Annotated in this window: 92 protein-coding genes (2 of these 92 running past the window's edge); 54 read left to right on the top strand and 38 right to left on the bottom strand. The window is 70.9% G+C overall.

Annotated elements, in window-relative coordinates; translation table 11 throughout:
* The 5 genes from ACWD5F_RS07280 to ACWD5F_RS07260 all read right to left on the bottom strand — a co-directional run.
* A protein-coding gene (locus tag ACWD5F_RS07280) for a carboxylesterase/lipase family protein (protein ID WP_451252301.1) crosses the window boundary here: on the bottom strand, positions 1–60 show its start. The gene continues 1,512 nt to the left of window position 1, outside the view; only the first 60 of its 1,572 coding nucleotides appear in the window; its start codon is at positions 58–60; its stop codon lies beyond the left edge, outside the window.
* A 57-nt stretch (positions 61–117) separates the two neighbouring features.
* A complete protein-coding gene (locus ACWD5F_RS07275) occupies positions 118–756 on the bottom strand; it encodes a GOLPH3/VPS74 family protein (protein ID WP_451251951.1) in 639 nt (212 codons plus the stop codon).
* Positions 757–867: 111 nt separating this feature from the next.
* The gene (locus tag ACWD5F_RS07270) at positions 868–1,527 is read right to left on the bottom strand and encodes a response regulator (protein WP_451251949.1); all 660 of its coding nucleotides are present in this window, start codon (positions 1,525–1,527) and stop codon (positions 868–870) included.
* Positions 1,524–2,693 (bottom strand): sensor histidine kinase, encoded by a 1,170-nt coding sequence (locus tag ACWD5F_RS07265; RefSeq protein ID WP_451251947.1) that lies wholly within the window; start codon positions 2,691–2,693, stop codon positions 1,524–1,526. The genes ACWD5F_RS07270 and ACWD5F_RS07265 overlap by 4 nt, the downstream gene beginning before the upstream one ends.
* An 80-nt stretch (positions 2,694–2,773) precedes the next feature.
* A complete protein-coding gene (locus ACWD5F_RS07260; RefSeq protein WP_451251945.1) occupies positions 2,774–3,895 on the bottom strand; it encodes a serine hydrolase domain-containing protein in 1,122 nt (373 codons plus the stop codon).
* A gap of 92 nt (positions 3,896–3,987) precedes the next feature.
* Here ACWD5F_RS07260 and ACWD5F_RS07255 point away from each other — a divergent pair, with 92 nt between their 5' ends.
* The 6 genes from ACWD5F_RS07255 (at position 3,988) to ACWD5F_RS07230 (ending at position 8,569) form a co-directional block, all read left to right on the top strand.
* Positions 3,988–4,455: an N-acetyltransferase family protein gene (locus ACWD5F_RS07255; protein WP_451251944.1), complete on the top strand. Its 468-nt coding sequence runs from the start codon at positions 3,988–3,990 to the stop codon at positions 4,453–4,455.
* Positions 4,452–5,021 carry a hypothetical protein gene (locus ACWD5F_RS07250; RefSeq protein WP_451251942.1) on the top strand — a complete coding sequence of 190 codons (570 nt, stop codon included), beginning with the start codon at positions 4,452–4,454 and terminating at the stop codon, positions 5,019–5,021. Before ACWD5F_RS07255 ends, ACWD5F_RS07250 begins: the two co-directional genes overlap by 4 nt.
* Positions 5,022–5,063: 42 nt before the next feature.
* Positions 5,064–5,483 (top strand): YciI family protein, encoded by a 420-nt coding sequence (locus ACWD5F_RS07245; protein WP_451251940.1) that lies wholly within the window; start codon positions 5,064–5,066, stop codon positions 5,481–5,483.
* Entirely contained in the window at positions 5,480–6,625 is a 1,146-nt protein-coding gene (locus ACWD5F_RS07240; RefSeq protein WP_451252299.1) for an RNA polymerase sigma factor, read from the top strand. The genes ACWD5F_RS07245 and ACWD5F_RS07240 overlap by 4 nt, the downstream gene beginning before the upstream one ends.
* Positions 6,626–6,717: 92 nt before the next feature.
* On the top strand, positions 6,718–7,926 hold the full coding sequence (locus ACWD5F_RS07235) for a 4-hydroxybenzoate 3-monooxygenase (protein WP_451251938.1): 1,209 nt from the start codon (positions 6,718–6,720) through the stop codon (positions 7,924–7,926).
* 172 nt (positions 7,927–8,098) lie between these two features.
* Positions 8,099–8,569, top strand: a complete 471-nt coding sequence (locus ACWD5F_RS07230; RefSeq protein WP_451251936.1) for a hypothetical protein — start codon at positions 8,099–8,101, stop codon at positions 8,567–8,569.
* Between the two features lie 18 nt (positions 8,570–8,587).
* Here ACWD5F_RS07230 and ACWD5F_RS07225 read toward each other — a convergent pair whose 3' ends face one another.
* The 5 genes from ACWD5F_RS07225 to ACWD5F_RS07205 form a co-directional block, all read right to left on the bottom strand.
* Complete coding sequence (locus ACWD5F_RS07225; protein WP_451251935.1) at positions 8,588–10,696, bottom strand: bifunctional serine/threonine-protein kinase/ABC transporter substrate-binding protein; 2,109 nt, start codon at positions 10,694–10,696, stop codon at positions 8,588–8,590.
* Positions 10,697–10,701: 5 nt separating this feature from the next.
* A complete protein-coding gene (locus ACWD5F_RS07220) occupies positions 10,702–12,867 on the bottom strand; it encodes a bifunctional serine/threonine-protein kinase/ABC transporter substrate-binding protein (protein ID WP_451251933.1) in 2,166 nt (721 codons plus the stop codon).
* Positions 12,860–13,684 (bottom strand): hypothetical protein, encoded by an 825-nt coding sequence (locus ACWD5F_RS07215; RefSeq protein ID WP_451251931.1) that lies wholly within the window; start codon positions 13,682–13,684, stop codon positions 12,860–12,862. The genes ACWD5F_RS07220 and ACWD5F_RS07215 overlap by 8 nt, the downstream gene beginning before the upstream one ends.
* 188 nt (positions 13,685–13,872) lie before the next feature.
* The gene (locus ACWD5F_RS07210) at positions 13,873–14,649 is read right to left on the bottom strand and encodes a polysaccharide lyase family 7 protein (protein ID WP_451251929.1); all 777 of its coding nucleotides are present in this window, start codon (positions 14,647–14,649) and stop codon (positions 13,873–13,875) included.
* A 310-nt stretch (positions 14,650–14,959) separates the two neighbouring features.
* Positions 14,960–15,751: an SAM-dependent methyltransferase gene (locus ACWD5F_RS07205; protein WP_451251927.1), complete on the bottom strand. Its 792-nt coding sequence runs from the start codon at positions 15,749–15,751 to the stop codon at positions 14,960–14,962.
* 110 nt (positions 15,752–15,861) lie between these two features.
* Here ACWD5F_RS07205 and ACWD5F_RS07200 point away from each other — a divergent pair, with 110 nt between their 5' ends.
* From ACWD5F_RS07200 to ACWD5F_RS07190, 3 genes are all read left to right on the top strand, one after another.
* Positions 15,862–16,074, top strand: coding sequence for a hypothetical protein (locus ACWD5F_RS07200; RefSeq protein WP_451251925.1), 213 nt, complete (start codon positions 15,862–15,864; stop codon positions 16,072–16,074).
* A gap of 251 nt (positions 16,075–16,325) precedes the next feature.
* The gene (locus ACWD5F_RS07195; protein WP_451252297.1) at positions 16,326–18,311 is read left to right on the top strand and encodes a galactose-binding domain-containing protein; all 1,986 of its coding nucleotides are present in this window, start codon (positions 16,326–16,328) and stop codon (positions 18,309–18,311) included.
* 27 nt (positions 18,312–18,338) lie between these two features.
* On the top strand, positions 18,339–18,947 hold the full coding sequence (locus ACWD5F_RS07190; protein WP_451251923.1) for a TetR/AcrR family transcriptional regulator: 609 nt from the start codon (positions 18,339–18,341) through the stop codon (positions 18,945–18,947).
* 12 nt (positions 18,948–18,959) lie between these two features.
* Here the strand turns inward: ACWD5F_RS07190 and ACWD5F_RS07185 are convergent, their stop codons facing one another.
* Positions 18,960–19,436, bottom strand: a complete 477-nt coding sequence (locus tag ACWD5F_RS07185) for an RrF2 family transcriptional regulator (RefSeq protein WP_451252295.1) — start codon at positions 19,434–19,436, stop codon at positions 18,960–18,962.
* A gap of 99 nt (positions 19,437–19,535) precedes the next feature.
* On the opposite strand from ACWD5F_RS07185, the gene ACWD5F_RS07180 reads away from it, so the two are divergent.
* Complete coding sequence (locus ACWD5F_RS07180; RefSeq protein WP_451251921.1) at positions 19,536–20,270, top strand: SDR family oxidoreductase; 735 nt, start codon at positions 19,536–19,538, stop codon at positions 20,268–20,270.
* Here ACWD5F_RS07180 and ACWD5F_RS07175 read toward each other — a convergent pair.
* The 11 genes from ACWD5F_RS07175 to ACWD5F_RS07125 all read right to left on the bottom strand — a co-directional run bounded on the left by ACWD5F_RS07175 (position 20,246) and on the right by ACWD5F_RS07125 (position 31,849).
* Positions 20,246–22,171 carry a SpoIIE family protein phosphatase gene (locus tag ACWD5F_RS07175; RefSeq protein WP_451252293.1) on the bottom strand — a complete coding sequence of 642 codons (1,926 nt, stop codon included), beginning with the start codon at positions 22,169–22,171 and terminating at the stop codon, positions 20,246–20,248. The two genes, ACWD5F_RS07180 and ACWD5F_RS07175, sit on opposite strands and share 25 nt — an antisense overlap.
* Before the next feature lie 669 nt (positions 22,172–22,840).
* Positions 22,841–23,341 carry a flavin reductase family protein gene (locus ACWD5F_RS07170; protein ID WP_451251920.1) on the bottom strand — a complete coding sequence of 167 codons (501 nt, stop codon included), beginning with the start codon at positions 23,339–23,341 and terminating at the stop codon, positions 22,841–22,843.
* The gene (locus ACWD5F_RS07165; RefSeq protein ID WP_451251918.1) at positions 23,338–23,838 is read right to left on the bottom strand and encodes an NAD(P)H-dependent oxidoreductase; all 501 of its coding nucleotides are present in this window, start codon (positions 23,836–23,838) and stop codon (positions 23,338–23,340) included. The genes ACWD5F_RS07170 and ACWD5F_RS07165 overlap by 4 nt, the downstream gene beginning before the upstream one ends.
* Positions 23,838–25,244, bottom strand: a complete 1,407-nt coding sequence (locus ACWD5F_RS07160) for an MFS transporter (RefSeq protein WP_451251916.1) — start codon at positions 25,242–25,244, stop codon at positions 23,838–23,840. Before ACWD5F_RS07160 ends, ACWD5F_RS07165 begins: the two co-directional genes overlap by 1 nt.
* Position 25,245: 1 nt before the next feature.
* On the bottom strand, positions 25,246–26,580 hold the full coding sequence (locus tag ACWD5F_RS07155; protein WP_451251914.1) for an NtaA/DmoA family FMN-dependent monooxygenase: 1,335 nt from the start codon (positions 26,578–26,580) through the stop codon (positions 25,246–25,248).
* Positions 26,577–27,236: a cysteine hydrolase family protein gene (locus tag ACWD5F_RS07150; RefSeq protein ID WP_451251912.1), complete on the bottom strand. Its 660-nt coding sequence runs from the start codon at positions 27,234–27,236 to the stop codon at positions 26,577–26,579. The genes ACWD5F_RS07155 and ACWD5F_RS07150 overlap by 4 nt, the downstream gene beginning before the upstream one ends.
* Complete coding sequence (locus tag ACWD5F_RS07145) at positions 27,236–28,297, bottom strand: LLM class flavin-dependent oxidoreductase (protein ID WP_451251910.1); 1,062 nt, start codon at positions 28,295–28,297, stop codon at positions 27,236–27,238. The genes ACWD5F_RS07150 and ACWD5F_RS07145 overlap by 1 nt, the downstream gene beginning before the upstream one ends.
* Before the next feature lie 72 nt (positions 28,298–28,369).
* On the bottom strand, positions 28,370–29,479 hold the full coding sequence (locus ACWD5F_RS07140) for an ABC transporter substrate-binding protein (RefSeq protein WP_451251908.1): 1,110 nt from the start codon (positions 29,477–29,479) through the stop codon (positions 28,370–28,372).
* Between the two features lie 70 nt (positions 29,480–29,549).
* Positions 29,550–30,407, bottom strand: a complete 858-nt coding sequence (locus ACWD5F_RS07135; RefSeq protein ID WP_451251906.1) for an ABC transporter permease — start codon at positions 30,405–30,407, stop codon at positions 29,550–29,552.
* A 17-nt stretch (positions 30,408–30,424) separates the two neighbouring features.
* Positions 30,425–31,252 carry an ABC transporter ATP-binding protein gene (locus ACWD5F_RS07130; RefSeq protein ID WP_451251904.1) on the bottom strand — a complete coding sequence of 276 codons (828 nt, stop codon included), beginning with the start codon at positions 31,250–31,252 and terminating at the stop codon, positions 30,425–30,427.
* Between the two features lie 150 nt (positions 31,253–31,402).
* On the bottom strand, positions 31,403–31,849 hold the full coding sequence (locus ACWD5F_RS07125; protein WP_451251902.1) for a hypothetical protein: 447 nt from the start codon (positions 31,847–31,849) through the stop codon (positions 31,403–31,405).
* A gap of 552 nt (positions 31,850–32,401) precedes the next feature.
* Here ACWD5F_RS07125 and ACWD5F_RS07120 point away from each other — a divergent pair.
* From ACWD5F_RS07120 to ACWD5F_RS07100, 5 genes are read left to right on the top strand one after another with little or no spacing between them, the layout of a single operon-like run.
* Positions 32,402–34,336: a RiPP maturation radical SAM C-methyltransferase gene (locus tag ACWD5F_RS07120; RefSeq protein WP_451251900.1), complete on the top strand. Its 1,935-nt coding sequence runs from the start codon at positions 32,402–32,404 to the stop codon at positions 34,334–34,336.
* Positions 34,318–34,920: a DUF5825 family protein gene (locus ACWD5F_RS07115; protein ID WP_451251898.1), complete on the top strand. Its 603-nt coding sequence runs from the start codon at positions 34,318–34,320 to the stop codon at positions 34,918–34,920. The genes ACWD5F_RS07120 and ACWD5F_RS07115 overlap by 19 nt, the downstream gene beginning before the upstream one ends.
* A gap of 48 nt (positions 34,921–34,968) precedes the next feature.
* Positions 34,969–35,310, top strand: coding sequence for a hypothetical protein (locus ACWD5F_RS07110; protein WP_401715161.1), 342 nt, complete (start codon positions 34,969–34,971; stop codon positions 35,308–35,310).
* Entirely contained in the window at positions 35,303–36,250 is a 948-nt protein-coding gene (locus ACWD5F_RS07105; protein ID WP_451251896.1) for a hypothetical protein, read from the top strand. The genes ACWD5F_RS07110 and ACWD5F_RS07105 overlap by 8 nt, the downstream gene beginning before the upstream one ends.
* Positions 36,247–37,029, top strand: a complete 783-nt coding sequence (locus ACWD5F_RS07100; protein ID WP_451251894.1) for a class I SAM-dependent methyltransferase — start codon at positions 36,247–36,249, stop codon at positions 37,027–37,029. The genes ACWD5F_RS07105 and ACWD5F_RS07100 overlap by 4 nt, the downstream gene beginning before the upstream one ends.
* Before the next feature lie 28 nt (positions 37,030–37,057).
* On the opposite strand, the gene ACWD5F_RS07095 is transcribed toward ACWD5F_RS07100, so the two are convergent.
* From ACWD5F_RS07095 to ACWD5F_RS07085, 3 genes are all read right to left on the bottom strand, one after another.
* The gene (locus ACWD5F_RS07095; RefSeq protein ID WP_451251892.1) at positions 37,058–38,404 is read right to left on the bottom strand and encodes an MFS transporter; all 1,347 of its coding nucleotides are present in this window, start codon (positions 38,402–38,404) and stop codon (positions 37,058–37,060) included.
* Positions 38,405–38,519: 115 nt separating this feature from the next.
* Positions 38,520–39,128 carry a TetR/AcrR family transcriptional regulator gene (locus ACWD5F_RS07090; protein ID WP_451251890.1) on the bottom strand — a complete coding sequence of 203 codons (609 nt, stop codon included), beginning with the start codon at positions 39,126–39,128 and terminating at the stop codon, positions 38,520–38,522.
* A gap of 125 nt (positions 39,129–39,253) precedes the next feature.
* Positions 39,254–40,759, bottom strand: coding sequence for a glycoside hydrolase family 3 protein (locus ACWD5F_RS07085; protein WP_451251888.1), 1,506 nt, complete (start codon positions 40,757–40,759; stop codon positions 39,254–39,256).
* A gap of 522 nt (positions 40,760–41,281) precedes the next feature.
* Here ACWD5F_RS07085 and ACWD5F_RS07080 point away from each other — a divergent pair.
* From ACWD5F_RS07080 to ACWD5F_RS07060, 5 genes are read left to right on the top strand one after another with little or no spacing between them, the layout of a single operon-like run.
* Positions 41,282–42,346 carry a phytanoyl-CoA dioxygenase family protein gene (locus ACWD5F_RS07080; protein ID WP_401715149.1) on the top strand — a complete coding sequence of 355 codons (1,065 nt, stop codon included), beginning with the start codon at positions 41,282–41,284 and terminating at the stop codon, positions 42,344–42,346.
* Entirely contained in the window at positions 42,328–43,647 is a 1,320-nt protein-coding gene (locus ACWD5F_RS07075) for a DUF6271 family protein (RefSeq protein WP_451251886.1), read from the top strand. Before ACWD5F_RS07080 ends, ACWD5F_RS07075 begins: the two co-directional genes overlap by 19 nt.
* Entirely contained in the window at positions 43,644–44,828 is a 1,185-nt protein-coding gene (locus ACWD5F_RS07070) for a type III PLP-dependent enzyme (RefSeq protein WP_451251884.1), read from the top strand. Before ACWD5F_RS07075 ends, ACWD5F_RS07070 begins: the two co-directional genes overlap by 4 nt.
* The gene (locus ACWD5F_RS07065; RefSeq protein ID WP_451251882.1) at positions 44,825–45,424 is read left to right on the top strand and encodes a GNAT family N-acetyltransferase; all 600 of its coding nucleotides are present in this window, start codon (positions 44,825–44,827) and stop codon (positions 45,422–45,424) included. Before ACWD5F_RS07070 ends, ACWD5F_RS07065 begins: the two co-directional genes overlap by 4 nt.
* Positions 45,402–46,586: an MFS transporter gene (locus ACWD5F_RS07060; RefSeq protein ID WP_451251880.1), complete on the top strand. Its 1,185-nt coding sequence runs from the start codon at positions 45,402–45,404 to the stop codon at positions 46,584–46,586. The genes ACWD5F_RS07065 and ACWD5F_RS07060 overlap by 23 nt, the downstream gene beginning before the upstream one ends.
* A 104-nt stretch (positions 46,587–46,690) precedes the next feature.
* On the opposite strand, the gene ACWD5F_RS07055 is transcribed toward ACWD5F_RS07060, so the two are convergent.
* A complete protein-coding gene (locus tag ACWD5F_RS07055) occupies positions 46,691–47,467 on the bottom strand; it encodes a hypothetical protein (protein WP_451251878.1) in 777 nt (258 codons plus the stop codon).
* A gap of 114 nt (positions 47,468–47,581) precedes the next feature.
* Positions 47,582–48,523: a LysR family transcriptional regulator gene (locus tag ACWD5F_RS07050; protein WP_451251876.1), complete on the bottom strand. Its 942-nt coding sequence runs from the start codon at positions 48,521–48,523 to the stop codon at positions 47,582–47,584.
* A gap of 70 nt (positions 48,524–48,593) precedes the next feature.
* Between ACWD5F_RS07050 and ACWD5F_RS07045 the strand changes: the two genes are divergently transcribed.
* Both ACWD5F_RS07045 and ACWD5F_RS07040 read left to right on the top strand, forming a co-directional pair.
* Positions 48,594–49,481 carry an SDR family NAD(P)-dependent oxidoreductase gene (locus tag ACWD5F_RS07045; protein WP_451251875.1) on the top strand — a complete coding sequence of 296 codons (888 nt, stop codon included), beginning with the start codon at positions 48,594–48,596 and terminating at the stop codon, positions 49,479–49,481.
* A 118-nt stretch (positions 49,482–49,599) separates the two neighbouring features.
* Complete coding sequence (locus ACWD5F_RS07040; protein ID WP_451251873.1) at positions 49,600–50,529, top strand: SDR family NAD(P)-dependent oxidoreductase; 930 nt, start codon at positions 49,600–49,602, stop codon at positions 50,527–50,529.
* 91 nt (positions 50,530–50,620) lie between these two features.
* Here the strand turns inward: ACWD5F_RS07040 and ACWD5F_RS07035 are convergent, their stop codons facing one another.
* Positions 50,621–53,092 (bottom strand): BTAD domain-containing putative transcriptional regulator, encoded by a 2,472-nt coding sequence (locus ACWD5F_RS07035; protein WP_451251871.1) that lies wholly within the window; start codon positions 53,090–53,092, stop codon positions 50,621–50,623.
* A 152-nt stretch (positions 53,093–53,244) separates the two neighbouring features.
* Between ACWD5F_RS07035 and ACWD5F_RS07030 the strand changes: the two genes are divergently transcribed.
* Complete coding sequence (locus tag ACWD5F_RS07030; protein WP_451251869.1) at positions 53,245–54,126, top strand: alpha/beta fold hydrolase; 882 nt, start codon at positions 53,245–53,247, stop codon at positions 54,124–54,126.
* Positions 54,127–54,160: 34 nt separating this feature from the next.
* Here the strand turns inward: ACWD5F_RS07030 and ACWD5F_RS07025 are convergent, their stop codons facing one another.
* Complete coding sequence (locus ACWD5F_RS07025) at positions 54,161–55,096, bottom strand: alpha/beta hydrolase (protein WP_451251867.1); 936 nt, start codon at positions 55,094–55,096, stop codon at positions 54,161–54,163.
* 215 nt (positions 55,097–55,311) lie between these two features.
* On the opposite strand from ACWD5F_RS07025, the gene ACWD5F_RS07020 reads away from it, so the two are divergent.
* The 3 genes from ACWD5F_RS07020 (at position 55,312) to ACWD5F_RS07010 (ending at position 58,499) form a co-directional block, all read left to right on the top strand.
* Positions 55,312–55,962: a TetR/AcrR family transcriptional regulator C-terminal domain-containing protein gene (locus tag ACWD5F_RS07020; protein ID WP_451251865.1), complete on the top strand. Its 651-nt coding sequence runs from the start codon at positions 55,312–55,314 to the stop codon at positions 55,960–55,962.
* Positions 55,963–56,024: 62 nt separating this feature from the next.
* Positions 56,025–57,326 carry a hypothetical protein gene (locus ACWD5F_RS07015; protein ID WP_451251863.1) on the top strand — a complete coding sequence of 434 codons (1,302 nt, stop codon included), beginning with the start codon at positions 56,025–56,027 and terminating at the stop codon, positions 57,324–57,326.
* Between the two features lie 108 nt (positions 57,327–57,434).
* Positions 57,435–58,499, top strand: coding sequence for a P1 family peptidase (locus tag ACWD5F_RS07010; protein ID WP_451251861.1), 1,065 nt, complete (start codon positions 57,435–57,437; stop codon positions 58,497–58,499).
* 26 nt (positions 58,500–58,525) lie between these two features.
* On the opposite strand, the gene ACWD5F_RS07005 is transcribed toward ACWD5F_RS07010, so the two are convergent.
* A complete protein-coding gene (locus ACWD5F_RS07005) occupies positions 58,526–58,912 on the bottom strand; it encodes a signal peptidase I (protein WP_451251859.1) in 387 nt (128 codons plus the stop codon).
* Positions 58,913–58,958: 46 nt separating this feature from the next.
* Positions 58,959–60,173 (bottom strand): glycosyltransferase, encoded by a 1,215-nt coding sequence (locus ACWD5F_RS07000; protein WP_451251857.1) that lies wholly within the window; start codon positions 60,171–60,173, stop codon positions 58,959–58,961.
* 275 nt (positions 60,174–60,448) lie between these two features.
* Between ACWD5F_RS07000 and ACWD5F_RS06995 the strand changes: the two genes are divergently transcribed.
* The 27 genes from ACWD5F_RS06995 to ACWD5F_RS06865 all read left to right on the top strand — a co-directional run bounded on the left by ACWD5F_RS06995 (position 60,449) and on the right by ACWD5F_RS06865 (position 105,290).
* Complete coding sequence (locus tag ACWD5F_RS06995; RefSeq protein ID WP_451251855.1) at positions 60,449–61,033, top strand: hypothetical protein; 585 nt, start codon at positions 60,449–60,451, stop codon at positions 61,031–61,033.
* 301 nt (positions 61,034–61,334) lie between these two features.
* On the top strand, positions 61,335–65,408 hold the full coding sequence (locus tag ACWD5F_RS06990; RefSeq protein WP_451251853.1) for a non-ribosomal peptide synthetase: 4,074 nt from the start codon (positions 61,335–61,337) through the stop codon (positions 65,406–65,408).
* Entirely contained in the window at positions 65,408–74,779 is a 9,372-nt protein-coding gene (locus ACWD5F_RS06985; RefSeq protein ID WP_451251851.1) for an amino acid adenylation domain-containing protein, read from the top strand. The genes ACWD5F_RS06990 and ACWD5F_RS06985 overlap by 1 nt, the downstream gene beginning before the upstream one ends.
* Positions 74,743–75,618: a TauD/TfdA dioxygenase family protein gene (locus ACWD5F_RS06980; RefSeq protein WP_451251849.1), complete on the top strand. Its 876-nt coding sequence runs from the start codon at positions 74,743–74,745 to the stop codon at positions 75,616–75,618. The genes ACWD5F_RS06985 and ACWD5F_RS06980 overlap by 37 nt, the downstream gene beginning before the upstream one ends.
* A gap of 184 nt (positions 75,619–75,802) precedes the next feature.
* Complete coding sequence (locus tag ACWD5F_RS06975) at positions 75,803–77,665, top strand: leucine-rich repeat domain-containing protein (RefSeq protein WP_451251847.1); 1,863 nt, start codon at positions 75,803–75,805, stop codon at positions 77,663–77,665.
* 101 nt (positions 77,666–77,766) lie between these two features.
* Complete coding sequence (locus tag ACWD5F_RS06970) at positions 77,767–78,006, top strand: hypothetical protein (RefSeq protein ID WP_185146375.1); 240 nt, start codon at positions 77,767–77,769, stop codon at positions 78,004–78,006.
* On the top strand, positions 78,006–78,383 hold the full coding sequence (locus ACWD5F_RS06965) for a toxin Doc (protein ID WP_451251845.1): 378 nt from the start codon (positions 78,006–78,008) through the stop codon (positions 78,381–78,383). The genes ACWD5F_RS06970 and ACWD5F_RS06965 overlap by 1 nt, the downstream gene beginning before the upstream one ends.
* Before the next feature lie 243 nt (positions 78,384–78,626).
* Positions 78,627–79,403, top strand: coding sequence for a LuxR C-terminal-related transcriptional regulator (locus ACWD5F_RS06960; RefSeq protein ID WP_451251843.1), 777 nt, complete (start codon positions 78,627–78,629; stop codon positions 79,401–79,403).
* A gap of 169 nt (positions 79,404–79,572) precedes the next feature.
* Entirely contained in the window at positions 79,573–80,967 is a 1,395-nt protein-coding gene (locus ACWD5F_RS06955; protein ID WP_451251841.1) for an eCIS core domain-containing protein, read from the top strand.
* Between the two features lie 109 nt (positions 80,968–81,076).
* Positions 81,077–81,451, top strand: coding sequence for a hypothetical protein (locus ACWD5F_RS06950; protein ID WP_451251839.1), 375 nt, complete (start codon positions 81,077–81,079; stop codon positions 81,449–81,451).
* Positions 81,452–81,489: 38 nt separating this feature from the next.
* The gene (locus tag ACWD5F_RS06945; protein ID WP_451251837.1) at positions 81,490–81,795 is read left to right on the top strand and encodes a hypothetical protein; all 306 of its coding nucleotides are present in this window, start codon (positions 81,490–81,492) and stop codon (positions 81,793–81,795) included.
* Positions 81,796–81,835: 40 nt separating this feature from the next.
* A complete protein-coding gene (locus ACWD5F_RS06940; RefSeq protein WP_451251835.1) occupies positions 81,836–83,779 on the top strand; it encodes a phage tail sheath family protein in 1,944 nt (647 codons plus the stop codon).
* A 31-nt stretch (positions 83,780–83,810) separates the two neighbouring features.
* A complete protein-coding gene (locus ACWD5F_RS06935) occupies positions 83,811–84,311 on the top strand; it encodes a phage tail protein (protein ID WP_401715091.1) in 501 nt (166 codons plus the stop codon).
* A 10-nt stretch (positions 84,312–84,321) separates the two neighbouring features.
* Entirely contained in the window at positions 84,322–85,182 is an 861-nt protein-coding gene (locus tag ACWD5F_RS06930; protein ID WP_401715089.1) for a T4 family baseplate hub assembly chaperone, read from the top strand.
* A 1,497-nt stretch (positions 85,183–86,679) separates the two neighbouring features.
* The gene (locus ACWD5F_RS06925) at positions 86,680–87,516 is read left to right on the top strand and encodes a DUF4255 domain-containing protein (RefSeq protein ID WP_451251833.1); all 837 of its coding nucleotides are present in this window, start codon (positions 86,680–86,682) and stop codon (positions 87,514–87,516) included.
* A 19-nt stretch (positions 87,517–87,535) separates the two neighbouring features.
* Positions 87,536–89,680 carry an ATP-binding protein gene (locus tag ACWD5F_RS06920; RefSeq protein WP_451251831.1) on the top strand — a complete coding sequence of 715 codons (2,145 nt, stop codon included), beginning with the start codon at positions 87,536–87,538 and terminating at the stop codon, positions 89,678–89,680.
* Entirely contained in the window at positions 89,677–90,381 is a 705-nt protein-coding gene (locus ACWD5F_RS06915) for a hypothetical protein (RefSeq protein WP_451251830.1), read from the top strand. Before ACWD5F_RS06920 ends, ACWD5F_RS06915 begins: the two co-directional genes overlap by 4 nt.
* Positions 90,382–90,387: 6 nt before the next feature.
* Positions 90,388–90,948 (top strand): hypothetical protein, encoded by a 561-nt coding sequence (locus tag ACWD5F_RS06910; RefSeq protein ID WP_451251828.1) that lies wholly within the window; start codon positions 90,388–90,390, stop codon positions 90,946–90,948.
* Between the two features lie 11 nt (positions 90,949–90,959).
* Complete coding sequence (locus ACWD5F_RS06905; protein WP_451251826.1) at positions 90,960–92,063, top strand: phage late control D family protein; 1,104 nt, start codon at positions 90,960–90,962, stop codon at positions 92,061–92,063.
* Positions 92,060–92,707: a phage baseplate assembly protein V gene (locus ACWD5F_RS06900; protein ID WP_451251824.1), complete on the top strand. Its 648-nt coding sequence runs from the start codon at positions 92,060–92,062 to the stop codon at positions 92,705–92,707. The genes ACWD5F_RS06905 and ACWD5F_RS06900 overlap by 4 nt, the downstream gene beginning before the upstream one ends.
* A 3-nt stretch (positions 92,708–92,710) precedes the next feature.
* Positions 92,711–93,220, top strand: a complete 510-nt coding sequence (locus tag ACWD5F_RS06895; RefSeq protein WP_451251822.1) for a hypothetical protein — start codon at positions 92,711–92,713, stop codon at positions 93,218–93,220.
* 12 nt (positions 93,221–93,232) lie between these two features.
* Entirely contained in the window at positions 93,233–93,592 is a 360-nt protein-coding gene (locus ACWD5F_RS06890) for a GPW/gp25 family protein (protein ID WP_124003105.1), read from the top strand.
* 10 nt (positions 93,593–93,602) lie between these two features.
* Positions 93,603–95,165 (top strand): baseplate J/gp47 family protein, encoded by a 1,563-nt coding sequence (locus tag ACWD5F_RS06885; protein ID WP_451251819.1) that lies wholly within the window; start codon positions 93,603–93,605, stop codon positions 95,163–95,165.
* A 2-nt stretch (positions 95,166–95,167) separates the two neighbouring features.
* Positions 95,168–97,258 (top strand): hypothetical protein, encoded by a 2,091-nt coding sequence (locus ACWD5F_RS06880; protein ID WP_451251817.1) that lies wholly within the window; start codon positions 95,168–95,170, stop codon positions 97,256–97,258.
* Positions 97,251–99,512, top strand: coding sequence for a DUF6519 domain-containing protein (locus ACWD5F_RS06875; protein ID WP_451251815.1), 2,262 nt, complete (start codon positions 97,251–97,253; stop codon positions 99,510–99,512). The genes ACWD5F_RS06880 and ACWD5F_RS06875 overlap by 8 nt, the downstream gene beginning before the upstream one ends.
* 12 nt (positions 99,513–99,524) lie before the next feature.
* Entirely contained in the window at positions 99,525–102,128 is a 2,604-nt protein-coding gene (locus ACWD5F_RS06870) for a vWA domain-containing protein (RefSeq protein ID WP_451251813.1), read from the top strand.
* Positions 102,129–102,164: 36 nt separating this feature from the next.
* Entirely contained in the window at positions 102,165–105,290 is a 3,126-nt protein-coding gene (locus ACWD5F_RS06865) for an eCIS core domain-containing protein (protein WP_451251811.1), read from the top strand.
* A gap of 19 nt (positions 105,291–105,309) precedes the next feature.
* Here the strand turns inward: ACWD5F_RS06865 and ACWD5F_RS06860 are convergent, their stop codons facing one another.
* Complete coding sequence (locus tag ACWD5F_RS06860) at positions 105,310–108,255, bottom strand: AfsR/SARP family transcriptional regulator (RefSeq protein WP_451251809.1); 2,946 nt, start codon at positions 108,253–108,255, stop codon at positions 105,310–105,312.
* Between the two features lie 196 nt (positions 108,256–108,451).
* Here ACWD5F_RS06860 and ACWD5F_RS06855 point away from each other — a divergent pair, with 196 nt between their 5' ends.
* Positions 108,452–109,261 (top strand): IclR family transcriptional regulator, encoded by an 810-nt coding sequence (locus ACWD5F_RS06855; protein WP_451251807.1) that lies wholly within the window; start codon positions 108,452–108,454, stop codon positions 109,259–109,261.
* A gap of 43 nt (positions 109,262–109,304) precedes the next feature.
* On the opposite strand, the gene ACWD5F_RS06850 is transcribed toward ACWD5F_RS06855, so the two are convergent.
* From ACWD5F_RS06850 to ACWD5F_RS06825, 6 genes are all read right to left on the bottom strand, one after another.
* Positions 109,305–110,921, bottom strand: a complete 1,617-nt coding sequence (locus ACWD5F_RS06850) for a sodium/solute symporter (protein WP_401715058.1) — start codon at positions 110,919–110,921, stop codon at positions 109,305–109,307.
* Positions 110,918–111,364 (bottom strand): DUF485 domain-containing protein, encoded by a 447-nt coding sequence (locus ACWD5F_RS06845; protein ID WP_451251804.1) that lies wholly within the window; start codon positions 111,362–111,364, stop codon positions 110,918–110,920. The genes ACWD5F_RS06850 and ACWD5F_RS06845 overlap by 4 nt, the downstream gene beginning before the upstream one ends.
* A gap of 303 nt (positions 111,365–111,667) precedes the next feature.
* On the bottom strand, positions 111,668–113,011 hold the full coding sequence (locus ACWD5F_RS06840; RefSeq protein ID WP_451251802.1) for a lysine N(6)-hydroxylase/L-ornithine N(5)-oxygenase family protein: 1,344 nt from the start codon (positions 113,009–113,011) through the stop codon (positions 111,668–111,670).
* A gap of 30 nt (positions 113,012–113,041) precedes the next feature.
* The gene (locus tag ACWD5F_RS06835) at positions 113,042–113,965 is read right to left on the bottom strand and encodes an ABC transporter ATP-binding protein (protein ID WP_451251800.1); all 924 of its coding nucleotides are present in this window, start codon (positions 113,963–113,965) and stop codon (positions 113,042–113,044) included.
* A 4-nt stretch (positions 113,966–113,969) separates the two neighbouring features.
* Positions 113,970–115,079 (bottom strand): FecCD family ABC transporter permease, encoded by a 1,110-nt coding sequence (locus ACWD5F_RS06830; RefSeq protein WP_451251798.1) that lies wholly within the window; start codon positions 115,077–115,079, stop codon positions 113,970–113,972.
* A gap of 4 nt (positions 115,080–115,083) precedes the next feature.
* Positions 115,084–115,343 carry the 3' end of a FecCD family ABC transporter permease gene (locus ACWD5F_RS06825; RefSeq protein ID WP_401715551.1) on the bottom strand. Its footprint extends 736 nt past the window's final position, so 260 of the gene's 996 nt are visible here — the last part of the coding sequence; the start codon falls outside the window, past its right edge — the gene reads right to left on this strand; its stop codon occupies positions 115,084–115,086.

Genomic DNA, 115,343 nt, shown 5'->3' with positions numbered 1-115,343 from the left:
CCAGGCCGTCGCGAGTACGGCGGTCAAGGCGCAGCCCAGAGTGGTCAGGGCGCGGTGCATGGTCGTCATTTCCCGGTTCATCTGCCGGTTCATCTCCCCGTTCGTTTCCCCGTTGGGTCAGCTGCCGCCCATGCCTCCCTGCGCGGCGATCATGGTCGTCGGCAGCGCGCGTACGGCCTTCTCCAGGCCCGGCCCGAGCGCGGCGAGCCGCCCCGTGCAGGCGTCGATACGGGCCCGGTAGGTCTTCTGGTCCCGCCGCGACACGACCGAGCGGATGCGCCCCGCCGCGGCCAGCGCCAGCAGCGCGGCGTCGGTGGCGGGGATCTCCCGTACGGGACCGTCCCCGTGCAGCGCCGCGGACACGCGCGCGTGGAGCGCGGCGGGCACGGCGCGGTCCGTCACGGTCGTCCGGCGGCTCCCGAAGGGCGTGCGAGCCGTCCGCACGGTGAGGAGTCCCGCCGCGGCGAGCAGGTCCTCCACCTGGGTCAGCGTCCGCTTGCGTCGGCTGCGCACGAGGTGCCGCCAGCCGTGCCCGCCGGCGGCGTCGCGCAGCACGCCGTCCAGGACGGGGTCGCCGATCGGTTCCGTGCCGGACACGGCCACCGTGCCGCCCGCCTCCCGCAGCCGACCGCGCGAGGCGAGGTCGACCAGGGCGGCGGCACGGATCAGCAGCTCCGTCCGGGAACGGTCGAAGGGTCCGTCCGCCGACTCGTCGTGGGCGAGCAGATACATGAGGCAGGGCAGGTCGTCGATCACACCTCGACGCTACGGCCGGCTGCCCCGGTCCCGGATCGGCCGGGGGAACGGCCCGGCACTGGGAGCATAGGAGGACGACGGCCCGGCCTCCTCCCTGAGGAGGAGGCGCCGTCAGGGGCGCCGGGCCCGTACGAGGCCGTGGTCGTAGGCGGCGACCACGGCCTGGACGCGGTCTCGCGCGCCCAACTTGCGCAGTACCGCGGTGACATGGTTCTTGACCGTGGCCTCCGAAAGGCGCAGGCGCTCGGCGATCTCCGCGTTCGACAGGGCCTGCCCGATCAGAGTGAGCACCTCCCGCTCGCGCCCGGAGAGGTCGCGCAGGGAGGGCGGCGGTGCCTGGTCGGGCGCGGTGCTCAGGAACCGGTCGAGAACGCGGCCCAGCACGGTCGGCGCCAGCAGCGCCTCACCGCGCGCGGTCACGCGGATCGCGTCGACGAGTTCGGTGGGACGGATGTCCTTCAGCAGGAAGCCGCTCGCCCCGGCCCGCAGCGCGGCGACCACATGCGCGTCCACGTCCCACGTGGTCAGCACGAGCACCCTGGCCGCACTGCCCGACGTCACGATCTGCCGGGTCGCCTCGATACCGTCCACCACGGGCATGCGTACGTCCATCAGCACCACGTCGGGCGCCAGTTCCCGTGTCAGCCGCACCGCCTCCCGGCCGTCGGACGCCTCACCGACCACCTCCAGGTCCTCCCGGGCGTCGATGATCATGCGGAATCCGGTACGGACCAGGACCTGGTCGTCGGCCACCACCACACGCAGCGTCACAGCGCGTCCTCCACCGGCAGCCGCGCCGCCACCTCGAAGCCGCCCCCGGGCAGCGCACCGGCGCGCAGGCTGCCGCCCACCAGCCGTGCGCGCTCCTTCATCCCCACCAGGCCGCGCCCCTCTCCCGCAGTGGCCGAACTCCCTTGCTGCGTGCGCCCGTTGTCCACCACCGTGACCTCCACACACTCCCTCTCCGCCGTCACACGCACACTGACCTCGTCCGCGTCGGCCGCGTGCCGCAGCGTGTTGGTGAGAGCCTCCTGGACGATCCGGTACGCCGCCAGATCCACCGCCGCTGGCAGCCTGTCGGTGGCGCCCTCGCACCGCACGCGCACGGTCATCCCGGTCGCGCGGACCCTGTCGGCCAGCTCGTCCAGACGCGCGAGCGAGGGCCCCGGCTCCCGCTGCTCGCTGGCCCCGTCGTGCTCCGCGTCGGGCCCGAACGCGCGCAGCAGCAGGCGCAGGTCGCCGAGTGCCGAGCGGGCGCCCGTCTCGATGGCCCGCAGCGACTGCCGGGCCTGTTCGGGCTGTTGGGTGAACACGTCGTCGGCGGCGCCCGCCTGAATGACCATCACCGACAGCGTGTGCGCCACGACGTCGTGCACCTCACGCGCGATCCGCGCCCGTTCCTCCACCACGGCCCGGCGCAACTCCGCCCTGATGCGCTCCTGTTGGGCTCTGCGCCACTGCCCGGCGGTCCAGGCCAGGGCCACCGCCAGCAGATAGACGGTCAGCCCCGCGCCGCCGCCCGACCCGAACGCCAGGGGTGCCGGCAGACACATCGCCGCGAGCGCTCGTACCGACACCTGCCGCGACCTGGTGGCCGACAGCACGCACAGGGTGACCTGTGCCGCGAGCAGCGCCCCCGTCAAGGTCACCGCGGGCAGCAGCGCCCACACCGCGAGGCCCGTCAGCGCGTTCGCGGCCAGTACGGCGACCGGGGCGCGTACCTGCCACCGCAGGGCGCAGACCTGGGCGAGGACCAGGGCCACCGCCACGGGCAGCCGTCGCCCGTGCTCCGTACCGGCGACGAGCACCGAGGTGCCCAGGACGGAGAGCACCAGACCGGACGACCCCCACCACAGCGCCCGGGCCGCCCGGGACGACAACTCGCCCCGCGCCTCTTCCACGAGCGCGTCGTCGGGTCGTCCACCGGTGCGATCCACGTCACGAGCCTATCCGCGCACGGCGGGCCGTTCAGGAGACCGCGGTCTGCATGTCACTGTCCGCATGTCCCGAGGCGGGCTCAGCGGGCCCGGGCCAGATGGTCGGCCAGGATCGCGGAGACCGACAGCACGGTGTCGAAGTCAGGGACGAGCCGGGTCTTCGTCAGCGCGAAGGCGATCCCTCGCTCAGGGTCCGCGTAGGCGTAGCTCCCGCCTCCGCCCGGCCATCCGAAGGCCACGGAGTTCTCCTCGGCGGGCGCGCCGATTCTGCCGATCGGGAAGCCCAGCGCCATCCGTACCGGAGTGCCGAAGACCTGGTCCGTGCCCTCGAAGGCGGGCGCGGACAGTTCCGCCAACCGCGCGGAATCCACGAGCCCGCCCTGCAACAGGGCGTTGAACATCGCGGCAAGACCGTGCGCGGTGGCCGTACCCACGGACGGGATGTCGGCGCCCAGGATCTCGGCCCTGTTGCCGAACTCGGCACTCGGCCGGCTCTCCCACGGCGCGAGGATCGCTTCGCCGTCCCCCGGGTCACCCTCCGCCGGGTCACCGTCCCCCGTTTCGGCGGGCCACTGGCGCGCCTGCTGTTCCAGGCGCGCCAACCCCGGCAGCGCCTCCTTCGGAGCGGCGAAATACATCTGCCCCTCGATACCGAGCGGCGCGGTGATCCACTCACGCAACAGCTCGTGCACGGGCCGCCCGGTCGCGCGCCGGGCCAGCTCACCGACGAGAAAGCCGAAGGTGTACGAGTGGTAGCCCATGGCCTCGCCCGGCCGCCAACGCGGTTCGGCGGCGGCCAGCGCCGCACCCACCCGGGACCAGTCGGGCAGCTCGACCGGCGTGATCTCGCGCGGCATCGCCGGCAGACCGACCGTATGGGTCAGCACGTGCCGGAGCGTCGCCGTGCCCTTGCCGTGCGCGCCGAACTCGGGCCAGAGATCCGTGACCGGGCTGTCGTAGTCGAGATGGCCACGCGCGACGAGCAGATGCGCGAGCGTGGCCGCGACGTTCTTGACCGCGGAGAAACTGAAGATCGGCGTGCTGGAGGTGACCGGCCGCCCGGTGACCGGGTCGGCCGTGCCGGCCACCGCGTCGACGATCAGGTCCCCGTCCTGGAAGACGGCGACCTGCACACCGTTCTCCGCGCCGGTGTCGACCAGCGCGTCGATGTGACGCTGAATCCGTTCCTGCACCTCACTCATCGCGGTCAACCATGCCAAATCGGCCGCCGCGGCGTCGAACGACCGTCATCCCGGTGGTCCGGGGCGGGAAGGGGGTCGGTAGCGTGCCGATCATGGCGGACTGGAGCATGCGACCGGCGCGGGAGTCGGACGTCGAGACGGTGGCCGAGTTGCGTGCGGTCGTGATGCGGCCGGACCTGGAGCGACTCGGGCGGTACGACGGGCGTCGCGTCCGGCAGCGATTCCGCGACGGTTTTGACCCGCGTCACACGTGGACGATCGAGGTGGCCGGCACCTTCGCCGGCTGCGTGGCCTTGCGCCCGGCCGAGGACGCCCACTGGCTGGAGCACTTCTACCTGGCCCCGCACCTCCAGGGCACCGGCATCGGTTCGGGAGTGCTGAGCGCACTACTGGAGCGGTCCGACCGCGCCGGCGTCCTGGTCCGACTGAACGTCCTCCAGGGCAGTCCCGCACGGCGGCTGTACGAGCGCCACGGGTTCACCGTCGAGACCGAGGACCCGGTGGACGTGTTCATGATGCGCAGGCCGCCGGTGCGAGGAGTCGCTACCGTGCGGTCATGACCGACCGCGCGGAGCACCCGCTGCTCTTCCTGGACGTCGACGGAACGCTTCTGCCCTACGACGGTGTACGACTTCCGTCGACCCCCGAGGGATGGCAGGCCTGGCAGCACACGTCGAATCCTCATCTGGCCAGGATCGACCTCGCCCATGGCCCGCGTCTGCTGGCGCTGCCCTGCGTGCTGACATGGGCCACCGCGTGGATGCACGACGCCAACGAAGTGATCGGTCCGCTGCTCGGGCTGCCGGAGCTCCCGGTGGCCGGTCTGCCGGAGGCGCCGGAGGAGAACGAGGTCGGCGTTCCGCACTGGAAGACCCGAACCCTGGTCCGGGCCGCGGCGGGACGCCCGTTCGTCTGGGTCGACGACGAGATCACCGATCTCGACCGGACGTGGGTGTCGACGCACCATCGAGGGCCCGCCCTCCTCCACCGCGTCGATTCCGCCTGCGGCCTGACCGACGCGGACCTGGCGGTCATCGAGGACTGGCTGCGCGGCCTGAGCACTCAATTCCAAGAAAACCTGGCCGGAGATGTCGAGAACCCCCGCCCGGCTCCGTCCCCGTGGTGAAGGCGGCCACAATGGGGCGCACCAGTACCGAGGAGAACCACGATGGCCAAGTACCTGCTGCTGAAGCACTACCGAGGCGCTCCGGCACCGGTCAACGACGTGCCCATGGAGCAGTGGACGCCCGAGGAGATCTCGGCGCACGTGGAATACATGAGCGACTTCGCGGCCCGGCTGGAGAAGAGCGGCGAACTCGTCGACAGCCAGGCGCTCTCGCCCGAGGGGACGTTCGTCCAGTACGGCGGTGAGGGGCGCCCGCCGGTCACCGACGGGCCGTTCGCGGAGACCAAGGACCTCATCGCCGGCTGGATGGTCATCGACGTGGACAGCTACGAGCGTGCCGTCGAGCTGGCGGGGGAGCTGTCGGCCGCGCCCGGGGCCGGTGGCAGGCCGATCCACGAGTGGCTGGAGCTGCGTCCGTTCTACAGCTCGCAGCCCACGGCCGTCGAATGCCCTTGGAAGTGAACGAGGCCCTGCTCAGGGGCCTCACACCGAACGTGCTCGGCATCCTCGTCCGCCGTGGAGCCGACTTCGCGGCGGCCGAGGACGCCGTGCAGGACGCGCTCATCGAGGCGGTCCGGGTGTGGCCCGCAGACCCGCCGCGCGACGCGAAAGGCTGGCTGGTCACGGTCGCCTGGCGCAAGTTCCTCGACGCGACCCGGGCGGACACGGCCCGCCGCCGGCGCGAGGACCTCGTCGAGGAGGAACCGGCGCCCGGACTCGGACCGGCGACGGACGACACGCTCCAGCTCTACTTCCTGTGCGCCCACCCGTCGTTGAGCCCGTCGTCGGCGGTCGCGCTCACGCTGCGCGCCGTCGGCGGGCTCACCACCCGGCAGATCGCCCAGGCCTACCTGGTGCCGGAGGCGACGATGGCCCAGCGCATCAGCCGGGCCAAGCGCACGGTCTCCGGCGTGCGCTTCGACCAGCCGGGCGACGTCGCCACCGTGCTGCGCGTCCTCTACCTGGTCTTCAACGAGGGCTACTCCGGCGACGTCGACCTCGCCGCCGAGGCCATCCGCCTCACCCGCCAACTCGCCGCCGTGATCGACCATCCCGAGGTGGCGGGCCTGCTCGCCCTCATGCTGCTCCACCACGCCCGGCGCGCCGCCCGGACCGCACCCGACGGCAGCCTCGTGCCGCTCGCCGAACAGGACCGCGGCCAGTGGGACACGAAAGTGATCGCCGAGGGCGTCGAGATCCTCCAACGGGCGCTCGCCCGTGACCGGTTGGGCGAGTTCCAGGCCCAGGCCGCCGTCGCCGCCCTCCACGCCGACGCGCCCACCGCCGAGGAGACCGACTGGGTGCAGATCGTCGAGTGGTACGACGAACTCGCGCGCCTGACCGACAACCCGGTCGTCCTGCTCAACCGCGCGGTCGCCGTCGGCGAGGCCGACGGACCGCGCGCCGGCCTGGCCGCCCTCGCGGCACTGGACGACTCACTGCCCCGCCACACCGCGGTGGCCGCCCACCTCCACGAGCGCGACGGAGACCTGGAGTTGGCGGCGCGGCTGTACGTCGAGGCGGCCCACAAGGCACCCAACCTCGCCGAACGCGCCCACCTCACGCGCCAGGCCGCCCGCCTCAACGTCCGACGGAGCCGCTGACCAGTCCCCGGCACTCGCCGCCACCCTCACAGGCGCCCTTCACCCGGAACCGCGCGGAATGCAGCTACGCTGCCCCGGAGGGGGGTGGTCAAGTGGCCGCAGGTGACGGGGAGTTGGGCGAGCAGTCGGTGGAGTCCACGACTGTCGTGGTGATCGGCGCGGGGCCCGCCGGGCTGACCGTCGGCAACCTGTTGCGGCGCAGCGGCATCGACTGCGTCGTCCTGGAGCGCCAGACCCGCGACCACGTGGCGCAGCGCCAGCGCGCGGGCATCGTCGAGACGCGGGCCGTGCGGATGTTCGACGCCTGGGGGCTGGCCGACCGGGTCCTCGGCGGAGTCCCGTCCGAAGGGATCCTGGAGTTCCGGGTGGACGGCGAGAGCCACCTGGTGTCCGACAGCGACGGGTCCGACGGTCTCGGCGCCCGCATCTGCCCCCAGCAGGTCCTGGTCCAGAAGCTCACCGACACCTACCTCGCCGACGGCGGCGACCTGCGCTTCGAGGCCGCCGACATCTCCCTGCACGACCTGACCGGCGAGCGCCCCACGGTCCGGTACCGCGCCGCCGACGGCAGCCCGAGAGCCATCACCTGCGACTTCGTCGCCGGTTGCGACGGGGACCACGGCATCAGCCGAACCGCGGTCCCCGACGGCGTCCTCACCGCACACGCCCTCGACCACGGCATCGGCTGGCTCACCGTTCTCGCCGACGCACCGCCCCCGAGGTATCCGCTGCTGGCCGTCAGCGCGCAGGGCTTCGCCGCGCACTTCCCGCGCGGCCCGTACACCAGCCGCTACTACCTCCAGTGCCCGCCCGACGACGACCCCGCCGCCTGGTCCGACGAGCGTGTCTGGGACGCCCTGCGCACTCGGCTCGGCGACCCCGACCTCGGCTCCGGGCCGATCACCGACCGGGAGATCTTCCGGCTCCGCAGCCTGGTCCACGACCCCATGCAGTACGGCCGCCTCTTCCTCGTCGGCGACGCGGCGCACATCGTCTCCCCGATGGGCGGCAAGGGGATGAACCTCGCGCTCTACGACGCCGACGTGTTCGCGCGAGCGGTGGCGGACTTCGTGCGTGACGGCGACGAGAGCGCCCTGCGCACGTACTCGGAGCGCTGCCTGCGGCGGGTCTGGAACGACCAGGAGTTCTCCCACTGGCTGACCCGGACCGTCCACGACGCCGGCGACGACACGCACTCCGGGCCCTTCGAGCGGAACCTCGCCCGGGCCCGGCTCGACCGACTGTTCACCTCTTCCGTCGCCGCCCGCTCCTTCGCCGAACTCATGACAGGGATGGACTGAGCGCCTGACGGCGAATGGCGCTCGCTTGTTCTGTGCTCGAATGCCCGTTCCGTAGCAGATGCCGATCCGGCGGAGATTTCGTGAAAGCCGGAGGTCTGCCCCACCACAGACAGTGCATTCCGACTACACATGTCATGACCCTGCTTAACCACATCTCATGGGGGACTCACGGATGAAGCGTTTGCGCAGAACACAGCTGCTCGGCCTCGGCGTCATGGCGCTGATGCTCGGCCTGGTCGCCGCTCCCACCGCACAGGCGGCACCGGGACAGGCGGCCGCCGCCCCCGCTGCCGTCGAGTGCAGCGGCACCTGGGACAACAAGACCTACTGGGCCAAGAGCCCCTCGGGAAGCAACGGCGGCGGCTACGCCCGCACGTACTGGAACGCCTCGACCAAGCGCAACTGCGCCAAGTTCTGGTCCAGCCCCTATGACGGCCTGGCCTCGAACATCACGCTCTACCTCCACGACGAGAGCGGCGACTACACCGCCGACCCGCCCCCCGAGCACCCGGCGAACTACCACTACTATGCCGGCCCGGTCTACACCTGGTTCGACGCCACCAACGAGTGCATCCACCTGAGCGGTTCGCTGACCCGCGGCGGGGTGAAGTACACCCTCAGCACCCCGGACATCCGCTGCTGACCCGCCGGTCCGGCGTTCTCACACGCCTTTGCGGATGTCGTCGTGGCGGCAGGCGAACCGCAGTCTGCCGTCCGTGACTTGGTACAGGAACAGGCCGCCGTCCTTGTCGGTCTTCAGGAACTGGGACTGGCTGTCGTACGCGAACAGGCGCGTGATGCCCTGCCAGGGCTTGCGCAGGAGTTGAGCGCGCAGTGACACGCGACCCGTGCCTCCCTGGGTCGCGAGTCCCTGGGCCGTGAAGCGGACGGCGTCGTACGCCTCGGCGGCCCAGGGCGGTGGTGCGGTGCGGTAGCGGGCCCGGTAGGCGGTGGTGAAGGACCGCGTGCGGGGATCCGCGACCGCGTCGCAGTAGCCCGTGCTGATCCACCAACCAACGCCCGCCTTGAGGAAGGGCGTTGAGACGATGTGCTCGTCGGCGCCCCGGACGCCTCGGTAACCCGCGGCGTTCAGCGCTTGGGCGCAGGCGGCGGCGCGGGCCGGGGTGGCACCGGCGAAGATCATGGCGTCGTACGAGCCGGATGCGACGTCCTGGGCCGCGGCGGTGAAGTCGTCGTCGGCGGCCACGTCCAACTGGTCGACCCTGCCGTCGAGTTTGCCGTGCACGGTGATCATGCGGACCATGGGGAGGGTCTCCTGGTCGTCGGTGAGGTCGTGGACGGCGACGCTGCGGGTGGGCTTGACGACCCGGTTGAGATAGCGCACCACCGAGCCCGCACCGACGGTGCGGGTGGAGCGCAGGGCGAGCGTGCTAGTCGTGTTGGTGGTGAGGTCTTCGGCGTCGGCGCGGGTCACCAGCAGGCACACCCCGGCCTCGGTGCACACCGGTACCGCGGCGAGCACGGGCACGTCGTCGCCCGCGCCGATCACGGCGTACACGTCCGTATCGGCGATGAACCGGGCGGCGCCTGCGGCCGAACCGGCCGCCGTACCCCCGTCGTCGACGGAACGCAGCGCCAGGTCGAAGGCCCGGTCGGCGCGCGCGTTGTGCTGGGCGATCGCGAGCTGCGCCCCGCGCTGCTGAGCGCGGACCTCGGCACTCGACAGGTCGCCCAACAGGCCGATCACGCGGCGCGGCAGGGTGGGTTTCCCGGCGCCCGTCGGCGTACCGGACCGCCCCCAGAGCCACCAGGCCGTGCCGCCGCCGACCGCACTGACGCCCAGGGCGGCCGACGCGACGAGCAGGCGTCGGCGGGAGGGGGAGGGGACGGCCGTGGGAGGGGAGTCGGCGAAGGACAGGGCGGTGGGTTCGGGCACCGGCAGGTCGAGGACGGTCGCGGCGCGGTCCGCGACCATTGCGGGCAGCCCGGCCGGCAGCCATGAGGGGGTGCTGAACTCGCCGAAGACCGCCCGTAGTTGGGCCACGGTCGGTCGCGTAGACGGGTCCTTCGCCAGACACGCCCGCAGTGTCGCGTCGAGTTCGTGGGGGAGTCCGGTCAGGTCCGGTTCCTCGTTCACGGTCCGGTACAGCACGGCCGCGGCGCCCCCGGTGCCGAACGGGGGCCGCCCGGTGGCGGTGCGGGCCAGCACGCAGCCCAGGGAGAAGACGTCGCTCGGTGCCCCCACCGCCGTACCGCGTGCCTGCTCGGGGGAGAGATAGCCGGGGGAGCCGATCACCGAGCCGTCCGTGGTGAGGGCCGTCGCCCCCACGGCCCGGGCGATACCGAAGTCGATCAGGCGGGGCCCGTCGGCGGCGAGCAGGACGTTCGCCGGCTTCACGTCACGATGGACGAGCCCCGCCCGGTGCACGTCGTCCAGCGCCGCGGCGAGAGCCGCGCCGAGCGTGCGGACCTGGGCCGCCGGCCAGGGCCCTTGCAGCGCGAGCGCGTCGGAGAGCGGCAGGCCCGGCACGTAGGCGGTGGCGAGCCACGGTGAGCGGGCGTTCGCGTCGGCCGTGAGGACGGGCACCGTCCACCGGCTCGACAGGCGGGACGCCAGTTCCGTCTCACGGCGGAACCGCGCCAGGAAGCCGGGGTCCTCGGCGTACTCCTCGCGGATCACCTTCAGCGCGACCCAGGCACCGTGCGGCGAGCGCGCCAGATAGACCACGCCCATGCCGCCGGCCCCGAGCCGCCCCACGAGCCGGTGCCCACCGACGGACGACGGGTCGGCGGGCAGCAGCCGCTCCACGACTCCTACTCCTGCTTCGGAACGGCCGTGCCCACCTGCTGGAAGCGCCCGTCGTGAACCTGGTGGACGTAGATCTCCGTACCCATCTTCGGGTAGGTGGTGTCGTACTGGTTGTAGGTGTTGAATCTGTACGTGTGCGAGATGCCTTGGTAGGTGACCTTGCGCAGCCGCTTGGCGAGGGCGAGCCGGTCCGGGCGTCCGCCTCCTGAGGGCACGGTACGGGTGAACTCCCGCACCACCATGCGGACGCTGTCGTAGGCCTCCGTACCGTACGGATCCGGTGCGTCGCCGAACCGCTTGCGCCAGGCGGCGGTGAAGCGTTCGGCCTCCTTGGTCCTGAGCGCCGTGGGGTCGACGACGGACGACACGAGGTACCAGCCCTCGCCCGCCGCGCCCGCCAGCTTCGGGAAGTCGCTCCCGTACAGGAGATGCGACATCCACCGCGCTCCCGTGAAGCCGGTCGCGGCCACCTGCCGTGCCGCACGGACCGTCGCGTCCAGCGGTCCGAAGTACGCGAAGTCGTCGACGTCCTGCGAGAGGACGTAACTCACGGCGCCCGGCGCGTCGTTGGAGTCCTCGGCGACGATCCGCGGCACCACGTCGCCCTTGAGGGGGCCTCGCCACTGGACTGCCAGGACGCTGCCCTGGTCGTGCATGACGGACCCGCCGGACCGGTCGATGACGACGCCGAGCCGGCGGCCGCTCTTGCCGGAGAGAAGCGCCTGCAGCGCGATCCCGGTGCCTTCGGCCTGTTCGCCCGCGGCGGTCTGGAAGGAGACGGTGGGGGACCAGACATAGAAGTCGTTCTGCCCGGTCGCGCTGGAGACGTTGGTCAGCTTCGCCGCCGCGTAGACGCGCGAGGCGGAACGCATCGTCAGCTCGGTCACCGGTCCCAGCACCGCCACCACGTCCTTGTCCGCGGCGAATTCGTGGGCGACGTCGGTGGCCTTGTTCAGGTCGCCGCGGTCGTCGAGCACCCGCACGCGCAGGTCGAAGGCGCGGCCGGCGGTGGCGTTGTGCTCGGCGACGGCGAGCCGCGCGGCCCGCTCGCAGGCCCGGCTCACGGCGGTCCTGTCAGCGGTGCGGCTGACCTGTACTCCGAGGACGTACGAGGGCCGGCCGGCCGCCGTGTCCTTCTTGTTGTCGTCGCTGCCCGACGCCCATACCGCGGCCCCGGTGCCGCCGCCCGCCAGCAGCAGCGCGCCCCCGACCACCAGCAGGCGCCGGCGGGACGTGTGCGGTGGCTGGGCCGGTTCGGGGTCGTCCACCACCGTGGGCTCGATGTCCGGCAGGGCGAGGCTCTCCGCCGAGCGGGCCGCGACGGTGCGGGCGACCGGGTCGGGCAGCCAGGCGGCGGGGGACTCGGGGACGTCCGAGGCGAGCCGCGCCCGCAACTCCTCGGGGCTCGGCCGGAGTTCGGGCTCCTTGGCCAGGCAGGCGTCCAGTGTCTCCCTCAACTCGCCGGTCACGCCGTCGAGATCGGGTTCGTCGTGGACGGTGCGGTACAGCAGCGCGTCCGGGGTGCCCGTGCCGAACGGGGGTCGCCCGGTGGTGGCGTAGGCCAGTACGCAGCCCAGCGCGAAGACGTCGCTCGCGGATGAGGCGTCCTCGCCGCGCGCCTGTTCGGGGGCGAGGAAGCCCGGGGTGCCGACCACCAGGCCCGAGGCGGTCAGGGCGGTGTCGTCGGTGGCCCGGGCGATGCCGAAGTCGATCAGGCGCGGGCCGTTCACGGCCAGCAGGACGTTGCCCGGTTTGACGTCACGGTGCACAAGTCCCGCCGCGTGCACGGCGGCCAGCGCCTCGCCGACGAGCGAGCCCAGCACGCGTACGGCGGACTCGGGCAGCGGACCGTGTTCGCCGACCGCCTCCGCGAGCGAGGGCCCGGCGACGAAACCGGTCGCCAGCCACGGATCGTGCGCGGTGGCGTCCGCGCCGAGCACCGGAACCACCCACGGACTGTCGACCCGGCCCGCGAGGTCCGCCTCCCGTGCGAACCGGGCGCGGAAGCCGTCGTCGGCCGCGCTCTCCGCCCGGATCACCTTCACGGCGGCCAGCGCCCCCGCCTCGGAGCGGCCCAGATAGACCACGCCCATGCCACCGGCGCCCAGCCGGCGCAGCAGTCGGAAACCCCCGACCGCGGACGGGTCGGACGGACGCAGCGGCTCACTCATCGCCCGATCCCTTCGCCTCGGCGGACGCGCCGGCGTCGGCCCCGTCCTCGCTCTTGCCGATCCGGTCCACGTCGGCCGTCACGAAGTCGACGCCCCCCAACGCCGCCTGGGTCACCGTTGTCTGTTCCGTCTCCGTCGTGCCGGCGGGGTGCCGCACGGTCGCGGCCACCGTCACCGGGCCGAGCCGGTGCTTGTACCAGTCGAAGCGCCGCGCCTTCGGGTCGCCGTCCACGACGTACTGGCCGTACTCGGTGACGTCGTCGTCCGAGGTGCCCGTCCGCTGCTCGCCGTACGGATCGCCCCGCGAGGTCATGTCCCGCACCACGTCCGTCGCGTTCAGCCGTTGCTGCGGGCAGCGCAGCGACTCCTCCAGGGATGTCGCCATGTCCCGGCGGGCCTGGAGCGTGGAGGTGTGCACGGTCACGGTGAGGGACACGTAGACGGCGCCCTCGCCGTCCGCGCCCGGCCGGACGAAGGACCGGGTCAGGCTCGAGAGGACCGTGTCCGGGATCGCCTCGCGCCGCCACAGACAGTCCTCGCCCAGCACCGCCCAGGTGAAGGGGCCCGCCTCGTACGGATCACGCTTGCGGTAGCCGGAACCGAAGTAGTCCGGCCGCACGGTCACGCCACGGACGAAGGCCTCCGCCTCGGCGCGGGTTTTCGGTGCGTCGGCCTCGGCGATCGTGTAGGGCTCGTTCGCCGTCGTCTCCGACGGTGAAGGGCTCGCGCTGTTCCCCCCGGCCGCGCTCGGATCGCTCTTCGTCGTCGCGTCCTTGCCGGCCTGTCCGTTCGTGCATCCCGCCAGCAGCAGAGTCACCGCTGCCGCGGACAGGGCTAATCCATGTCCTCTCACGCGCACCCCCAACGCATTCGGCCAACGGTCCCCCACCTGGGAACCGTTGGCCGAACCGTAGCGCTATGTGACGCCAACTGGAGCTGCGGGAGGCTGAGTTGAGGTAAACGGTAACCCCTTGGCCATCGCTTGGTGACACTTCGCCGGAAGTGTCAGCTGTGGGAGACGGTCAGCCCGTAGAAGGCGACGCGCGCGCCCTTGGTGGTGCTGTCGGAGGACGACTGGTTGTACGAACCGGCCTTGAAGTACTGCTTGTACGGGAAGAACGACGACGGGATCGAGTAGTGCGTGGTGGAACCGTTGACCGTGAGGTCGATGGTGTTCCCGCCGGAGACGCCGATCGTGTACGTCCAGGTCTTGCCGATGCCGACATTGGTGATGGGGTGCAGGGTCTGGCCGCCGGCGGGGGAGTTCTCCGTGCCGATGAGGATGTCGCCGTTGGAGCGGTAGTAGAGCTCCATGAGCGGCTTGGTGGAGGTGCCGCCGGTGCCGAGGTGGATCTGGCCGACGCACACGTTGGACGTCACCGACACCACGCGCAGGGTCGCGCTCAGCTTGTGGCTTCCGCTCAGCGACCAGTTGGCGGCGCTGCCGCTGCGGTTCATCTCCCGCAGCTCGGAGCGCGCGTAGTTGGAGTTGGGGGTCGTGACGCCCTTCTCGGGCGCCCAGAAGGTCATCGCTCCGTCACGCGTGTCGGTGTAGAAGTACGAGTCCTGGAACCCGTTCGCGCCCTGGAGCCGGGACGAGGAGATGGTGGTCGGCGAGCCCGGCGAGCCGACGGGCTCCTGGAGCTGCCATATCCCGAGGTCGAAGTTGCCGCCGGGGGCCTTGGTGGGGTCGGCGGCGCCGGCACTGCCGGTGCTCAGGACGACGAGGGTGCCGATGACGGCCGAGAGAGTCATCCCGGCCCGGACTTTGGAACGGATCATGGGCGTGCCTTTCGACGACGTGGGGGAAGAAGGCGAGCCGAGCGTTGCCATGTTTCACGTACATGAACAACAAGTTCATTCATGAACCATGCGCATGCAGGAGAAGTTAAAGGTCTGAACCATACGCGTCAAGGGGTGAAACGGAGTTGACCTCTCAACTCCGTTTCACGGCGCGGCAACACGGCGTCCAACCCCAGGTCACGCGAGAGCGAGCCGCCGGTCACCCGGCGCTTCGCGCTTGTTCGGGTGACCGGCGGCTCGCTCTTGGTCGTTGTCCGTGCCCTTGTGCTCGCTGTCGGTCGGGCCGGCGTCAGGCGACGACGCGCGCCACCCCGGCGTAGATCCCGCTGCCTTCCGGCTCCACCGCCGAGTCCGACGGGTCCCACTCAGGCGCCGTCACCAGTCCCGGCGGGACGAGGTCGAGGCCGTCGAAGAAGCGCTCCACCTCGGGCCGGGTGCGGAAGCCGAGCTTGATGCCGCCCTTGGCGTACTCGGCGGTGACCTGCGCGGCGAGCTCCGGATACAGGTCGGACGCGGCGTGCGACAGCACCAGGTAGCTGCCCGCGGGCAGCGTGGCGACCAGGTTGCGGACCAGGCCGTGGGCGTCCTGCTCGTCGGGGATGAAGTGCATCAGCGCGATCAGCGACAGGGCGATCGGGCGGTCGAAGTCCAGCACGTGGCGGGCGTGTTCGACGATCAGCTCCGGCCGGCGCACATCGGCCTCGATGTAGTCGGTCGCCCCCTCGATGCGGCTGACCAGCAGGGCCTCGGCGTGCCGCAGGACGATCGGGTCGTTGTCGGCGTAGACGACCTTCGCCGTCGGCACGATCTCCTGGACGACCTGGTGGAGATTGGGCTCGGTGGGGATCCCCGTGCCGATGTCCAGGAACTGGTCGATGCCCTGCCCGGCCAGCCAGGCCGCCGCGCGGTGCATGAACTGCCGGTTCTGCCGCGCCGCGTCCTTCGCCTCGGGCGGCAGCTTCTCGCCCACGGCCTCGTCCACCGGGTAGTTGTCCTTGCCGCCCAGCAGCCAGTCGTAGACCCGGGCGGGATGCGCCTTGCTGGTGTCGATCGACAGGTGCGGCTGGGGATCGGTCGTCATGGCAACTCCATCGCGCCGGGGGGCGGGGCAGGTTCGATGACGATCACTCTACTGCTCGATTCCGCGGGGCAATTCCTGGGGAGACTCTGCCTTCGCGAGGGGGCGAGGGGATGTCGGACTCCGGCGAGATGTTCGTGCTGATGGTCGTGACCCAGGTCGTCGGCTGGCTCGGCCTCGGGCTGGTGGGCCTGGTGCTTCTCGGTCTCCACCGCGGTGTGCGGGCGCTGTTCCGCGCGGTCACCGGCCGCCCTCGCCCGGCGGTGGAATCGGCCGCGCCCGAGGACGCCGTTCCGCCGGGTTTCGACGTCGGCGGAGGCAACTGAGCGACCCGGCGGCGATCTTGTGTGCGTGGACAGGTCCCGCACAGCTATCAGGTCAAGCGTCCCGGACTCTTGACTCGGAGGGCGCCCGCCCCGATCCTCAAGCCATATCTTGCGCAGGTCATGACAACCTCAAGGGTTGGTCAACCGCGCCATCCCGCCGACCCAGGGACGTGGCCGTGACGCTGATCGCTCGTTCGTACCGCAGACGCAAGCACGTCACCGTGGTGTCGCTGCTGCTTCTCTTCCTGGCCATGGCCCTTGGCCCCACACCGAGTTCGGCGGCCGCCGGCGACTGGTGGATCCCCACCGCGCGACCCACCCCGGACGCCCAGATCAACGTCACCGGCGAACCCTTCACCGGCACCAACTCCGCAGGCGAGGTACAGGGGTTCGTCGACGCGCACAACCACCTGTTCGGCAACGAGGCCTTCGGCGGGCGACTGATCTGCGGCAAGGTGTTCTCCGAGGCCGGGGTCGCCGACGCGCTCAAGGACTGTCCCGAGCACTACCCCGACGGCACGCTCGCGATCTTCGACTACATCACCCACGGCGGCGACGGCAAGCACGACCCGGTCGGCTGGCCCACGTTCAAGGACTGGCCGGCGTACGACTCGATGACCCATCAGGCGAACTACTACGCCTGGGTCGAGCGGGCCTGGCGCGGCGGGCAGCGGGTGCTGGTCAACGACCTCGTCACCAACGGCATGATCTGCTCCATCTACCCCTTCAAGGACCGCAGTTGTGACGAGATGACCTCGATCCGGCTGCAGGCGAAGCTCACTTACCAGCTCCAGGCCTACATCGACGCGCAGTACGGCGGCACCGGCAAGGGCTGGTTCCGGATCGTCACCGACAGCGCGCAGGCCCGACAGGTCATCGCGCAGGGCAAGTTGGCGGTGATCCTGGGAGTCGAGACCTCCGAGCCGTTCGGCTGCAAGCAGATCCTCGACATCGGCCAGTGCAGCAAGGCCGACATCGACAAGGGCCTCGACGAGCTGTACGCGCTCGGCGTGCGCTCGATGTTCCTGTGCCACAAGTTCGACAACGCGCTGTGCGGTGTCCGCTTCGACGAGGGCGGCCTCGGAACGGCCATCAACGTCGGGCAGTTCCTGTCCACCGGCACCTTCTGGCAGACCGAGACGTGCAAGGGCCCGCAGCACGACAACCCCATCGGCACCGCCGCCTCCGAGGCGGAGGAGGACCTGCCGGCCGGCGTGGCCGTCCCCTCGTACGCCGAGAACGCCCAGTGCAACACCCGAGGGCTCACCGAACTCGGCGAGTACGCGGTGAGCGGCATGATGAAACGCAAGATGATGCTGGAGATCGACCACATGAGCGTCAAGGCCGTCGGCCAGGCGCTGGACATCTTCGAGGCCGCCTCCTACCCCGGCGTCATCTCCTCGCACAGCTGGATGGACCTCAACTGGACCGAGCGCGTCTACTCGCTCGGCGGCTTCGTCGCCCAGTACATGCACGGCTCGGAGGCGTTCGCCGCGGAGGCCGAGCGGACGGACGCGCTGCGCGACAAGTACGACGTGGGCTACGGCTTCGGCACCGACTTCAACGGCATCGGCGACCACCCCGCCCCGCGCGGCGCCGACGCCACGAACAAGGTCACGTACCCCTTCAAGAGCGTCGACGGCGGGTCCGTCATCGACAAGCAGACCACCGGTTCCCGCACCTTCGACATCAACACCGACGGCGCCGCCCATGTCGGGCTGGTCCCCGACTGGGTCGAGGACATCCGGCTCGTCGGCGGCCAGGACGTGGTGAACGACCTGTTCCGGGGCGCCGAGACCTACCTCGGCACCTGGGGCGCGACCGAACAGCACCAGGCCTCGGTGAATCTCGCCAAGGGAGCGTCCGCCAAGGCCAGTTCGTCCGAGTCGAACCCCTTCACCAGCTACCAGCCCGGCCGGGCCGTCGACGGCGACGACGACTCGCGCTGGGCCAGTGACTGGAGCGACGACCAGTGGTGGCAGGTCGACCTGGGCTCCACCCACCTGGTCAGCCGGGTCACGTTGGACTGGGAGCGCGCGTACGGGAAGTCGTACGCCGTCGAGCTCTCCAGCGACGGCACCAGCTGGCAGACCGTCTGGTCCACCACCTCGGGAGACGGCGGCCTGGACACCGCCCGCTTCACCGGCACCCCGGCCCGCTATGTGCGGGTGCACGGCCTCGACCGGGGCACCGACTGGGGATACTCGCTCTACGAAGTGGGCGTCCACAGCGCCTGAGCCGCCTCACCCCACCCGAGGACACACATGGCACGCATGCCGTCGGCCGAGCGACGTACACAGCTGACGGCAGCCGCGATCAGGGCGATGGCCCGGGACGGCGTCGCGAAGACGACGACCCGGTCCATCGCCGCCGAGGCGGGCGTGTCCCTGAGCGTCTTCCACTACTGCTTCGACTCCAAGCAGGCCCTGATCGAGTCCGTCATCGCCACCCTCACCGACGACTCGGTGCGGGTGGTGAAGGAGGCATTGCGCCCCAGGGTCACGCTGGTTGAGACCGTCCGGGCCGGCTTCCAGGCGTACTGGGACCACGTCCGCGCCCACCCCGACGCGCACATGCTCACCTACGAACTCACCCAATACGCACTGCGCGAGCCGGGGTTCGAGCATCTGGCCCGCCGGCAGTACGAGCTGTACGGCGCCGCCTACGCCGAACTCATCGACCAGCTGCGCGGCGACATGGACGTCCAACTGGCCGTACCCGTGACCGTGTTGGCCCGCTATCTGGCGGCCATGACCGACGGCCTGACCCTCAACTACCTCGTCCTCGGCGACGAGTCGGCCTGGGCCGACATCCTCGACACGGTCACCGCGCACATCGCGGGTCTGGTGCAGGACGAGGCCCGCCGCCCCTGACCCGCAGGGTCGTCAGGCGCCGGTCGTGCGCAGCCAGGCGCCGACGGCGTTCAGGGCGCCCGCGCCGGAGTCGGACACCACGTCGTTCGCCAGGTCGGCGATGGAGATCGCCCTGAGGGCCTCGCGGCGCGCGGCTTCCGCGGTGGCCATGGCGCGTGAGATCGGGCAGGGCTTCGTACAGGCCTCGGCCGGGGTGGCCATGGGACCGCGCTGGCGGATCTCCGTGCAGACGAAGGCGGGGCTCGGTCCGTCCACGGCGTCGACCACGTCGAGGAGGGTGATCAGTTCCGGGGGCCGGGTGAGCGCGTAGCCCCCCGACTTGCCCTGGGTCGAGTGGATGAGTCCCGCCCGGGAGAGGGCCTGGAGCTGCTTGGCGAGGTAGGTGGGGGAGACGTCGTGCAGCTCGGCCAGGCGGGCGGCGGGGACCGGCTCGCGCACCGATGTCAGCACCACACAGCAGTGCAGCGCCCATTCGACCCCACCCGACATTTTCACGCTGATCACCTTACCCAGGTGCTTGACTCGGACACTTATTGTCCGAGTATAGTTCCGGATAGAAAGTGTCCGAGTATGGAGAAGGGAGCGGTCATGAAGATCGCGGTTGTCGGTGGTACGGGTCTGATCGGCTCGCAGGTGGTCAGCCGGCTGAACGAGCAGGGCCACGAGGCGACGCCGCACGCCCTGTCGACGGGTGTGGACGTCATCACGGGCGCGGGCCTGGACGAAGCGCTCGCCGGCGCGGACGTGGTCGTCAACCTGACGAACTCGCCGACGTTCGACGAGGCCTCGCCGGCGTTCTTCCAGACGTCGATGGACAACCTGCTGGAGGCCAGTCGCAAGGCGGGCGTCGGACACGCGGTGATCCTGTCCATCGTGGGCGTCGACGAGGTGCCCGAGCTGGACTACTACCGGGCGAAGGTCCTCCAGGAGGATCTGCTCAGGGCCGGCCGCGTGCCGTACTCCATCGTGCGCGCCACCCAGTTCATGGAGTTCATGGGCGCGGTCATGTCCTGGACCTCGGACGACGACACCGTCCGGCTGCCCAGCACGCCCATCCAGCCCATCGCCGCCGCCGATGTCGCGGCCACGGTCGCCGACGTCGCCGCGGGCGCGCCCGTGGGCGGCATCGTGAACGTCGGAGGTCCCGATGTCTTCACCCTCGACGAGGTGGGCCGCATCACCCTCGCGGCCAAGGGGGACCGGCGCAAGGTCGTCGTCGACGAGACCGCCGGCATGTTCGGCGCCGTCAAGGGCGACGTGCTGACCGCGCCGAGCGACGCCCGTATCGCCCCGACCCACTACCGGGACTGGCTGGCCTCCTGAGGCTCTGACGAGGTCTGGGCGCGCGGGAACTCGAACCAGACGATCTTGCCTGTGTTCAGGCGGGTCGCGCCCCACCGCCTGGCGAGCCGGTTCACCAGATACAGGCCGCGTCCGTTCTCGTCGGTGCTCCCGGCCTGCCGCAGCCGCGGCAGCTGCGGCACGTCGTCGCCGACCTCGCAGCGCAGCACGTCGGTGCGCAGCAGCCGCAGGGTGATGGGGCGGGTGGTGTACCGGACGGCGTTCGTGACGACCTCGCTGACCAGCAGCTCGACGGAGTCACTGAGTTCCTCCATGCCCCAGCGGGCGAGCGTGCGGCGGGTGAGCCGGCGGGCGCGTGCGGGGGCCGTGTTCTCGGGCTCGAGGAGCCAGTAGGCCACGTCGTTCGCGGCGATGCCGTCGAAGCGGGCGGCGAGCATCGCGATGTCGTCGTCCCGGTCCCCGGCGCCGGGCATGGTCAGTGCCTCGTCGCACAGGGCCTCGAGGGACGGCTGACGGTCCGGGCCGGTCGCCTGCGCCGCCGCGCTCAGCTTCTCCCGCAGCTGCTCGATGCCGGTGACCACGTCCCGCAGCCGGGACTCGACAAGACCGTCGGTGTAGAAGAGCAGGGTCGCTCCGGAGGGCGCCTCCAGCTCCACGGTCTCGAAGTCGACTCCGCCGACGCCGATCGGGGCGCCCGGCGGGACCTGCAACACCTCGGTGTGGCCGTCGGGGTGGAGCAACAGAGGCGGGGGATGCCCCGCGTTGGCGATGGTGAGGCGGTGGGAGATGGGGTCGTAGACCGCGTACAGGCAGGTGGCCATGCGGTCGGTGCCCATCCGCTGGGTCTGCTCGTTCAGGTGGTGCAGGATCTCCTGCGGGGGCAGGTCGAGTCCCGCGAGGGTCTGCACGGTGGTGCGCAGCTGGCCCATGACCGCAGCCGAGGTCATCGAGTGACCCATGACGTCACCGATCACCAGGGCGATACGGCTGCCGGGCAGCGGGATGGCGTCGTACCAGTCGCCGCCGACCCGTGCCGTCTCGGCCGCGGGGAGGTAGCGGAAGGCGAGGCGCACGCCGGCGCTGGTCGGCAGGGTCTGCGGCAGCATCGTGCGCTGCAACTCGTCGGCGATGAACGCCTCGCGGCCGTACAGCACGGCCTTGTCGATGGCGAGGGCGGTGTGGGTGGCGAGCTGGGCGGCGACCAGGAGGTCGTCGTGCTCGTAGGAGGGCTGCTCGGCGCCGCGGACGAAGAGCGCGGCGCCGGTCACCCGGCGTCGGCCGCGCAGCGGCGCGAGGATCGCGCGCTGTCCGTCGGGTACGGGGAACTCGTCGCCGTCGCCGAGGAGTTCGGGCAGGGCGGCGTGGGCCGCGGGCGTGTCGGTGAAGACCGGGCGCACCGCGCGCAGCACCTCGGCGAGCGGACCGCCGGGCGCCACCGGGCCGCGGTGGGTTCCGCGCAGCAGGGGAGTGGAGGGGGTGAGCACGGAGACGGACGTGGTCACCACCGTCTCCGCCGGGAGCTTCTCCGGGGTGGCGCTCTCGGCGCGGTGCAGCCGGAGCACCAGGTTGTCGGGCGGCCGTTCGTCGCCGACGGGCATGGGGTCGCGCAGGTACACCAGGACCGAGTCGCAGAAGGCCGGCACGGTGGCGCGGACCAGCCCGGTGACGATCTCCTCCAGATCCAGGCCACGCGCGATCCGCCGGGTCGCGGAGCCCACGAAGCGCAGCCGCTCGTCGCTCCGACGGGCACCCGCGCCGGCCGACTGGCGGGGGAGTGGCTGCTGGAGGGCGGGCATGGACGCGTCGACGTCGGTGAGCGGTGCGAGCACGTCAGCGACCGCGCCCTCGGGTGTACGGGCGACCTGCGCCAGGTCCGCCTCGTCCGGGGTCAGCGGCTCCGTCCGAGCGGGGGACGCCTCCATCGGCGTACGTGGATCCGGGTCGGGAGCCGACGAGAACGTCGCGGGTGTCCGCTCCGGGTCGGGAACCGGCGTGTACGTCCCGGATTCCTTGCCGCGTGCCGTGCCGTGGACGGCGCGCACCTCGGCAGGCGTATCAGCCACGATCCCCTCCCTCCTCGTCCTCCACGACTCCGAGCTGACATAACTCGCGGCGCAGCGGCTCCACCCTGTGTCCGGCCCTCGCCGGACGAGTCTGCCCGGTCGACGGCGTCATGCCCATCTCCCGTCGGCGCGAGACGTCCTTGATCCGGATCGTGATCCACATGTCTCGTACCGGTGCCACCCCATCGTGTCGGCCCAGGCCGAACGGTACCCCGAGGCCCTGAGGGCGTGGCGGTTCGGGGCCTGCGGCCAGGGACGCGGGGGATCGAAGACGTCGACACTCACTCCGGCCGTCCCCTTCCCACCCGCTCGGGCGCACTGCCTCGGTGAGCCCGCGCCTCCTCTGCCACCGGCACGCTACCCCCGCGCCGGTCCGTTTCGGCCAGCACAGCCGACATTGTCTTGCGCCGGACGTGCTCGCGCAGACATACGGGGAAAGCCGGGACCACCGGATCACCGAACGGCTCACGATCCGGGACGAGTTCGACCGCGCCCCGGGATTGCGTCCGACCAGGGGCGGTCGCCGTCTCAACCGGCCAGGAGCTTCAGCCTGCGCCGGTGCCACACCACCGGATTGCGCTCGTCGTCGGTCATCATCGCCAGGACGCGCAGCACGATGATGTCGTGATCGCCCGCCGGATAGGTGTGCTCGATCGCGCACTCCAGCAGGATCGGGGCGCCTTCCAGGAAGATCGCGCCGGAGGCGGCCTCCGTGGTGCCGAGGCCGACGAAGCGGCCCTCCTTGCTGCGGGAGGCGAGCTGGCGGGCCTTGTCGCTGTGCTCCTCGCCGAGGACGGAGACGCCGATCGCCGGCGCGCCCGACAGCTCCGGCCAGGTCGTCGAGCTGTGCTGGATGGCGAACGAGACCATCGGCGGCCGGTGCGAGACGCCGACGGCGAAGGAGGAGACGATCATGACGGTCGGTTCGTCGTGGACACGGGCCGCGAGGGCGGCGACTCCGGCCGGGAAACCGGAGAACGCCCTGGTGACCTCGTCGGGATCCGAGGTGAAACCCTCCGGTGCGGTCATCGGGTCGCCCTCGTGCGCGCGATGTCGAGCACGGTCCGGCCCCACCGCTCCAGCCAGCGGGCGAGCGAGTCGTCCGTCGTGTACGTGGAGTCGAGCTGGTAGAGACCCTGCGCGGGACAGATCGCGCCGAGTTCCACGAGCACCGGTTTGAGGGTGAGTTCGGGGGCGAGCGCGTGCGCCGGTCCCGCACCGAGCATCAGGGGCAGCGCCACCTGTCCGGCGAGTCCCGTCGCCGTCGGGAACTGGTCGAGGAAGACCTTGAGCAGCCCGCTGTAGGTGCCCTTGAACGTGGGCGAGGCCGCGATCACGACGTCCGCGGCCCGCACCCGCTCGACGGCCGCGGCGACCGGCGGGTCGCCCCAGCCGAGCAGGCCGGCCCCGAGCGAACCGACTTCGAGGACCTCACAGTCCAGCCCGAGCGCCTCGGCGAGGCGTTCGGCGGCATCGCGGGTGCGCGAGGCGGCCTTCGGATTTCCGACGACGGCGACAGCCTTCATCAGGCGACTCCTGTGGGTAGCCGGGGCCCGGCGGCGGCTGCCGCGCGGGAGTTCGCCCCGGGGTGGTCGACTCGGAGGAGCAGGGCGGCGAGGAGACAGACAAGACCGACGGCGGCCAGTCCGCCGAGGGCGGCCGTACAGCCGAATCCGCTCAGCAGCACGGCACAGACCGCGCTGCCCAGCACCGCCCCGAGCTGCTTCACGGCATTGAAGGTGCCCGACGCCGCCCCGACCAGATCCGGCGCGACCGAGGTCACCGCCGCGATCGACAGGGGCGACCAGACGAACGAGTTGGCCACTCCGTACACGGCGAAGACAGCGGTCAGCGCGGCGATCGGCGCATCCGTCGCGACGAGCACCGCCGACGCCCCGATGGACAGCACGAGCGCGGACGACCCGACGACGGCGACGGCACGCGCACCGACCCCGTTGTTCAGCCGGGCCGAGACCGGCGCCCCCAGCACACACACCACACCCATCGGTACGAGGGTGAGCGCCGCGGAGCCGGGCGTGAGCGCGCGATCCCGCTGGAGGTAGAGCATCAGCGGGATCATCGCCGAGCCCGAACAGAAGGCCGCGGCGGCGCCTCCCCAGGCGGCTGTGACGAACCCGCGGCTGCGCAGCAGATCGATCGGTACGAGCGCCCGCGTCCCGTGGCCCCGCTGCAACCGGACGACGGCCGCGACGAGCAGCGCCCCGGCGACGGCGAGCAGCCAGCGAGGAACTCCCCATACTTGGGCGCTCGTTGCGTCCGTGCCCTGGACGCCGAGGACGAGCGCGCCGAGGCCGGTCGCGTTCGCGCAGATCGCCCAGATCGGGATGGCCGCCCGTTGACGGGGGAGGACGGGGACGAGGACGGCCACGGCGACCATCACGGCGACCCCGACCGGGACGTTGACCCAGAACACCGCGGGCCAGCCGCCGACGCCGACGAGCAGTCCGCCGAGCAGGGGTCCGGCGGCCACCGCCGCGCCGCCGGCCGCACCCCAGACGCCGAGCGCGACAGCGAGCCGTGGCGGGCGGAACAGGGCCTTGATGATGGTCAGGCACTGCGGTGTCATCAGGGCGGCGCCGAGGCCCTGCGCCAGACGCCAGCCGATGAGGGCCTCGACGGTGGTGGCCAGCGCGCACAGCAGCGACCCGAGCGTGAAGGTCGCGAGCCCGATGAGGTGGACGCGCCGGTGACCGTAGCGGTCACCCAGCCGCCCCGCGATGATCAGAGGGACGGCGTAGGCGATGAGGTAGCCGCTGTTGACCCACAGCGCGAGGGTCTCGCTGGTGTGCAGGCCGGTGACCAGCGCGGGCAGCGCGACCGAGGTGACGGTGCTGTCCAGCAGCAGCATGAAGAACCCCGCGCACAGGCTGGTGAGGGCGAGCCAGTGGCGGCGCTCGCTTCCCGCGCTCATCTCACCTCACCAGGTTCTCGCGCAGCGTGGCACCCGGGCGGCGGGGCGCGAGCGCGCCGCGCCGGCGCAGCTCGGGCAGCAGCAGCTCGCCGACCTCCGCGAAGCCGGCGGGCATGCCCGAGGGGCAGGAGAACATGTAGCCGCCGAGCGAGCCGGTCGCGGCGAAGTTCTCCTCCAGCGCGTCGGCGACGGAGGCCGCGTCACCGACCAGGCTGTGATCGAGCCCCGTCGCACGACTGCGGCCGTGCGCGAAGAACTCCTCACGGCTCATCGTGTGCTCCTCCCCGAACTCCGCGAGGAGCGAACCGAAAAGACCCGCTGGGCTCGCGTTGGCCGCGACCAACTCGTCCCGCAACTCGGCCAGTCGGAACGAACCCGGCAGCGTCGACAGGTCGTAGCCCATGTTGTGCGACAGATAGGTGGCGACGGCCTCCTCGTGCCAGAACTCGTGCACCGCGTCGCGGCGCTCCCGGGCCTCGGCCGCGGTGCGGCCCACGACGACCTGGGTAGCCCACAGGATGCCCACCCGGGCCGGGTCGCGTCCCTCCGCCAGCAGCGCCTCGTCGAGCAGCTTGCGGTGGCGCTGCTGGGAGCCGAGGTTGCCCCCGAAGCCGAAGATGAGATCGGCGAACCGGGCCGAAGCGGCAATGCCCCGTGGGGAGTTGCCCGCCTGGACGATCAGCGGGTGGTGCTGCGGGCTGGGCACCGACGCGAGCGGGCCGCGCACGGTGAAGAAGCGCCCGTGGTGGTCGATCGGACGCACCTTCGCGGGATCGGCGAAGCGTCCCGTGTTCCGGTCGCGCACGATGGCGTCGGGAGCCACGGAGTCCCACAACGCACGGCACACGGCGATGAACTCCTCCATCCGCTCGTAGCGCAGGTCGTGGTCCATCAGCTCACCGAAACCGTAGTTCGCCGCGTCAGCGCCCCGCGTCGAGGCGACCACGTTGAACGCGATGCGACCGCCCGACACATGGTCGAGCGAGTTCAACAGCCGGGCCACGTAGAACGGATGCATGAACGTCGACGAATACGTCAGTCCAAAACCGACCCGCTCGGTCACGGTGGACATCGCGGCGATGACGGGCGCCATGTCGTGCCGCGGCCACTGGATGCCCCACTCCACGGCCGGTTCGATACTGCCCCGCCAGGTACTGGGTATGCCGCTGCCGTCACCGAAGAACAGCAGGTCGACACCGGCGCGTTCGGCGGTACGGGCCAGCTCCATGTACATGCGTACGTCCGGGAAGTCGAGCCCGACCCAGGAACCGGGCCGGGCCCACGCGCCCTCGGTGTGGGTGAAGGAGAGGTCGTAGCCGATGTGCATGCCGGTCATCGCGCGGCCCTCTTCCACAGCTCGACGACCTCGTCGGCGTCGCTGAGCACGGCCACGTTCAGTCCCAGCTGGAACAGCGCGGCGGCGTTGACGTGGTGGTCGTATGCGGCCGTCGTGTCCTGCGGTACGACCACGGGCCAGTCCAGTTGCACGGCGTCCTGCGCGGTCGCGTACACGCAGCACTCGCTCGTCAGACCCACCACGGTGAGCCAGTCGCAGCCCGCCGCGCGCAGCCGTGCGTCGAGATCGGTGCCGAGGAAGCCGCTGTAACCGCGCTTGACGACCCGCAACTCGCCCTCGACGGGCTGCATTTGATACCACTCGGCGCCGGGCGTCCCGATGCGGCACGGCTCGTCGGGGCTCACGGGCGCGTCGAAGTCGCCCTCGCGCAGCCAGTTGCTCGACCGCCACGGCCGCGCCGGGTCGCTGCCTAACTCGACCCACACCACCGGCACTTCGACGGTCCGTGCGGCATCGACCAGGTCGCCGATGCGGGCCACCGTCCGGTCGAGCGTCGCCAGCGTGGCGTCGGTCAGGCCGTAGGCGCCCAGCCGGTCCGGGTCGGCGAAGTCCCGCTGTACGTCCACCACGACGAGCGCCGGCCTGCTCTCCGGCCGCGCGAGCCGGGCGAGTTGTCTCTCCCGCAGCTCGGACATCACGCCGCCACCTCGTCGCGGGCCCGCAGCGCGGGCAGCACCGTCTCGCCGAACAGCACCATGTCCTCGTCGTACTCCGGGAAGATCAGCATGAGCCCGTCGAGGTCGGCCTCCCGCACGATGTACTCGATGTGCTCGGTCACCGTGCGCGCCGAACCGGCGACGTACGGCGTCTGGAAGGCCGCCTCCCCGTCGGCGCCGTCCGCCCACGCGCGGGCCTGGTCCTCGGGTACGCCCCAGGTGTGCCGCATATGGGCGAGCGCCTCGCGGTCGACGCCCACGCCCCACTCCCTCACCTTCTTGACCGCCAGCTCGTCGGTGTCGTCCTGGACGACGGTGAGCATCGAATACGTCTTGCACACCCGCCCGTTGGCCTTCGCCCGCGCATGGACGTCCGCGGACAGCGACCGCATGTCGTCGAGGCTGTCGGCGGCGAGAAAGGCTCCGTCGGCGTGCCGGGCCTGGAACCGGCGCGCGTCCTCGGACCGGCCCGCGCTGATGAGGGTCGGCCGGGTCGCCGGATGCGGCCGTGACTCGCAGTCGACGAGGTCGAAGTACGGGGTGCGCATCGTGACCGAGTCCTCGCTCCACAGCCGGGTGACCGCCTCCGTCCACAGCTCCGTCATCCGGTACCGGTCCTCGTGGCTCAACTCCGGGTCCCAGTCGCCGAATTGCTCGAACTCACCCGCGTACGAACCGTTCACGATGTTCATGCCCGCACGGCCACCGGAGATGTCCTGGAGGGTGGTGAGCATCTTCGCCGCGACCGCGGGATTGTGGATGTTGGCGTGCAGGGTCGCCCAGATCTTCACCCGGCTGGTCGCCTCGGCGAGCGCCGCCATCATCGTCATCGACTCCAGCGAACGGCCCCAGTGGTCCGTACTCCCGCCGAAACCACGCCACTTGGCCATCGACATCACGAAGTCGAGCCCGATGCTCTCCGCGTGCAGGGCGGCACGCCTGTTGTACGCGTAGGTCGCCTCGGGATGCGGCGCGGTGGTGGACAGCATCCAGCCGCCGTTCCCGATGGGAAGGAAGATTCCGTACTCTTTCGCTGGCACGTCACGGGCCTTTCTACGGCTCTTTCAGGGGCTTTTCCGCGGCTCTGCGGCTATGGCGTGATGGCGCCGGCGCTACGGCGCGGGCCAGACGAGCTTGTCGCCGTTGTAGATGTCCTTGACGAACGAGGTGTCGAACCACGCCTCGGCCTTGGCGGCGGTCACACTGCTCGGCACGATCTTGAACTGGTGCAGCATGTCGACGAGCTTCCCGACGTTGGCGGTGTCGATGCCGCCCAGCGGCTGTCCGGGCGACGGGTTCTCCTTCACGACCTGCGTCTCGGTCTTCCAGATGGTCGCGTTGAGCTTCTTGTCGTAGGTCGGCCCTGACAACTTGGCCGCGTAGCCGACGCATTCGGTGATGTGCGCCTCGCTGCCGGAGCAGTACTCGTACGCGTGCAGGGCGGCCCGCAGCACGTCCTCGACGGCGTGCGGGTGCGCCTTGGCGAACGCCGGGTTCACCGCCATGGCGCCGATCGAGCTGGGGATGTCGTAGTCCACCGGCTTCCACACGGTGACGTCCTTGCCGGCCGCCTCGAGCTGGTTGGGCTCGTTGGAGACGAACCCGGTGAGCGCTTCGAGGCCGCCCTGCTTGCGGGGCAGTACGGAGGGGTCGTAGCCCTCCTTGACCAGCTTGAGCGAGTCCCACTTGACCCCGGCCTTGACCATCATCGCCTGGACGGTGGCGGGCACGTACCCCTTGTGACCGACGACCTTGCCGTCGAGCTGGGTCAGATCGGTGATGTCCTTGTTGGTCATCAGGATGTCGAGCCCGGCGTTCGAGTACGAGGAGATGCCCTTGATGTCGATCCCGTTGGCCTGCGCCTGGATCAGGTCCTGCTCGGAGATCGCGGACACCGTCGCCTGCCCGCCGGCCAGCAACTTGGTGTTCTGCGCGGTGTCCCCGGTACCGGGCTTGAGGTCGACGGTGAGGCAGAGGTCCTTGAAATAGCCCAACTTGGCGGCGGCGACGTATTCGAGGATCGAGACGGAGGACTGGAACTGGTACCCGGAGAGATACGTGATCTTCCCGGCGGCCTTGTTCTCGGCGCAGCGCTTCGCGGATATCGCGGAACCGGCGGCGCCGGCGGAGCTGCTGTCGTCCGACCCGGAACCGCAGCCGGCGGCTCCGAGCACCAGCGCGGCGGCGACGAGGGCGGATCTGGTGCGGCGAGTTACGGGCATGGGTGACTCCAAACTGGCTTTGACGCCGGAAAGGTGAGGAACGCGGGTCCGGAGGAGCGCCCTGTCAGGCTCAGTTCGCGCTGTCGTGCCAATGCAGCACGCGACGCTCGACGACGGTCACCGCGAGCAGCAACAGCACACCCATCACCGCAAGGACGAGGATCGAGGCGTAGACAACGGGGAGTTGATTCATGGAGGACGCCACACTGATCGCGGTGCCAAGACCCCCGGTGGACCCGGACGCGGACATCTCCGCGACCACAGCCCCGATGATCGACAGCGGAAAGACGATCCGCAGCGCGGCGAAGAGATACGGCAGTGCGTGGGGGACACGCAGATGCCACAGCAGCTCGATCCGACTCGCATTCATCGTCCGATAGACCTGCAACACCTGCTGAGGAACGGACCGCAACCCCGTAGCCGTGTTGATGAGGATCGGAAAGAAACAGATCAGCCCGGTGATGATCAGCTTCGGCATGGGTCCGAACCCGAACGCCACGACCAGCGCCGGCGCGATCGCCACCAATGGGGTCACGTTGAGGACGACCGCGATCGGCATCACCGCCCGTCGCACCAGCGGGAGTTCACTGGTCAGCACCGCGAGGACGAACGCGGCGGCGAAGCCCATCCCCAGCCCGGCCGTGGCCTCGCCGAGCGTGACGAGGGCGTTGTGGACGTAGTAGCCGAAATTGTCGGAGAGTGAACTGCCGACGTCGGACAACGGCGGTAGCAGATAGGGAAGTCGTTCGGCTCCCCAGTGCCAGAGACCGCCGAGGATCGCCAGCATCACGACGAGGGGCAGCCACATGGCCGGCCGGATCCAGGCGATCCGGGACCTCGGGTGCTTGAGGCTGAAGCGGGACGGTTCGGCGGGCGGTCGCGTGGTCCCGACGGCCGGACCGGCAGCGCGTTCTTCGGCTACGGTCATGTCCCTCACGCCCCCACTCACGCGGCTTCGCTGTGCCAGGCGAGGCGCAGCCGCTCTCGCACCAGGTCCTCGTACTCGTGGAACCGCCGCTCCCCGAAGAGCCGTTCACCGCGCGGCCGGGGCAGATCGACGTCGATGCTCTCGACGATGCGACCGGGGTTCGGCGCCATCACGACGACGGTGTCGGAGAGTCGTACGGCCTCGGAGACGGAGTGGGTGACGAAGAGGACCGTCGTCCGCAACTCCTCCCAGAGATCCAGGAGTTGGTCCTGGAGGCTCTCGCGGGTGAACTCGTCGAGCGCCGAGAAGGGTTCGTCCATGACGAGCACGTCGGGCTGTAGACCGAACGCCCGCACGATCGCGGCGCGCTGGCGCATGCCGCCGGACAGTTGAGCCGGGAGCTTGTGCAGGGCGTCGCCGAGACCGGCCTTGACGAGGAGTTCCGTCATGTCGGGGACGGCCGCTGACTGCCGCTCGGCGAAGTCGGCGATGCGTTCGCGCCGCTTTCCCGCACCCCGGTTGATCTTCTGCGGCAGCGTGACGTTCCGCAGGACGGACAGCCACGGCAGCAATGCGGGGCTCTGCGGCACGAGTCCGATCATCTTGGCCGCGCACGCCTGCGCCGGAGTCACGCCGTGGACCGACACCTCGCCGCGGTCCGGCGCTTCGAGCCCCGCGACGAGACGCAGCAACGTCGACTTGCCGCAGCCGCTGGGGCCGATGAGACTGACGAAACGGCCCGACGGCACCGTCTGGTGGACGTCGTCGAGGGCCGTGGTCGCGGCCGACCCGAACCCGTAGACCCGTCGCACCGACCGCAGTTCGAGTGCTGGCGTACCAGTCACCTTCACGCTCCCATCCATGTCGCGGGCACGAATGCCCGATCCTGGAAGTCGGAGAGCGTGCGTAGCGAGTGCGACTGACTGCCACGCGGAAATCCGCTTAGGTGCCCCCGACCGTAGGAAGATTGTGTTTCGGGACACCGCAGTTGTCTGTTACGCGCGTTTTACGTCTGGCCGCGACGGGGGTCGCAGCGGGGCGACCGCGCTGCCGTCGTACACGTAGATCTCGATCCCGAGGTCCGCCGCTGCCCGCGCCACCCAGCCGCCGAGCGCCTGCACGATCAGCTCGGTGACCAGCAGCACCGTGCGGTCGGCGGTCGGCACGGAGTCCCTCAGCCAGAGCAGCTTGAACATGTCCGCCATGACCTTGTTGCGGTAGGCGGGTTTGTAGGCGCCCTGGTTGCAGACCAGTTGGACGAGGACGCGGCCCGTGGCGTCGATCCCCTCGACCTCGACGCGGCTGCCGTCGGGCAGCATGAGCGGTTTCGGGCGCAGCACGACACCGAGCCCGTCGCCGAGGGCGAGCAGCATGCGGCGCTCGATGGACCCCTCGGCGAACCGGCTCCACTCGGTGGGGGAGTCAAGTACTTTCAGGCGCACATCCGGGAGTGTAGGAATGTGCCGTTTCCTCGGTGTTTCGTGGTGCCGGTGTGGCCAGAGGTGCGCTGCTGAAGGCCGACAACCTTTCGACAGGCTTTTGCCTCAACTCGCTGTGCGAGCCTCGTGCGAGCGGATGTGTGATCTTCGCGTCTGCTCCAGCCGCGCGTCCACCTGCTGGGCAATGCCTCGTTCGCACACCGCGTCCGCGGAGCAGCCGAGAGGAGGGCACCATGCAGAAGACCGTTGTCATCAACGACCCGCAGAGCGACAACCGTGAGTCGGTCAAGGTCGAGGTCGGGGTCACCGTCAAGTTCTGAGCGCCACCGTCAGCACATCCCGCATCTGCCGGCATGTCCGGTGATGCGTCGCGCTTCCGGTGCGACCGGAGTGTTCCGGCCGCACCGGAAGCGCCTCTGTGGTGAACCAGGAGAGGTGGATCATGAAAAAGGTCGTCGTGGTCAACGATCCGCAGGCAGACAACCGGGACGACGTCGAGTCGACCCACATTTCCGTCATGCTCGTCGTCTCGTTCTGAAAGCCTTCGGAGGACGCGTGAAGATCACACTGGTCAACATGCCGTGGGCGACGATCGCCACCCCTTCGCTCGCCCTGGGGATTCTCGCTCAAAGAATCAAGGACTCCTTTCCGGATATGGAGACGAAGACGGTCTACGCGAACATCGAGTTCGCCGACTGGATGGAGCGGCAAGGGGGATACGGCGCCGCCGACTTCAGCTTCTTCTCCTTGCAGAGCTATTTCATGGGATGCGGGGACTGGGTTTTCTCCTCCGCCCTCTACGGGGATCCGTCCTGGCGGGTCGAGGAGTTCACGAGCACGTTCGAGGACCGGATCAGCGACCGGCAGAAGGAATCGTGCCTGCGGTTGCACCGGACGGTTCCCGAGTTCGTCGACACGCTCGCGCGGCAGATCGTCGCCGACGGCCCCGACCTCGTCGGCGCGACCTCGACCTTCCAGCAGAACGTCGCCTCCCTCGCCCTGCTGCGCCGGATCAAGGAACTGGCCCCCGAGACGGTCACCGTGATGGGCGGCGCCAACTGCGACGGCCCTCAGGGCGAGGCGCTGCACCGTAACTTCGAGTGGATCGACTACGTCGTACGCGGCGAGGCGGAGCGGACGTTCCCCCAGCTCGTCTCCGCCCTGCGCGACGGCCGGACGGAGGACCTGGCCCGCATCCCCAGCCTGTGCCGTCGTGCGGACGGCGCGAGCGTGAGCAACCCGCAGGCCAAGCAGCTCCTCGCGCCGGCCGAGATCCCGATGCCCGACTTCGACCCGTACTTCGAGCGGATCCGCGGCTCGCGCGTCCAGTCCTGGTACGAGCCGGTGCTCGTCGTGGAGGGCGCCCGCGGCTGCTGGTGGGGCGAGAAGCACCACTGCACCTTCTGCGGGCTCAACGGCTCCGCCATGACCTTCCGCAGCAAGAGCCCGCAGACCTATCTGCAGGAGATTCTCACGCTGGCCGAGCGCCACCACGTCCTGGACTTCTACGCGGTGGACAACATCCTCGAGATGTCCTTCATCGAATCCGTGCTGTCCAAGCTCGCCGACGCGCCGTTCGACCTGCGTATGCAGTACGAGGTCAAGTCCAACATGAATCTCTCACAGATCTCCCGGATGCGCGCGGCGGGAGTGGTCAGCGTCCAGCCGGGAATCGAGAGCCTCAGCACCCGCGTGCTGAAACTCATGGACAAGGGTGTGAGCGGCACACACAACATCCGGTTCCTGCGCGACGCGGAGACCAACGGGATGTCCGTGGCGTGGAACTATCTGTACGGATTCCCGGGCGAGACCCCCGAGGACTATCTGCCGATCATCGAGCAGATTCCGGCCCTGCATCATCTGCACCCGTCGAACGGGATCAACAGGATCGCGCTGGAGCGGTTCAGCCCCAACTTCGACCGCCCGGAATTGGGTTTCTCCGACCATCACCCGCACTGGCAGTACGCGCTCACCTACGATCTCCCGGAATCCGAACTGGCCGATCTGGCCTACCTGTTCGAGGCACCTCCGCAAGGTATCGACGACAAGCTCGCCGACCGGCTCAAGACGGCCCTCGACGAATGGGGCGACAACTACATCCGCAGCCGGCTGACCTACACCGACGCGGGCGACCGGATCCGGCTGACCAACTCCAGGCCGGGCTACGCCTGGCAGACGATGACCCTGACGGACCCCGTCGAGGTCGAACTCTTCCGCGCCCTGCACGACCCGAGGTCCGTCCGCCATCTGACCGGACTCGCGAGCCGCGGCGACGGCGCGGACACATGGGACGAGAACCGGGTCGAGCAGCTGCTCGCCGACTGGCGCAGCCACGGCCTGATCTTCGTGGACGCCGACCGCGCGGTCCAGCTCGCCACCGAGGACGAGAACCAGTTGATGTGCCGCATCCGGCGCGAGTCGGAGCGGGTCGGCGGGTCCGAACTCGCCCTCGAACAGGCCGAGGAGCCCACATGCGTAACGATCTCCTGACCGCGTCGGCACCCAGCGCACCGACGGATCCGGCAACCGGGTCCACCGGCGAGCAGGTGCGTGACCTGTACCGGCAGGGCGTCCGGTACACGGCCATCGAGGAGCCGGTCTCGCTGAAGTCGCCCACGGCCCGCGACCTGCGCGCGCTGGACTTCGTACGGGTGGCCACCGCCCGCGGCATGCTGGTGCGTTGGCATCTGCGGGTGGGCCGCCGCGCCGACCCGGCCCTGCTGACCCAGCACCTGACCCACCTCCAACCGCCCGTCACGCTCGAGGGCAACCGTTCCCCCGAGCGCCTGGAGCTGTGGAAGGTGCGCTTCTACGTCGGACGCTGTGTGTGGCGCCGGGGCCCGGGGTTCGTCCAGATCCGCGACCGCCGGGAGGGCGTGCTCCAGCTCTTCGACCTCGACGAGCCCGCGTACATACGGGCGGTGGGGCTGCTGGAGGAACAGCGGACGGCCGAGGTCGATCCGGACGTGCTCACCGCGCTGCGGGACGAGAACCTCGTCCTCCGGCTCGGTGACCACGACTGGTGGGCGCCGTGCCTGATCGACCGCTGGCCCGTCCCGTCCATGCTCCTGTGATTGCCGTATCCGAGGCTCTCGCTGTTCCGACGTTCTGAAGGAGGCCGTGTGGTCGACGAGATCGCCGCCGCGGTACTGGGCTGCGGTGTGCTGTGCTGGCTGGTGTGGCGCGGATTCTTCACCGCTCCGGGCTCGTTCGGTTCCTGGGCCATGTTCTCCCACCTGGGCGCCTACCGGGCCCGGCTGCGGGACATCGACGACGACCGGCCGGTCAGTCCATGGACGTACGAGCTGCGCCACGACTACTTCAACACCGCTGACACACTGGGCCAGTTGGTGCGCTACCTCGAAGAGGAGCACGGCCGGCGCGTGGTGGGTGACGGCGTGGCTCTGGTGCCGTTCGGCTACGTCAGGATCGCGATCAGGCACGGCGAGGTGGTCCGTGCATGACGTGCTGTCGATCGCGGCGCCCGTCGACGGAACGGTGGCGGGCCCGTCGCTGTGCTGCTATCGCCTGATCCTCGGCGCGGCCCTGCTGTGGAAGATCACCGCGGACCATCTCTTCGGCATGGCACGGTACTTCGACCTCAACCCCAAGTCCCTGCTGCGCTGGCGGTACGAGCAGGACGAGATGGCCGTGAAGCTGCTGCTCAGTCCGACGGCCTTCAAGGTCTTCTACGCGGCCCGGGCGGTCGCGGCCGTGTGTCTGTTCGCGGGTGTGCTCACCCCGCTGGCCGCTGCGGTCGTGGCCGCCTGGTGCGTGTTCGAGTTCACCTTCGACCGCAAGTTCAACACCCTGTTCCTGGGCATGATGTGCCTCCCGTTCGTCTTCGCCCGGCAGGCCGACGCCTATCTGAGCCTCCAGTCGCTGCTGGACGCCCCGTCCCTGTCCGCGTTCCTCGAACCGCCCCGGATCCCGCCCGGCCTCAAGCCCTCCTGGCCGCAGGCGGCCGTGGTCGTGCTGATGTTCCAGGTGTACTGGAGCAGCACCTGGTTCAAGGCCGCCTCCCGCCAGTTCACCCGCGGGGACACCCTTCAGAAGACCTTCGAGCAACTGGCCACCGTGCACGCCGAGTCGCCGGACGTCCCGCGCGACTACTACTTCCCGGCCTGGTTCACGGAGCGCTTCGCCACCGCCGAACCGGCCCTGGCCGCACGCCGGTTGCGCGCGCCCTCACTGGCGACGATCGGCGTGGAGGCGGCCCTGCCCCTGCTGCTGATCTTTCCCGCCACCTGGGCGGTGGGCGCGGTCCTGGGCCTGCTCACGCACATCGCGTTCACCTCGATCCTGCCCAAGCGGCTGGTCCCCTTCGGCGTGGCCTCGGTGGGGACCTATCTGCTCTTCCTTCCTCAGCACACCTTCGTGACCTTGATCGGGGGACTGACATGACAGGCGACACGGTGCGTGCTCCCGTCGTCTTCGGGGAACGCGCGCGGTCCTACGACCGACTGCGCCCCGACTATCCCCCGGCCGCCCTGAGCGAAGCCCTCGCCACGCAGACCGGCGCCGTCCCCGGCAGCGCCCTCGACATCGGCTGCGGAACCGGCAAACTCGCCACCGCGCTGACCTCGCTGGGCCACCGGGTCATGGGCCTGGAGCCGGACCCGCGGATGGCGGCCGTCGCCTCGGCCAAGGGACTGGCGGTCGAGGTCGGCTCGTTCGAGGCGTGGGATCCCGGGGAGCGACGGTTCGACACGGTCGCGTGCGGCCAGGCATGGCACTGGCTGCGCCCGGGAGAGCGGACGGACAAAGCGGCGCGCTGTCTGCGCCCCGGCGGGCAGATCCTGCTCGCCTGGAACCTCGGCTCCCACCCACCGCTCGTCGGCTTCGGTCTGAACCGTGTCTACGCATCCGTCCTGCCGGACGGGCTGCCCACAGGCGACGGCGGCAGGGCGAACCTGACGGAGGCCGACATCGACGAGTACGCGGCGGAACTGCGCGCCCACGGATTCTCCTCCGTCACCAAGTCAGCCTTCCCCTGGCGGAGTTGCCTCACCTCGCAGGAGTGGTGCGAACTGCTGGGCACCGACAGCCGCCACCTGGCCCTGCCCAAGGCGGTCCGACGAACGCTCCTGCACAAGGTGGCCCGTTACCTCGACGCCGAGCACGGCGGCGAGGTCAGCCTCGACTACCGGTGTGTCGTCGTGACGGCGACCACGGCGGGCTGACCGCCCCCCTTTTTTTTGCAAGCCTCCGTCATGAGGTGATCCGGTCGTCCGGGTCGGCGTCGGGCAGGGCCTCCTCGGCCTCGCCAGGAGCCGTGTGCAGGAGGCGGACGGCCGGCACCACATGGTTGGCGACCGCCATCAGAACCAGACCGGCCGTGATGACGATCAGGGGCACGTCCACCCCGAACCCGTCCGCGAGCGCTCCGCACACCAGCGGTGCCGGCCAGCCGCAGCACATCGCGGCCAGGTTCATCGACGTGATGACGCGCGCGGTCAGCTCGTCCGGGACGACCGCGATCGCACGGCTGGCGAACACCACGTTCAGCGGCGTGACGAACACGGTGCTCGCGCCCAGGGACAGCGCGGCCAGCCACGGCCGGTCGGCGAGGAAGATCAGCCCCGCGACACCGCACGGGACCATCCACGAGACGAACAGCACGATCCGGTAGCCCGAGACCCGTTGGACGATCCGCCCGGCGGCGAGCGCGCCGCAGAGGGCACACGCGGTGGCGATCGCCTCGGCCGTGCCGATCGTCGAGGGCGAGGCGCCGTGGTCCCGCAGCGTCACGATGAACATGAAGCCGATGCCCGCGAACATCAGATTCGTGAGCGCGGACCACACCAGCGCGTACCGCAGGAACGTGTTGCCGCGGATGAACGCCAGGCCTGCGCCCAGGTCTTGAAGCAGCTTGGGACGGGAGCCGGGCCCGTCGTCCGAGTTGGCTGCCTCGGCCTCGGGTTCGCGGCTGACGTCGGGACCCAGCGGAGTACGCAGCAGCGCGGAGACGAGCGCGACCGCCGCGAAGGACACGGCGTCCGCGAGGAAGGGCGCCCAGCGGGCCAGGGAGAACAGCAGTCCGCCGAGCGGCGCCCCGCCCAACTGGGCGCCGAAGTCCCGGGCTTCGGCCCTGGCGAACGCGGCCTTGAGCTGCGACGGGGGCACGATCCGCTTCACCAGCGGCGCCGCGGCTCCTCTGAACACCGCCGATGCCAGGCCCTGTAACAGGGCCATGGCCGCGATCAGCGGCAGCCATACGTGGGTTGCGGCCACCATCCAGAAGACCGCGCCCATGGTGACCAGTTGGACGCTCGCGGAGCCGACCAGCAGGGCCCGCCGCGAATAGCGGTCGGCGGCCACCCCGGCGGGCAGCAGACCCGCCAGCAGACCGACGCTCGCACACGCGCCGACGGCCCCGGCAGCGGCGGCCGAACCGGCGGAGGCCAGGATCAGCAGGGGGAACGCCAGCGTGGAGACACTGGTCCCCAGCCCGGACAACGCGGTGCCGATCCACCAGAGGTTGTAATCCCGGTTCCGCCACAGCGGTGTGGGCTCGGGAGCCCCCTGAACACTCGGCTGCCCGTCCGCTTGGACCACGGGAGTCAGATTATCGCCGCACGCCGAAGGTTGTCGATCAGTTCGCGGTGTTCGTGGCGACAACTTCCGCACCACAAGGTCGAGTTGCCGTCCGGAGTGAGATGGCCGTCCGGAGTCAGACGGACCGCTCCTGCTGGAGCAGACCGTGTGCCAGGAGGCGGGTCAGGGCTTCGACCGCCGCGTCGCCCTCCTCCTCGCTCTCGGCGGGTGCCGCGAGCTGGCAGAACCGCTCGATCATCGCCACGACCGCGAGCGCGGTCAGCCGTGTGTCCCGGTCCGGGGCGGCGAGATCGCGCGCCTCGGTCACATGCGCGGTCCAGATGTCGACGTGCCGCGCCCGCATGTCCTCCCAGTGGGCGGCGAACTCCGCGCTGACCAGCGATGCCTCGTAGACGGCCGTCATCTCGGCGCGGTGGGCGCGGTAGGTGTCCCAGTAGGCGCGCACGTGTCCGCGGATGTCCTCGACCCCGTCGAGCGCGTGCGGTCCGCCGGCGTGCTCGGTCACGCGCTCGCGCAGAGCCGCGGCGAAGTCGTCGACGACCGAGCGCAGCAGGTCGTCCTTGTCGGTGAAGTACCGGTAGAAGACGCCGGCCGACTTGCCCGCCTCCGCCGTGATGTCGGCGATCTTCGTCGACAGGTATCCCTGGCGCGCGATCACCCGCAGGGCGGCGGCCTTGAGCTCGGCGGCCGAGCGCTCGCCTTTGGACGTCACGGGTGCGGGCATCGGCCCTCCTGCACTCTGGAGAACGGCAGAGAATGTGAATTCAGGTTCATTTATAGCACCTGATCCTCGCCCGGCCCGATGCACGTCCCGCCTGATGGCCGTGCCGCGCATGCACGTCCCGCCGTCTACCGCGCCCCCGTCAGCACCTCCGCCGCCGCCACCCCGGAGGCCGCCGTGGCCCCGTGGGTGAAGATCTGCACCGCTCCGCTGAGGCCGGCGCCCGGCAGGCCCATCTCCACCACGATCGCGTCGGGGCGCGCCGCGATGAGGTCGGCGAGGGCGTCGGCCATCCAGGCGTGCCGGGAGACGTCCCGCACCACGACGACGAGGGGGCGCCCCGCGGCGGGCTCCAGCGCGCACGCCCGCAGGGTCGCCGGCTGGAGTTCCTGGCGCTGCACGCGGACGGCGGTCGTGCCCGGCAGGCGCTCGCTCAGCGGAGCCGCCACGCCCCAGGGGGTCTCCTTGCCGATGGCCAGGTTGGTGGTGGGGGCGAGTTCCACGACGTGCGGGGCAGCGGAGAGCGGCAGGGTGCCGTTGACGGCTCCGGTCAGCCGGATGGCACGGCGGGCGGCCGCGAAGCCGATGTCCCCGCCGGCTGTGCTGCCGTCGTCGGCGTGGGCCAGTCCGGCCGACCAGGTGGCGAACTCCCGTACGCGCGCGGCGGCTTGCTCCAGTCGCTCCCGGGTGAGGCTCCCGTCGGCCACGGCGTCGACCAGGGCGCCGGCGAGCCGGCCGACCATCGACTCCTCGGCGTTCTCGCCGCCGACGCAGACCGCGTCGGCACCGGCGGCGACCGCTCGTACGGTCGCGCCCTCGATGCCGAACTGGTCGGCGACGGCGCCCATTTCGATGGCGTCCGTGACGATCAGCCCGTCGAAACCGAGCTCGTCGCGGAGCAGGTCGCCCAGGATGCGCGGACTGAGCGTGGCGGGCAGATCGGGATCGTACGCGGGCACGAGGAGATGGCCGCTCATCACCGCGCGCACGCCCGCGTCCAGGGCGGCCCGGAACGGCGGCAGGGCCTGGGTGACGATCTCGTCCCGGTCGGCGCCGTAGACGGGCAGGCCGTGGTGGGAGTCGACGGCCACGTCACCGTGGCCCGGGAAGTGCTTGGCGCAGGCGGCGACTCCGCCCGACTGAAGGCCCCGGATCCAGGCGGCGGTGTGCCGGGAGACGACCTTGGGGTCCGCCCCGAAGGACCTGACCCCGATGATCGGGTTGTCCGGGTTGGAGTTGACGTCCGCGCTGGGCGCGTAGTCCAGACTCACGCCGACGGCGCGCAGTTGGCGGCCCAGGTCGGCGGCGACCGACTCGGTCAGCTCGGTGTCGTCGACGGTGCCCAGCGCGAGGTTGCCCGGCCGGGTGGATCCGGTGGCGGACTCGATCCGGGTGACGTCACCGGCCTCCTCGTCGATCGCAATGATCAACTCGGGGTTCTCCGCGCGTAGTTGCCCGGTGAGCAGGGCGACCTGTTCCAGCGAGACGATGTTGCGGGAGAAGAGGACGACGGACGCCAGCCCGTCCCTGATCTCGCGCAGTACCCAGTCCGGGGCTTCGGTGCCCACGAATCCCGGTTGCAGAACGGACAGCGCCAGCCGTCGCAACTCCGTACTGTGCTTGCTGGAGACCATCGAGTGTGTTCGCCTTCCAGGTGACCGACTTGGTACAGACCAATCTCCGCCCAGGCTAGCCGCTCATGTCAAGAGGGTGCCTTGGTGCGCCCCGGGCGTCGCGCGCGACAGGGGTTTGCCCTGCCGTCGACTGTCCGCCCGCACCCTGTCGCGCATCCGTCCTCGGTCTGTCGTGGCCCCTTCAAGTCCCCGTGGATATCGCCGATTTGATGGCGACACGCGATCAACGGGCATGTTTGACACGGCCAGATGGTCTAGTCCAAATTGGTGGCACGCGAGTTCGAAGTGTGGCTGGTGCGGCGCGTGGTGCAGCAACCCTGTAGGCCGCCCGCCCTCCTTCGGGCCGTGCGGCAGCGCGCTGTTCGCCAGGCGCCGTCGCACGGCACCGGTGCGCGTCCGGATGCGGGTGTCAGGTGTGCAGACCGCCACACGCCCGCATTCCTGTGCCGCGGCCGACACCTCGCACAAGCGGTGGCCTCCGGCCGGTGGCCACCGGTAAGAGATCGAGGTCTGGAACACTGCATGCCCACGCCTGACCGTTATCTCCACCGTGCCGCTTCGCCCGTCCCCTACTTCAGCCCGGACGGCGAGATCTACCTCGCGCAGACCGCCTTGCGCGACCTGAAGAAGACCGTTCCCCTGCGCGTGCTGTCCGAGGCGGACTTCGCCTCCTGGCAGAACTACGGCTACGTCGTCGTGAAGCAGGCGATACCCGCGTCCGCCGCCCGCCAACTCGTCGACTTCGCCTGGGACTTCCAGGGGCTCGACCCCGAACGCCCGGACACCTGGTACGAGGAGCGGGAGTACCGCTCGGACCTCGACCGCGACCTGCACATCTACGGTTTCGTCGAGGCGTACCACCACCAGCTCATCTGGGACAGCCGCATGACCCAGCGGGTCTACGACGCGTTCGTGGACGTGTGGGACTGCGAGGAGCTCTGGGTCACCCTGGACCGGCTCAACCTGAACCCGCCCAACGTCAAGAACCGCTCCCGGGCCCTCATCCCGAGCACCGAAGAGGGCTTCGACATCGAGCTCCACTGGGACGTCGACACCACGCTCGGTGTACCGCCGCAGCGGGTGCAGGGGATCATCGCCCTCAACGACACCACCGCGGAACTCGGCGGTTTCCAGTGCTGTCCCGAGCTGTTCCACCGCTTCGACCGCTGGAAGGCGCTCCAGCCCGACGGCCGCGACCCGATCCGCCCGCGGATCGACCGCGCCGAATACCCGGTGGTGCGGCCCGAGTTGGAGGCCGGCGACCTGCTCATCTTCAACGGCATGCTGGCCCACGGAGTGGCCCCCAACACCTCGAAGAACGGCGTGCGGGCGGCCCAGTACCTGTCGATGATGCCGGCGCTGGAGACCCACCAGACGCTGCGGCGCTCCCGGGTCGACTCCTGGCGCACGCTCAGCACCCCGGAGTGGAACGCGACGCTGCTGGGCGACGCCCACAAGCACGAGTCGCTGCGCTACGGCAGGGCCACCCTCGACGAACTGGGCGCCAAGTTGCTGGGCCTCAAGTCCTGGAGTGGCGTGGAGCTGGACGACCCGGTCGGAGAAGCCGCATGCGCCGAATATGTCTGACCCTGCCCACCAACCGGCCCTGCTCGGCGACGATCGAGGCCATCGCCGATGAAGCGGCCTACGCCGTGGAGCACTTCGACACCGAGGTGCACCTGCTGATCCTCGACTCCTGCGACGCGCCCGCCCTCGCGGAGCACGCCGAGACGGTGCGCGGACTCCCGCAGGACCCGCGGATCGTCGTCCACCACCTCGACGAGGAGGGCCAACGTGCCTTCCTCCAGCGGACGATCGGCCGGGCCGCGGCCACCAAGCCCGACCTCCTGCTGGAGTTGATGCTCCCGGCGAAGCTGTCCTACGGGGCCTGCACCAACCGGGCGTTCCTCATCGCCGCCGCCCTCGGCTGCGAGTCCGTGCACCGCAGGGACTCCGACAGTCGCTACCAGACCCTCGACGGCGAGACCCTCTTCCCCGTCCACCACGAACTCACCTCGCTCGGCCGCCGTGCGGCCGACACGGCGTCCGACGTCACCGAGAACATGCTGGCCGAGCGGCACGCCGACAAGACGGTCTCGATGGTGGCCGCGTCCTTCGTCGGTGAACTCTCCGTCGACATCGGCGAGATCCTCGACATCGACCCCGGTGTCTACCACGACATGGTCAGCCTCTGGGCGCCCATGGAGTGGTCCGACGACCAGAAGAAGCAGCTGGTCGAGGAGTCCTTCCGGGGCGCCGGTACCGACCCGTTCGTCCAGGACCACTCGACACTGGCCCTGGTCGACCCGATGCGCGTCGACATGTGCAACATCAGCTTCCACGGGGTGCACGAACGCGTGCCGCTGCCACCGGCGACCGACACCATCGGCAGCGACTACTTCCTCATCCACCTGGTCCACGACGCGGCCCTGCCCGGTGTGCTGCACAACCGGCACATCGTCAACTACTACACGGGCGAACGCCGGACCGACGCCGGCTTCACCGCGTACCAGATGCGCTTCGTGAAGTTCCTGCTGTCGATGCTCTACTTCAACGTCGTCTACGACCGGATGGCCCAGGCGGGACCGGAGTTGGTCGACGAGCGGGGGCAGGTACGCGCGGCCCCGGTCGCCCGACTGGCCAGGGAGAGCGCCCTGCTCGACCGGACCGAGAACGTCCAGCGGCTGGACGCCCTCGACATCGCCTACCGCCAACTCGGCGGCAGGTACGCCGAGTTCGCCGACCTCCTGGCGGCGCGTCGCGAACGCCTCCTCGACGAGGCGCGCGGCGACATCGAGGACTTCGCTCTCCTGGCCGAGTCCTGGGAAGCACTGGTGGAGGCCGCCCGGCACACCCCGGTGCAGACGCCGACGGTGAGGCCGGCGTGAGCGCGGCCCAGGAGTCCGCCGCCCTCCGTGCCGCGCTCGTGGCGGCCACCGAGGACCGGATCGTCTTCGACCTCGGCGGAATCGCGGAACGCTACGAGACGCTCCGCCGTGAACTGCCCGATGTGCTCGTCCGGTTCGCGCTCAAGGCCTGTCCGGTCGACGAGGTGATCGCGTGCCTGGCACAGCTGGGTGCCGGGGCCGACGGAGCCAGCCCGCGCGAGTTGGAACAGGCACTGCGGGCGGGCATGCCGGTAGACCGCGTGCACTACGGCAACACCGTCAAGTCCGACCAGGACATCGCCGAAGCCCACCGCCTCGGCGTCGACACCTTCGCGACCGACAGCGTCGAGGACGTGGCGGCTATCGCCCAACACGCCCCCGGGGCACGGGTGTTCTGCCGTCTGGCGACCACCGGAGAAGGCGCCCTGTGGGGCCTGACCGGCAAGTTCGGCTGCTCGCCCGCCGACGCGGTGCGCGTGCTGGAGACGGCACGCGCGTCGGGTCTCACACCGGCGGGCCTGTCCGTCCACGTGGGCTCCCAGCAGATGACGGCGGACGCCTGGCACACCGCCCTCGAAGACCTGGCCGACGTCCTCGACGTCCTGGGCCGACGAGGGATCACCCTGGACCACGTCAACCTCGGCGGCGGCCTCCCGGCGCTCGGCTACCAGGACCGGTACGGCACACCGCTCGACCCGCCGATCGACAAGATCTTCGCCGTCATCCGTGAGGGCATGCGCCACCTCAAGGAGGTCCACGGCGAGCACCTCCGGTTCGTCATGGAACCGGGACGCCATCTCGTCGCCGACCACGGAGCCATCCGGGCCCGGGTGACCCGGCTGGCCGAGCGGCGCGGACCGGACGGCGAACCCCAGTACTGGCTCTACCTCAGCTGCGGGAAGTTCAACGGCCTGTACGAGATGGACGCCGTGCAGTACCGGCTGCACTTCCCCACTCACCCCGACCCCGAGTACGTGCCCGCCGTCGTCGCAGGCCCCACCTGCGACAGCGACGACGCCTACCCGAGCGACCAGGGACTCGTCCGCGTACCCAAGGACCTGGCCTCGGGGGACCCGGTCTGGGTGCTGTCCAGCGGTGCCTACGCGATGAGTTACATGACCCAGGGCTTCAACGGGTTCGACCCCCTGCCGTACACCGTGACGAACGAGAGGCGCCCATGAGCGACCTCGTGGACATCCGCCCCATCGCCGAGACCGACTGGGACGCCATCGTGGAGATGGAGGCCAGCGCGTACGACCGACTCGGCTTGACGGAAGGGCGCGAGGTGCTGCGCTCCCGGGCCGGCGCCTCGCCCGACCTGTGCTTCGTGCTGGACGTCGGCGCCCGCCCGGCCGGCTATCTGCTGGCGCTGCCCTACCCGGCCTTCCACTATCCCGACCTGGAACACACCCAGCCGGCGACGGATGCTGCGGGCTCGTCGCCCGACAACGTCCACCTCCACGACATCGTTATCACCGAGGGCCTCCGGGGCAGAGGCCTGGCCCAGCGCCTCCTCCACCACCTCGCCTCGACGGTCCGTTCGCGCGGCTACGAGCGGATCTCGCTGGTCGCCGTCGGCCGCAGCCGGACGTTCTGGTCGGCGCGCGGATTCACCGCACACCCCCGGGTCCGGCCCAGCGGCTACGGCACAGGCGCCGTCTACATGTCCAAGGCGGTGCCGGCCGACAGTGCCGCAACGCCCGAGCCGGCCGACGTCCCGCCGCGCGGTCCGTTCGCCCCGACGAAGCGAGCTGATGCGCGTGTTCCGTGTCCATGACCCCTTCGTACGCAGCCAGTTGGCCATCGCCGCACTCTTCTGCGCCCTCGGCTTCCAGTACGCCACCTGGGCCTCCCGGATCCCGGCCATCAAGGCGGACCTCGGGCTGACCCCGGCTGAGGTGGGCGTCCTGCTGATGGCGGCCGGAGTCGGCGCGGTGGCGTCCTTCCCGCTGGTCCCGGTGCTCATGAAGCGCCTGGGCTCGGCGCAGTTGGCGCTGCTGTCCACCGTGTGCCTGACCGTCGTACTCCTGGGCCTGGCGGCGGCGCCCAACTACCCGGTCGCCCTGCTGGTCATGGGTGTCGACGGCGTCTTCGTGGGCTGCCTGAACGTCGCCATGAACGCGCAGGGCGCCGCCCTGGAGGCACGGCACGAACGCAACACCATGGCCCGACTCCACGCGACGTTCAGCGGCGGCTCCTTGCTGGCGGCGCTGCTCGCCTCCGTCATGACCGCCGTCACCTCGTCGGTCGGGCTGCACTTCGGTGTCGCGGCCGTGCTCCTCGTCCTGCTCGGGGTCGCCGCACGCCCCGGTCTGCTCACCGACGACGCGCCGGCCGCCGAGGAGAAGGAGAAGAAGGGCCGCAGCAAGTGGACCCTGCCGTCCCGGATGGTGCTGTGGATGTGCGTCGCCATGGCGTTCGGCACCGTCACCGAGGGCGCCATGAACGACTGGTCCGCCCTCTACCTGAAGGAAGTGGCCAAGGCGTCCGCGGAGTTGGCGCCCCTGGGCATCGCCGTGGTCTCCGGCATGATGGTGCTCGCCCGCCTCTTCGCGGACGGCTGGCGCAGCCGCTGGGGGGACGGCCGGACCGTCCTGTCCGGCAGCGCGCTGGCCGCCGCGGGGCTGGCCTTCGCCCTGGTGGCCGGGGGAGTGGCACCCGCCCTCATCGGCTTCGCCTGTGTCGGCCTGGGCGTCGCGGCCGTGACCCCGTGCATCTACGTGGCCGCGGCGAAACAGGGCTCGGAGGCTCTGGCCCTGGTCGCCGCCATGGGCACGACGGGCCTGCTCGCCGGTCCGCCGTTCATCGGCTTCGTGGCGAACGCGAGCAGTCTCGTGGGGGGCTTGGCGGTTGTCGCGGCCGCCGCCGTGGTGGTGGCCCTGTGCAGCACGCAGATCCGCTGGACACCCGTGGTGGCCGACCGGACCCTGGCCGGCTAGTGACGCACCACCCGACCTGAGAGTCGACACCGGCCCCGCACCGAAGCCAAGGGTGCGGGGCCGGTCGCGTCGAGTCGGTGACGTAGAAGAGGCGCGTACGACGGTCAGTTCCAGCCGACGACCTTGAAGTCCGCGTTCACGAAGACGTGGTGCGGCCAGTTGACGCTGATGTTGTGGACCTCGTACTCACCGTCACTCAGCTGCACCACACGGTCGTTGACGCCACCGGGCACGACGGACTGCGCGGCCTGCACCGCCTTGTCGGCCGCCGTTCCACTGATGATCGTCCCCTCGCCCTCGGTGTAGTCCGGGATCTTGCCCACCGACTTGTCGGGCGACGGGGTGCCCTGCTGGAAGGGGATCACCCCGGCGGCTTCGGCGGCCGCCGCACCACCGTCGCCGTGCGGCTGGACGGTGACCTGTGTCGCCTCGACGGTCGCGCTGTCGACCGTGCCCAGCACGAGGACGCTCTCGTCCACCTTCACCACCTTCTCGGTGGCGGGTTTGGTGCCCTTCTCGTACGTGGTCGTGGACGTCTCGGCCACGGTCACCTTCACACCGGTCGCGGTCGTCAGCGTGAAGCCCGACGTGGACGTGGACGTGACGATGCCGGTCGCACCACCGGCGGCCGGTCCGGCCGCGGGGCCGCCGGTGGGTGCCGGGCTGGGCGTGTCCGCGACCGGGACGGCGGAGGAGGTCGATGCGGCGGACGTACCGGCGAATCCGGTCACCGCCAGGGCGACCGCGGTGAGCACCAGTGCGACCCCGGCGGCGAGCGGTACGCCGCTCTTCCTCGACAGGAACTGCTTGGCGCGCGCCCGGCGGTTTCGCGGTGGCGCCGACTCAATGGATGGCGCGTCTGTCGGGTCGTAGTCGTTCATCGTTGAACTCCTCGCGTGGGGCGATACGAGGATCCTGTGGTCCGTACCTACGAGGACGCTGTGCCCGCGATGAAGAACTCCTGACAAAGGCGCGTCCCGTGGGATCACGTGGGATCACGTGGGAGGTGAGGACGGGGCGGGCGGGTCGATGGCCAGGGCCGCCGCGCGGAGGGCGGCCGCCACGCGGTCGATCTGCTCGGACTGCGGGGTGGGGAGGCGGGCCAGGAGGAGGCGGCGCTGTTCCTGGGGGCCGCCGTGGACGGGGAGGACGCGGACGCCCGGTGGCGCGGCGGCGGCGAGGACGGCGGGGATCGTGGTCAGACCGCAACCGGCGGCGACGAGGTGCAGTTTGGCGAGCCAGTCGCGGGCGGTGTGGGCGATCTCGGGGCGCTCGTCCAGGCCGGGCCATACGCCCATCAGGCGGTCCTCGCCGGAGGAGGTGCTGGTGATCCAGCGCTGCCCGCGCAGGTCGGCCACGTCGACGAAGTCGCCGCGGGCGAGCGGGTGGGTGGCCGGGACCGCGAGCCGCAGGGCGCGCTCGGTGAGGGTCTGGAGCACGAGCGGGGGCGACTCGGTGTCCGGCGGGCGGAAGGGCGGGGCCGATCCCAGCAGGGCCAGGTCGAGACTGCCGGCGCGCAGGGCGCGTACCAGTGCCGGAGTACTGCCTTCCCGGCTGACGACGTGCAGACCTGGATCCGTGCGGCGCAGGGCGGCCAGCGCGGTCGGCAGTAGGACAGCACCCGCGCTGGGGAACCAGCCCAGCCGGACCGTCCCGGCCTGACCGGGCAGACCCGACAGTTCTCGCGCCGTCGCGTCGATCTCGTCGAGCACGACCGTCGCGCGGCGCATGACCACGCGACCGGCTGCGGTCAGCCGTACCCCGTCCCGGCGCCGTTCCAGCAGCTCGGCTCCCGCCGCCCGTTCGATCGAGGCGATCTGCCGGGACACCGCCGACTGCGTGTAGCCCAGCGACACGGCGGCCGCGGTGAAGGTTCCCTGCTCGGCGACGGCGCGGAAGACCCGCAGCGCGGTCAGTGACACATCCGTGAAGTCCATGATGAATACGCATACTAGCCTTGCGTAAGTTTCGTTGGACGCATGGCAGCGGGGTTCCTAGCGTGGACGTATGACCACTTCACGCATCGCCCTCGTCACGGGCGCCAACCAGGGACTCGGCCGGGCTCTCGTCGAAGGACTGGCCGCCCGGCTGGGTCCGGACGACCTCGTGCTGCTCACGGGCCGCAGCCAGGAGCGCGTCTCGGCTGCCGCCCGCGAGGTGGCCGCGCTGCCGGACACCCGCAGCCGTGTCGAGGGCCGGATCCTCGACGTCACTGACACGGAGGCCATCGCCGGACTCGCCGACGACCTCCGGGCCCGGTACGGCGGGGTCGACATCGTGATCTCCAATGCTGTCGCCCGGCTGCTGCCCGAGGAGTCGCAGTCCGCGCGGGCCGACGAGTTCATCGACGTCTCCAACACCGCGACCCACGCGATCCTGCGCTCCTTCGGCCCGATCCTGCGCCCGGCCGGCCGTGTCCTCGTGGTCGCCAGCAGCCTGGGCACCCTCGGCCACCTCGACCCGCGCCTGCACCACCTCTTCGACGGCGCGAGTCTCGAACAGGTCGAGTACGCCGTCGAGTCGTGGCGCGGTGCCATCCACCACAAGACGGCCGAAGAGGCTGGCTGGCCACGCTGGTTGAACGTGCCCTCCAAGGTCGCCCAGGTCGCCGCGGTCCGCGCGGTCGCCGCCGAACGACGCGAGCAGGACCTCGCCAACGGCACCCTGATCGCCTCCGTGTGCCCCGGCATGATCGACACCGCCACCTCGCGCCCCTGGTTCAGCGACTTCAGCGGCGCCCAGACCCCGGCCGATGCCGCCCGCGCCGTACTAGACCTGGTCTTCGCCGACGGTGTCGATCCCGCGCTCTACGGCGAGTTGGTCCGCTTCGGCAGGGCGCTGCGGTGGCACGACGGCGCGCCGCTGACGGAGCAGGACGGGCTGCTTACGCCGTGAACCGAGGGCGGGCCGGCACGTGCACGCTTCGGTACCCGCACGCGTCGGCCCCCGTTCGCTTCGGCGCATGGCACTGAGCACACGGCACAGCACTGAGTACACAGCAAGGAGTTCGTTCTTGAATGCCATCAGCACCCCCTTCGGCTTCTCCAGCACGGCCGCCGAGGTCGCGGCGGGGGTCGACCTCACCGGCCGCCGTGCGGTGGTTACCGGTGCCTCGTCAGGGCTCGGCGCGGAGACCGCCCGCGTCCTCGCCACGACCGGTGCGGAAGTCACTCTGGCCGTACGGGATGTCGAGGCCGGTGAGCGCGTCGCCAAGGACATCACCGCCGCGACCGGCAACCAGGAGGTGCGTGTCGCGCCGCTGGACCTGACCGATCAGGCGTCCGTGGCCGCCTTTGCCGCCGCCTGGCAGGGCCCGCTGCACGTCCTGGTGAACAACGCCGGCGTCATGGCCTCACCCGAGCAGTACACCGAACAGGGATGGGAACTGCAGTTCGCCACCAACCACTTGGGCCACTTCGCCCTCGCCACCGGCCTGCACGACGCACTGGCCGCCGACGGCTCCGCCCGCGTCGTCGTGGTCAGTTCTACCGGCCACCAGCAGTCGCCGGTCGTGTGGGACGACGTCAACTTCGCCTTCCGGCCGTACGACCCGTGGCTCGCCTACGGCCAGTCCAAGACGGCCAACGTCCTCTTCGCGGTGGAGGCGACCCGCCGCTGGGCCGGAGACAACATCACCGCCAACGCCCTGATGCCCGGGGCCATTTACACGAACCTTCAGCGCCACACCGGCGGTCGAGGCAGCGGAAGGGTTCCGGCCGACCTGATCAAGACCGTCGAACAGGGCGCCGCCACCTCAGTGCTCCTCGCCACCTCGCCCTTGCTCGACGGTGTCGGTGGCCGCTACTTCACCGACTGCAACGAGACCGAGGTCGTCGACCGCCGCTCCGGCACCTTGCACGGAGTCGCCCGTTACGCCGTGGACCCGGACAACGCGCGGCGCCTGTGGACCCTTTCGGAGGAACTGCTGGCCCAGGCGGAGTGAACCTCGGCCCTGGTCGGGTGAGCACCGGCCGGACGTACCTCAGCGGGAGGGGCCACGCCTTCCGAACGGTCGCGACGACTACGCGTTCCGATCAGAACAGGTGTCCTTCGTCGAGGGCCAAGTCGATGGCGTGTACGTGGTGCTGGACCGGGCCGAAGGAGACGAGGCCGCTGCCGGCTCCGGCCAACTCGGAGGCGGCCGGGGTGAGTTCGTCCCGTGCCCTGCGCAGGATCCGCTCGTGTCCGACCGCACCGGCCGCCCGGGCCAGGAGGCACCACATCGCCTCCTGGAGCAGGTCGTGCGGTGGCCGGGGCGCCTCGTCGAGTGCCTGGCGTGCCTCTTCGGTGGCGCCGGCGCCGGCCAACAGGAGGGGGCGGAGCCACGGTTGGTAGGGACCGGCCTCGAGTTCGGGGAAGTCGCCCGGGCCGGGCAGGCCGTTCCCGCGCATGAACGGGACGAGGGCGACCAGGGCCGGTGCCCCCTGGGCGAGACCGGGCATGCCGCTGTCCGCGGTCGCGGCCAGAACCTGCGTATACAGAGGATGGGCCGCCGACCAACCCTCGTTCTCGCAGGTGCGCAGGGCGCGGAACCAGGACGTGAACACCCTTGCCAGCGGCCGTTCATGACGGTGCGCCAGTCGATCGATCTCTTCGGCCTCCGCGTCCGCCGCGGTGAATTCGCCGAGTGCGGCGAGCGCCTGGAGGTGTACGAGACGTCCGAGGACCTCGTGACTGGGCAGGTCGTGGCCGACGGCCAGGTCGGTCAGTTCACGGCCGAGCGCCTCGCGGCCGGGGGCTCCACCGCAGTGACCGAAGGACTGCATGAAGGCGCCGTTGAGAGCGAACGCGAGCAGCCCGGGATCGCCGAGGCGACGAGCCAGGCGGACGGCTTCCTCGGCGGCGCGCTCGGCCCGGAGCCGCCATGGTTCGACCGCGGGGGGCTGGGCCCTGGCAGGACCGGCTCCGGCAGCCGTGACTCCGGCAGGTCCGATCGGGGCGGGCCCGTTGCCAGCAGGTTCTCCCCGGGCAGGTCGGCGATCGGCAGGTTCGATCGCCTGTGGGGTCGGTCTGTCGGCTGTGGCGTCCCGGCGCGACTCGACAGTGGCCTGGGCGGGTCCGCCGTCGGCAGGTCTTCCCTGGGCAGGTCCGCCGTCGGCAGGTTCTCCCGGGGCAGGTCGGCGACTGGCAGGTTCGATCGTCTGCGGGATCGGGACGTCGGCTGGGCCGTCCCCGTGCGACTCGACAGTGACTCGGGCGGGTCCGCCGCTGGCAGGTCTTCCCTGGGCAGGTCCGCCGTCGGCAAGTTCTCCCCGGGCAGGTCGGCGACTGGCAGGTTCGACCGCCCGCGGGATCGGTCCGTCGGCCGCGGCGTCCCCCCGCGACTCGACCGCGACGACCGACAACAGCCGGGCTCGCAGCGCCGGTGAATCGCCGGGAGTGAGCGCGGCGGCGGCGCGGGCTGCGGCCCGGGACAGTTCGCCCGCGGCGTCGGGATCGTCGGCGCGCGTCCACACGGCCGGCACGTCGTAGGAACCGATGATCCGGGCCGCCAGCTCGGCGTCGCCGGTCGCCTCGGCCGCCGCGACCACGTCCCGCCGGTGCTCGCGCGCCTCCTCCAGCCCATCGGCGCCGGTCACCGCGAGGTCTCGCAGCAGTGCGGCCGTGGCGTGCAACCGCGCCCGCGACCGGGTCGGCACCGCTCGTTCCCACGCGGCCGCCGCCCGTCCCCAGACCCCGTCGACGGCGCCGGAGGCCTCCGCCGACGCCGGGCTCCCCTTGAGGAGCTGCGCCTCGGCCCGAGCCAGTGCGGGGCCGGGTTCGATGCCGAAGCTTTCGGCGAGGGTGTGCCGGGCCCGACGCAGCGCTTCCAACGCGTCGCCGCGCCGCCCGGAGCGCTCCAGAGCGGTGGCCAGCAGTACCCAGCCGTCCTCCCGCCAGGGGTGCGCGACGACATGGGCCTCCAGGTCCACGGCCGCCTCGCGGGCGCCACCGGTCGCCAGTAGGGAATCCGCGCGCCGCTCGACCGAGTGCAGCCGCAGCGCCTCCAGCCGGGCCTGTTCGGCGGCGGCCCATCGGACACCGGGGAAGTCGGCCAGCACCGGGCCCCGCCACAGCCCGAGCGCCTGGTCCCACAGCGCAATCGCCGCATGCGGCGCCGCTGAGTCGGCCCGGGCCACCGTGTCCTCGAACCGCCACGCGTCCACCACGTCCCGGCCGGCGTGCAGCACATAGCCGGGACCCTGGGTCACCAGCAGCCTGGACGCCTGCCTCGGGGCGCGTTCCGGCTCCAGGGCGCGGCGGAGTGCGGCGACAAAGGTGCGCACCGCGCCGACGGCACCGACCGGAGCGTCCCCGTGCCCGCCCCTGTGCCCGCCCCCATGCACATCCGTGTCCGCGTCTTCCCACAGGTCCGCCACCAGTCGGCCGACCGGCACGACACGGTTGCGCGCGATCAGCAGCCGGCCCAGGACCTCCCGGTGCCGTGGCGCGCCGAGCGCGACCGGATCGCCGTCCGCGTCCCAGGCGGCCACCGGCCCCAGCAGTCCGAACCGAACACCATCCACCGCACGGCCCTCCTGCGGGCCCCGCCGTCCCGGCGTGCCGCTCGTCCACTCATCGATCGCTGATCCGGGGCCCGCACTCTGGACCGCGTCCCCGGTCGTGCCGGACCACCCGGCCCGTCACGACCACCCTGCCACGAGCGCTTGGAGCTGCTGTGACACCCCTGAGCATCCCCGGTTTCGACGTCCACCGCGTCCCGGTCGACGACGGCGTCGCCCTGCACGCCGCCGTCGGCGGCACCGGCAGTCCGGTCGTGCTGCTGCACGGCTTCCCGCAGACCCACCTCATGTGGCGGCATGTTGCCGCCGACCTGGCGGCGGACCACACGGTCATCTGCCCGGACCTGCGCGGATACGGCGCCAGCGACAAGCCCGCCGAGACCGGACCCGACGTCTACTCCAAGCGCACGATGGCCCGGGACGTCGTACGGCTGGCGGCGCGGCTCGGGCACGACCGGTTCGCCCTGGCGGGCCACGACCGCGGCGCCCTCGTCGCCTTCCGGGCCGCGCTGGACCACCCGCGAACCGTGTCCCGCGCGATCTTCCTGGACGTCCTGCCGACGCTGGACATGTGGGACGCCCTGCACGGCGCCTCCGCGGCCGTCGGCTTCCACCTCTACCTGATGGCCCAGGCCCCCGGCCTGCCCGAGCAGATGATCGAGGCCTCCGCCGACGCTTTCTTCGGGCACTTCCTGGACGCCTGGGTGAGCGACCCGGCCGCCGTGCCCGCCGACGTCCGTCGCCACTACCTCGACGCGTGCGCCGCGGCCGTACCGTCGATCGTCGCCGACTACCGCGCCTCCGCGGGCGTCGACGTGGACCACGACACCGCCGACCGTGCGGCCGACAACCAACTCACCATGCCCGTCACCGTCCTTCAGCAGGACTGGGGCGCCGCCCTGGGCTACGACGCGGCGGGACTGTGGCGGGCCTGGGCACCGGACCTGCACCACCGCACCGTCTCCTGCGGGCACTTCATGGCGGAGGAGGACCCGAAGCTGATCGCGGCGGAGATCAGGGCGCTCGCCGATCGCTGACGGCGGGCGGGCCGTTCTCCTCAGCTATCCCTAGCTATCCCTGGCGCTCCGAGGCTCCGATGCCGTGGGCGAAGGCCGTCGTCCAGGCCTCCACGGCTTGGCGGCTCGCCCGCGCCGAGGGGGCCAGGACGTCGAACATGTGCGGCAGTCCGGGCACGAGGTGGAGCTCGACGGAGGTGCCGGCCGCGCTGAGCCGGGAGGCGAACTCCAGCGCTTCGTCCCGTGCCGGATCGATGGCCGTGACCATGATGTACGTCGGCGGCAGGTTCCGCAGATCCTTCGCGCGGGCCGGTACGGCATAGCCGGCTTCCGGGTCGTTCTCCTGGAGGTAGAGCTCCCAACCGGCCGCCGCTCCCTGCCGGTTGAAGAGCTTGGGATCAGTGATGGTGCGGGCCGACTCGGTCTCCAGTCGGTCGTCGAGGACCGGGTATCCCAGGTAGAGGTACCTGATGTGCGGACCCTTGCGGTCGCGTGCGGCGAGCGCCACGGCCGCCGAGAGAGCGGCTCCGGCGGAGTGTCCGCCCAGCGCCACGCGCGAGACGTCGAAACCCAGGGCCTCCGCCTCGTCGACCACCCAGCGCAGTGTGGCGTAGCAGTCGTCGAACGCGGCGGGGTACGGATTCTCCGGGGCGAGCCGGTAGTCGGGGGCGACGAGGGCGATACCCAACTCCGCGGCCAGCCGTCGGCACGTGGCGTCCTCGGCGTTGGGCCCGCCGATCACGAACCCGCCTCCGTGGATCCAGACCGCCACCGGCAGGGGAGCGGTGCTCCTGTTCGCGGGTGTGTAGAGCCGCAGGCTCAGCGTGTGCCCGTCCACCGGGATCGCGCGGTCCTCGACGTTCACCTCGTCGTCGGACCTGCCGTCGCCGCTGGCCGCGCTGAGCGCGATGCGGGTTCCCTGCACATCGGCGAACACGTTGTTCTCGGGCAGCGACTCGTACACGGGAAGAAACTCGGCATCCAGGAACACGACCGACTCCTATCTCTCTTGTCCACTGAACAATACGGATCTCTTGTCCAATGGACAATTGGGGCGAGTGAGGCCTGCTCAGGGCCGGTATGGCGGCGGTACGGAGGTGGTGCGGCGGCGGAATGGCGGCGGGTATGGAGGCGGTGCGGCGGCGCTATATTGGCCGCTGGACAAGAGGGTCGTGACGCAAGTCGCAGTCGTGAAGGTAGGCGTGCATGGGCATCAGCCGCGCAGCGGTCGTCGACGCGGCACTCGACGTGCTCGACGAGCAGGGCCTGGAGAAGGTCACCATGCGCGCCGTCGCGGACAGGCTGGGCGTGCAGCACAACACCGTCCGCTGGCACGCGGAGAACAAGCAGCGGCTGCTCGTGCTCATGTCTGACGCCGTCCTCGCGGGACTGGACCTGGCCGCTCTCCCCGCTCAGTGGGAGGACCGGTTCCGTGCCCTTGCCCGCTGGTACCGCAAAGCCCTCCTGGCCCATCGCGACGGCGCGCGCCTGGTCTCGGGGATCGCGACGACGGAGACCAATACGTACCGGTTGGCCGACACGGTGATCCAGACGCTCCTGGACGCGGGTTTCCCACCGCGAACAGCGTCCTGGGCAACCTGGACCGTGTCCTACCTGATCCTGGGCATCACACAGGAGCAGCAGGCTCAGTCCGCCGACGCGACGGTGCCCACGACAACGACCACGACCGCGCCCGACCCCGTGCTCGACTTCGACGGCGAGGAGTTTCCGGCCCTGCGGAAGGCTTCCGGCCATGTCACGTCCGGCACCTTCGACGAACGCTTCGAGTTCGCACTGGACATGCAAGTGACGGCTCTGCAGGTGGAGTTGGCCAAGTCGGCCCGTACCGGCTCCTAGGGAGCGCCCGCGAAGTCCCGTTGGGGACGGGCATTGTCAGTGGTGCTCCCTACGCTGTTCGCATGACTTCGATGGTGCGTACTCCGGTCGACGGCGAGGTGTATGTCCACCACTCGCAGCTCTACGTCGAGAGCGACCCGGACAGTCTCGGGCCCGGCCTGGACGAGGCGTTCGCGGGGCAGAGCGGTGGGCTGTGCGGCGCGGCGATTCCCGGCACGCTCTGGCTGACGACGGGTCTGCACACCGGGCACGTCGGGTTCACCGTCGAAGTGCACGCCGCGGAGCCTCTGTTGGACGATGTGTGGGAAGACGTCGTGGAGGTTGCCTTCCACCCGTTGTCGCACCGGACGGTCCTCAACGAGTGGGCCGGAGGGGGAACCTGGGACCTCGGCCTGGAGGAGAACGACTACCGCGTGCGCTACTGCACTCTGGGCATGGACCGGGCCCGGGACGTGGACACGCGCATGGCCGACGAACCCCACGTCGACCGCTATCTGTTGCAGTTCTGGCCGGCCCCGCCCGCACCGGACCGAGTGATCCGGCAGACCGCGGCGATCGCCGCCTACTGGCACGACTACGCCCGAAGCCAACCGCCCCCGCCCACCCCTGCCGAACGGGCGGAGGCCGAACGCGCTGCCCGCCTCGCCGAGGAGCAGGCCGAACGTGCGCGCCGACTCGCCTACGAACGATGGATCTGGGGCGATCAACTCCCCAGCCCCGCGCTGCGAGCTGTCGGTGGCAACATCCGCGGTCTGCTGCGCTACGACGCTGCCCTCGTGCACGCCATCGACGCCGCAGAACCCGAAACCCAGCGCACGATCGCCCTGTTGGCGGCCCGGCGCGCCTGCACGGCCGCCGGCCTCGCCGACCTCGAGTGGATCGCGTCCGCCCTGACGGCGTTGGCGCGGAGGGAGCCGCTGCCGCCCCCCTTCGACGACGAGTCCCGCATGTGGCGGACGCTCATCGACGACCCGCGCGTTCCGGACCGGACGGTCACCAGGGCCGTCCCACCTCAGCGGCCGGTCTTCCGCCCGCCGGTCAAGCCTGGAGCCCAGCCCGCCCCGGAACCGCAAGTGGCGCCCGGGCAGCACCCGATGACGGGACCTCTGGCGGCCAGAGCATATGTGGCTCAAGGCCAGCAGACGCGGCACGTGTCGCTCAGCGCACATCTCACAGTCGGCACCCCGGATCCTTCGGTACCGGTGTCGCAACCGCACATGGCGCTCCCCGCCGTGACCGGCGCCGGCGAAGCGGATCCGCTCCAGGCCGCCCTCGACGCCGTGTTCGCGGCGGTGGCCACCTACGGCTCGGAGTACCCCACGCTTCTTGAGGAGGTGTGGTCCGTCTGTGGGGGGCGCCCGTAGTCGTCACGGCGGGACGTGTGTGGGGGCGGGGGACATCCATAGACATCACGGCAGGACGGGCGCGAGGGACAGACGTAACCACGCCGCCGGCGTCGATAATCTCCGGACATGCGCGCACCCGTCCCAGATGCCCCGCCACCCCCACCCTCTGCCCCACGCAGAGCCCGAGACCTCGGCCTCGTCATCGGGGACGGTCCCACCGGTGAGCACAACGCCCTCACGGACGTGCCCGGTATCCGTGTCGGGCACACCACGCTGGTCCGTCCGCCGCGGGTGCACAGCGGTGTGACCGCGATCGTGCCGGACGGGGTGGGACCGGGCCGTCCAATGCCGGCCGGGGTGTTCGCGGGCAACGGCTACGGCAAGCTGATCGGCGCCACGCAGATCGCCGAACTCGGCGCGCTGGAAACGCCGGTGCTGCTCACCTCGACCTTGTCCGCGTTCCGTGTGGCGGATGCCCTGGTGGGCTGGCTGTTGGAGCAGCCTGAGGGAGCGGGCGTACGGAGTCTGAATCCGGTGGTGGGGGAGTGCAACGACGGGTTGTTGTCCGACATCCGGTCGCGTCCTGTCCGTGAGGAGCATGTCCGTGCCGCGCTCGAATCCGCGTCGGGCGGGCCTGTGGCCGAGGGATGTGTCGGCGGGGGCACCGGGCTGACGGCCCTCGGGTTCAAGGCCGGTATCGGTACGTCGTCGCGGCACGTGTCCCTGACGGGGACAGACGTGACGCTCGGGGTGCTCGTGCAGGCCAACTTCGGCGGCACGTTGAGGGTGCGGGGCCGGACGCTCACCCCCGCCGATGTGGGTGTTCCGGTGGTGGAGGCCGGCCCCGAGGTGGGGTCGTGCATGGTCGTGGTCGCCACCGACGCGCCGCTGGACGCACGGCAGTTGACCCGACTGGCGCGCAGGGCCGTCTACGGGCTGGCCAGGGTCGGCGCCGGGTACGGCCATGGCAGCGGGGACTACGGACTCGCCCTGGGGACCCGCCCCTTGGGCACGCCTGCCGGGCCCGCCGTGGTGCCCGACGACCGGCTCGACCCGCTCTTCACCGCCGTACTCGACGCGGTGGAGGAGTCGGTGCTCAACTCGCTGCTCATGGCCACCACGACCACGGGTCCGGACGGCGATACGCGGCACCCGCTGCCGGCGGCACCGCTCTTGGCCCTGCTCGGCTGATCGGCAGTAGGGCCGTTCATTCGGCTTTACGAACCCGTCGGCACTTCGTCGTGCGGTACGGCGTATCCCGGGACGGACGGCCATCGCACGGTGAGTACCACCGACTCCTCCTCCGCGACCCAGGAGTGGTCAACTCCCCGGCCCCAGACGACATAGTCGCCCTGTTCCTCCAGCAGCACGCTGCGGCCGGGGAACTCCATCCGGAAGCGACCTGTGACGAGGACGAGGAGAGCGGTACGCACTTCGCCCTTCACCCACTGCGCTCGCTGTTCGCCGCGTGGGTGGACGCCCCATTTGACCTCCAGGGCGTCGCTGTGGCGAGGATCGCCCTGCTCCTTGAAGTGACCGAGCAACCAACCCCGGTCCAGCGCGGCGTCCTTGCCCGCGTTGCCCACATACACGCCGTCGTCCATGCGCCCGAACGCTAGCAGCAGGGCCAGCGCGTCGGTCGCGAGGTGATCAGCTCTTCCGGACCAGGGCATCGTGCAGCCGGCTCGCGGCCACCGCCGCTCCGTCGGTACGGAGCTTGCCGCTCAGGGACTTGGCACGCGCCCGGGTCTCAGGCGCCAGGGCCGTCTTGACCGCGACGTTCAGCGACTCGTCGGTCAGCGTCGGACCGTCGAGTGCCGCGCCGATGTCCAGGTCCGCCACCTGGCCGGCCCAGTACGGGTTGTCCGCGAGGCGGAGAGGTACCACCACCTGCGGCGCTCCCGCCCGGGCGGCCGTCAGCGTCGTACCCGCGCCGCCGTGATGCACCACGGCGGCCACCCTGCCGAACAGGCTTTGGTGGCTGACCTCACCGATGGTGAAGCAGTCGTCGCGGTCGTCGGCCAGGTCCAGGTCCGCCCAGCCGCGGGAGACGAGCACGCGACGGCCTTGTCCGCGGATCGCCTCGACGGCCCTGCGGGCGATGTCCGGCGCCGGGCGCATGCTGCCGAAGCCCACGTAGACCGGCGGTTCGCCTGCGTCCAGGAACGTCTCCAACTCGGCCGGGAGCGGGCGTTCGTCCGGCAGGCTCCACGCGCCCGTCTGGATCACCTCGAGGCCCGGGGTCTCCCGCCACGGTCCCAGGACCGGGTCCGCCGCCAGCCAGGGCCGGTCGCTGTAGACGTGGTCGCGGACGTTGTCCACCGCCGGCAGACCGAGCGATGCCCGGTGGTCGTTGAGCGGCTCGGCGAACTGCGCGTTCACGTTCCGGGCGTCCAGCTCCCACAGCGTCCGGTTGTCCGTCGCCTCCGGCTCCGGCCAGCCCGGCCGCGGCGGCGGCGCGTGGTACGGCGACGGCAGGTTGACCGCCGAGTAGCTCGCGTACACGTACTGGATACCCGCGGCCTCGGCCACGGACCGCGCGGCGATCTGCGCCAGGCCGGCCGCCACCAGCGCGTCACATCCGTCGGCCGCCCCCGGGAAGACGTCGAACTGCGTGGTGACCATCTCGGTCCGGTACCGGGCCAGTTCCGCCGCCGACGGCAGAGTCGTCCCGCGCATCAACTCCCGTACCGGCGGCCCGACCGGCACCAGTTCCATGCCGAGGCCTGCCAGGCGCTGAGCGAACTCCTCGTCCGGCGGGGCGCACATCCGCACCTCCACGCCGAGCTCCTGGAGCCGCACCGCGAGTGCCACCAGCGGTTCGACATCGCCACGCGTTCCGTAGGTGGACAACAACACCCGCATTCGGCGCCCTCTTTCGATCTGTCGTCTCAATCGGGCAGCATACGTCGCGCTGTCCAGGGGCACGATCAAGTGGGCGTCGTCGCAACGGAGTTGGAGGCAGGACGACACCGGACAGCGCCGGTTCCCGATCGTCGACACAAGCTGAGGGCCACGCAATGCGGAGTTCGACTGTGCCCGTTCCTGACGTTTCGATCATATTGCCCTGCGCCGGATTCGGAACACGCTTCAGGGCGCCCTACTCGAAGGAACTGCACTGTCTGGCTCCCGGAGTCACTGTGCTGGACCGCAGTCTGGAGGCTGTTGTCGAACTGGCCAAAAGCGGACTCAACGTGCGTGTGGTCGTCGTATTCGGGACGCACAAAATGGACACCGTGAGTTATCTCGTGCGCTACACCGAAATCTTTCAAATGGTCTTTGTCCACCAAGACCAGTCATTTGAACCGGATCTCGACGGTGCGATCCGGGTTGCCCTGCCGATGACGCAGGGGCCGGTCGCCCTCGTCCTTCCTGACATCGTTGTCTCCGGCGCGGGCAGTTCGGGCAGTCTGCTCGCCGCGGTGCGACAGACAGGGGTGTCGGGCTGGAGCGTGGTGGCCGCCGAGGAACGGGATCCGGATACGTTGCGGCAGATGGGAGCGCTGGCCGTGGTCGAGGGGGAGGGGGTCGCGAGAGTCGAGGCGGCCACCGACAAGCCGACGGATCCCTCGGCCTTCAACGCGTTCTGGGGCATGGTGGCGGTCGCCGAGGAGGAGGCGCACCGGCTGCCCGAAGTGGTGAGCAAAGGGGCGGACAGTCCACTTCCCGGCGCGGTCGCGCTCATGGTGGAGCGAATTGTCAACTACAACACGGCAGCGGGCTGACTCTCCATGGGTCCCCTTTTGGGTGCAACACCTCCATGGGGATCTCCGGAATGTCAAGTGTTGACATGTCCTGAGCCCGTGATCGATGCTTACGACTGTGTCACGGGGGCCGGAAAGAAATCCGAGTGAGCAAGAAAATGGTGTGACCAAGTAATTGGCCGGAGGTTTCGGGAAACGAATTGTCGAATCGCCGGGCCGCTTTCCGCCACCCAACCCTGTGGAATCGCCCCGCGGTGACGGCACGCGCCCGTCCCGGCCGCTGACACCCAGTCCCGCACCCAGGGAAGGCCAGGTACTGCCGGTGCAGAGCACACCCCACCCTGTCCCCGCTGTTCCTACTCCACACGCGTCCGCCGATCCGGCCGCGGCCGGTGCCGAACGGGCGACCTGTGTCCGGCCCGCATCCTTCGCCCAGCAACGACTGTGGTTCCTGGCCCAACTGCCGGGCGCGAACGCCGCGTACAACGAGACGATCGCCTTCTCCCTGGCCGGTCCACTCGACCGTGACCTGCTGGCACGCGCCTTCGATGCGGTGACGGATCGTCATGAGGTGCTGCGGACACGGCTGGTGGATGGAGAGGGGGAGGTACGTCAGCACATCGATCCGCCGGGTGCGGGCTTCGCCCTGACCTTCGAGGACCTCACCGACACCGCGAACCCCGACGCGGGCGTGGCGGACCGCCAACTCGACGAGGAGCAGAAGCCGTTCGACCTAGAGGCCGGCCCCCTCGGGCGAGGCCGCCTTCTCGCCGTGGGGCCCGAGCGGCACGTACTCCTGCTGACGTTCCATCACAGCATCTATGACGGTGTCTCGATGAACGTGATGATGGACGAACTCGGGCAGCTCTACCAGGCGTTCTCGGTGGACGCCCCGAGCCCCCTGCCTCCGCTGGAGGTGCAGTTCGCCGACCATGCGAGCGCCCAGCAGCGAGCCGTCCTCGACGGTGGGCTCGTCGCCCAGGAGGACTACTGGCGGCGCGCGCTCCAGGACGCGCCACCGGTCCTGGAACTGCCCACCGACCGTCCACGCCCGGCGGAACAGCAATACGAGGGCGGGCGGGTCGAGTTCGGTCTGGACGCCGAGGTCACCGCCGGGCTCCGCGGTCTGGCCAGACGGCACGGTGCCACCTCCTTCGTGGCCGTCCTGACCGGCTGGGCGATTTTGCTGTCACGTCTGTCCGGGCAGGACGACATCGTTGTCGGCAGCCCGTTCGCGAACCGGCGCGGACCGGGAGCGGCAGGCATCATCGGCTTCCTCGTCAACTCCCTGCCCTTGCGCATCGATCTGTCCGGCTCCCTCACCGTCTCCGAGGCGCTCGCCCGTACCCGCGCCGTCGTACGTGAGGCACTCGCCCACCAGGACCTGCCCTTCGAGCGCATCGTCGAACTGGTCAACCCGCCACGCAGCGCCTCCCGCACACCGCTGTTCCAGACCATGCTGGCCTGGGTGCCCGAACGACGGGACCTGCTGCATCTGCCCGGAGTCGAGGCCGAGCCGCTGCCCATCGCCCACGCCCCGGCCAAGTTCGACCTCGCCGTGTCGGCGACCGAGTCCGGCGGCCGCATCACCGGCTACCTGGACTACGCGACGGCGCTCCTCGACCATGCCACCGCCCAGCGCTGGGCCGACCATCTGCGACACCTGCTCACCGACATGGCCCATCACCCCGAACGGGGCATCCGCGCACTGGAGTTGATGGAGCCGCAGGAACGCCGACAGGTGCTGCTCGACGGTGACGCCACGCAGGTCGCCGAAGCCCCGGCCGACCTGGGCGGCGCCGCTCACCGGTCCGACCCGACGGAGGCCGCACTGCGCACGGCGTCCGGACTCGTCGAACTCTTCGAGACCCAGGTGCGCGAGCGCCCCGCGCACACCGCGGTCGTCGACCGGGACCGCTCGCTGGACTACGCGACACTCGACCGCCGCGCCAACCACCTCGCGCACGCCCTCGTCGCCCGGTCCGTCCGCCCCGGCGACGTCGTCGGCCTCCACGCCAAACGCTCCTGCGACCTGGCCGTCGGCATCCTCGGCATCCTCAAGGCGGGCGCCGCCTATCTCCCGCTCGACCCGGGCCAGCCCCTGGAACGCCTCGCGGGCATGGTCGAGGACGCCGCCTGCCCTCTCGTACTGAGCGACCACGACAGCGCGGAGCGCGGCGGGGGATGGCTCGACCTGACTGGCGTAGAAGCAGAAGGCGTAGGCCAGTCGGGCCCGCCGGCAGGCGTCGGCCACGCGCCCGACCGGCTCGCCTACGTGATCTTCACCTCCGGATCGACAGGACGGCCCAAGGGCGTGGCGGTGGAACACCGCAGTGTCCTGAGCCTCTTCGCCACCTGGCACGCCCGCATGGGCACGGAACCCGGCGAGGTCGGCTCCGCCTGGTCCAGCATCGGATTCGACGCCTCGATCCACGAACTGCTGTTGCCCTTGTCCACCGGCGGCGAACTGCACATCGTCCCCGAGGAGTTGCGCGGCGACCCCGAAGCCTTGATGGCGTGGATGCGCGACCACGCGGTGACCCAGGCGTTCCTGCCGCCCGCCTACGTCAAGTGGATCGACGAGGATCCCGCGCCGCGCATACATGGCCTTCAACTGCGCAAGCTGCTCACCGGAGTCGAGTCGCTCACCGAAGCCGCGCTGCATCGCATGACCCAGCAACTCCCGGGCCTGCGAGTCTGTTTCGGCTACGGACCCACCGAGGCGACCCTCTACAGCACCGCCTACTACGACCCCCGCCCGCTGGAGCGGCCCTGCCCCATCGGCCGCCCGCTGCCCGGCACCCGTATGTACCTGCTCGACAGCCGCATGGAGCCCGTCCCGCCCGGCGTGGTGGGGGAGGTGTACCTCGGTGGAGCATCCCTGGCCCGCGGCTATCTGGGTCGGCCCGACCTCACCAAGGAACGGTTCCTGCCCGACCCGTTCGTGCCCGGCGAGCGGATCTACCGCACCGGAGACCTCGCCCGGCGGCTGCCGGACGGTGCGGCCCACTACCTGGGGCGCGCCGACGACCAGGTGAAACTCCGCGGGTTCCGGATCGAGCCCGCGGAGGTCGAGGCGGCGCTCATGACCCTGCCCGGTGTCCGCGAAGCCGCGGTCGTCGTCGACCGCGACGCGGCCGGCCAGCCCCGCCTGGTCGCCGGCATCGGCCGTGGCACCGCGCCGACGCGCACCGCCCACGACTGGCGTGCGGCTCTCGCCCGCCGGCTGCCCGACTACATGATCCCCGCCGTCTTCCTCGACCTCGACGCCCTCCCGCTCAACCGCAGCGGCAAGCTCGACCGGCCCGAACTGCTGCGCCTGGCCCAGGAGTCGACGTCCGACCAGGTCAACACGGCCAGTCCGCGCGACCATGTCGAACACGGCCTGTACCGGATCTGGCAGCGGATCCTGCTCCACCCCGACATCGGCGTCAGCGACAACTTCTTCGAGATCGGCGGGACTTCACTGTCGGCCATCAAGATGGCCCACGCCGTCACCGAGACGTTCGGCCGCAGGCTCCCGGTGGCCGAGGTGATGACGCGGCCCACCATCGAGTCGCTGGCCGAGCTGCTGCGCGAGGACGACACATCCCGCGCCCCGGGCAGCCTCATCGAGTTCCGCTCGGGCACGGGCCCGCGCGTGGTCTGCGTACACCCCGCCGGAGGCACCGCGTTCTGCTATCTGCCCCTGGCCGAACTCCTGCCCGAGCAGGTCGGGTTGTACGGCATCCAGTCCCCGGGAGTGAACCCCGGCGAGGACCTCCTGCCCACCGTGGAGGCCATGGCCGAGGCGTACCTGCGGCTCCTCGAACTCCCCGTCGAGGCAAGGCCGGACGGGACACCGGTGGACGGGACGCCCCTGTACGAGGCCCCGCTGGTCCTGACCGGTCTGTCCTACGGCGGTCTCGTCGCGCATGAGATGGGACGCATTCTGGCCCGCGCCGGACACCGTGCCGTCAGCGTCGTCCTCCTCGACACCCAGGCCACCGACGACGCGTCCGCCCGCGAAGAGATCGGCGCCGTCGACGAGGCCGAGTTCCGCGACAAACTCGTGCGCTTCAACGGGATGTATCCCGGCATCGACGACGCCCAGGTCGACCGCTACTACCACCTCTACAACCACAACCGGCTCACCGCCCGCGAACACCTCCCGGCGGCCTCTCCAGCGCGTCTGGTTCTCGCAGAGGGAGTACCGGGCGGTGTCGACACCCCCTTCCACGCCGAGGTCCGCGAGTTCTGGCGGCGGCGCGCGGAGGGTGACTACCGCGTCGAGACGATGGCGTGCGACCACTGGGAGATCCTGGAGGGCGTCGGCGCGTCTCAGGTCGGTGCGGTGTTGAGTGCCGAACTGGCCCATCATTTCGCTCAGTTGGCGCTGCCGATACGGGAGGCGTGATGGGCCTCCGACCCACCGACGACCACTCCTCGTCGGGGCGCCGCCCCGCCACTCCGGCCGCCGCGAAGTCCTCGTCCCTCGCCGACGCCGTACTGGACCAGGCCCGCCGTACCCCGTCCGCCGTCGCCGTCGAGGACGGCAACCGCGTCCTCGACTACGCGGATCTCGAAGGGGCCAGCGGCCGAGTGGCCACGCAGCTCCGGGCCCAGGGAGTGCGCCCCGGGCACGCGGTCGCCGTGTGCCTGCCCCGCTCGTGGCAACTGGTCTGCGTCATGCTCGGCATCCGCCGTGCCGGAGCCACCGTCGTACCCCTCGACCGGCTCAGCCCGCCCGACCGGCAGCGACACATCCTGGACGACTCGGGCGCCGTCGCCGTCGTCCAGGACAGCGGGTTCGTGACCCAACTGGCTCCGTGCGTGTCGGTGTTAGACGCCGACCTGCTCCTGAGCCCCGATGCCGAGCCGGCCGACGAGCCCAGGCTGCCCGCCGTGTCACCTGGGCATCCCGGCGACACGGCCACGGGTTTCGTCTTCTACACCTCCGGCAGCACGGGACGTCCCAAAGGCGTCGAGGTCACCGACGAAGGAGTGCTGCGGCTGGCCCGGCCCGGCTACATCGACATACGGCCCGGCGCTCGCTACGCCTGCCTGTCCAACCCCGCCTTCGACGCCCTCAGTTTCGAGGTGTGGGTACCGCTCCTCACCGGTGGTGTCTGCGTCGTACTCGGCGACACCCAGGTGCAGAGCCCGCACCGGCTGTCGGGAGTGCTCGCCGAGCGCCGCGTCGACACGCTGTTCATCACGGTGGCCCTGTTCAACGCGGTCGTCGAGCAGGTGCCGGACTGCTTCGCCGCCACCGAGCAGGTACTCGTCGGCGGTGAACAACTCAACGCACGGATCATCCGCCGCTGGTACGCGGCCAATCCCAGCTCCCGTACCGTCCTCCACAACGTGTACGGACCGACGGAGGCCACGACCTTCGCCCTGTGTCACCCCATCCCACGGGACTTCGACGGCGACACGATCCCCATCGGCACCCCACTGCCGGGCACCGGCATCCTGCTGCGCACCGAGGACGACCGCACCGCCGAGCCGGGCGAGGTGGCCGAACTGCTCCTGTCCGGACCGGCGTTGGGCCGTGGCTACCGCAACCTCCCCGAGCAGACCGCCCGCAGCTTCGTCCGACTGCCCAGCACGACAGACGCGGAACGGCGTTGGTACCGGACCGGCGACCTCGTACGCCAAGACGCCCAAGGCCGGATCAGCTACGTCGGCCGGGCGGACCGCCAGGTCAAGGTGCGCGGCTTCCGGATCGAACCCGGCGAGGTGGAGCGGCAGATCCTGGCGCAGCCCGCCGTTCGCCAGGCCTATGTGTGTGCCCGTCGCGACGACGCCGGCCGGGGCGAACTGCTCGCCTTCCTCGTCCTGGGAGAAGATGCCCCGGGTGACGCTTCCCTGGGCGATGACCTCTCCTACGAGGCCTACGACCGTCACCTTGCCGCCACTCTGCCCTCCTACATGCGCCCCCACCACACTCACCTCGTCGCCGAACTGCCGCGCAACGCCAACGGGAAGGTCGATCAGGCCGCCTTGTTGCGCGATGCCCGGACCCCGTGGCGCGGCACGCGGGACACCGACGCACCCGTCAGTGACGAGCAGCGGCGGGTGTTGGAGATCGCCGAGGACATACTCGCCGTCAACGGCCTGCGTCCGGGTGACCGTTGGGCGGAAAGCGGCGGGGACTCGCTCAAGGCGCTGCGTTTCCGCTTCGAGATCCTCAGCCGCTTCGGGGTCGACCTGCCCCAAGACCTGGTCCTGACAGCCGACTTCGCCGCGCTCGCGGACGCCGTGCACGCACCGGACACAGCCGCGGGAGAGCACCCACCCGTACCCGTACCCGGTCCCGTGAGCGAGTCGAGCGCACCGGCCACCAGCGAGCAGGAACGCCTCTGGCTGCTGCATCAGCGACAGCCCGAAGACCGTTCCTACGACGTACCGCTCGCCTTCCGCATCCAGGGTCGCGTCGACACCGCGGCCCTGCGTCGAGCGGTGCGCACCCTGGTGGAACGGCACGTGGCCCTGCGGACCCGGCTGGTGCCCACCCCGCACGGACTGGTCCAGCAGACCGCCGACCCCTACGACCCGTGGCAACGACTCGAAGCCCTGCCCGGGGAGGAGTGGCAGGACACCGCCGACCGGTTCTTCGGCCACCGTTTCGATCTCGCGGACGCCCGGATGCTGCGGGTCGCCTGGGTGGCAGAGGCCGATGGCGGACTGCTCCTGCTGCACCTGCACCACGTCTCCGTGGACGGCTGGTCGCTCAACCTCCTCCTCCGCGACCTCACGGACGCCTACACCGGCGGTGGAGCCCAACGGACTTCCATCGTCACTCCCTTGGAGTTCGCCCGTTGGCAGCGCACCTGGCACACGAGCGCCGCCTACGAGGACCGTCGCGCGCGGCTGCGCTCCCACTACGGCCGCGACGGCGAACCGTCACCCGCCCTGCCGGCTCCCGACACGGCGGCCGTGCCGCAGGCCCGGCTGCTGCGGACCTCGCTCGACCTGGTCCGCCGTGGGGCGCTGGACCGGCGCGCCGCCCAACTGGGCCTGACAAGGTTCCAGTTGCTGGTGTCCGCCTTCGCGACGAGCGTGTACGGCGTGACCGGGCAGAGCCTCCCGTTGGTCGCCACGCCGGTGGCGAACCGACCCCGCCCCGAATTCGCGGACACGGTCGGCATGTTCGCCAACACCGTGCTCCTGGACCTGCCGCTGGAGCCGCACCGCTCACTGGACGCCCAGCTCGTGGCCCACTCCGACGCGGTGTCCGCCGTGCTGCGGGACCAGGAGGTAGCCCTCGCCGACGTCCTCGCGGACCCCGCCTTCCGCGAGCGGACGCCTTTGTTCGACTACCTCTTCGTCCTTGAGAACACCGACTTCTCGGCGCTCCGTCTGGACGGCTGTGAGATACGACCGGTGTGGCCCGAGCCGTTGGGCGCCAAGTGCGCCCTCACGCTGTCGGTGGTCGAGCACGAGGACGGCTTCGACTGTCTGTGGGAGTACCGCGACGACATCGGGGCCGAGCGCGCCAAAGCCGCCGCCCGCCTCTTCCGCCAGGCCTTGGACCACCTGACCGGCGACACCGGCGACACTCGCGCCAGCGACCTCACCCCGCACGAACTGGTCGCCTCCTACCGCCGCTCTCTGCCCGACCAGGGCCGAGGCCCCCAGCGGACACCGGACTTCACCACCGTCGCCGACGGTTTCGCCCGACAAGTGGCGCGCACGCCGCATGCCCCGGCCGTCACCATCGGCGAGTCGACCCTCACCTACGCCGAACTCGACGCCCAGGCAGCCGAGTTGGCCGGGACCCTGCGCACCCGCCTCCGCATCCCGGCCGATCCCGCCGCGCCGGCGGCCGTGGCGCTCTACCTCCACCCCTCCGTCGAACACATCGTGGCGCTCCTGGCGGCCGCCCGCCTCAACCTCACGGTCGTCCCGCTCGACCCCGCCTACCCGCCGCCCCTCCTGCGACAGGTGCTCGACCAGGCCGACCCCCTGTGCGTGCTCCTGGCACCCGAGGACGAAAACGTCCTCGCTGCGATCGCGCCCCTGTCCCTGCCACGGCACGCCCTCGCACTCGCCACCGCCCCCACGACCGCACCGCCGGAATCGCCCACCCACCAGGGGCTACGCCCGCTCTACACCCTGTTCACGTCCGGCTCCACCGGAACTCCCAAGGGCGTCCAAGTACCCGACCGGACCCTGTGCAACCTGCTGACCTGGCAGCGCACCGACGGCGGCCTGCGCGGGCCCGCCGTCACGCAGCAGTTCTCCATGTTGTCCTTCGACGTCTCCTTCCAGGAGGTCTTCACCACCCTGTGTTCCGGCGGTCTGCTGCGCTTGGTGCGACCAGCCTGGCGGCACGATGTCCCGGCACTCTTGCGGGAGTTGGAGACCGGGGGAGCGGAGCGGATTTTCCTGCCGTACGTCGCCCTGCAATTGCTCGCCGAGCACGGGGTGCGCACTGGACGCTTCCCGTCCCAGCTGCGTGAAGTCGTCACGGCGGGCGAGCAGTTGGTGTGCACCGACGTGATCAGGCGGTGGTTCGCAGGGCTGTCGGACGCCCGGCTGTTCAACCACTACGGCCCCACCGAGACCCACGTCGCCAGCGGCCTGCGTCTCGACGGCGACCCGGCTGCCTGGCCGCTGCGCCCGGCGATCGGACGACCGGTGGCGAACGCCGTCCTGCGCGTCGTCGACGAGGGCGGCCATCCTGTCCCGCCTGGCGTCACCGGCAAGTTGCTCATCGGCGGTCTCATGGCCAACCGCTGCTACCTCGGCCCCGACGCGCCGCACCGCGACCGCTTCACCGACGATCCCGACGTCGGCCTCTTCTACCGCACCGGCGACCTCGCGCGCTTCGATGCCGACGGACTGTTGCACTACGCGGGACGAGAGGACGCCCAGGTCAAACTCGGCGGACACCGGCTGGAGTTGGAGCAGGTCGAGGCCGCACTGCTCCAGTTCCCCGGCGTGAGCAACGCGGTCGCTCTCGTGGCGGACGGTCGGCTGGTGGCGTGCCTGCAGTGTCGGGGCGACGACCCCGATCTCGCGGAGCTGGCAGACCATCTGGCCGGTCAGTTGCCGGCGTACATACGCATCGGTCGTTTCCGTCGTCTGGTGGAGCTGCCGCGCACGCCGAGCGGCAAGTTGGATCGGCAGTCGGCGCTCACCGCCCCTGGCCGCGAGTTGAGTTCGGCCCGTGCGGCCGCCTCCGTCCTGTCGCCGCTCGAGGGACGGCTGGCCGCGCTGTTCGAGACGGTGACCGGCAAGGCGATCGCCGTGGAGCAGCGGTTCTTCGACGGGGGCGCGACGAGTCTGGACCTGATGCGCTTTCAGCTCCGGTGTGCGGGTGAGGACGATCTCGCCTTCACCGTGCCGGAGTTGTTCGAGCATGTCAGCCTCCGAGCCCTGGCACGCCTCCTGGACCGGCGGGGCGCGGCCACCCCTGAGCCGGCGTCGGTGGGTACCGGCGGCCCGGTGGGGGAGCGGGGCGAGGAACTCGTCGCCGTCATCGGGATGGCCGTACGGCTACCAGGAGCGCCCGACCTGGCCGCCTTCTGGGACCTGGTCGTCTCCGGCCGCCGAGGCATCGAGCACTTCCCGACGACCGACGGCCGGGTCGGTGCCCGCAGCCAGATGGCGGGGCTGCTGGACTTCGATCCGGGTCGCTTCACGATCAGCCCGCACGAAGCCCGGCTGATGGACCCCCAGCAGCGGCAGCTCCTGATGAACTGCGTCGAGGCACTCGCCCATGCCGGCATCGGCGCACCGGCGGCCCACCGCGTCGGACTCGTGGCTTCCTGCGGGGAGAACACCTACTTCCAACGCATGCTGCGCGAGGCCGACCAGACCGAACTCCCCGACACCTTCCGCCTGGCGCTGCACCACGAGAAGGACTTCCTGGCCACCAAGGCCGCCTACCACCTGGGCCTGACCGGCCCCGCCTTCACCGTGCAGTCGGCGTGCTCCAGCTCGCTGGTCGGCGTGCACATCGCCGCCGGGATGCTCCGGCAGGGCGACGCGGACGTGATGCTCGTCGGTGGCGTCCTCGTCGACCCCGACCTGACCGACGGCTACACCTACCGGCCGCAGCACATCTTCTCCCCGGACGGCCACTGCCGGCCCTTCAGTACGGACGCCGCCGGCACCGTCGGAGCCAGCGGCACGGGCGTGGTCGTTCTGAAGACCCTCGCCGCCGCCCGTCGGGACGGGGACACCGTCTACGCCGTCATCACCGGCTCCGGCATCAACAACGACGGCTCGGACAAGCTCAGTTACAGCGCGCCCGCCCTGGCCGGGCAACGCGCCGCGATCCGCACCGCCCTGCACCGCAGCGGCCGTACCGGCGCCGACCTCGGCTACGTGGAGGCCCACGGCACCGGCACCCGCCTCGGGGACCCGGTGGAGGCGGCCGCCCTGCGCCAGGCGTACGGCCTGGCCGACGACGCCCGCGTGGCGTTGTCCTCCGTGAAGAGCCAGATAGGACACCTCGGTGCCGCAGCAGGCGTCGTCGGCATGGTGCGGGCCGTGCTCGCCGTTCATCACGGGATCGTCCCGCCCACGGCGGACTTCGACCGTCTCAACCCTGAGATCGAGGACGGGCCGTTCCGGGTACCGGTGGCGGCGGAGCCTTGGCGGCAGGGCGTTCCGCGGGTGGCCGCCGTCAGCAGTTTCGGCATCGGCGGGACCAACGCACATCTGCTGCTTGAGCAACTCGACGCCGCGCCAACGGCGTTCACCGCGCCGACCGGGCAGACAGCGCCCGAACCTGTGCCCTGCCTGCTCCTGTCCGGCGGTTCCGAGGCGGCCGTACGCGCGGATGGCCGTCGTATCGCCGACTACCTGAGCGCACACCCCGAGGCGTATCCGCAGGTACTGCGCCACCTCCAGGCCGGACGCCCCGCACTCGCCCACCGGGCGGCGGCGGTCTGCACCGACGCCGCGTCGGCCGTGGCATGGCTTCGTTCGCTCATCTCGACAGCGGCACCCTCCCCATCAACTCGACCGACAGAGGCGGGACATGACGCGCAGGTGATCGCCGAGCGCTGGACGGCCGGACACACCTTCGTCTGGCCCGAGGGCCCCGCGAGCCCGCCCTGGGACTTCCCGCCGCCCGCCTTCGACACGGCCGAGTACGACTTCGCCCGCGCTGCCCGTGCCGTCACGCCCGTGTCGCCGGAACGGCTGCCCGCCACCGAGTGGTTGCACCAGCCGCAGTGGACCCGGCTACGCCGAGCCCGGACCTACACAAGTGCCCAAGTGTCGTGCCGCACCGCCGTGTTGGTCACCGCACCGGACACGACCCCTGGCGCATGGCGATTCCTGGAGCGGCACTACGCGCGCGTGGTCCGAGTTAACGCACGGGCCACCAGTGCCTCCGACACCCTCACCCGCCTCGACGACGACCAGTACGAGGTTGATCCCACCAACTCCGCACACCTCGCAGCACTGTTGGCCCGCCTGAGTGATCGCGGCGAACCCGGCATCGACTGGCTGCACGCCTTGCCCTTGGGGTTGGACGGCAGTGTTGACGAGCGTTCGTTGGAGATCGCCCAGTGGGCGTGCCTCGACACGGTTGCCGCCCTCGGCAGGACCATGGCCGACCTCCCGGAAGCGGACCGGCCACGCGTATGGCTGCTGTCCCACCGGGCGCAGCCGGTCACCGGCGCTGTTCGAAGGCCCGAAGCGGGACTGCTCGCCGCGGCGACCGAGACCCCGCGCCAGGAACTCGGCGTAAGAATGGGCTGGTTGGACCTCCCGGGACCCGACCCGGCCGACTGGGCTGACCACCTGCCCGACCTGCTCCACGACGACAGCCACGCCGAATCGACGGTCGCTCTGCGCGCCGGCTTCTGGTGGCACCGCACCCTGCACCCGGTCCCCGCGCCCGCACTCGAACCCGTGGCCGCCACCTCGCCGGTCGCCCCCGGAACCCATCTCATCCTCGGCGGAACCGGCGGCATCGGCACCACCCTGGCGGCACGCCTCCTCGAACAGCCCGGTACCCGAGTGGTCCTGCTCGCTCGCGGAGACAGCACCCCGCCCGCCCTGCGGGCGCACGCGGACCGCGTCACCGTCGTCCCGGCCGACCTCGCCACGGAGGACCCGCACACCATCGCGGCGCGCCTCGCCCCGCACCTCGACGAACTCATCGGCATAGTGCACGCGGCGGGGACAGCCGCCGGTGGACTGCTCGCCCGACGGGACCCCACCACCGCCCGCCACGCCACGGCGGCCAAACTGCGCGGCGCGCTGCTCGTCGAGCGGTTGATCGCCGAGCACCACCCCGACTATGCGGCCTATTGCTCCTCAATGGCCGCTCTGTACGGCGGTGTTGGCCAGTTCGACTATGCGGCGGCCAACGCCTGTCTGGATGCCTTCGCCCAGTACGTACCGCCGAGCGCGGGCGACTTGGACGCGACCGTCCGCATGAGCATCGGTTGGGACGCCTGGCGGGAGGTCGGCATGGCACAGCACGCCCTCGGCGCCGATGCCCGTCACCAGCAGCACTTGGCCGTCGCGCTCACCCCCGAGGACGGCGCGGCGGTCTTCGAGCAGGCTCTGCACCTGCAATTGCCCCATCTGATGGTCAACACCACACCTCTGCCCCAGGCCCGCTTCTTCTACGAACCGGCACAGGCACCGGAACGGGTGGACGGACAGACACCGGTATCCGTGCAGGCACCCGCCCCGAACATGACCCCGGGCCACAGCGACCCCGCCGCCATGCCCGACGACCCCGTCACCAACCTCGCCGAGATCCTGTGCGACCTGCTCGGGGTCGACGCCATCGACCCCGCCGCGCCGCTGTACGACCTCGGCGCCGACTCGCTGACCCTGCTGGAAGTCATCGAGGAGGTCAAACGTCGCTACGGCGTCGACATCGAGCTGTCCCGGCTGAGCCATCGCGTCACCCTCGCCGAGATCCTCGACCACCTCGCCGCCGCCACCCGCCCGACCTCGTCGGTGGGCGAGGAGGTGGACGTGGAGGTGTGGCAGCGCGGCACCGGCCGGGACGTCCTCTGCCTCGTCCATCCCGTCGGCGGCGACATCCAGGCCTACCGACCATTGGTGTCGGCCCTCCCGGACGACCTCACCGTCTGCCTCATCGCCGACCCGGCCCTGCGCGACCCCCAGCTGCCCGCCCGGTCGATCACCGACCGCGCCGCGCACTACCTGGAGGCCGTCCGGACCGCGTTCCCCGACCGTGACCACCAACTACGCCTGGCCGGTTGGTCGTTCGGGGCATGGACGGCCCTGTCCATGGCGGCCCTCGCGGAGACGGAGGGGCGGCCCGTGCACGCCCTGTACCTCCTCGACCCACCCCCGCCCGGCGCCGGCGAACGGCTCGCGGCCTACGACGAGCAGCAGGTGGACGCCGTCTTCGCCCGCGAACTGAGCGGCAACGGCGAGGACTTCGACAACGGCACCGGCCGCCTGACCGAGTCCGGCCGCGCCTACGCCGAACGCCTCGCGCGCTGCTGCCGTACGAACCTCGCGGCCATGACCGAACACCGGTTGCCGCGACTCACTCGGACGCCCACCACCGTGTGGCTCGCCGAGCGCTCCGCTGACGACGTGACCCCCTTGGCACCGGAGCCGACCCCGCCCGACGCGTGGGACGCCCATCTGCCCAGGCCCGTCGGCGTTCACCGCGTCGACGCGAACCACTACGAACTCGTAGCCCCGCCGCACGTCCATGAGATCGCCGCCGCCCTCGCGGACGACCTCGCCGACACCACCCCCGCCCCACCGAACCACGGAGGACCCTCATGGAGGACTACGCACTTCAGGCCGTCGAGCGGCTGACCACCCGGCCCGCGGAGCCGTACGACACCCTCTCCGTCACCCCCGTCTCCCCGCTCCTGGGCGCGGAGGTCTCGGGGCTCGACCTGTCGCGGGAACTGACACCCCAACAGGAGAAGGAACTGAAGCACGCGTTCCAGACCCACCACGTCCTGGTCTTCCGCGACCAGGACATCGACCCCGAGCAGCACAAGAGGTTCGCGGGTGTGTTCGGCGAGTTGCACCCCGTCGCGCTGCCGGTCGAGGGATCCGACCCGTACATCCTGGAGATCAAGGCGACCAAGGAGTCGAAGGAGGTCGCCGGCAACGGCTGGCACGCCGACGGCACCGCGGACGTCGAGCCGTCCCTCGGTTCGATGCTCTACCTGACCACGGTCCCCGGAGGGGGTGGCGGTGACACCTTGTTCGCCAACATGCATCTGGCCTACGAGTTGCTCTCGCCGTCGATGAGGGAGTTCCTGGACGGGCTGACCGCGCTGCACGACGGGGCCCTGCCCTGGGTCGCCGCCGGACTGACACCGCCGCCCGAGTACGACGTGCCGCGCACCGAACACCCCGTCGTCGTCCGGCATCCGGAGACCGGCCGGAAGCTGCTGTTCGTCAACGCCCCCTACACCTCGCACATCACCCAGCTGTCCCGCGCGGAGAGCGACGCGCTGCTCGGCATGCTGTACACGCACATCGCCGGGACGCCGCTGCTGCACTGCCGGGTCCACTGGCAGCCGCGCACCCTGGTGTGCTGGGACAACCGCAGCGTGCAGCATCATGCGGTGTGGGACTACTTCCCGCACACCCGCCACGGCCGCCGCGTGGCCGTCAACGGGACCCGCCTGTACGCCTGAGCCGCCACCCACTCCGTCCCGGGAGGAGCACCATGAGCGCCACCACGCCGACCGGGAGCCCCGCGCCGACCGTCTCCGCTTGGGCGCCGCCGGCCCAACCCTGGCCCAGCACCACATCGGGGCCGGTGGGCGGCCGGCGTTCGGGTCGGGCCGGTGTCGGACCCGACCCCTAGAGTTCCCTGGCATGACTCCGAACGACGATGCCGTCGCCGCCCAACTCGACGAACTGCGCGGCCTGTTGGACACCGCCTCGCCCGCCCGGGCCCGCAAGGCCGTCCGCGAGCTGGTGGTGATCCCCGACGACGGCGCGGCACTGGAACTGGCCGCCCGGTTCGGCAGGATCGCCGCATTCCCCTCGGAGCCGCTGCTCCGGCTCTGGCCCCAGGTCGCCGACCCAGACGGCTTCTGCGCGGCCCTGCTGGCGCCGGCCCTCATCCGCGAGAGCCGGAGCGAACTGCGACTGCGGCGCATGTCCTCGCTGCCCGGCTTACGCCACCTGACCATGCTCCGCAGGCTCCACATCGACAAGTGCAAGGAGATCACCGACCTCACGGAGGTGGGCGCGCTCACCGGCCTGACCGACCTCGACCTCAACGGCTGCGCGGGAGTCGAGGACCTCACCCCGCTCGGCACTCTGACCGAGCTGACCCGTCTCAACCTGCACCGGTGCCGGGCCGTCGCGGACACCACCGCCCTGCTCACCCTGGGGCGGCTGCGCGAGCTGGACCTGAGCATGACCAAGGTCCACTCCACCGCCGGTTTCGGCGCGGCCTTCCCGCTCCTGGAGCGCCTGACGCTCCGCGGCTGCCGGGCCTTCAAGGACGCCGGCCACCTGGCCGGACTGGCCCGGCTCGCCGATCTCGACCTCGGCTGGACCGGCATCCGTGATCTGCGGGGCCTGCGCGGTGTGCCCGCGCTCACCGCGCTGGACCTGCGCAGTTGCGGACAGCTGCGCAATCTGACCGGCATCGACGCCGTGCCGAACCTGGCCGAGCTGACCCTCGCCGACTGCCCCCGGCTGGAGACCGTCGACGGACTCGGCGCCCATTCTCAGCTGACGAGATTCCTGGTCACCGGCAGCCCTGCCCTGCGCGACCTACGCGGGGTGTCGGCGTTGACGAACCTGACCCGGCTGATCGTGGCCGACAGCGAGAAGCTCACGTCACTGGCGGGCGTCGGACCCCTGCGATCCCTGGAGTTCGTTTACGTCTCCGGCTGCCCGGCCCTGGTGGACTACTCCGAACTCGCGCGCCTTCCGTCCCTGGCACGCCTCAACGTCCGTGGCGCCCCGCTGCTGCGTGACCTCATGCCCTTCGCGGCGCTGTCCGGGTTGCGGGAGCTCACCCTCATGGAGTGCGACGGCCTGGTCGACCTCACCGGCCTCGGTGTCCACCCGCAGCTGACCGAGTGGGAGATCCGGTCCTGCCCCAACCTGCGCACCATCGGGCACCTCGACGGACTGCCGGCACTGCGCGAGCTGGAGTTCTCGGGCTGCCCGTCCCTCGCCGACCTCGACCACCTCGGAAACCTGTCGTCGCTCACCGAGGTGACCGTGCTGGACTGCCCCGCGCTCACGGACGTCAGCGGCCTGGCCGGTGCCGCCCGACTCGACGAAGTGGGCTTCTACCGCGTGGCCGCCCTGACCTCGCTGCGTGCCCTGGAGGAGTGCCCCGCGCTGCGCAAGCTCCACATGGCGGGCTGCCCGCTGGTCGAAGACATCCCCGTCGGCTCACTCATCACGCTCCGCGTCCAGGGCGTGGACTGGACGGACCTGTCCCGCCTGGCCGACCACAAGCCGCTCCGGGTCCTGGATATCCAGTCCATGCCGGAGCTGGTCGACATCAGTGCCCTGTCCGGCCTCAACGAACTCACCGAGATCCGCTTCGGCCTCAGTCACCAGCTCAAGGACGCCCGTCCCCTCCTCGACCTGCCGTCCCTCGAGCGGGTCACCATGACCTCCCGCATGCGCATGGACGAGCACTACGGCAACCCCGACCCCGTCATGGTCGAACTGGAGGCACGGGGAGTGACCGTGGCCCGCAGCTAGGTGGGCCCACGGCTCGTCCGGCGAGTGGCTCCATGTCTCGTCCGGCGACGGCTTCCGCTCCGACGGTCGCATGACTGGCACCAAGTAGGTACCATCGCCGTATGCCCTCACTGAACGTGTCCTTCACCGACGAGGAACTCGAAGGCGTGCGCGCGGCCGCGGCGGCCGAAGGCAAGAGCCTCAAGCAGTACCTCCACGACCTCGGCGTCCGCGAGATGCAGCGCAGGCAGTTCGTCGCGGGCGCGGGGGCGTGGGCCGACCGGTTGCGCGAGGAGTTCGACGACGCCTTCCCGGACGAGGTGCCGCCAGCCGAGCGTGCCGACGGAGCCGCTGCCGCCTGATGCACCTGAACATCGACGTCTCCTGGCTCCTCGACGTCCAGGAGTCCGCCCTCGGGCATGAGGACATGTCCGTCACCGACTACTCCGCCCTGGTGGCGGCCATCGCCAGGCACCGGACCAAGCTCCCCACCCTCGAAGCCGCCGACCCGGACGCGGCCTGGCGCGCCGCCGCCCTCATGCACACGATCGTCCGCCTGGAGCCGCTCCCGCACCGCAACAGCCTGTACGCCGCGTTCGTCGCGGCCCAGTACATGGCCCAGTCCGGCGAAGGCATCGACCCGCCCTACGGCGCCCTGTCCGAACTCGTGCGGAAGATCCGCGACACGCGGGTGCGTGTTCCCGCGGTCGCCGATCAGCTGCGCTCCTGGACGGTCTGACGGCATATTCCCCCGGCTCTTTCCCCGGTCCGTTCCGGTCACCGGAACGCGCCGTGACAGCCGGGTTCGCGCGGAGCAGCCTGGTGGGCCAACAGGGCGCGCGTCGGGCGAACGCAGGTCCGCACCGCCGGGCGGGCGCCGGTACTCATCGGGGGATGCAGCCGTATGGACCGTATGGATGGTGTGGACGTCGAAGTGAACAGAGGGGCATCAGGGGGACCGGGGGCACCGGGGATCCGGGTGGTGGTGATCTCGCCGGTCCGGATCTATCTGCAGGGCCTGGCTCAACTGCTGGACGGCGAGGACGGGTTACAGCTGGTGGGTACGGCGCCTGACGTGGGTGTCGCGCAGTCGCTGCTGGTCGGGGCGGACGTCGACGTCGTCCTGCTCGACACGACGGGGGACATGGCCGGCGAGGCGGGTCTCGACGCGTTGTACCGGCTGGGTGAGAGCACCGCGGTGCCGTGTGTGGTGCTCGGCATCTCCGACCGGGCCGCGGACGTGGTGGCGTACGCGGAGGCGGGCATCGCCGGATACGTCACCAACGAGAACTCCTTCACGGATCTGGTCGACACGCTCCGGTCCGCGACCCGGGGCGAGTTCAGCTGCCAGGCCGGTGTCGCCGCGGGACTCGTCGGGCGGCTGGCCGCGCTGGCCAGGGTCCACCGGGGCGTGCGGGCGCCCAAGCTCACCTCCCGCGAACTGCAGATCGTCGCGCTGATCGAGTCCGGGCACGCCAACAAGGAGATCGCGCGGCTGCTGCACATCCAGCTGACCACCGTGAAGAACCACGTGCACAACGTCCTGGAGAAACTGGGCGTGGGCAGCCGGAACGAGGTCGCCGCCGCGGTGCGCGGATTCCGGATGACCTTGCCCGCACCGCCCCTGTCCGCACCGGATCGGACAGCAACGGCCTCGCCTGTAGCGGCCGTTGGCGCGGGGACCGGATCCCGTACCGGTCCCTATCCGGATCCCGTGGATTCATTCGCGCGCGAAAGGGTCCCCGCACAATCGCCCTGATGCCCCCTCTGCGTGGAGGTGCCAGGTGCTCGAGCGTTCCGCGAAAGGCGCACAGGGACAGGACCGGTCCCCGCCGGGCAGGGCTGCGGCCTCCGCCTCGCGGGCACGGACGACCTCTCCACCGGGCCACATCCTGCGGAGTCTCGGGAACGGAGCTCTCGCGGAAGGCGTGGACCTGTCCGCTTCCACCGAGGCACCGTCGCACGAGATGGTCACCGGGGCACCCGCGCACCAGGTGGCCACCGCCTTCCACCGGCACGGCCCCGCGGCCGCCGCGGCTGCGGTCCGTGGGGCCCGCGCGGCCGGCAGTCCGCTGCCGGCCGAGATCGCGTCCCGGGCGAGTGCGCACTTCGGTCTGCCCCTCGGGCATGTACGGCTGCACGACGACGCCTTCGCGCATCAGGCGGCGGCGGGCGTGCGGGCCAACGCGTTCACGGTGGGCGACCATGTCTTCTTCGGCGCGGGCCAGTTGGAGACCGGCACGTCCGCCGGACGGTTCCGGATGCTGCACGAGATCGCCCACACCCTGCAGCAACGCCGGCCGGGCGGGGCCGGCGCCGATACCGAGGCCCTGGAACGTGACGCGGACCGGGTCACGGTGGCCGGCGCGGCGGCGGTGCAGGACATGCTCGGCACGGGCCAGGTGCTGCTGCGGGAGCCGACGTATCCCCGTCGTGCCACCTCGACCCAGATGCTGCGGGAGGCCGACCGGGTCCTCGGACAGGCCAGGAACGAGGAAGCCACCGACCCGACGCTGCGCATGTGGTCGCGCGTCACGTCGAACTTCGAACCGGACGTGACCTGCGGTGTGCTCGCCCGCCGGGTGTGGACCTCAGTCTTCCTGCGGCACTTCACCGAGCCCGAGCAGCGGCCGGGCGTGGAGAGCGCCCACCCGCGCTACCTCTACTCCCGCGACTACGGCTGGATCGACGGACAGCACTTCTTCGCCTTCATCGACTTCGCCGAGGGCCAGGTCAGGGCCGCGGGCAACCGACAGGGCGGCCTCGACCGGGCGACCGCGCAGGGCTCGGAGATCGAACGCAGCCAGCAGAAGGTGAAGGACAAGGTCCTCCTCGGCGCGCCGCCGGCCACCGACGTGACCCGGCTGATGCAGGTCCGCGGTCCGCAGACAGGGCTGTTCGTCCTGCCACGGGCCGCCGCCGGAACCGCCACCCAGCTCGGCGCCAACCTCCTGGCCCGGCAGACCCTCACCGGCGCCCAGTCCGACCTCTTCGACCAGCTGGACCCCGTACAGCGCTCGAAGTTCTGGACCGACAGCGCCAAGTCCGCCTGGAGCTACGAGGACATCGTGTCCAACCAGCTCGGCACCCGGTTCTTCCTGGAGCACGGCGCGGCCATCAACACCCTGCCCGCCGCCGCCCGGCCGGCGGAGTTCACCGCGCGGCTGGCCGCCTTCTTCCAGGCCGTCAAGGTCGTCGACGACCAGGCCGTCCTCGACGGCGTCGCGCGCAACCTGCCCGGCCAGGAGCGCTACAAGCCGCCGACCACGGACGAGGCGAAGGCGCGGCAACTGCACCCCGAACTGTTCACCCTGCCCCGGTGATCCGGCGAAGGATCCGGATCCCGGTCCGGTCCCTTTGTGGACCCGGGGGATTCATGTCAACGGCCGCGCACTTCAGCAGAGTTGTCCTTACCGGAAGCGGTGCACACCGATGGACCCGATTCGAGTTCTCGTCGCGGACATGGTCGCTCTCGACCGCGACATCGTGGCGCGCATCGCCGCACAACCGCAGGACATGACGATCGTGGGCAGCGCCCGCGGAGCGGCCGAGGCCGCCACCGCACTCGACGCCCGCGGGGCCGACGTCCTGGTGACGTCCGCGTCCGGCACCGGATCGCTGGGCGCCTGCCTGGAGTTGATGTGGGCCCACCCGCGCCTGGCCGTCGTGGTCGTGGACCCGGCGGACCCACTGGGTCTGGTCCGGGTCGGCCGGCTCGCCGAACAGGTGCGAGGGGCGGGGGCTCCGTGGTCGGAGTACCTGCTGGACGCGATCCGCTCGGCGGCGGACGCGGCGCGAGAGGACTGAGGGGCGCTGTTCGAAGGCGGCCCCGGGAGGAGGAGCACATGACCGTACGGATCAGGAGCCTGCTCACGTCGGGCCCGATCATGGTCTCGCTGAACAGCGGACGCACCGTCCGGCTGTCGCCCGGGCGGTGGTCGGCCGAGCTGCGCGACGCCGAGCTGGCGGACAACGCCAAGGTGGACCGGCTGAGCCGGCGCGGCGACATCGAGGTGGAGCGGAGCGACGAGGAGTCCGAGGCCTCCGCGGCCCGAGAAGACTCCGCCGCGCAGGAGGCGCCCGCCGCCCAGGACGACACCGGCGCGAGCAAGGGCCCGCGCACCCGGAAACGTACCGACTCCACCGGATGACCGTGCGCACCCCAGGCTTCGATTCGTAGAGGAGACGATCATGCCGACCCTGAGTTATCCGGGTGTCTACGTCCAGGAGGTGTCCGGCGGAGTGAGGCCGCTGGACACGGCCAGCACGTCCACCGCCGCGTTCGTCGGACTGAGCGAGATGGGTCCGGACACCGGCGCGGGACTGATCACCAACTGGACCGACTTCCAGCGCGTCTACGGCTCGTTCATCACGGACAGCTACCTCGCCCACGGCGTGTTCCAGTACTTCGGCAACGGCGGCCGCCAGTGCTACATCGTGCGCGTCACCCGCACCGACGCCAAGGTCGCCAGTGTCACCGTGCACAACCGTGCCGCCCAGCCGGCGGCGGGACTCACCTTCTCGGCGAAGAACAAGGGCGAGTGGGGCAACACGCTGCTCCTCCAGATCGAGGACGGCACACTCGACCCCGGCAACTTGTTCAAGCTGACGGTCCGCCGGCAGACCGATCCCACCTTTGTGCCGGACAGCCCGCAGGACCTGCCGGCGCTGGAGGTCTTCGACAACCTCAGCATCGACCCCGCCTCGCCCGCCTACGTCGTCACTGTCGTCGGACAGGCCTCCGGGCTGATCGACGTCGAGGTCCTCGCGGCCAACAGCGGCACCCAACAGGGCGTCCACCGGGGCGGGTTGGGCCCGACCCTGCCGCTGGACACCGACCTCGCCTTCCAGATCTCCCTCGACGGCGACGGCTTCCAGCCGGTCACGCTGGCCACGGGAGCGGGCACGGCCACCGCGCTCAGTGACGTGGCCGCCGCCATCGAGACCGCGGTGCACGCCCTGCACAAGAGGAAGGCGTCCACCGACCCCGCGGCCTTCACCGGTTTCGCCTGCACCACGGAGACCGTGGGCACGAAGTCCCGGCTCGTGCTGAAATCCGGTACGACCACGGCCACTTCGTCCGTACGGATACAGCCCGTGGCGGCGCACGACGCCACCGCGCTGCTCAGGATCGGGGCCGCAGCGGGCGGACGCTCCGAGGACGGCATCGCGCTACGACGCCCGGCCGCCGTCCAGTTGCTGCAGATCGGCGACTCGGGGATCGCCGCGCCCGTCACGGCGGCCACCCGTGGCTCCGACGGCGACGCGGACATCACCGAGACCTCGTTCAGCGACGCGTTCTCCCGGCTGGACCACGTCACCGACTTCAGCCTGCTGGCCGTACCGGGGGAGTCCAGCCCCGCGATGGCCGACCTGGGGATGGCCTACTGCGCCAACCGCCCGCTCCAGGACGTCTTCTACATCGCCGAGACCGGCCGGGACGACGACACCGTCGCCGACGCGACGACCTTCCGCAACAAGCTGACCACCTCCAACTCCTACGGGGCGCTGTACTTCCCGTGGGTCAAGTCCCTCGACCCCGCGGGCGGTTCGGCCGATCCGGTCCTTCTGCCTCCCTCCGGTTCGATCGCCGGCCTCTACGCCCGCATCGACGCCTCCCGCGGAGTGTGGAAGGCACCGGCCGGTACCGAGGCAGGGCTGAACGGGGTCGTCGGTCTCGGCGCTGAGCTGAGCGATGTCGACCACGGCAACCTCAACCCCCGGGGCGTCGACGTCATCCGGCGCTTCCCCGGAGTCGGCGTGGTGGCGTTCGGCGCCCGCACGATCTCCGCGGACCCGCAATGGCGCTACGTCCCGGTGCGCAGGACCGCGATCATGCTGCGGGTCAGCATCTACAACGGCATCCAGTGGGCCGTGTTCGAACCCAACGACGAGCCCCTGTGGTCCCAACTGAGGCTGTCCATCGGCTCCTTCATGACGACCCTGTTCCGCCAGGGGGCGTTCCAGGGCGCCACCCCCTCGCAGGCCTTCTTCGTCAAGTGCGACGCGGAGACGACCACGCAGGCCGACATCGACGCCGGGGTGGTCAACGTGCTCGTGGGCTTCGCACCCCTGAAGCCGGCCGAGTTCGTCGTCGTGAAGATCAGCCAGCAGGCGGGCCTGGCGTCCGGGTAACGGCGGACGAACTACAAAAGGAGCAGGGCCGATGCCCAAGTTCACTGTCAACAGCACCCGGTTCGACCCCTACCTGGGATTCAGGTTCAAGATCAAGATCGACGGCCAGTACGTGGCCGGCCTCAACAAGTGCAGCCCGCTGAAACGCACCACGGAGGTCACCTCCTGGTACGAGGGCGGCGACGCCAGCGGTCCCCACCAGATACCGGGGAAGACCCAGCACGCCCAGATCACGCTGGAGGCCGGTGTCACCCACGACACCACCTTCGAGGACTGGGCGAACAAGGTGAACAACTTCCAGGGCGACGCCGCGATGTCCCTGGCCACCTTCCGCAAGGACATCGCCATCGAGGTCTACAACCTCGGCGGCCAGAAGGTCCTCGCCTACAACGTCTACCGCTGCTGGGTCTCCGAGTACCAGGCGCTGCCCGAGCTGGACGCGGGCGGCAACGCGGTGATGATCAGCTCGATCAAGCTCGAGAACGAAGGCTGGGCCCGGGACACCTCGGTGACCGAGCTCAAGGAGACCTGAGAGGTTCCCCATGGGCGTGCTTCCGGGCGGCTACTGGGACTCCGCCGGACGACTGCACCGAGAGTTCGAACTTGCGACCCTGACCGGCCGCGAGGAGGAGCTGCTGGCCGGCGCCCGCTCGCCGCACACGGCGGCGTTCGTCACCGAGGTGCTCAGCCGGTGCGTGGCCCGACTGGGCGACATCAGCCCGGTACCGCCGGAGGTGACCCGCCAACTGCTGGTCGCCGACCGCCAGTTCCTGCTGCTGCACCTGCGCAGGGCCACCTTCGGCGACCGGGTCGGGGCGAGCCTGATCTGTCCCTGGCCGGAGTGCGGTCGACGGGTCTCGATCGAGTTCTCCGTCGACAGCGTGCCGGTCGAGGAGGCCCGGGATCGCGCACCGACCCACACGATGACCACGTCCGACGGCACGGAGGTCACCTTCCGACTGCCCACGGGCGCCGACCAGGAGGAACTCTCGGCCCACCTGGCGGTCAACGAGGCCGAGACGCTCACCGGACTGCTGGCCCGCTGCGTCCTGCGGATGGGTCCGCAGGGCGACCCACCGGACCGTGAGTCGGTGGCCGCGCTGCCGGCGGCCGTCAGGGCCGAGATCGAGGAAGCCATGCGGGAGAGGGCCCCCTCGGTCGAACAGACCCTGGAGGCCGAGTGCGCCGAGTGCGGCCGGACCTTCCTCGCGCCCTTCGACGTCCACCGCTTCTTCTTCGGCGAACTGCGCACCGACGCCACCGCGCTGTACCAGGAAGTCCACTACCTGGCCTATCACTACCACTGGAGCGAGACCGAGATCATGGCCATGACCCGCGACAGACGGCACACGTACATCGACGTGCTCGCCGACGCGATCGAGGTGCTCAACAGTGGCACGTGACGGTTACGCCTACGCGGTACTGGCCGACGGTGCCCGCCCCTACCGCCACCGCGCCGGCGTCCGCGCCCTGCTGGGCGCGGCCGAGGAGACGGGCGTACGGGTCAGCTTCGCACCGGCGGTGCGGGGGCGCTCCTTTCGCTACGTCCGCGAGTACCAGGGCGATACGGCGGCGCCGTCGGGGTGGGACGACGTGCTGGCGGAGGTGGAGGCCGAGGCGGGGACCGGCGGGCGGGGGCGGCTGACTCGTCCAGTAACTCAACTCGCGGCTGGCACAAGGCCATTTGAAGGGCCTGCGCTTGAAGAGGGTGCGGCTGGCACGCGTGCAGCGCATGGTGCGTCCAGCTCCGCGCGTCCGCCACGACCACATGACGCCGAGCCGGAAGCGGTCGCCGACAGTTATGCGCGCGCGGTCCTGGTCGACGGGGCTCAGCCCTACCTCCACCGTTCCGGTGCGCGCGCCCTGCTCGGGGTGGCCGAGGACACGGGTGTCCGGACGAGCTTCACGTCGGCTGGGCGGGGGCGTTCTTTCCACTACGTCCATGAGGGCGAAGACAGTTCGATGGCGCCGTCGGGCTGGGACGATGTCCTGGCGCAGACGGAGACCGTAAGCGCGGCCGAGGTTCTGCCCCGCGAGCCGGAAGCGACCACCGAGACCGTAGCGGTCGCCGTCACGCCGGTCATCGTCGACGTGGTCGTCCCTGGTGGCAAGGCGAGGACGGCGACTTCCCATCGGACGGAAGAAGAGCCAACCGCGAGTCGCCCCGCGAAGGCACCGGACCACACAACTCGGTCGGCGACCGAAGTCCCGGTATCAGAAGGCGAATTGGTCCGTAGTAATCCGAGGAGGGAACTGCCAAAAGCAGTGCGGAACGCGCCGGCACGCGCCCTTCATGACGAGGCTCCGACCGAGTCACGCCCCACGACCACGCCTGTGCCCGCTTTCATACCTGAGCGCGCGCCCATGCCTAAGCCTGCACCCGGCCTCACACCTGCGCTCGACCTCGCGCCCACGTCCACACCTGCGCCCAACCTCCCGCACACGCCCGCGTCTGAGCCCACATCCAGTCCTGAGCCCACGCCCAGTCCGGCGCCCCACGCCGCTCCCCACCCCACCCCTCGCCACGCCCCCGCAGCGCCCGCCCCCACCCGTTCGCGGACCCTGCCCACCCGCCGACCGATCCCGCGCTCAGAGGGGATCGACACCCCACTTGAGCCGGATCCCGCCGAGCCGTTCGCCCCCTCGCCTGCTTCTCGGACCTGCCCCCGCCGGCACGTCACCCCGCCCTACCGCCGGAGCACACCCCCGCCGACCGCTGCCCCCACACCCCCGCAGCAGCAGCCCGCCGAACTCACCCCCACCGCGCCCCAAGCCTCGGCACCCACCCGAACTCCCGTTCCACCGCAGGTCGTTGTGGTCCGGGCCCCCGCCGAGCCGTCGGGCGAGGCCGCCTTCTGGGAGCGTCGGCATCTCGGGCGGTTCCTGAACGGGGTCGTGCGATGAGTGCCTCCACCGCGCTCGGCATGGTCAGCGCGTCGCTGCGGAACCTCCTGGTCGGCGAGATGCGGCTCAGCCCCGCGCCCGACGTCACGATCCTCGCGCCGGACGAGCAGAGCAGCACGCGCCGGATCAACCTGTTCCTCTACAAGCTGGCCGAGAACCCGTTCCTGAAGAACCAGGACTTCACAGTCCAACCGGGCAGCCCCAACCAACTCGTGCCGGCGCCCCTGTCGTTGACCATGTCCTACCTGCTGACTCCCTACGCGCCCAACGACCCGCAGGAAGGCAACGCGGCCGCGCACCAGCTCCTCGGCGAGGCGATGCGGGTGTTCTACGAGAACGCCGTCGTCCCGTCCGTCTATCTGGACCCCGGTCTCGCCGACGCCCGCGAGCGGTTGCAGATCGCCGGCAACGCCCTCGACCCGGAGGAACTCAGCCGGATCTGGAGTACCTTCTCGCAGCCGTTCCGCCTGTCCGTGCTCTACCAGGTCTCCACCGTGCAGCTCGACCGACTCCCGGCCGCCCGGCAGCCGTTGGCCAACCGTGTGCGGCAGGTCGGTGTCGACGTCGGGGCGCCGTTCGACCCGCCCGCGGTCACCGACATGACCCCGGCTGCGGGCCCCGCCGGCACCACGCTCACCTTCACCGGCGTCCATCTCGCCCGATGGCGGGGCCGGGTGCGGATCGGCGACCGAGCGGTGCTGCCGGGACAACAGCTGACCGGCGACACCTTCACCGCCGTAGTACCCGACGACCTGCTCCCCGGCTTCTACGAGGTGCGGGTGGACGTCGCCGGCCTCTACCGGCGCACCTTCCTCTACGAGGTGACCCCATGACCCTCTACGAGGTGACCCCATGACGGCCTACCAGGACACCTTCGAGCACCTCACGGACGAACTGCGCCGTCTCGACCTGCTGATCGCGCTGCGGCTGGAGACGGCCGCGCTTCAGAACGAGGCGTTCCCGCACTCCCAGGTGGACCGGACCGTGTACATCACCCGGCAGGAGGTCGACAGGCTGCTCGCCGAAGGCCTCGACACCGGCATCAGCTCCGGCACGGCGGCCAACCTGGTCGCTCTGAAGGTGCTCTCCGCCGAGATCGAGGACAGGGTCCGGGAGAGCGCACACGAAGGTGTCGAACCGCCGCTGGTCGCCCTCGGTCGGCTCTTCGGGCTGTCGCCGACGGAGTTGGGCGCCGTACTCATCTGTCTCGCTCCTGAACTGCGCCGCAAGTACGACCGGTTGTACGCCTACCTCCAGGACGACATCACCCGCCGCAGGCCCAGCGTCGACCTGATCCTGGAGCTGCTCTGCACGAGCGAGCGGGAGCGCTGGATCGCCGGCAGCCTCTTCCTGGCCGACGCGCCCCTGCTGCGCTACGGCATTCTGCGGACTGTCGACGACCCGCTGAGTCCGTCCGGCTCGTCCGGGCTGGCCCGCTTCCTGGTGCTGGATCCGCGGATCCGCCAGTATCTGCTGGGTTCCGGTGAGCCCGATGCCCGGCTCGTCGGCCACGTCGGCGTGTACGAGCCGACCGATCCGATCGAGCGCGAGGCGGCCGATCCCGAACTCGCCGACCGACTGCTGCGGTTGGCCGTCCATCATCTGACCCCCGGCCGGCCGCCGCTGGTCTGTCACCTCCACGGCCCGGACAGCGACGGTCAGTTCGACCTGCTCCGGCTCACGAGCCGCCGCCTCGACCTCCCGTTCGTCAGCGCCGATGTCAGGACCTTGGTCGGCCCCGCCGGCGCGACTCTGGTGCGACTGGCCTTCCGCGAAAGTCTGTTGAGGGATGCGGCCGTGCATCTCGCACACGTGGACGTCCTGTTGGGCGAGGAGAACAGGGCACTGCTCGCCGCGCTCGCCGACGCCGTCGCCGACTTCGGACTCCCGGTCTTCCTCACCGGTACCTCGCCGTGGACGGCGGGGGCGACGGAGCTGCCGGTGCACTCCATGGACGTACCGCTGCCGGACCTGTCCCGCAGCACCGCGCTCTGGAAGGAAGTCCTCGGTGCCCACGCCGGACAAGAAGCCGACTGGGCCGCCGAGTTGGCCGGGCGGTACCGGCTGCCGGCCGCGCGGATCCGGGCCGCCGTCCGGCTGGCCGACAACCGGCGGCTGATGGAGCCCGTGCCACGGGAGCTGACCCTGGCCGACCTGACCGCGGCCTGCCGCAGCGAGTCCCAGCACTCGCTCGGACCGGCGGCCACCAAGGTGCGCACCCGCTGCGGCTGGGACGACCTGGTGCTGCCCGCCGACCGCGTCACCCAGCTCCGGGAGATCTGCGACCAGGTCCGCCACCGCCAACAGGTGCTGCACACCTGGGGGTTCGGCGCCCGCCTCGGCTATGGAACCGGTCTCAGCGTGCTCTTCAGCGGGCCGCCCGGTACCGGCAAGACGATGGCCGCCGAGGTGCTCGCGCACGAACTCGACGTCGACCTCTACAAGATCGACCTGTCCGGAGTGGTCAGCAAGTACATCGGCGAGACGGAGAAGAACCTCGCGCGGATCTTCGCCGAGGCGAGCTCCGGCAACGCCATCCTCTTCTTCGACGAGGCCGACGCGCTGTTCGGCAAGCGCACCGAGGTGTCGGACGCGCACGACCGGTACGCCAACATCGAGACGAGCTATCTGCTCCAGCGGATCGAGGAGTACGAGGGCATCGTCGTCCTCGCCACCAATCTGCGGCAGAACATCGACGACGCCTTCACCCGGCGGATCCGCTTCGTCGTGGAGTTTCCCTTTCCCGAGGCGGACGACCGGCGGCGGATCTGGCAGACGCTGCTGCCGCCCGGGGCGCCGCTGGCGGCGGACGTGGATCCGGCCCGGCTGGCCCGGGAGTTCGCGGTGACCGGCGCGAACATCAAGAACATCGTGCTCCAGGCGGCGTTCCTGGCCGCGGCCGAGGGGACCGCCATCGGGCGGCCGCACATCCTGCGGGGGACCCGCAGGGAGTTCGAGAAGATCGGCAAGCTCTGGGCCGAGGTGGGGGAGTCATGACCGACGGTTTTCCGAACAAGCCCAGGATCCTGCGGGGCGCCTTCGTGGAGTTCGGGCTGAGCGTGCCACCACTGACGGTGGTGTTCCAGTTCAACCCCGTACAGCTGACCCGCAATCACGCGCTGACGTTCTCGTTCCCCGGCGTGCCCGGCCCGGCCCCGGCCGCCGCGCCGCAACGCACCCTGCGGCAGTGCCGCGGTGAGTTCTCCGATCTGCTGGAACTCCAGCGGCAGCAACTGGTGAACGTGCAGGACCAGACCATCGCGTTCGACCTGCGGCTGGACGCCACCGACAAGCTCGACGACCGCGACACGGTGACCGAGCAGTTCGGCATCGCCCCGCAGATCTCCACGCTCGAACTGATGGTGTACCCGAAGGACGAGAGCCTGCTCGGGCGGGCCGGGGACGCCCTGCTCGGCAAGTCCGCGGGCTTCAGCTTCGCCAGGAGCCCCAACCCGCCGATGATCCTCTTCATCTTCGGCCGCAAGCGGGTGCTCCCGGTGAACATCAACGCGATGAACATCACCGAGACGGAGTTCAGCGCCGACCTCAACCCGGTGCGGGCCACGGTGTCGGTGAACCTGACCGTCATCGAGGGCAACAGCGTGCCGTACCTGTACTCCAAGGCCATGGTCGAGGCGATGTCGGCGCTCAACGTCGCCAACAGCACCGACGCCGCCAACGTCGTGGTCCCGGGGTGACGCGGCATGTTCGACAAGCTCTCCCGTTATCTGGAAGTGCCGGACATCGCGGTCGTCGACGCCCGGGGCAGGGTCGTGGCGGCCAAGGACGTCCGGCCCCTGCCCGAGGTGACCGGCACCTTCACCCACACCGTCGACAGCGGCGACCGGCTGGACCAACTGGCCTTCGCCTACTACCGCCAGCCGCTCCAGTACTGGCACATCTGCGACGCCAACCCCGCGTTCCTCTCGCCCCTCGACCTGCTGGACGGCGGACCGCTGGTGACCCACCGCTTCCCCCTCTCCGTGCGCCAGGGCACACCGCCCTGGGCGGCCCTGATCAGCGAACTGTCCCGGACGGTGGGCGTGGACGAGGTGACCGTGGTCGACGACGTGAGCGCCGTACCGCAGCCGGGCGGCGGAGTGGTGGAACAGGTCGACCGGGCGGTCCTGGTGACCCACGCGCGGGCGAGCGTCGACGCCCAGGCGCTGTCCGAGGTGATCAGGTCGACCGGATTCGGTGTCGGCCTCCCGGTGGAGCAGGGGCGGCTCGGGCGGCCGGTCGTCGTTCCTCCACAGGTGAGTTGAGGGGGCGGGCCATGCAGAACGACCACCTGCTCATCGAGATCGACGGCGCCGAGGCCTCCGACCTCAAGTGCGACCTGATCGGCCTCGACATCGAACTCGACGAGGAACTGGCCGGCATGTTCCGGATGACCCTGGCGCTGCGGCTGCGGGCCGACGGCTCGTGGACCCATCTGGACGACGGGCGGTTCGCGCTGTGGCGGAAGGTCGCCGTGACCGCCGGGCTCAAGGACGACGCCCGCAAGCTGCTGACCGCGTACATCACGCACGTACGACCGGAGTTCGGCCCCGGTATGGAGCAGTGCCGGCTGGAGGTGTGGGGGATGGACGGCAGCGTGCTGATGGACCGGACGGACGTGCTCAAGGCCTGGCCGAACATGAAGGACAGCGACATCGCCGCCCTGGTCTTCCAGCAGGCCGAACTCACCCCGCGGGTGGCCGACACCACGATCGTGCACAACGAGGAGATCTCCACGATCGTCCAGCGCGAGACCGACATCCGGTTCCTCAAGCGGCTGGCCCTGCGCAACGGTTACGAGTGCTTCGTGGAGGGCGGCACCGGATACTTCCGGCCGCCCGACCTCGGCCCGCCCGCACAGGCCCCGCTCAACGTCCACGCCGGCGCCCGGACCAACGTCAACAAGTTCAGCCTGGAGGTCAACGCGCTCGCCCCGGCGGACGTGACCATGAACGCGCTCGACCACGCCACCGGCACCCCGCTGGAAGCCGTGTCGCGCCCGGGTCACGAACCGGCCCTCGGCGCCCGCCGCCCGGCGGACGTGCTGCCCGCGCGCATGAAACCCGGCCAGGTGCGGGTCGCCCGGACCGTGGCCACCAGCGCCCACGAGATGGAGTCGATCTGCCAGGCCCTGCACGACCGGGGCGAGTGGTTCGTCAGCGGCGAGGGCGAGGTGGCCGCCAACCAGTACGGCTCCGTGCTCCTGCCGCGCCGCACCGTCGTCATCAACGGAGTCGGCGCGACCCACAGCGGCACCTACTACGTCACCCATGTCACCCACCGCTTCCGGGAGAACAGCTACAACCAGCACTTCCGGGTCAAGCGCAACGCCCTGACGGCGACCCGCGCCGGCCTCGGCATCCCGGCAGGTGTGCGATGACCCTGGAACTGGAACGGGTCGTCGCCGACCTCGCGGACAAGGTCGAGCGCCGCTTCTACGGCAAGTACCGGGGCGTCGTGCGCGACAACGAGGACCCCTCCCGGCTCGGCCGGCTCAAGGTCAGCGTGCCCAGCGTGCTGGGCCCGGACGTCGTCACCGGCTGGGCCACCCCGTGCGCGCCCTTCGGCGGCGCGCCCGACCAGGGATTCCTCTTCGTGCCGGAGCGCGACGCCGGAGTGTGGGTGGAGTTCGAGGAGGGCGACCCGGAGTTCCCGATCTGGGTCGGCACCTACTGGACGGCACCGGACGCGGCGAGCCAACTGCCCAAGCCGCAGGCCGCGGACGGCACGGAGGAGTCCGAGGTCCCGAAGCTGATCACACGCAAGATCATCAAGACGCTCAAGGGCCACACCCTCCAGTTCGAGGACCGCGACGGCGCGGAGACGGTCCTCCTGCGCGAGGGCGTCAAGGGCCACCTCATCGCCCTGACCCAGCACGGCATCCGCGTCACCGACGCCACCGGCAACACGATCGAGATGACGGACAAGGCGATGACGCTGCACGCCGCCGTGCCGTTCACCATCGACGCCCCCGGCCAGCCCGTGGTGATCGTCTGCGACACCGTCGACTTCAAGAAGGGCTGAGCCATGGGACAACTCCTCGTCGTCAAGGGCGATCCGGTCCAGGGCACCGACCAGCACAACGTGCAGGGCCTGGGCCCCAACCCGGCCGCACCGCCACCCAACGCCCTGTACGTCGGCATCGGTGACTACGCCTACAAGGGCTCGGTCACCGAAGGGCTCAGCACCTTCGTCACCATCGCCGGCACGCCCGTGGCGCTGGTGACCAGCCGCAGTGGACTCGATCCCGGAGAGGACTCGCCGGGCGGTGGCCACGTCGGCTCGGCGGGCGGCAACTTCGTGCCCGGCCCGGGCACCCTCGCCCTCACCCCGAACGTGGACGACACCCTTCAGATCACCGACACACCCCTGGGCACCGGCGTGCCCAACTCCGCGGCCGGCAACGCCTTGTTCACCGTCGGCGGCGTCCGGGTGCTGCTGGACGGCGACGCGATCGACACGTGCAGCGGCCTCGGCAAGCCCGCCGACTCGACGGTCGCCGCACAGGGCCAGGACTTCGTGACGTGTTCCGGGTGAGGGAGGAAGCACATGGCGACGGGATTCGGATTCCCGCTCGGAGTCGACGCCTCGGGGGCGATCCGGCCCGACGGGGAGGACGCCGAACTGCGCGGCAAGGTGGTCCAGGTGCTGTTCACCGCACCGGGGGAGCGGGTGAACCAACCCGAGTTCGGCTGCGGGCTGTTCAACCTCGTCTTCGATCCCACGAACACGATCATGGCCGCCGCCGTGGAGTTCTCCGTCAGCTCGGCGCTCACCCGCTGGCTGGGGGACCTCCTGGTGGTCGGCGGGGTGGACGTCCGCTCCGACGACGAGGCACTGACCGTGGAAGTGGCCTACGTACGACGCAAGGACCTGGCTCCCCAGGCACTCCGCGTCCACTTCAGGTAAGGGCGACGTGATGGTGGAAATAGCGCAGGTGAACGGCCAGCCGGTCATCGACTACATGGCCCGTGACTACGAGAGCCTGCTCCAGGCCATGCGCGACCAGATCCCGCACAAGCTCTCGCAGTGGACGGACTTCACCAACGAGGCCGACTTCGGGAACGTGCTGCTGCAACTGTTCGCGCACATCGGCGACATCCTCAGCTACTACCAGGACCGGGTCGCCAACGAGAGCTTCCTGGGCACCGCGCAGACCCGCCGCAGCGTCATCGACCACCTGCGGCTGATCGGCTACGAACTGGGCACCGCGGCGCCGGCCGCCGCCTCCCTGACGGTGTCCGTGCCGGGCTCGGTCGGCGAGGTGGTCACGATCGTCAAGGGCGACGCGTTCGCCACCAGGAGCCAGAAGGACCGGCCCAGCATGCGGTTCGAGTACGCCGGCGACTCGCCCCTGACCATCGACTTCGGCGCGCTCACGGCGGATGCGACCACCGGCCGCAAGACCTTCACCGGACTGCCCGTGCAGGAGGGCCGGCTCATCGAGGGCGAGGTGCTCGGCACCTCCGACGGAACCGCGAACCAGCGCTTCCCCCTGGCCCACCAGGGCGCCCTGCTCGACCGCCTGTCGGCACCCCAACTCACCGGCCAGGACGTCCTGTTGCTGACGACCCTGTCCGGAACGGTGGACGCGTGGACCCGGCGCGAGACCCTCGCGTTCAGCCAGTCGGGACAGGACGACTACGTCATGGAGGTCGACGAGAACGACCGGGCCACGGTCGTGTTCGGCGACGGCACCTTCGGCTCGGTGCCCCGCCAGGGGGCGCAGATCACCGCGACCTACCGCGTCGGCGGCGGCTCGGCCGGCAACGTGCCCGCCGGAGCGATCACCACGATCGCCGACACCCCTCAACTCGCCCTCCTGGGCGCCCAGATCACCAACCCGCTGCCCGCCACCGGCGGCGCCGAACGCGAGGACATCACCCACGCCGTACGGCAGGCACCGGCGGTCTTCCGCTCCCTGCGACGCGCGGTCACCGCACCCGACTTCGAGGCACTTGCCCTCAGCCACAAGGGAGTCGGGAAAGTGCGCGCCGCCGCCACGGGCTGGAACGAGGTGACCCTCTATGTCGCACCCGAGGGCGGCGGCAAGGTCAGTGACGTCCTGGCGGCGAGCCTCACCGCCTACTTCGAGGACAAACGGATGCTCAGCCAGATCGTCGAGATAGCCGACGTGGACTACGTCCCGATCCTCGTCACGGCCGAGATCTCGGTGGAGAGCTTCTACGTGCCCGCCGACGTGGTGGCCGCGGTGCAGCGGGCGGCGGCCGGCCTGCTGGCCTTCGACCGGGTCGACTTCAACCAGAGCGTGTACCTGAGCCGCTTCTACGACGTCAGCCAGAGCGTGCCGGGCGTGGTCTTCGTCAACATCACCGAGTTCCGCCGCGGCGACCGGCCGACCCCCGCCGTCGAACCGCACGGCACGATCACCCTCGGTCCCAACGAGGTGCCGGTCGTGCCCACCGAGACCGCCTACGCGTCCGGCCTGAAGGTCGTCCTCCTCGGCCAGGCGGGGGGCTGACCATGCGACTGCTCGACATCACCGCCACCGCCCACTCCGACGGCAACAGCATCGACCTGACCTGGGCCTACCCGAAGGACGTGGTCCCTCCGAGCATCCGAGTGGTGCGACGCGAGGGCACCCACCCGCAGGATCCCCACGACGGCGTCACCATCGCGCAGGGAAAGGGCCTGACCGGCACGAGCGACAACGGCCTGCTCGGCGAACACGTCTACTACTACGCCCTGTTCCCCTTCACCGGGGACCCGCCCGTCTACGACCCCGACCCGCACAACGTGGCCGCCGCGACCGCCACCACGCACTACGGATTCGCCGACCGGCTGTACGGCATGCTGCCCGCGCTCTACCGGCGCTACGACGCCGACCGGCCCCCGGCACGCAGCGTCGACAAACCGTCTCTCGACACCGACCCGGGTCAACTGCGCGGATTCCTGGACCTGCCCGGGGCCGAACTGGACCGGCTCTACAGCCTGGGCCGCGCCGCGCTGTCGCTGGCCGACCTGGAGCGGGTCGAGGGCGGGCTGCTGCCGCTGCTGGCCCAGTGGATCGGCTGGCGCACCGACCACAGCCTGCCGGTCGCCGCGCAGCGCAACGAGATCCGCTACGCGCCCCGGCTGTACCGGGGCACGGGCAGCGTCCCCACATTGGACGCGACGGTCGCCAGGGTCTCCGGCTGGTCGAACCGCACCAAGGAGTTCGTCCACAACGTGGCCCGCAGCAACCGGCCCGAGCGGCTCAACCTGTGGTCCACACTGCGCGACTCGGCGGGCGACTGGAGCACACCGTCCCTCGCGTCGGTCGACTTCGCCCACGACGGCCGGCCGGCCGCGGTGCAGGAGGCCGACGGCTCGACGCTGTTCGTCTACCACACGCGCCGTCAGCACGGCTGGGACATCTGGTCCAAGCGGTACGCCGACGGCGACTGGGAGCCGAGCCGACCGGTCACCGACGGGCCCGCCACCGACAAGAACCCGGCCGCGGCCCGCCAGGGCGACAAGCTGTGGCTGTTCTGGCAGACCTACGATCCCGCACAGGCAGCGCAGGATCGGCACTGGCGGATCAACTTCACCGTCCGCACCCCCACCGCCGACGGCCCGCGGTGGAGCGCGCCCGCCGTGTTCGGCGACCCGTCCATCGAGCGCCGGCTGCCGGCCGCGGTGGCCGACGACGCCGGCGGTGTGTGGCTGTTCTGGCTGGAACGAGTGGCCGGGGTCTGGCAGTTGCGCTACAACCGGCACGACGGCACCGACTGGCAACTCACCACCCCGGCCGCCTTCCCGCTCGCCGGCGGCCAGGACCCCCGGGTCGAGGACGACCTGTGCGTGGTCTTCCACCCCACCGAAACCACCGCGCGCCTCTGGCTGTTCTGGGCCCGGCGCGAACCGGCGGGTCCGGCCGGCCAGAGCCGCTGGAGCGTCTTCTACCGGATCAAGCAGGGCCTCGCCCCGGCCACCTCGGACTGGTCCCAGGTCCGGCCACTGCCCAGAACGAACGAGGGCTTCCACGACCGGCAACCCGCACCCCGGGTCACGCCGTCGGGCACCGTCGAGGTGTTCTGGTCGTCGACCCGCGGCGGCGGCTGGTCGATCGTCCGCGCGGGCCTGACACCCGGCACCCTCGCGTGGGACACACCCGAGGAAGTCGTCGGCGCCCCGTACGCACGCCGTGGCCCACTCGCCGTACCCACCGGCCAAGGCACCCTGCTCACCTACCGCTCCAACGAAGGCATCACGTACGCGAGCGAGGAGTTCGGCGCCACCAGCACCCTCGACAACCGGTACGCGGGAACCACCTCGGTCGACACCCGGGACACCGCGAAACGGGAGGCACGGGGCACCTTCGAGGACTTCCAGACCTATACGTACGACACCGGGTCCGGCGGCCGGCGCACCGACGCCGACCGGATCTCCCGCGACACGGTCGGCCTGTTCCTCACCCCGGACACCACCGATCCCGTACGGACCGACGCCGTGGTCACCCGACTCGCGGGCGCGCTCGCGGACTTCATGCCGGTGACCACCCGACCGGTCTTCATCACGCATCCGCCCAGCGGCACCGTCCGCACGTCCCGGGGAGGGGGGCACCGTGGGTGACTTTTCCCGCAGCACCTTCGACCGCGTCAAGCACTACGTGGGCATACGGCTCCAACAGGGCGTCCCGCTGGTGGACGCCGACTGGAACGAACTGGAGGACATCCGGCGGTTCGAGGTCGAGGCCTTCCTCAAGTGGTTCGTCGGCGACGGCGTACCGGCCGGCAACGACGGCTTCCGGATGGTGGCCGCCGCGGGCGGCGGAGTCGGCACGATCCGGCTCACCCCGGCGGCGACCGGCACGGTCGGCTCCTCGGTGAGCGTGGACGTGACCGCGTCGACGGCCGCCACGGCCCTGGGCTTCACCCAGGTCAACCGGCAGGCGGCCCGCGGCCTGGCCCCCGCGCGGCTGACCGGCGACGCGGCCCAGCCGTTCGCGCTGACCGCCGGGATGACCCTGGTGGTCTCGGCGAACGGGGCGCCGCCCCAGACCGTGACGTTCACGGCGAGCGGCTTCGCCGACCTCGGCGCCGCCACCGCCGCCGAGGTGACCGCGGTGATCAACGCCGCCGCCAACCGCGTGGTCGCCTCGGCCGGCACGGGCAACGACTTCTTCGTCGCCGGCGGCGACGGCACCCCCGAGGGCGCGGGGCGCTGCCTCGCCGACGGCCGCGACGCCGTCCACGAGGGCCGGCTCGCCTACAGCTCCCAACCGCTGTACGCCAACACCGCGTTGGCCACGGCCTGGGGTGTGCCCGTCGTCCAGGAACTCGCCGCGCCCACGTCGGGCACCCGCTCGGACCTGGTCTACCTCGACGTGTGGGACCGGGAGGTCACCTCGGCCGAGGACGACACCCTGTTCGACCCGCTGGTCGGCATCGAGACCTGCGTGCGGGTGCGCCGGGAGTGGGCGGTGCGGGTGCGGCCGGGCGCCACCCAGCCGCCGGTGCCCAACGACACCGACTACGTGAGCGGGCACTCCTACCTTCAACTGGCCCGGATCGGCAGGCAGTCCGGCGTCACCGCCATCCGGCCGCCGGCGCTGATCGACCTGCGCCCGCGCAATCTCCAGGTGCCGCCGAGCACCCTGGTCGACGACGTCCTGGGCACCATCGGCGGCGACACCTCGATCGCGCCGGCCTATCGCAGGGGACAGAAGCGCCCCCGCGCCAGCCTGCGGGACGCGATCAACGCCCTGTTGGCGGGCCAACTTCCGCCCAGCCCGGAGATATCCGTGTCCCCGGGAGAGAAGGCGGACCTGCTGAACAAGGCCAGCGTGGTCGACGCGGCCGGCGGGCTGGTCGCCGTATGGCAGGCGTCGCGGTCCGGCAGCAACCAGATCCTCGCCGCCCGGCTGGATCCGGGCCGCCCCGACCTCGGCTTCACCCTCGCGCCCGCCATCACCAGCGAGGGCCAGAACATCGAGCCCGCTGCGGTGGCGCTGCCCGGCGGCGACCTGCTGATCGCGTACCAGAACGGGTTGCTGGACGGGCCCGCCACGGACGTACTGATGAAGCGCGGGCCGCTGGCCGGGCTCGGCGCCGCGGCTCCGCAGACGGTGGCCGCCACCGCGGCCCCGGTGTCGGACCAGCGGGTGCGTGCCGTGCTGGCCGGGGACCAGGTGGTGTTCTTCACGCACCAGAGCAGCTCCACGCTCAAGCAGTGGTTCTACCGGCGCTACCGGCACACCGACAACGTCTTCCTCGACCTCGCGCCGGTGGCGCTGTCGGCGACCGGTCTGACCCAGCGGGACCTGCACACGGCTTCGGCCGAGGGCAAGGTGTGGGTGGCCTACGCGGACGGGACCAAACTCCAGATCCTGCGCTTCAACCCGGTCCCGACCACCTCCAACCCGCAGGACCCGCCGGTCATCGACCTCCAGAAGGACTTCCCGGCCACCGGCGAGCTGAGTGTGTTCGTCCTGGCGCTCAGCGGCACCGAGGTCCTGGTCTTCTACGACGACGGCGCGGGACTGACCGTCGTCTCGGGCAACAACGGGACCTGGACCACGCTGCGGGTGCCCGACTCCGACGCCGCCGACGCCACGCCCGCCGCGGTGCGCGACGCGGACGGCACGGTGTACCTGGTCAGCAACAGGCCCGGGATCAGCGGCGGTTCGGATCTCGTCCTGCGCCGCCGGACCGTGATCGGCGGCAACTGGACCGCCGCCCAGCGGCTCGTCGCCGCCACCCAGTCCCAACCCAACCTCAGTCCGCATCCCTTCCTCGTGCCCGACCTGGGCCTGTGGTTGCTGTGGGTCAGCAATCGCACCGGGGATGTCGACGTCTACGCCAAGCAGATCATCACCGCCATCTAGGGGGAACTCCGCATGCCGGCACCATCCGTCAACCCGACCACCGCAAGCCAGCCGAACTACACCGTCGCCGACTCCTCGGCGTTCGTCACCGTCTTCAAGGCGGGTATCAACCCACTTCAGGACCAGGGCTTCACCCTCACCTACCCGGACAACCTGCCCGGTCTTTCCCTGTCCCTGATCCACATCGACTCGGCTCCCACGACCGGGCGCAGCGCGCCCGTGCCGCTGCCGGCCGGCGGAAACGTCTCGCACTACTCCGTCACCACCAGCCCGCCCTCCGTCGCCAACGGCATCGTCACCCTCGCCGTCAACATCAACGAGAGCGAGGGGAACGGCACCGCGCCCCAGGAGCGCTGGGAACTGCGGGCCTCGGCGGACGTCGCGGCGACCTGGACCCTCAGCCTGTCCAGCGGGAGCGTCGACGTGAACTGGCTGGCCGTCGACCCGGTGGCCTCGCTGACCGTGCCGGCCGACGCACTGGAACTGCAACCGGTCGACCTCAACGCGAGCGGGGCCGTCTCGACGCACACGATCGCCGGCTCACTCCCCGCCGGGGTCAGCCTGACCCCCGAATACCAGTGGGCGTACACCGGCGCGGCACCGATCCTGGAGATCACCACCGACACCACGACCCCCACGCCGTCGCTGACCGTCCACACCCCCGGCGTCTACGAGCCGGTCCCCGTGGCCTTCACCGTCACCACCAGGCTCAACGACCCGACGGGCATCTACTCGGGCTTCCTGAACAACACGAGCGCACCCGCGACGATGACCATCGCCCAGCGCGTGCAGGACATCGTGCTGGTACTCGACCGCTCCGGCAGCATGGCGGCGGAGAACCGCTTCGAGAACGCCAAGACCGCCTGCAGGGTCCTGATACACCTCTTCAACGGGCTGCGCGAAGGCCTCAGTTCCGGCACTCGCGTCGACCGCGTGGCCGTCATCGCCTTCGAGGACGAGACCGTCGGATTCCGCGGCGGGGCCCCCTCCGGCCGGATCCAGACCCTGCTCCCGCTGACGAATCTGCCGGACGCGGTCCTCGCCATCGGCAAACCGGACTTCGACTTCGGCGCCCCCGGCACGAACACCCCGATCGGCGACGGACTCATCGCCGCCATCGACCTGCTGGGCGCCTCCGGGACCATCACCGACCAGCGGTTCACCATCATCATGTGCACCGACGGCCAGGAGAACGCCGGCACCGTGGCCCTGGTGCCCTCCTCGGCGGTCAACGGCGCGATCTCCTTCCAGGCCGCCGTCAACTCCAACCCGGTGCGCCGGGCCGTGCTCGACACCGGCCGCTGCAAGCTGTCCACCATCGCGCTCGGCCCGACCGCCGACCAGAACGTGCTGAGCCAGCTCGCGACCTTCGGGGCGGGCCGGTTCGCACTCGTCGACAACCCGAGCGAACTCGCCGGATCCTTCGGCGAGATGCTGGCCAACACACAGACCGTCAACCTGGTCTCCAAGCAGGACTCGCCGACCACCGGTGTCGACGACCCCGACGATCCCGAGGGGACGCTGCCCGCCGTCTACCTGTCCACCGAGCCGGACGCCGACCGGCTGGTCCTCGCGGTGACCCCACCGAACGGCCAGACCCTCTTCACCGGCACCATCCAGCTCGCCCTGTGGGACGGCACCTCGTACCTCCCCCAGACCATCGACATCCTGGAGACCGCCTCGGACCGGGCGACGTCGGTGGCCAAGCTCCCGGGCCTCGCGCACGGCGCTCCCCTCCACTGGCGGGTCATCCACGGCACGGGCCCCTCGACCGCGGAAGAGCTCGTCCCCGATCAGGTGCTGGCCTACGTGGACCTGCACCTGCTGGCCGACGTGCTGCTGGACCGGCCCGCGTATCTCACGGGCGACCGGATGGAACTGACCGTGCGGATCCGGCAGGACGACGCGCCCGTCACCGGCGCGACCGTCAGGGCCGTACTCGACGCGCCCGCCGTCGGCCTCGGTGAGCAGCTGACGGCCCTCGGCGCCGTACCGACGGACCTGGCCCACGCCGACGAGGACGAGCCGACCTGGCTGGAGGGGCGCATCGGCACCCTGCTGACCCACAAGAAATGGCGCCACCTGCCCCGGCACAAGCCGACCGGCGGACTGTTCGTCGACGGCACCGACCAGCTCTTCGACCCGGACGGCAACGGCAACTACACCAACACCTTCGCCCAGGTCTTCAAAGAGGGGACCTACAGCTGGCGGCTGTCCGTGGACGGCCACGACGTCAACGGCAACGCGTTCACCAGGGAGTTGAGCACCTCCACCTTCGCCGGGGTGAAGGTGGACCGCAAGGCCACCAAGATCAAGGTGACCCGGCTGCCCAACGACCCGAGCGGGATGCTGGCCGCCCTGGTGGTCATCACCCCGCAGGACGCCCGCGGCGAGGACCTCGGCCCCGGCAAGGACGACTCGGTCATCTGGTCGCTGCGCGAGGGCACCTTCCAGCACGTCCTCCACCACCAGCCGGCCCCGGTCGAGACCGACGGCACCTACCAGGCCGCCGTCCTCTTCACCAAGCGGCAGTCACCTCAGGTCGTCGTCGAGGCCGCCAAGGTGGTGCTGCCGACGATCGACATCAGGCGCCGGCTCCAGGGCTTCAGCGACTGACCACCCTCACGGCACGACCAGGGACGGAGGCCGACGGTGTTCGAGCAGCAGTCAGCACACACACCCGCGCACGACCGAGCGGGCACCCCCACCCGTCGGCCTCCGGCCCCGGCCCATCACTCCGGCGACGGACTGCGCCGCGCACTCGGCAACAGCGCACTGGCGTCCGAGGCGGTACGCGCCCTGGACGGCCCGGGAACACCCCTCGGCGCCGGCCCCCGGGCCGCCGCCGAGCGGGCCGTCGGCCACGATCCCGGCGAGGTCCGGGTGCACACCGGACCACGCGTCCGGGCGGCGGCCCGGGCCGCGGGCGCCGCCGGATTCACCTTCGGCCGCGACATCGGCATCGCGACCGGCCCGGGGGAGGGCATTCCCCGACCACTCCTCGTCCACGAGGCCGTGCACGCGGCCCAGCAGAGCGTCGGCGGCACCGCGGGCGCTGCCGAGGCGGAACGGCAGGCCGTCGCGGTCGGCCGCGGCGGCGCCTCGACGGGAGCGCCGGCCGGCACGACGCCCTATGTCGCGTGGGCCCCGGAGGACTGGCTGTCCACCACGCCGGACGTCCGCCGCTACGGACTGTCCGACCTGATGGACGAGGCACGGGCCGTCGACGAGTGGCTGGCCCGGCAGATCGCGACGACCCCCGAGGTCGACCGGATGCAGGAGGCCAAGGCCGCACTTCAGGCCGAACTCGCCCGCCGTGCAACGGCGTTGACCCCGGGCGGCCCGCGAAGCCGGCCCGCGCGCCCACGGGGCGGACGCCGCTCGGCCCCCGCCCCAACTCCCGAGGTTCTCCCCGAGACCGAGATACCGCACGTGCTGCGGGACCGCGTCAGCATGCCGCTGACCGATCCGGTCGAGGTCCGCGCCGAGGCGGACCGCATCGCGGCCTGGCTGCTGAGGACGGACGTCAGCCGCGCCGACCGCGCCACCCTCCGCCAGGAACTGGCCCTGCTCGCCCCCGCCGTCGCCGCCGACCTCGACCGGGCGAGCACCGAGCGACAACAGGGCCGCCTCACACGGGCGTTGGCACCCGCCGGCAGCCAGGACCGGGCCGGCATCCTCGCCAACCTGCGGATCATCGAGTCGATCAGGCCCTACGACGCCTCGCCGGGCTCGGCGTACGTCATCCACGAAGGTGAACTCCTCGTCTTCCCCCTGGAGACCGCGCAGCGCGTGCGGGCCCAGGTGCTGAACTCACTGGCGGACGCCGCCCGCCGGACGCGGGGCATGAACGACACCACCGAGTTCCGGATGGACGAGCATCTGCGCCTGAACTACGAGGAACATCCGGTGGTCGGCATCGTCATCAGTGTGGCCAACTGGGAGCGCCCGGTCACGCTGCAGGCGCGGATGCGGGGACCGCTGACCGCGTCCAACACGGCGCTGGCCCGCTACCGGGAGGCGGCAGGGCGCGGATCCCTCGTCGACATGGCGGACGCGGTGCTCACCGCCGTCGAATCCGCGGACAAGGCCCAGCAGATCGTGCTCGACGGCATCGACCGCGCCGTGTCGACGGCCGGGTCGATCGTGCACGGCCTGGAGATCACCCGGAACGTGGCCTTCGTCGTCGCGCTGTCCGTGGGCGCGATCCTCGCCGCCCCGGTGGTCGCGGCCGGAGTCGCCGGACTGGGCGCGACCGGACTCACCGCGACCGCGCTGACGGCCGTCGGCACCGGAGCCGTCGTCGGCGGCGAAGGACTGGCGCTGGGCTTCACGAGCGGTGCCGCCGGCGAACTGGTCGCCGGACACGGGGTGGACGCGGCCCTCAGCACCGGCTGGGCCGAAGGGCTCCGCGTCGGGGCGCAGGGCGTCGCCATCGGCGTGGGCGGCGGCGCGAGCCTCAGCCTCGCCCGGACCCTCGGCGTCGGCGCCCAGGGTCTGTCCCGGCTCGGCTCGTTCGGGCGCGGTGCGCTGGCCCAGGGCGGCGGGAACGCCCTCGGCGGAGTCACCGGCGCCCTCCTCACCCCACCCGAGGGCACCGGCCGCGGGGAAGCGGCCCTGCGGGCCGGCCTGACCGGCTTCGGCCTGGGCGCGCTCGGCGGAGTCGCGGGCACCTACGCACAGGGACTTGCCTCGCCCACCGCGCGCTTCGCCGTGGGCATCGGACTGCCCAGCCTCGCCGACGGCGGGCTGACCTACGCGCAGACGGGTGACCTGGAACAGTCGCTGACGGCCGCCGGCACCGGCCTGGCCGTCAGCGCCCTGACGACCGGACGCCCAAGCGGGATCAAGGGGAACGCCGAGCAACGGGCCTTCCGCGCCGGGCAGTCCGTACGACGCGGCATCGGCTCCGCCGGTCGACTAGGCCGCGGATACCTCGCGGGCGCCATGATCGGATTCGCAGAGCCGATTCCGGCGCTGCGCCTGGAGGACACTCCGGCGTCGATCACCCTGCCGGGCGGGCAGCAGGCCGCCGACGCCGCCGCGGCATCGCCCCCCACCCCGGCCCGGCCCGCACCCACCGCCTCCGCGTCCCAAGCGGCCGCAGCCACCGTTCCCTCCGCCGCGCAGGCCGCCACCGTGATCTCACCGCAGACCCGCGCTCCAGCGGTGTCCCAGCCGCGCCTCCTCGCACAGTACGAACGTGTCGCCAACGGCAAGATGGGAGCGGTGGTCCGCGATGTTCTCAGAGGCCAGCGGACCACCGCCACCCGGACCCGGCTGGCCCAACTGCGGCAGCAGTTCGACCAGTTGCGAGGACAGGTCGGCAGCGGGCCGATGACGCCGGCTCAGCGGGCCGACGCCACCGCCATCCTCCGGGAGGCGAGGACCCTGGCGCGGGCCGACTTCAACAACGTACGGGACGGGATCTGGCGCCGCCTGCGCGCCGACACGGATCTCCAGCGGATCGAGGGGCAGCTCCAGGACACCGGTGACGCGGCCCAGGGAGGCACCGCACTGCAGGTCAACACGCGCACAGCCGCAGGCGACCGGTTCGAGTCGCTCGGTGTGGAGCACCGCACCCGGCTCTCGGACGACCCCTGGCGGTACAACGACCCCGACAATCTCATCGTCACCGACGCGCCGCAGAACGAGCAGTACCTCGAAGCGCTGCGCCGGCATGGCTCGATCTGGCCGACCGGTGGTGTCGAGGAGTTCGTGATCCGGCACCAACTCAACGACCAGGGCGTTGACTTCTCGCCCGACACCCGGCAGTGACCATGCCCGGGGCAGGACCTCATGCCGGTGCCGGGCGCGGCTGCTGCGGGCTCCGGACCGGTTCGGAAAAGGGCGGTGGAGTGGTGACGGCGGTGGGGGAGAGGCCGGGTTGGTCCAGCAGCCGGGCGCGCAGCAGATCCGTGTCCGGGAGACCGAGTTCGGTGGTGATGGTCAGGGCCTGGGTCCACGCGGTGCGGGCGGCGTGCGGGCGGGCGATGGTCTGCAGGATGTCGCCCAGGCAGACGAGAGCGGCGGCCTCGCTGCGGCGGGCGCCGGTCTGGTGGAAGAGGTCGAGGGCCTGCCGGTACCGGTCGACGGCCTCGGTGTGCCGGCCGAGGCGGTGGTGGATGTAGCCGAGGCTGTCCTGGATGTGGGCCTGTCCGTTGAGGTCCCCGGTCTCCTCGGCCAGATCGAGAGCCTGGCGGCAGTGCGTGAGCGCCTGCTGGTGGTCGCCGAGTTGGGCCAGGGTCCAGCCGATGTTGTTCAGCGCGGCGGACTGCCCGGCGCGGTCCTCGGCGGCCCGGTGGTGCGCGAGGCTGTCGTGCGCGTGTCCCAGCGCCTGCTGATGGCGGTCCTGGGCGTTGTACATCCGGGACAGGTGCTGGTGGATCCGCGCTTGCCCGTCATGGCTGCCGACCTCGCCGAACAGCTCCAGCGCGCGCAGGTAGTTGGCACGGGCCTCGGCGGGACGATTCAGCCGGTCCTGAGCCAGGCCGAGACCGCGGTGGGCCTCCGCCTGCCCGGCCCGGTCGCCCTGATGCCGGGCGCTGTCCAGGGCCTTGGTGTGGACGTCGGTCAGCGCCCGCCAGTACCCGTGCCGGTCGAGATACGTCGTGAGTGCCGAGGCGAGCCGCCAGGTGTGGACGGGGAAGCCGGCGGCGGGCGCCCGTTCCACGGCGGCGAGGAGGACCGGCGCCTCGGCGCTGAACCAGGCCTGCGCCTGCCGGTGGTCGGTCAACTCCTCGGGTGCGGCGCCGGGTCGGGCGGCCGGCAGGGGGGTCGGGTTGGGCCTGGGAGTCAGCAGGGCGTCGGCCAGGTGGGCGGTGTGCAGGTAGTGGTCGAACATGCGGTGCGAGGCGGCACGCCGGGCGTCGTCGCTGTCGTGCGCGGCGACCAGTTCGGCGGCGTAGGCGCGCAGCAGGTCGTGGAACCCGTAGCGGCCGAGGGGGTGTTCGGTGAGCAGATGGCCGCGGACCAGTTCGGTCAGCAGGACGCGGGCGCGGGGTTCCGGCAGGCCGGCGAGGGCGGCGATGGCCGGGAGCGCGGCGTCGGGCCCGAGGTGCAGACCCAGTAATCGGAACAGCCGGCCGGCGTCGGAGCTGAGCGCGTGGTAGGACCACGAGAACACCGCCCGCACCTGACTGGCCGCCTCCCCGCCGTCCAGGGCGTCCAGGCGTCCGTCGGCCCGGCGCAGTTCCTCCGCCAGTGCCGCGAGCGGGAGTTCGGGCTGGGCGGCGGCGCGGGCGGCGACGATCGCGAGCGCCAGCGGCAGCCCCGCGCACCGGCCGATGATCTCCCCTACAGCACCGGGATCGGCCGCCACCCGGTCCGCGCCGAGTCTGCGGATGAGCAACTCCCGTGCCTCGCCGGGAGCCAGCAGGCCGATGGTGAGCAGGTGGGCTCCTTCGGCCGCCGCCAGTCCGGTCAGCGACTTCCGGCTGGTGATGAGCGCCAGACAGCCGGGCGCCCCGGGCAGCAGCGGGCGCACCTGTTCGGCGTCGCGGGCGTTGTCCAGCACCACCAGCATCCGTCGCCCGGCCAGCAGGCTGCGGTACAGCCCGGCCTGCGCCTCGAGACCGGCCGGGATCCGCGCGGGCGGCACCCCCAGGGCGTCCAGGAATCCTCGTACCGCCTCCGCCGGACTCATCACCGAGCCGCCTGGCGCGAATCCGCGCAGGTTCACATACAACTGGCCGTCGGGAAAGGCCTGTTGGGCCCGGCGTGCCCAGTGCACGGCGAGCGCGGTCTTGCCCACCCCCGCGGTGCCCGACACCGCCGAGATCACCACCGCCGACGGCTGCTCCGTCGCCGAGACCAGGATCTCCTCCAGTCGGGCGAGTTCCTCGTCGCGCCCGCTGAACCCCCGTACTCCCATGGGGAGTTGTACGGGCACCTCGCCTGGCCGAGAAGGTGTCACCGGCGAGGGCCGCGCCGGAGGAGGTGCGGGGAGAGGGGGTCCGGGCGGGGTGCGGGAGGCCGGCCATGCGGTGGGTTCGCCGAGGCCCCCTCGCAGGATCGCCTGGTGTGTTCTGCGCAGCTCCGGGCCGGGGTCGGCGCCGAGTTCCTCGGCGAGCCGCTTGCGGACGACGGCGTAGCAGTCCAGTGCCTCCGCGCCGCGTCCGGCGGCGTGCAGCGCCCGCATCAGCGCCTCGGTCAGGGGCTCCACCAGCGGGTACTCGCCCAGGAGTTCGGTGAGGGGGCCGATCGCGGCGACGGGATCACCGACGCGCGACTCCATGTGGGCCCAGCCGACGGCGGCGTCCACGCGCTGCCGCCGCCATGCCTCGCGGACCTGCGCCGCCCACTGGCCGCCGAGGCCGGCGAGTGGTTCGCCGTGCCACAGTCCGAGGGCCTCGCGCAGCAGCGCCGTACGCGCCTCGTCCGTCCGCCCCGCCTCCCGGGCCCGGCCCACCGACTGCCGGAAGAGATGGATGTCCACCTGGTCGGGGCGCGCCTCCAGGAGATAGCCGCCCGAGCGGCGCATCAGCCGTAACCGGGAATGCCCCGCGTCGTCGGTCTCCTCGCACAGCCGGCGGATCCGGGCTATGTGCGCGTGCAGCGCGCGCCGTGCCCCCTCGGGCGGCTCGGCGCCCCAGACCCGCTTGATGAGGACGTCGGTCGCGACGGGCCGACCGGCGTCCACCGCCAGCGCCGCCAGGACGGCCCTGCGCTGTGGCGGTCCGACCTCCACGGTCCGGCCCTCCACCGAGAACTCCACGGGACCGAGAAGGCGCAGTTCGACCACGGTATCCACACTCCCCGCACAGATATTCTTCACTCCGCGCGCACACTCTCATGCCGAGCGACAACCTATCGACAACGTTCCGAGCCACACTCGAACTTCAGTCTGGGGTGGCGCACAGTCTCCACGCACGGCGGCGCACCGGGGGCGGGAGCGACGTCGTGGGGAGCCGGTCAGGCGGTGTCTGGGGGAGTGGGACGTGAACGAACAACGGGGAGCGACCGCGACGAGGAGGGCGGAGGCACCGGCACGGCTGCCGGGCCATCCGTACGAGCCGGCGGCCGTGCGGCTCGCGGCACCGCCGCTGTCCGCACCGGACGGCGGCGGACGCAGTGTGCTGGAGGGTGCGTTCGGGCTGTTGGGCGCGGTGGAGCGGGCCGGTGAGGCGGGACTGACCAGGCTCGCGGCGGAGTGCGGACTGCCCAAGACGACCGCGTACCGACTCCTTGAGCAGATGGTCGAGTTGGGGGTGGTCGAGCGGAACCGCAGGGGGTACCGCATGGGCCCGCGGCTCTTCGGGCTGGGGCAGGGATGGCAGCCCCATCCCGGACTGCGGGCCGCCGCACGGGAGCCGGCCCGCCGGCTGGCGCGCATCACGGGTGCCACGGTGGGGATCAACGTCCTGCGGGAGGGCCGGACCTTTGTCCTGGACTGGACGGTCGGCGAGACCCCGGCGGCGCTCGGTCCGCTGCTGGACCGCGTGGACTGGCCATGGTTCACGGCGGCGGGCAAGGTCCTGGTCGCCGCGGCGCATCCACGGATCACGGTGGGCCCGGTGCCCGCGTCCTGGCGGCGGGAGTGCGAGGAGATCCGGATCCGTGGAGTCGCCTTCGAGCGCGAGGAGTTGACGGTGGGGGTGTGCTGTCTGGCTGTGCCGCTGCACGGCCCGAGCGGTGTGCCGGTGGCTGCTTTGAGCGTCTTGACCGATCCCGCGCACAGTCTGGAGCGGCTGGTCGGTGTCACCGAGCAGACGGCGAGGATCATCGACGCGGCGCTGCGCGGTCGTTGAGCCGGTCTGCCGGCCTCGGCGGACGGCATGTCTGCGGTCGGGCTCATCCGGTTCCGCGTCCCGGGGGGCCGGCGAGCAGCAGGTGCTCCATGCTCTCGTAGCGTCCGCGTTCGCGGCGGATGGTCTTGCGGCCGGAGAGCATGGTGCCCAGCCAGCCGGAGAGGAACCCGACGGGGACCGAGACAAGTGCCGTGGTGGTCAAGGGGAACCAGTTGAAGTCGGCGTCCGGGAAGGCCGCGAGCGGGGACCCCGAGACGAGGTTGGTGCCGGTCATCAGGACGAGGACGCTGAGGGTGCCGCCGATGAGTGTGCACAGCAGACCCGCACGGGTGAAGCGGCGCCAGAAGAGGCTGTAGGTGAGCGCGGGGGCGATCGCCGACGCGCCGATGCAGAAGGACAGGATGGCCAGCGGCTGGAGGCTGCGGTGCTGGGCCAGCGCGGCCAGCAGGATCACCGGGACTCCGACGACCAGCGCGGACCATCGGGCGACGGCCATCTCGCGTCGCGGTGTCATGGTGGGGCGCTTGGCGGCGATGACGTCGTGGGCCAGTGAGTTGGCGCAGGCGAGGGTCATGCTGGCGACGGACGCGAGCAGGGTGAGGAAGATCGCGGTGGTGACGGTGGCGAACACCAGGGCCTCCGTCCGGGACAGGTGCGCGCCGAAGGCGGCCCTCGCGCCCAGCAGATAGGCGGTGTTGCCCCGCGGGTCCCCGGCGGCGATACCCGCCTTGCCGATCAGGGCCATGGCTCCGACGGCGACGACGGTGAGCACCAGGACGAACAGCGCGACGGACGAGACCGCCCAGGACATCGCCCGCCGCACCTGACGGGTGCTGCCGGCGGTGTACATCCGCATGGTCACGTGCGGCAGACAGGCGCCGCCCAGCACGATGGCGCCCTGGGTGCTGATCATGTCGAGGGCGGGGTGGGGGCCGCCGGCGAACTGCATGCCCCAGCGCAGGTAGTGCGGTCCGGTCCCGCTGCCCCGCGCGCCCGCCTGGAACAGTGCCTGCGGGTTCCAGCCGAACGTGTACAGGATCAGCGTCGCGACCACGAGCCCGGAGCCGAGCAGCATCACCGTCTTGAGGATCTGGATCAGCGCGGTGCCCCGCATCCCGCCGAGCGCCGCGTAGCTGATCATCAGCGTGCCGGCCCCGATGACGCAGCCGGTCTTCATGCCGCTGTCGGAGAAGCCGAGGACGTAGGCCAACAGCTGTCCCACGCCGGCGAGTTGGACGACCATCATCGGCGCCAGCGCGACGATCGTGACCAGACAGGCGGCCATGCGCACGGAGCGGCCGGGCAGTCGGCGGACCAGCACGTCGCCCATGGTGAACCGGCCGGTGTTGTGCAGGGGTTCGGCCATCAGGAACATGAGCAGCACCAGCGACAGCAGCGCGCTGGTGGCCAGCACGACACCGTCGTAGCCGCATAACGCGATGACCCCGCCGATGGTGAGGACGGTGGCGGCGGAGATGTAATCACCGGCGATGGCCAGGCCGTTGCGCAGCGGCGAGAGGGAACGGTAGCCGGTGTAGTACTCGGCCAGGTCGTCCTCGCCGTCGGGGCCCGTCAGCACGCAGAGCAGGAGCGTGAGGGTCACCACGCTGCAGAACGCCACCAGGGACCACGACTGCGCGGCGCCGCTGAAGACCGTCACGGCTGCGTCTCCTCGGTCGCGCCCGACGCACGGGCGTGCCGGCGCACCCGGCGGGCGAGCGGATCGACGTAGCGGCGCGCGGTGAACTCGTAGAGGATCACCGCCAGCCAGGTGACGGGGAGTTGGAGCAGCGCGAGGACCAGACCGGTGGGCAGGCCGCCCGGCGCGGGGCGGGTCATCAGCTCGGGGACCTCGACGGTGAGGGCCAGGAAGAGGGCGAAATAGCCGAGGGCCGCGAAGGTGGCGACGCGGCGCTGCCAGCGGCAGGCGCGGCGCAGCAGCCGCAGCGTGCGGTGCGGTCCGGTGTACGACCGTGGACGGGTCGTGACTCCTTGTGACGGACGGTCGGCCGCCCAGCGGGGAACTCGCAGGGCCAGGGTGGAGGAGGGAGCCCGTTCGCGTTCTTGCCGGGCGCGGCGTAAGTCGGAGCTGTCGAAGGACATCCCGGAGTCTCCTGGTGAGCGTGGGCCCGAGGGATACGGACCGCCGGACGGTGGGGCAGCGGTTCGGGTCTCCGCACGCTATGCGGGCGTTCGTGTGTTCGGTAGGGATTCCGGTGAACTCCCTGATGAATCCCTGTTCGGCGCCCTGACCTCGGATGTTGTCCTTGAGACAGCTGTGGTGGAGTGGGACGGGAGGGGTGCGTGAGGTGCTGCGGCCGTGCTCCGGGAACGGCAGCCACCGCCTCGCGAGGAGCGACGGTCACCGTCTGTCGGGGGAGACTGCCCCGACAGACGGTGGGTGATTCAGACTCGGGCCCAGGAGTTCATGAGCGACTGATGGATCTCGGCCGCCCTGACCGCGGCCGTCGACAGGAGTGTCGAGGTCAGGCCGTGCGTGTGCTCGGTACCGCCCTGCAGATAAATGCCCGCGGTGACGTCGGGCACGGTCTCCACGCGGTGGTCGCGTCTGACCCGCAGCGCGTCGCCGTCGTCCCGCAGACAGACCTTGGCCGCCTCGCCGAGCAGCGCCGACAGGTCACGCGGCCGGTAGCCGGTGGCCAGCACCAGCAAGTCGGCCTCCAGCACCTGCTGTTCGCCGGTGGGCAGATATTCGACGGCGATGTCGAGCGGTCCGTCGTCCGCGCTCCGGCGCACCTCCCGGATCCGGGACACGTTGAGGAACCGCAGGCGCTCCTGCCCGCTCACCTTCTCCTTGTACGCGGTTGCGTACAGCGCCTCGATCAACTCCATGTCGACCACGGAGTAGTTGGTGGAGCGGTGGTAGTCGATGAGGGACTGTTTCACCTCGGAGGGCGCGCCGAAGTACACGTCGACGGCCTCGGGGTCGAAGATGCGGTTGGCGAACGGGCTGTCGTCGGCCGGGGTGTAGCCGTATTTGGCGAAGACCGCGCAGACCTCGGCCTCGGGGAAGGAGCGGTGCAGATAGTCGACCGTCTCGGCCGCGCTCTGTCCCGCGCCCAGCACCACGACCCTGCGGACCGGTGCTCCCGACCGGGCCAGTTCATCCGTTCCCGGGAGCAACCGGCTGTTGTGCCAGACGCGTTGGCCGAGTTCGATGCCGGGCGGCACATGCGGTTCGAGGCCCATGGCGACGCTTACGTTGCGCGCCCGGCGCACGACCGTGCGCCCCGTGCCGTCGGTGCTCCGGCAGACCACCCGGAAGTGGTCGGCCGCGCCCTCACCGTCGCGCACCGGCTCCACCGCGACCACGTCCTGGTCGTAGAAGACGAGGTGCGAGACCCGGGCCGCCGCCCATTCGAAGTACTCGTGGAACTCGACCCGCAGCGGGAAGAGCGTCTTCTGGTTGAGGAAGTCGATCAGCCGGCCGCGCTCCCGCAGGAAGCACAGGAAGCTGTAGTCGCTGGTCGGATTGCGCAGGGTCACCAGGTCCTTGAGGAAGGACACCTGCATGGTCGCGTCGTCGATCAGCATCCCCCGGTGCCAGCCGAAGCCCGACTGGCGTTCCAGGAACAGGGCATTGAGGGCCGCGTCCTCCGGGTGGCTCGCGTTGTGTTCCTCGATCGCTATGGCGAGAGCGAGATTTGACGGTCCGAAGCCGATTCCCAGTACATCGTGGACGACGTCGGAATCGTCGAGCGGTGATTTCACCGTGGCATCGCCTCCCATCAGGCAGCCACATGCTAAGTAAGGTTAGCCTTACCTGGCAACGGAGTCCGGTGGGGTCACCGGGACGGCGGCGGACTCCACCGGCGCCGGAGCGTCGTCGTGGTGCCGGCCCAGGGGGATGACCAGGGGGGTTCCGCTCACCGGATCCGTGATGACCCGGCAGCGCAGCGCGAAGACGTCCTCGACGGTCTCCTCGGTCACCACCTGCGTCGGAGTGCCCTCCGCGACGATCCGGCCCGCCTTCATGGCGATGACGTGATCGGCGTAGCGGCACGCCTGGTTGAGGTCGTGCAGCACCATCACCACGGTGCGGCCCTCGCGCCGGTTGAGGTCCGTGACGAGATCGAGTACGTCGATCTGGTGGGCCAGGTCCAGATAGGTGGTCGGCTCGTCGAGGAGCAGCACCGGCGTGCCCTGGGCCACGGCCATGGCGATCCACGCCCGTTGCCGCTGGCCGCCGGAGAGTTCGTCGACCGGCCGGTCCGCGAGGTCGGTCAGACCGGTCGCCGCGAGCGCCCCGTGCACCGCCCGCTGGTCCGCCTCGGACCACTGGCGCCACCACGTCTGGTGCGGCGCACGCCCGCGGCTGACCAGGTCGCCGACCGTCAGGCCCTCGGGCGCCACCGGCGTCTGGGGCAGGATGCCCACCTTGCGGGCCAGTTGGCGGGGCGGGATCGAGCGCAGCGCGGCGCCGTCGAGCTCCACCACGCCCTTGTGGGGCGCGAGGAGGCGCGCGAGGGCGCGCAACAGGGTCGACTTGCCGCAGGCGTTGGCGCCGACGATCGCCGTCACGCGCCCGGTCGGTACCGACAGCTGCAGATCCTCGACGACGGTCCGGCCGTCGTACGCCAGATGCAGGTCCCGGGCCCGCAGCTCGGGACCGGGTGCGGCACTGCTGTCGGCGGAGGCGACACCCTGGCCGGGCACCGTGGTGCGGGAGTCGGTGGACGCCATGCGATCAGCCTCCTGAGCCCGCGCGGTTGACGCGGATGAGCAACCAGAGCAGGACCGGCGCGCCGAGCGCGCCGGTGACGATTCCGACCGGCAGTTCGGTCCCGGGGATCGCCTCACGGGCGAGGAGATCGGCGCCCAGGACGGCGAACGCGCCGGTGAGACCGGAGACCAGGGGCGGCGGCGAGGCGGTGCCCGCGACCCGCTGGGCGATCTGGGGTGCGGCCAGCGCCACGAAGGCGACTGGTCCGGCCGCGGCCGTGCCGAAGGCGATGAGCCCCACGCCGGCCAGCAACAGGGTGAGCCGGACCTTCTGGACCGGGGTGCCCAGGCCCGCCGCCACGTCGTCGCCCAGTTGCAGGGTGCGCATCCAGCGCCCCATGCCGAGGGCGACCGGCAGCAGCACGGCCATCGCCAGGGCGAGCGTGGTGACCTGGTCCCAGGTACGGCCGTTGAGGTTGCCCACCAGCCAGCCGACGGCCTCCTGCGCCTGGAACTGGCTGCCGCGCGCGACCAGGAAGTCGGTGGCGCTGGTGCAGATCCAGGACACGCCGATGCCGACCAGGATGATCCGGTAGCCGGTGGCGCCGCCCTTCCATGCCAGCGCGTACACGACGATCGCGGTGGCGAGGGCGCCGAGCAGACCGAGCGTCTGGAGCCCGAGTCCGCCGGTCCAGCCGAGGACCAGCCCGGCCACGACGGCCGTACCGGCGCCTTCGGTGAGCCCGATCATGTCCGGGCTGGCCAGCGGATTGCGGGTCATCGTCTGGAACACCGCGCCGGAGACGCCGAAGGCGATCCCGACCAGCAGCCCGGTGAGGGCTCGTGGCAGGCGCAGGTCCTGGACGACCGTCAGCGTGCCGGGGTCGCCCGAGCCGGTGAGCGCCCGCAGTACGTCGGGGAAGGAGACGGGGTAGTCGCCGAGGGTGAGTCCCCAGCAGAACAGGAGGAAGGCGCCCACGGCCAGGAGTACGCCGGTCAGGAGCAGTCGGGGACGCAGCACGCCGGAGATCGGCGGTGTGCTCAGCCGGAACGGCCGGGCGCCACCGCGGGACGCGGGGACCGGCACGGCGGTGGACGGCGACACGGGCGGGGAGGGCGGCGGCGATACGGACACGGGCTCAGACCTCCGCGAGCTTCCGGCGGCGTACCAGGGCGATGAAGAAGGGGCCGCCGACGAAGGCGACGAGGACGCCGGCCTGGATCTCGGTGGGACGCGCGGCCATCCGCCCGATGATGTCGGCGGTGAGCAGCAGAACGGGGGCGAGCGCCGCGGACATCGGCAGCAGCCAGCGCTGATCGGGGCCGATCCCGGCGTACTGGGCGAGCACGCGTGCGATGTGCGGGACCACCAGGCCGAGAAAGACCACAGGACCGATCA

Source organism: Streptomyces sp. NPDC002499 (assembly GCF_053595415.1).
Note: the sequence above shows the minus strand (reverse complement) of the source record. Positions and strands in the feature narration are given on the sequence as shown.

What these genes read in the sequence shown, in the direction of transcription:
- ACWD5F_RS07260 (WP_451251945.1), bottom strand. Translation starts at nt 3,895, where the DNA reads ATGAGTGAGGTGCAGGAACGGATTCAGCGTCACATCGACGCGCTGGTC.
- ACWD5F_RS07255 (WP_451251944.1), top strand. Translation starts at nt 3,988, where the DNA reads ATGGCGGACTGGAGCATGCGACCGGCGCGGGAGTCGGACGTCGAGACG.
- ACWD5F_RS07250 (WP_451251942.1), top strand. Translation starts at nt 4,452, where the DNA reads ATGACCGACCGCGCGGAGCACCCGCTGCTCTTCCTGGACGTCGACGGA.
- ACWD5F_RS07245 (WP_451251940.1), top strand. Translation starts at nt 5,064, where the DNA reads ATGGCCAAGTACCTGCTGCTGAAGCACTACCGAGGCGCTCCGGCACCG.
- ACWD5F_RS07230 (WP_451251936.1), top strand. Translation starts at nt 8,099, where the DNA reads ATGAAGCGTTTGCGCAGAACACAGCTGCTCGGCCTCGGCGTCATGGCG.
- ACWD5F_RS07220 (WP_451251933.1), bottom strand. Translation starts at nt 12,867, where the DNA reads ATGAGTGAGCCGCTGCGTCCGTCCGACCCGTCCGCGGTCGGGGGTTTC.
- ACWD5F_RS07210 (WP_451251929.1), bottom strand. Translation starts at nt 14,649, where the DNA reads ATGATCCGTTCCAAAGTCCGGGCCGGGATGACTCTCTCGGCCGTCATC.
- ACWD5F_RS07205 (WP_451251927.1), bottom strand. Translation starts at nt 15,751, where the DNA reads ATGACGACCGATCCCCAGCCGCACCTGTCGATCGACACCAGCAAGGCG.
- ACWD5F_RS07200 (WP_451251925.1), top strand. Translation starts at nt 15,862, where the DNA reads ATGTCGGACTCCGGCGAGATGTTCGTGCTGATGGTCGTGACCCAGGTC.
- ACWD5F_RS07195 (WP_451252297.1), top strand. Translation starts at nt 16,326, where the DNA reads ATGGCCCTTGGCCCCACACCGAGTTCGGCGGCCGCCGGCGACTGGTGG.
- ACWD5F_RS07190 (WP_451251923.1), top strand. Translation starts at nt 18,339, where the DNA reads ATGGCACGCATGCCGTCGGCCGAGCGACGTACACAGCTGACGGCAGCC.
- ACWD5F_RS07185 (WP_451252295.1), bottom strand. Translation starts at nt 19,436, where the DNA reads ATGTCGGGTGGGGTCGAATGGGCGCTGCACTGCTGTGTGGTGCTGACA.
- ACWD5F_RS07180 (WP_451251921.1), top strand. Translation starts at nt 19,536, where the DNA reads ATGAAGATCGCGGTTGTCGGTGGTACGGGTCTGATCGGCTCGCAGGTG.
- ACWD5F_RS07175 (WP_451252293.1), bottom strand. Translation starts at nt 22,171, where the DNA reads ATGGAGGCGTCCCCCGCTCGGACGGAGCCGCTGACCCCGGACGAGGCG.
- ACWD5F_RS07170 (WP_451251920.1), bottom strand. Translation starts at nt 23,341, where the DNA reads ATGACCGCACCGGAGGGTTTCACCTCGGATCCCGACGAGGTCACCAGG.
- ACWD5F_RS07165 (WP_451251918.1), bottom strand. Translation starts at nt 23,838, where the DNA reads ATGAAGGCTGTCGCCGTCGTCGGAAATCCGAAGGCCGCCTCGCGCACC.
- ACWD5F_RS07160 (WP_451251916.1), bottom strand. Translation starts at nt 25,244, where the DNA reads ATGAGCGCGGGAAGCGAGCGCCGCCACTGGCTCGCCCTCACCAGCCTG.
- ACWD5F_RS07155 (WP_451251914.1), bottom strand. Translation starts at nt 26,580, where the DNA reads ATGACCGGCATGCACATCGGCTACGACCTCTCCTTCACCCACACCGAG.
- ACWD5F_RS07150 (WP_451251912.1), bottom strand. Translation starts at nt 27,236, where the DNA reads ATGTCCGAGCTGCGGGAGAGACAACTCGCCCGGCTCGCGCGGCCGGAG.
- ACWD5F_RS07140 (WP_451251908.1), bottom strand. Translation starts at nt 29,479, where the DNA reads ATGCCCGTAACTCGCCGCACCAGATCCGCCCTCGTCGCCGCCGCGCTG.
- ACWD5F_RS07135 (WP_451251906.1), bottom strand. Translation starts at nt 30,407, where the DNA reads ATGACCGTAGCCGAAGAACGCGCTGCCGGTCCGGCCGTCGGGACCACG.
- ACWD5F_RS07115 (WP_451251898.1), top strand. Translation starts at nt 34,318, where the DNA reads ATGCGTAACGATCTCCTGACCGCGTCGGCACCCAGCGCACCGACGGAT.
- ACWD5F_RS07100 (WP_451251894.1), top strand. Translation starts at nt 36,247, where the DNA reads ATGACAGGCGACACGGTGCGTGCTCCCGTCGTCTTCGGGGAACGCGCG.
- ACWD5F_RS07090 (WP_451251890.1), bottom strand. Translation starts at nt 39,128, where the DNA reads ATGCCCGCACCCGTGACGTCCAAAGGCGAGCGCTCGGCCGCCGAGCTC.
- ACWD5F_RS07085 (WP_451251888.1), bottom strand. Translation starts at nt 40,759, where the DNA reads ATGGTCTCCAGCAAGCACAGTACGGAGTTGCGACGGCTGGCGCTGTCC.
- ACWD5F_RS07080 (WP_401715149.1), top strand. Translation starts at nt 41,282, where the DNA reads ATGCCCACGCCTGACCGTTATCTCCACCGTGCCGCTTCGCCCGTCCCC.
- ACWD5F_RS07075 (WP_451251886.1), top strand. Translation starts at nt 42,328, where the DNA reads ATGCGCCGAATATGTCTGACCCTGCCCACCAACCGGCCCTGCTCGGCG.
- ACWD5F_RS07065 (WP_451251882.1), top strand. Translation starts at nt 44,825, where the DNA reads ATGAGCGACCTCGTGGACATCCGCCCCATCGCCGAGACCGACTGGGAC.
- ACWD5F_RS07060 (WP_451251880.1), top strand. Translation starts at nt 45,402, where the DNA reads ATGCGCGTGTTCCGTGTCCATGACCCCTTCGTACGCAGCCAGTTGGCC.
- ACWD5F_RS07055 (WP_451251878.1), bottom strand. Translation starts at nt 47,467, where the DNA reads ATGAACGACTACGACCCGACAGACGCGCCATCCATTGAGTCGGCGCCA.
- ACWD5F_RS07050 (WP_451251876.1), bottom strand. Translation starts at nt 48,523, where the DNA reads ATGGACTTCACGGATGTGTCACTGACCGCGCTGCGGGTCTTCCGCGCC.
- ACWD5F_RS07045 (WP_451251875.1), top strand. Translation starts at nt 48,594, where the DNA reads ATGACCACTTCACGCATCGCCCTCGTCACGGGCGCCAACCAGGGACTC.
- ACWD5F_RS07020 (WP_451251865.1), top strand. Translation starts at nt 55,312, where the DNA reads ATGGGCATCAGCCGCGCAGCGGTCGTCGACGCGGCACTCGACGTGCTC.
- ACWD5F_RS07015 (WP_451251863.1), top strand. Translation starts at nt 56,025, where the DNA reads ATGACTTCGATGGTGCGTACTCCGGTCGACGGCGAGGTGTATGTCCAC.
- ACWD5F_RS07010 (WP_451251861.1), top strand. Translation starts at nt 57,435, where the DNA reads ATGCGCGCACCCGTCCCAGATGCCCCGCCACCCCCACCCTCTGCCCCA.
- ACWD5F_RS07005 (WP_451251859.1), bottom strand. Translation starts at nt 58,912, where the DNA reads ATGGACGACGGCGTGTATGTGGGCAACGCGGGCAAGGACGCCGCGCTG.
- ACWD5F_RS07000 (WP_451251857.1), bottom strand. Translation starts at nt 60,173, where the DNA reads ATGCGGGTGTTGTTGTCCACCTACGGAACGCGTGGCGATGTCGAACCG.
- ACWD5F_RS06985 (WP_451251851.1), top strand. Translation starts at nt 65,408, where the DNA reads ATGGGCCTCCGACCCACCGACGACCACTCCTCGTCGGGGCGCCGCCCC.
- ACWD5F_RS06980 (WP_451251849.1), top strand. Translation starts at nt 74,743, where the DNA reads ATGGAGGACTACGCACTTCAGGCCGTCGAGCGGCTGACCACCCGGCCC.
- ACWD5F_RS06975 (WP_451251847.1), top strand. Translation starts at nt 75,803, where the DNA reads ATGACTCCGAACGACGATGCCGTCGCCGCCCAACTCGACGAACTGCGC.
- ACWD5F_RS06970 (WP_185146375.1), top strand. Translation starts at nt 77,767, where the DNA reads ATGCCCTCACTGAACGTGTCCTTCACCGACGAGGAACTCGAAGGCGTG.
- ACWD5F_RS06965 (WP_451251845.1), top strand. Translation starts at nt 78,006, where the DNA reads ATGCACCTGAACATCGACGTCTCCTGGCTCCTCGACGTCCAGGAGTCC.
- ACWD5F_RS06950 (WP_451251839.1), top strand. Translation starts at nt 81,077, where the DNA reads ATGGACCCGATTCGAGTTCTCGTCGCGGACATGGTCGCTCTCGACCGC.
- ACWD5F_RS06945 (WP_451251837.1), top strand. Translation starts at nt 81,490, where the DNA reads ATGACCGTACGGATCAGGAGCCTGCTCACGTCGGGCCCGATCATGGTC.
- ACWD5F_RS06940 (WP_451251835.1), top strand. Translation starts at nt 81,836, where the DNA reads ATGCCGACCCTGAGTTATCCGGGTGTCTACGTCCAGGAGGTGTCCGGC.
- ACWD5F_RS06935 (WP_401715091.1), top strand. Translation starts at nt 83,811, where the DNA reads ATGCCCAAGTTCACTGTCAACAGCACCCGGTTCGACCCCTACCTGGGA.
- ACWD5F_RS06930 (WP_401715089.1), top strand. Translation starts at nt 84,322, where the DNA reads ATGGGCGTGCTTCCGGGCGGCTACTGGGACTCCGCCGGACGACTGCAC.
- ACWD5F_RS06925 (WP_451251833.1), top strand. Translation starts at nt 86,680, where the DNA reads ATGAGTGCCTCCACCGCGCTCGGCATGGTCAGCGCGTCGCTGCGGAAC.
- ACWD5F_RS06920 (WP_451251831.1), top strand. Translation starts at nt 87,536, where the DNA reads ATGACGGCCTACCAGGACACCTTCGAGCACCTCACGGACGAACTGCGC.
- ACWD5F_RS06915 (WP_451251830.1), top strand. Translation starts at nt 89,677, where the DNA reads ATGACCGACGGTTTTCCGAACAAGCCCAGGATCCTGCGGGGCGCCTTC.
- ACWD5F_RS06910 (WP_451251828.1), top strand. Translation starts at nt 90,388, where the DNA reads ATGTTCGACAAGCTCTCCCGTTATCTGGAAGTGCCGGACATCGCGGTC.
- ACWD5F_RS06905 (WP_451251826.1), top strand. Translation starts at nt 90,960, where the DNA reads ATGCAGAACGACCACCTGCTCATCGAGATCGACGGCGCCGAGGCCTCC.
- ACWD5F_RS06900 (WP_451251824.1), top strand. Translation starts at nt 92,060, where the DNA reads ATGACCCTGGAACTGGAACGGGTCGTCGCCGACCTCGCGGACAAGGTC.
- ACWD5F_RS06895 (WP_451251822.1), top strand. Translation starts at nt 92,711, where the DNA reads ATGGGACAACTCCTCGTCGTCAAGGGCGATCCGGTCCAGGGCACCGAC.
- ACWD5F_RS06890 (WP_124003105.1), top strand. Translation starts at nt 93,233, where the DNA reads ATGGCGACGGGATTCGGATTCCCGCTCGGAGTCGACGCCTCGGGGGCG.
- ACWD5F_RS06885 (WP_451251819.1), top strand. Translation starts at nt 93,603, where the DNA reads ATGGTGGAAATAGCGCAGGTGAACGGCCAGCCGGTCATCGACTACATG.
- ACWD5F_RS06880 (WP_451251817.1), top strand. Translation starts at nt 95,168, where the DNA reads ATGCGACTGCTCGACATCACCGCCACCGCCCACTCCGACGGCAACAGC.
- ACWD5F_RS06870 (WP_451251813.1), top strand. Translation starts at nt 99,525, where the DNA reads ATGCCGGCACCATCCGTCAACCCGACCACCGCAAGCCAGCCGAACTAC.
- ACWD5F_RS06845 (WP_451251804.1), bottom strand. Translation starts at nt 111,364, where the DNA reads ATGTCCTTCGACAGCTCCGACTTACGCCGCGCCCGGCAAGAACGCGAA.
- ACWD5F_RS06840 (WP_451251802.1), bottom strand. Translation starts at nt 113,011, where the DNA reads ATGGGAGGCGATGCCACGGTGAAATCACCGCTCGACGATTCCGACGTC.
- ACWD5F_RS06835 (WP_451251800.1), bottom strand. Translation starts at nt 113,965, where the DNA reads ATGGCGTCCACCGACTCCCGCACCACGGTGCCCGGCCAGGGTGTCGCC.